We start from the raw sequence: 115343 nt of genomic DNA on the forward strand, positions 1-115343 counted from the left end.
GGCTCCGGCAAGCAGGAGTTCGCCACTTCCCTGGTACCCGGGCATATTCAGCGTCACGATCACCACGATCAATGCACCGAGCGGAGCACCCCACGCCGAACCGCGACCGCCGATGATCGGCATGAAGATTGCGAGGAAAACAATACTGAGAGTGAAGGTTTCAGGAGTGACAGCCTGCACCGACACGGTGAACAGCGATCCGCCGGTCGACGCGATCGCAGCACCGATCGCCAGCGCCACGACGGTCAGGTGCGCAGGATTGACGCCGGAAGACCGTGCGACATTACGATTGTCGCGGGCAGCTTGCAACATCAGCCCCCACACCGATTTCCGGAGTCGATCCACAGCGACCGCGATCAGACACACGAACAAGATCGCGAACACGACCAACACATAGCGCGGTGGCTCCCAGCCGAACATCGTCACAGTCTCGACACCCGAGATCCCGGCCGACCCGCCGGTGAAACTCGGCCCGTCGATCAACCAGTGCTCGAAAGCGATACCGAACAACAAGGTCACCGCGGCAAGGTAGAAGCCGGAGAGTTTCTGTGTTGCCAAGCTGAGGAGTACTGCAACCGCTGCAGCGGCGAGGGCGCCGAGAATCCATCCCCACCACATCGACAACCCGGTCCGAACCGAGATCAGCGCAACGGCATACGCGCCGATCGCCGCATACGCGCTGTACGCCATCGACAGTGATCCCGCGAGCACGAATGGCACGTACATGCCGAGTGCGATCAGCGAATACGTCGCAGCGAGGAACACCAGATCCTGCCGGTACAGACTCGGCCCCATCCACAGCAGCACGGCAGCAACCACGACCACGGTGATCAGCGCTTCTCGTGACAGGGCGAGCATCCTCGTCCGGGAACGGCCGGATGTAGTGGGCGGATTTGACGTCAGCGAACGGGTAGAAAGCGAGGCCATCAGACGCGAACCTTCCTCGAGAGCAAGCCTTCCGGACGGAAAGCGAAGAACACCAGGGCAATCAACAGAATCGCGGTTTGCGCAGCACTCGCACCGAAGTAGTACGGGGCGAATACCTGGACGACGCCCAACACCATTCCGCCGATCAGCGGAGCCCAACTTCGGCCGGTACCACCGATGACGAGTGCGATGAATGCCGTCAGCGTCCATGACAGACCGCTCGTGAACTGAACACCGGCCTTGGGAGCGAACAGAAGTCCGGCGACGGCGGCGATCACACCCGCGAGGGTGAACGCGATGAGGCGTACCCGATCCACCGGCAAGCCCAGGACGCGGGCGGCATCCGGACTGTCGCCGACGGCGCGTAGCAGACGGCCCGAGGTGGACCGGTTCAGCCACAGTCCGATACCGACGAAGATCACGGCAGTTCCGACGACGAGTACAACGGTCGAACTGTCGACGGTGGCACCGAGCACCGATATCGGATCGAAGTCGAAGATCTTCTGTCCGGGAAGTGGTGTTCGGCCGAAGACCGTGCCGGCGAGCTGCTGGATCCCGAACAGTACTGCGGTCACCGCCACCAACGCCGGTAGTTCCCCACGACCCGAACGCTTCTGAACCTGTTTGACCACAAGCTTTTCCGTCAGGATCGACAGCGCCACCGCTACCGCGATCCCCAGCGGCATGGCAATCCAGAGAGCGAGCCCGTAATTGATCGCGACCCAACTCGACGCCATGGCCGCAGCCATCGCGTACGGGCCCATCGCAAAGTTGAAGAAATCGGCGCCGACCACCACGAGATACATTCCGAGGGCTATCAGCGAGAAGAAGGCACCGATCTCGATGGCTGCGAGCCACAGTTGTGCGTCTGTCATGTCAATGCTCCTCGGTTATCCGCACGGGGGCTGGTAGGAATCCCACGGACGGGCAGGCTTGTTGTCCTCACCGAATTCGACGAGTACCAGGCCGCAGAGGCTGTCCGGAGCCAGGTGATCCTGCGAGGAGAACGACAGTGTCAATCCGTCCTGGCCGAAGCTGGCGGGAAGTGCCGAAACCTGTTGAAGAGCATCACGAACGGCCGTCCGATCTCGGTGGTCGCCGGCAATTTCGATTGCCTCGGCCAACATCATGACGGCGTCGTACGCCTGTGCGTCGTAGGCGGTCAGTTGATAATCAGGCCCCTTCACCGCCTGCACCTTGCGACGCAGTTCGGCGGTTCTCGGGTTGTTCTCACTGAGCGAGCCCATGTACACCATGCCGCTCAACGCCTTCGGGTCCGCCAAAGCCCAAGATGCGGGCTGGTTTCCGATGGAAGCGAGTGAGAAGCGTTGCGTCTGCGGGGTGACCTTCGACAAGGTGTTGTGCGCGAGGATTTCGAAGTGCCCGCCGATACTGGCGACCAGAATCGCGTCCGGTTCGGTTTCCGCGAGACGTGAGACCTGTGCGGTGATGTCCGCGGCATCGACCGGCGCCTTTTCGACGCCCGTCACTCTCGCGCACTTCTCGAGCGCCGGCCGCAGGGTCTTGATGATTCCGTCGATGGACGCACTCGCGTCACCGAGAATTCCCAGGGACTTGTACCCCATCTTCTCGAAAGCCCCGCAGTACACCTGGGCGTACTGCTTCAACGAGTTCGGAATCATGAACGAGAAGTCGTTGTCGGGCGCCGAGGCAAAGGCGTCGCTGAGAACGACCGGAGCTATCGCAGGAATCTTCGACTGCTGGAGAATCGACTTGGCCTGCAGCACCGACCCGCTGCCCGTGGCGAGGATGACCGCACTGGACCCGTGATCGACCAACTTCCGAATGATCGACGGGGTTTTGGTGGGACTGCTCTCGTCGTTCTCGACAACCAATTCGACTTGCTTACCGTTGATTCCGCCCGCCTGGTTGATCAGGTCGACGGTCATCCGCACCGTCTTGCCGGCGATCGTGCTGTACGACGCACCGGGCCCGGTGGAGTCCTCGTCCAAACCGATGACGATGGTGTCTTCGGGAATGACACCGGCAGATGCGCACGCGCTCGCCCCGAGGACCACTGCCGCGCAGACGGCGATCGCCTTTCCGAGTCTCACATCGAACTCCCGTCCAAACTGTGCTTGGTAAATCAAACAAGCGCTTGATTTACGAGTGTGGACAGAAGTATGCACTGGGTCACACTGATAGTCAAAATCCGAACTACACGCGCAGGAACTGCGGTGTTACGGCTTCTGCAGCTGCCGGATCGACGAGCTGAGTTCGCGAATGACGGACTTCAATTCGTCGACATCAGAGCGGAGTTCGGCAAGGTCCGAGTCGGGAGATTCGGTCTGCGCTTCCTTCTTCGCCGTGCGCCGCGCAATGCGTGCCACCGGCTCGCCGTCGACGGAACGTGCGGCAAAGCCGTCCAGGAAAACCGAAATCAGATTGCGCTGCAGATCTTCGGCCAATTCGGAAAGCTGCGGGCGATACTGCGCGACGGTGGACCAGACGGATTCACGCAGGAGACGGTGAAACTGTTCGGGATCGATGTCTTCCCGAAACTCCGCGTCGGTAATTCCGCGAGCGATAGCCGATCGCCAGTAGCTGTGTGCCTTCTGAACCAGGATGGTGATGGGCGCGTCCGCCGGTTGCGACGAAAGTATGGCTTCTCCCTGATAGACCTCCGTGGCATACGGGTGATCCACCGCCGAGGCAAAAGACACCGACACCATCGTGGCCAGGCGATTTCGAGCCGAACCTTCCGGTTCGATCGAGTCTTCGTACCGGACGTTGAGATCTTCGAGGAACCGGACGACGATCTCGTTGGCTATCGCATCCTTGGAGTCGAAGTAGTGATAGAGGCTGCCGGAGAGGATCCCGACTTCGTCGGCGATGTCTCGCACCGTCGTCGCGGCGATTCCCCGCTCACTGAACAGCTTGGCCGCATGAGCGAGTATTTCGTCCCGTCGGGTCGAGCGCACGAGAAGATCCTTCCGACGTTCCGATCGTCAAGCGAGTGCTTGATCAATTTCTCGTCGATGCTAACACCGCACTCTCGCTGACCTGCGGTGTGAGGTCCTGGATACCCAATCGAAACACCGGACACACACTTGTCACCGACAGTCATTCCACCGCAACAACTTCCACCTACTCTGTGCACTCGACGAATACAGCGTTGTATACGCACTCCGGATACAGATCTGTCAGAGCCATTGTCTGCCAGAGCCATCGACACGAAAGGCCCGTACATGCGAACCTTCTCGAAGCGCACCCTTGCCGCGCCGGCCGCTCTCGCCGCGCTGGGCTTGGTTCTCACCGGCTGCGGAAGCAAGGCAACAGACACCGCATCGGGAGATTCGACGGCTACGTCGTGCGTCGACACCTCGGGGGACACGATCAAGGTCGGTTCCCTGAATTCACTCTCGGGCACCATGGCCATCAGTGAAGTGACGGTCCGCGACTCCATCTCGTTGGCGGTGCAGGAGATCAACGATTCCGGCGGTGTACTGGGTAAGAAGATCCAGATCGTGGCAGAGGACGGTGCGTCGGAGCCGACAGTGTTCGCCGAGAAGGCCGAGAAACTGATCAGCAGCGATTGCGTCGCAGCAGTTTTCGGTGGCTGGACCTCCTCGAGCCGCAAGGCCATGCTGCCCGTGTTCGAGGACAACAACTCTTTGCTCTACTACCCGGTCCAGTACGAGGGACTGGAAGATTCGAAGAACATCTTCTACACGGGCGCAACGACCAACCAGCAGATCATCCCGGCGCTGGATTACCTGAAGGAGAAGGGCGTCAAGTCGCTGTATCTGGTCGGCAGCGACTACGTGTTCCCGCAGACCGCCAACCGCATCATCAAGGCGTACGCGGCAGCGAACGGCATCGAGATCAAGGGCGAGGATTACACGCCTCTGGGTTCGACCGACTTCTCCACCATCGTGAACAAGGTCCGCACAGCCGACGCCGATGCCGTGTTCAACACACTCAACGGCGATTCCAACGTTGCGTTCTTCCGTGAATACTCGAATGTCGGCCTGAAACCCGCCGACATGCCCGTCGTCTCCGTCTCCATTGCGGAGGAAGAGGTCGGTGGTATCGGAGTCCAGAACGTCGAAGGCCAGCTGACGGCGTGGAACTACTACCAGACCATCGACTCCCCCGAGAACAAGAAGTTCGTCGCGGCGTACAAGGCGAAGTTCGGGCAGGACAAGCCCACGTCCGATCCGATGGAAGCGGCATATACCTCCGTCTACCTCTGGAAGAACACCGTCGAGAAGGCCAACTCGTTTGCGGTCAAGGATATTCAGGACAACGCCGACGGTGTGACCTTCCAGGCGCCCGAAGGACTCGTCACCATCGACGGCGACAACCACCACATCACCAAGACTGCCCGGATCGGCGAAATCCGTTCCGACGGACTGATCTACACGGTCTGGGATTCGGGACAGCCGATCGAGCCGGATCCGTACCTGAAGAACTACCCCTGGGCTGAGGGCCTCGGTAGCTGATCGACAAAAGGCGGAATTGACGGAATCGACGAGTAGAGAGGTGGAGCGTCTGTCATGGATGTTGTGATCGGGCAGTTGTTCACGGGTTTGAGTATCGGATCGATTCTCCTGTTGGCAGCGTTGGGGTTGTCTCTCACGTTCGGGCAGATGGGTGTCATCAACATGGCACACGGCGAGTTCATCATGGCCGGCTCGTACACCGCATACGTAGTGCAGCAGGTGATCTCGAATGCAACGGGATCGTTGATCATTTCTCTGCTCGTCGGTTTCGTCGTCGGCGGACTGATGGGTGTTGTGCTCGAAGTGGTCCTGGTATCGCGGATGTACCACCGACCCCTCGACACCCTGTTGGTGACATTCGGCGTCGGATTGATCCTTCAGCAGTTGGCGCGCGACATCTTCGGCGCGCCGGCAGTCAATGTTTCGGCGCCGAGCTGGCTTTCGGGCGGGGTCGATATTTTCGGCGCCGTGGTGCCGAAAACCCGCATCTTCATTCTGGTGTTGGCGATCGCAGCAGTGATCGCACTTTCGGTCGCACTGAAGCAGTCGTCGATGGGTAGACGCATCCGGGCCGTCGTCCAAAATCGCGATCTGGCCGAGACGAGCGGAATCTCCTCTCGTCGTACGGACATCACGACCTTCTTCCTCGGTTCCGGGCTCGCCGGCGTCGCGGGTGTCGCGTTGACGCTCATCGGTTCCACCAGCCCGACCATCGGCCAGTCCTATCTGATCGACGCCTTCCTGGTTGTTGTCGTCGGCGGTCTCGGTCAGATGAAGGGAGCCGTGATCGCAGCCTTCGCCCTCGGCATCTTGAACTCGTTCATCGAGTACTCGACGACAGCGTCGATCGCGAAGGTGATCGTGTTCGTCATCATCGTCGTCTTCCTTCAAGTTCGGCCGCAGGGCCTGTTCGCAGTCAAGACGAGGAGCCTCGTATGAGCATCCTGAACAATTCCCGAATTCGGGTGTGGGGCGGTTTTGCACTTGCCGCGATCGTGCTGTTCGCCGTCGCTCCGGCTGTGCTCTCGGACTTCAGGCTGTCACTGTTGGCAAAATTCCTGTGCTTCGCCATAGTCGCTGTCGGTATCGGTTTGGCTTGGGGCAGAGGCGGAATGCTCACGCTCGGCCAGGGCGTCTTCTTCGGAATCGGCGCATACGTGATGGCGATGCACCTCAAGATCGCCGATGCCGAACTCAAGGGCGACGCGGTCCCGGACTTCATGTCCATCGCCGGCAAGACCGAACTGCCGGGATACTGGCAACCGTTCGCCTCGCCATTCGTGGCGATCTTCGCCATCCTTTTCCTGCCGGCCGCTGTTGCCTTTCTCCTCGGACTCGGTGTGTTCAAGCGGAGAGTCAAGGGCGCGTACTTCGCGATCCTCTCGCAGGCACTCGCCGCGGCTTTCGCGATCCTCTTGATCGGCCAGCAGTCGATCGGTGGCAGCAACGGCCTCAACCGCTTTCGCACGTTCTTCGGTTTCAATCTCAACGATCCGGCGAACAAGCAGATGTTGTTCTTCATCGCCGCCGGAGTTCTTCTCGCATCGGTCGCTCTGATTCGCCAGCTGATGAACTCCCGATACGGCGAACTCCTCGTCGCCGTCCGTGATCAAGAGGAGCGAGTACGTTTCCTCGGATACGATCCGGCGAACATCAAACTGGTCGCCTACGTGACCGCGGCGTTCCTCGCCGGTATCGCCGGCGCGCTGTTCGTTCCGATCGTGGGCATCATCTCCCCCGCCGACGTCGGGATCGTCCCGTCCATCGCTTTCCTCATCGGGGTCGCGATCGGCGGCCGCGCAACGCTTCTCGGTCCGGTACTCGGTGCGATCGGCGTCGCGTGGGCGCAGTCGACATTCTCGGAGAAACTCCCTTCGGGATGGATCTACGCACAAGGGTTGATGTTCATCGTCGTGGTCGGGTTCTTCCCGGCAGGTGTGGCCGGATTGTTCGCCCTGATGCGCCACCGCAAGAAGCGTGAGACCCCGGCCGACCCGCCGGTCAAGGTCTCCCAACCCGAACCAGTGGAGGTGTCGTCATGACCAACACAACCGCCACCAGCGAACCCACACCGGCACTGGGTGGCAACGCCGGAATGTCGTCCGAGTACCTCGAAGTACGAAATCTTTCGGTCAGCTTCGACGGTTTCAAGGCCGTCGACGGCGTCGACTTGACCCTCATGCAGGGCGACCTGAGGTTTCTCATCGGCCCGAACGGGGCTGGAAAGACAACGTTGGTCGACGCCATCACCGGACTCGTTCCCGCGACGGGTTCCATCACGAAGTCCGGCGAGCAACTGCTCGGCAAGAAGGTTCACAAGATCGCCCGCCTCGGCGTCGGGCGAACCTTCCAGACGGCAAGCGTCTTCGAAGAGCTCTCGGTGCTGCAGAATCTCGACATCGCGGCCGGAGCCGGCCGATCACCGTGGAACCTGCTCAGAAAACGCAAAGGTGTGCTTCCCGAGATCGAAGAGGCGCTGGAGACAACCGGGTTGGAGCACCTCAGGGACACCGCCGCAGGCATTCTGGCGCACGGACAGAAGCAGTGGCTCGAAATCGGAATGTTGTTGGTACAGAACTGTTCCGTGCTCCTGCTCGACGAGCCCGTCGCAGGCATGAGCCTCGAGGAGCGCGAGGAGACCGGGAACCTTCTGCGGCGCATCGGCGGTGCGCGAACCGTCGTCGTAGTCGAGCACGACATGGACTTCATGCGATCCTTCGCCACGTCCGTCACAGTGCTCGCCGCTGGGAAAGTGCTTGCCGAAGGAACTGTGGCGGAGGTCCAAGCCGACCCCAAGGTGCAAGAGGTCTACCTCGGCACAGCCGCTGCCGGAACCGATCTCGGCGCCGACACCGAACCGACCCCGGAGGACTGAATCATGCTCGAGCTCGTCGACATCCGCGCCGGCTACGGACGCACCGAAGTGATCCACGGCGTATCCCTGCTGGTTCCCAGCGACGGAGTTGCGGCAGTCATGGGTCACAACGGTGCGGGTAAAACCACCTTGCTGCGCGCCGCCGTCGGTCTGATCAAACCTACACGGGGAAAGGTACTTCTGAACGGTGAGGACATCACCGGTCTACGGCCGAGCGCCCGCGTCGCTCGCGGACTTGCCTACGTACCCCAGGGTCAGCAGTCGTTCGGACAACTGACAACTGCCGAGAATCTTCGGGTGGTCGCCGACGGGCGCAAACGCGGAAAGGCACTCATCGCAGAGGCATTGGATCTGTTTCCCGCACTCACCACGCTCCTCGACCGTCGCGCGGGACTTCTCTCCGGTGGGCAGCGACAACAGCTTGCCATCGCTCGCGCCCTGATCACCGAGCCCAAGATCCTCATTCTGGACGAACCAACCGAGGGCATTCAGCCCAACGTGGTCGCCGAAATCGAAAGAACCGTCATGGAACTCACCGAGCGCGGCGATCTCGGTGTCCTCCTCGTAGAGCAGCACATCGGTTTCGCGCTCCAATCTGCGCAGCATTACAGCATTCTCGCGGCGGGACACGTGACCTCGACCGGTGAGGGCGGCACCACGTCCACCGAGGCGGTTCGTCGAGCGATGGCAATCTGACATGAGTGTGCGCCCGCCGCTGCGCGAGCAGGTCTATCGGTCGATCCGGAACGATCTGATGTCGGGTCAGATCGCGCCATCCGAACGACTCGGCGAAGAACGGTTGGCTCATCTCTACGGTGTCTCGCGAACACCGGTGCGCGAAGCGCTCGCGAAGTTGGAATCCGACGGGCTGGTCGAGCGCGACGAACATGGACTCTTTCCGTACCGACCGCACCTCGACGAGTTGGGTGGCCTCTACGAGCTGCGCATACTCCTCGAAGTGCACGGGCTTCGGCGGGTACTAGACGGTGAGGCCCCCGCTCATGATCGAGACGCGCTCGGTTCCGAACTCGACAAGTGGTACACATTTCTCAAACAGATGCCGGTACCGGACGCCGGCTTCGTGACGCTCGACGAGGAGTTCCACATCGCGCTCCTCGCCTCATCCGGAAACCACGCGTTGGTCGACGCCTTGCAGGCCGTCAACTCGAAGCTGCGCCCCGTGCGGATGTTCGACTACCTGACTCCCGACCGTATGAAGGCCACCGTGGAGGAACATATCTCCGTCGTCGAACTGGTGCTGGACGGCAAGATTCCGCAAGCACACGAGGCACTGGTGTCGCACATCGACATCTCTCGTGCGGTTGTCCTCGACCGCGCTCGGCAGGCCCTCTCGTTGGCCGCCATGGCCAACGCTGTGCGGAACTGATCGAGCGGGAGTCACCGCCCCTCCGAAAATCGCACTTGCTCAGCGTGGGAAGGCTCTCGGAAATAGGAATGGACTCACAGCGGTTGCACCTCACAACGACGCTTGCGTTCTATTCGCTGAGAAAGGCTCCACCTCCATGGCCGTACCACTTTCCATCCTCGATCTCGCCCACATCGGCGACAACGAAACCGCCAAAGACAGCTTCGACGCCAGCGTGACCTTGGCGCAGCGTGCCGAGGAGTGGGGTTACAAGCGAATCTGGTATGCCGAGCACCACAACATGGGTTCCATCGCGTCTTCGGCCACCAGCGTTCTGATCAGCCACGTCGCCGCGCACACCAGCAAAATCCGCCTCGGCGCCGGTGGAATCATGCTGCCCAACCACGCACCGCTGACGATCGCCGAGCAGTTCGGCACCCTCGAGACTCTGCACCCGGGTCGCATCGATCTCGGTCTCGGTCGCGCGCCCGGTAGTGATCAGAAGACCATGCAGGCTTTGCGACGCGACCCGAGTTCTTCGGACAGCTTCCCGCAGGACGTACTCGAGCTTCAGGGCTACCTCGGCGACACTTCGCGCGTCCCCGGAATCAATGCCGTTCCCGGTAAGGGCACTCACGTTCCGCTCTACATTCTCGGATCGTCACTGTTCGGAGCCAAGCTCGCCGCGATGCTCGGCCTGCCGTATGCATTTGCCTCGCACTTCGCCCCCAACGCCCTGCGCGACGCCGTCGCGATCTATCGACGCGAGTTCAAGCCGTCGGAGCAGTTGGCGGAGCCGTACGTCATCGCGGGCGTCAACGTCATCGCCGCCGACACCCATGAGCAGGCTCAGCAGGACTTCCTCGCGGCCAAGCGTTCGCGCGTCAGCCTTCTTCTCGGACGCGGACGCAAGTTCACGGACGACGAAGCGGACATGCTGCTCGACTCCCCCGCGGGTCAGCAGGTTCTGCAGATGACCAAGTACAGCGCCATCGGCACGCCCACGGAGGTCCGCGCCTACCTCGACGAGTTCACCGAGCATGCACAGGCCGACGAGCTGATCACGGTGTCGACCGGCACCACACGCGAGGCTTGGTTGCGCACGTTCGAACTCCTCGCCGACGTGAGCGATCTGGTACCCGCCTAAGCTGCCGGTATGGGCGATCCATCCCGTCGCGGGTTCATCTCGGTACTGGCAGTTCTACTTTCGACGGGTTGGGCCGCCAACCACTTTGCTTCGCTCATCCCGGTTCTCCGGGTGGACGAGGGTCTTTCGCATACCGTGCTCGACGGTGTTTTCGGTATCTACGCGCTCGGACTCCTACCCGGCCTGTTGACCGGTGGAGCACTGTCGGATCGCGTCGGCCGAGCTGTAGTCGTCCTGCCCGGAGCGCTCATAGCCTCGCTCGGAACCTTGATTCTTCTTCTCTGGCACGACGCGCCCGGGCTCATGGTCGGGCGCCTCGTTGTCGGTATCGGTGCCGGTCTGGCAATCGGCGCCGGCACCGCGTGGGCGGCTGACCTTCGCGGCAAGTCCGGAACCGTGATGGCGGGCGTAGTACTCACCTCGGGTTTTGCACTGGGACCACTATTTTCGGGTCTGTTGGCACAATTTGCCGCCTTCCCACTCGCTACGCCCTTTGTCGTCTCGGCCGTCTTCTCGGTGGGTTCGGTTACCGCGGCAGCTGTGTGGAGTCGTACACCTGCTCCCACCAAAGCTGCAATGTTCACACAGATTCCCGACCGCGCAGAGCGGTCGGGAACCGGTGTGAAGGTCGCACTGCTCTGGGCACTTCCGTTGGCGCCGTGGGTGTTCGCCAGCGCAACAGTCTCTTTCGTGACCATGACGGCCAGGCTCGGGGACCGCTACTCAGGTCCTCTCCTTCCGGGTTTCGCGGCGGCGCTGACTCTGGGTGCTGGAATCCTGGTTCAAACCGCTGCGCGCCATCGCAATTGGGGTCCTCAGGCCGGCACGGTCGGCGCCGCACTGGCGGCGCTCGGATACTGCCTGGTCGCCGTCGGCGGCGCGCACCCCGCGCTCGGGTTGTTCATCGTCTGCGCGCTCGTCCTCGGTACGGCCTACGGACTGTGTCTACGCGAGGGACTGCTCGACCTCGAGTCGCTGGCTCCCCCCGCCTCGCGGGGCGCCCTGACCGGGATCTTCTACGTCGGCACCTATCTCGGATTCGGACTGCCGGTGCTACTGGTTGTCATCGAACCCACGATGGGTCCGTCGCTGCCGTTGGTGATCCTCGCCGCTGTTGCCGCCGTCGTTGCCGTGGTCCGATTCCGTCGATTGCGGTCGACCCAGGCTTCCTCGTCACATCCGCGTCTCGAAGCCGCATCGGTCTGAACACCCGTTCGGACGGAGTTGGCGGTACTTGCAGTCGCAGCTACCCGGCGGTGTTAGCGTCGGAGGACCAGAAGGTCACTGCGTAGGGACACAGCAATGGGCAAGAGCGAGGCGGGCAAGGCCGAATCGGCCAAGAGTAGTGCGGACGACCTGACGGGTCGGCGCATCCTGATCACCGGCGCTGCCCGCAATATCGGTTCTTCGCTGGCCAGACGCCTGTACGACCGTGGTGCGTCCGTGGGACTGCTCGGCCTCGAGCCGGAACTTCTCGAGCAAGTCGCCACTTCCTGCGGCCGCGCGCCGTGGCAGTTGTGCGACGTCGCCGACCTCGAGCAGGTATCTCGCGGCGTCGACTACATCGCTGAGAAGCTGGGAGGCATCGACGTCGTCGTCGCCAATGCCGGTGTCGAGGCGAACTCGTCGATCCTCGGCGGCGACCCTGCGGACATGCGCCGCGCCGTCGAAGTCAATCTCATGGGCACGTACTACACCCTGCGCGCAGCCGGTCCGCACATCAGTCACGAAAACGGTTACGCCCTGGTGGTCGCCTCGGCTCACGGCGCCGCCAAGCATCCGTTTCGCGGACCGTTCGGTGCTTCGCGCGCCGGCGTCGAAGCCTTGGGTGACGCGTTGCGCTTGGAAATGAAACACCTCGGCACCAAGGTGGGCGTCGCGTACATCGGCGACATCGACACCGATACCACCGCACTGTCGTTCGACGGAGCACGCGGAACCCTCGCCAGCGCCGGCACCACGACCGTCGCTGACGCCGTCGACGCGTTCGAGCGCGGTATCGTCGGCCGGAAGTCGCGCGTACACGCGCCCCGCCGCAGCGCCGCGGTTCGCCACATCGCGCAACGAGCTATCGACCTCCGTCCCTCTCACATCCGTGGAGTCGCATGAACCCCCGCATCCCGCCCGGCCGATTCAAGGACCTCGGTCCGATCAACTGGGGAATCTGGCGTGTCCTGTCGAAGGCTGCCGGAGCACCCGATGCGCATCTGTTCAGCACCTTGGGGCGCACGGGTGGACTCTTCCGCGGTTGGCTGCACTACTCCGGCTCACTCATGCCCGGCGGCAAGATCTCTCGCCACGACACCGAACTGATCATCCTGCGGGTCGCGCACCTGCGGGACTGCGGTTACGAGATGGATCACCACATCAGGCTCGGCCGCAAAGCCGGAATCGACGCAGAAGAACTGGCCCGAATCATCGAGGGCCCTGGCGCTTCCGAGTTGAGTCCGCGTCACCGTGCGATCTTGACTGCGGTCGACGAGTTGGTCACCACCAAGGACGTCACCGACGACACGTGGGGAACGCTCTCGCAGCATCTCGACGATCGTCGGTTGATCGAATTCACCTTGTTGGTCACTCAGTACGACGGCCTGGCCACCACGATCGGAACCTTGCGGGTTCAGCGCGACTTCTCCTGAAGTTCCGCGGAGGCCGTAACTCAGCTCTAACGCGAAGACATCTGGACGAAACACCTGATCAATAGCGTATACAGGTATGTCGACAGGGATGAATACGGCGCCGGAGCCACTGCGTGAGGTGGTCTACCGGGAACTACGCACCGAACTGGTCAACGGGACTATCGGGTTCGATCAGCGCCTGACGGAACCGAAACTCTCCACGCGTTTCGGCATTTCTCGCACACCAGTACGGGAAGCGTTGACGATGCTGTGCGCCGATGGACTCCTGCGCCGGGAAGAGTACGGGTTCTCCGCCGTGCGCCCGAGTATCCCGCGGATCCGAGATCTGTATGAACTCCGAATCACTCTGGAACTACAAGGAATTACCCGGGCGATCGCAGATCCGACGATCCGGCACGACCGAACAATCCTCGACGACGAATTGGTGCGGTGGCGTGCCCTGGCTCTCGATCCGCCCGCTCAGGAACCGGGGTTCGTCGAACTGGACGAGGAATTCCACGTCGCCGTACTGAGGGCGTCGGGAAACAATGAACTGGTCGCGTCGCTGCTGTCGGTGAATTCCCGTATCCGGCACGTTCGGATGTACGACTTCATGGTCAACGGCCGCATCGACACCTCGATCGCGGAGCACATTCAAATCCTCGAAGAACTACGTGCCGGCAATCTGCCCGAGGCCCGCACGCTTTTGCACCAGCACATCGGCGAGTCTCTCGACGTCGTCCTCGACCGGGTGACCCGCGCGATCACCGCGCTCTCACTCGCCAACATCACGGACTGATCGGAGCAGTACACACCATGACCATCGCAGCAGAAGTTTTCACCCCGACAGCCCGGGTCGAGCAGGCATTCCAGCGGATCGAGGAAGTAGATCGCCCCGAAGTCTGGATCACGTTGCGCCGCAAGGAAGATGTGCTTGCCGATGCCGCTTCGGTCGAAGCCAGAATCGCCACGGGCGAGCATCTTCCTCTGGCTGGGCGTCTGGTCGCCGTCAAGGACAACGTCGACGTCGCCGGTCTGCCGACCACAGCGGCGTGCCCCGAATTCGCGTATTCGCCGGACGAAACCGCCAGTGCCGTTGCGCGGTTGATCGAGCACGGGGCTGTTGTTCTGGGGAAGACCAATCTGGACCAGTTCGCCACCGGACTGGTCGGAACGCGCAGTCCGTACGGAGCCGTTCGCTGCGCCTGGGACGAAGAGTTGATCTCGGGCGGTAGTAGCTCCGGATCCGCCGTCGCTGTCGCGCTGGGAATTGCAGACATCGGAATCGGCACCGACACTGCCGGTTCGGGCCGGGTGCCGGCAGCGTTCCACGGGATCTACGGACTCAAGCTCTCGCTCGGCGTCATCCCCGCCCACGGAGTAGTGCCCGCCTGCGTGGACTACGACGCTCTGACGGTATTTGCCGACGACCTCGAATCGGCAACCGCGGCAGCGGCAATCATGATCGGCCACGAACCTCGGGATCCCCGCAGCCGCGTCTGGCCTTCCGACGTTCGTCTCGCGGCGGCGCCGAATCCCCGCGTCGCCGTCCCCCGAATCGAGGATCTCGCTCAACTGAGCCCGTCGTATACAGCAGCATTTCAGGACACTGTGACAGCTCTGGTAGCCGGCGGCGCCGAGACCGAGACCGTCGACATATCCGGACTGCTCGACGCGGCCCGATTGCTCTACGACGGCGCCGTGGTGGCGCAGCGATACGCCGCTGCCGGCGAGTTCCTCGAAACTCGTCCTGCCGGAGCAGATCCCGCGGTGTCCGACATCGTGCTCGGTGCGAAGCACCCCACCGGATACCAGCTAGTCGACGATCTCGATGCTCTCACCCGCGCCAAGGCTGCCGCCCGGGAACTCCTCGCCGGGTTCGACGCCCTACTGCTTCCCACCACCACCGAACACCCGACGATTGCCGCCGTGACCGAGGATCCGTTCGGAATCAACCGCCGGATGGGAACTTTCACCAACTTCTGCAACCTGCTCGACATGGCGGCCGTCGCGGCGCCCGGACACCGCACTGCCGAAGATCACCCGTTCGGCGTCATGTTCGTCGTACCCGCTTTCGACGACCAGATCGCCATCGACCTCGCTGCGCGACTCGGTGGTGTGCCTTCACCCACCCTCGTCGATACCGGAATCGACCTCGCAGTATTCGGCGCTCACCTGCGCGGGCAACCCCTCAACACACAGTTGGTCGACCTCGGCGCGCGGTACGTCGAAACCGTCATGACCTCGGATGCCTACCGGCTCTTCGCTCTCGACACGACGCCACCGAAGCCCGGCCTGGTACGCCGTGGCCCTGGACTCGGCGCACCGGTCGTCGGCGAGATCTTCCGAATCTCACCGGCCGGGCTGGGAACATTCCTCGCCGCCTTGCCTGCACCGATGGCGCTCACGAGCGTCGAGTTATCCGACGGCAGAACGACAGTCGGTTTCAGCTGCACTCATGACGCCGTAAACGGCGCAGCTGACATCACCGACTACGGCGGTTGGGCCGCGTACCTCTCTCGCTGACAGTCACGGCTTGCAGATTCGAGTGACGGCCTCGCGCACCACTTCACGGCGGCGCGCGATCTCGTCGGCGTCGACGTTCTGGTTGTCGGCCACACCGGGGGCCACCACCCAGCCGAACACGAGGCCGAACAGCATCGTGATCAGGTCCTGGGGGTCCCAGTGCTTCGAGATGAGGCCGTCTTCTTGAGCCTTGCGGATCGTGGCCATTCGCGGAACCCAGCTGGAATGTTCCTCGGCCAACTTCTTCATCCGTGGTGCCTCACCCTGCAATTGACCCCAGATCATCATCCGTTGAATCTGTGGTTTGCCGAGCATTGCGTCGAACAGTTCGACAGCATGCGCGGGCATGTCTTCACCGGTGAACTCGACGGATTCCATCGCCTGCTCGAAGTCGACGTCGAGCACCGCGTGGAACAACGCGACCTTGTCACCGAAATATGCGTAGAGGCGCTCCTTACTGGCGTTTCCGTTCTTCGCAATCCGATCGATGCGCGCACCGGCAAGCCCATAGGTGCCGAATTCTTCTTGCGCAGCGTCGAGGATTCGCTGTTTCGTCGCGGTCACGTCAGTGGGAGCCATAGTGATGATGGTAACCGAACGAACTATTTCGTTTGACTCACCCGAGAAGGCTGGAATACCTTTTTCCAATGACCACCACGTCCCACGTCGACGGCGGCACTCTGCCACCGATCCCGGCTGTCTCCGAGAATCCGAATCATCAACGTCGCTGGCTGGTGCTCTGCATCGTCGCGTTCGCTCAACTCATGGTGGTGCTCGACGGCACCATCGTCTCCATCGCCCTACCGGCAGCCCAGGAGGAACTGGGCATAAGCGACCTTGACCGCGCGTGGGTGGTCACGTCGTACGCCTTGGCGTTCGGTGCGCTGCTGCTCCTCGGCGGACGTATCGCCGACTACTGGGGCCGAAAGCGATCCTTCATCGTCGGCATGGCGGGCTTCGCGGTTGCCTCCGGCATCGGCGGCATCGCGCAGAGCGGTATCGAACTGTTCATCGCTCGCGCCGGCCAGGGCGTCTTCGCAGCATTGCTCGCGCCCGCTGCGCTGTCGATGCTCACCACCACCTTCATCGGAGAGAAGGAGCGCGCCAAGGCTTTTGCCGTCTACGGCGCGATCTCCGGCGGTGGCGCTGCTATCGGCCTTCTCCTCGGTGGAGTGCTGACGCAGTACGTCGACTGGCGCTGGTGCCTGCTCGTCAACATCCCGATCGCGCTGATCGCCATCGCTGCGGCCGTCCCGATCGTCAAGGAAACCAAAGCGCACGGCGACACGAGCTACGACCTTCCCGGCGCTGTCCTCATCGCCCTGGGGCTCGGCTCACTGGTCTACGGATTCACACGCGCCGAGCACGGCTGGGGTCAGGCGGACACTTTGCTGTTCATCGCACTGGGTCTGGTCTTCCTCGCGATCTTCGTGGTCGTCGAGAGCCGCAGCAAGAATCCGCTCCTACCGCTGAGCGTTCCGTGGCATCGCGATCGCGGCGCTGCTCTGATCGGCTCCATGCTGGTGGGCGCCGCCCTGCTCGGCGGCACGTTGTACCTGACGTTCTACCTGCAGATCGTGCTCGGATTCAGCCCGGTCATGGCCGGCGTCGGATCGCTGCCGATGGCGTTCTTCATCGTCTTGGCGTCGACCATCGCAGCGCAGTTGTCCACCAAGATCGGCCCCAAGCCGCTCATGGTCGCCGGCCCGCTGGTGGCAGCAGTAGGACTGCTCATGCTGACCCAGATCGAGGTACACAGCTCCTACTGGACGCACGTGTTCCCCGGCCTCGCGATCTTCGGCTTCGGACTGGGTCTGCTGATGGTGCCGATGCAGAACCTCGCACTGATCGGTGTCCCCGACCACGACGCCGGCGCTGCCAGTGCCCTGGTCAACGCCACCCTGCAGATCGGCGGCGCACTCGGAACCGCACTGTTCACCACGATCTACGCTTCGGCCAAGTCGGCCTTCACCGCCGACAACGCGGCGCCGATCCCGCCGGAAGGCATTCCTGTCGACATGTCGAATGCGACCATCCCGACCGGCGATCAATTGGCACTACTCCCCCAGCCGGTACAGGACTTCGTCGCCTCGATGACGGACTACTTCTTCGGCGCCGAGGTATCCGGATACTCAGCCGCATTCGGTTGGGCGGCAATCTTGTTGGCGATCATCGCACCGGTAGTGCTGGTTCTGGTCCGCGCCAAGAAGGGTGATCTGCCCGCCGAGGGTGCAGTCCACATGGGGTAACCCCTGTGCGCCTTTATTAACCGCCCGCGGTTAATAAAGGCGCACAGCAGGTCAGGCCTTCCTCAACACCTCAGCCACCGGAGTGCTGCTGCGGCCGATCAACTTCTGCAGGTCGCCAGACTCGGTGTCCAACGCCCCCTTGGCAATTGCAGCATCGGAATCGGCGAGGATCTGCGCAACCGGTGCAGGCAGTCCGACGCTCTCGAGAATGCCTTCGTATGCCTCCGCGTCCACGAACTGGTACGCGACGGGCTTGCCGGCGAATTCGCTGATCTTTGCGGCCAATTCGGCGTAGGTGAGCCTCTCGTCACCGCCCAACTCGTACACTGCGCCTTCGTGGCCATCGGTGGTCGCGACTACTGCTGCGGCGTCGGCGTAATCCGCACGCGCCGCAGCCGCGATCTTGCCTTCCGCTCCCGCACCGACCAGTGCGCCGCGTTCGATCACACCGGCCAGGTCGTTGGTGAAGTTCTCCCAGTACCAACCGTTGCGCAACAGCGCGAACGGAATACCGCTCCGAGTGAGCACGTCCTCGGTCGCCTTGTGCTCGGCAGCAAGCTTCATCGGCGTGTCCTGAGCATTCAATATGCTCGTGTAGGCGATGAATCCGACGCCGGCAGCCTTCGCCGCGTCGATGATGTTGGTGTGTTGCGCGAGCCGTGACCCCACTTCACTTCCCGAGATCAGCACCAGCTTGTCGACGCCCGCCAATGCGGTTTCCAACGCCGAGGCATCGGCGTAGTCCGCTTGGCGTACAACTACTCCGCGGGCGGCGAGGCTTTCCGCCTTCTGTGGATTGCGGACCACTGCGACGATGTCGGACGCGGCGGCTCCCCGCTCGATCAACGACTCGACTACCAGTTGTCCGAGGTTTCCGGTTGCGCCGGTGACTGCAATGCTCATGCGAACTCCCGATCCAGGTTGAAGCGTAAATGCGTTCTGCAACCATCATGCACTTATTTTTCGTAAGTGCAACACGGCGAGTTAGCGCTATCGGATCGTGCAGTAGTAGCCTGGGTTCATGACCAGCACCGACTCACCTTCACGTGCTGCCCAGACTCCTGATCCGAATGCCGACGTCGTGGACCCAACCCTCGAGGCTGACGTCTTCGCTCGCGGGTGCAACTCTCGGGCGGCATTGCAGAATGCAACCGGACGCTGGGGCGCACTCGCACTGGCAGCACTGAACGAGGGTCCGTACCGGTTCAGTGCCCTGCGCCGACGCGTCGACGGAGTCAGCGAGCGCATGCTCTCGCAGACCCTGCAAACACTCGAGCGGGATGGCCTCGTGCACCGTGAGGTACTCGAAACCATCCCGCCCAAAGTGGAATACAGCCTGACCGAACTCGGCGCCGACGTCGCCGCAAAGATCACGGCCCTGATCGAACTACTCGAATCGCAGGTGCCGAAAATCGTTGCGTCACAAGCGTCGTACGACGCCCGGAATCAGCTCAACTTGTCCGAGAGCTGAGCGATGAACTCGTCGAATGCGTAGGGAACGCTCAGCACCGTCGGAGCGGACGTAGCCATCGCGTAGTCCATTCCGACCAGACGAACCAGACGGCCGTTCGACACCGAGGTCATGTTCGCGAACGGACCGAAGGACATCAGCTTGTCCAGGTTGGTGCCGTCGGCGTCGACGAGAATGAAGACGTCGGCGTCGAGTGTGTCGATGGATTCCATGCCCACGGACACCGAACTGTCGCCGGAAGTGCACACTGCGTCGACACCGGGCGAGGTCTTCACCCCGAGCTGGCCGAGAAGACGGATCCGCGGGTCGGTGCCGCAGAAGACGATCAGGCCCTCGTCGGTGCGCATTGCATACGTTGCGGTTTTGCCCTGGAACTGTGGGTGATCAGCGGCCTGCTTCTCGAAGTACGCCCCGGTCTCGTCGATCAGCGTCTGAGCCTGCTCCGGCTGTCCGAGCGCTGCACCGATCATGCTCATCTGCTTGTCCCACGCCGTATCCCACGGCTGGTCGGGGAACGCGACGGTCGGCGCGATGTCACTGAGACGCTTGTACTCGCCCTCGTCGATGCCGGAGTACACGGCGAGGATCACGTCGGGATCGAGCCCGAGGATCTGCTCGAACGGGATATCGGGATTGGTCGTCATGAGAACAGGCTTGGCACCGTTCAGACGCGAAGCGTCCCAGGGCAGGATGTTGTTCTCGATGCCGGCGCCGGAGAAGCTCTCCATGGCGACCGGAACCTTGTTCAGTGCGATCACCGCATCCTGGCCACTCCATCCGATGGTCACGATGCGCATAGGCTCCGCGTCGATCGTCGTCGAACCGTAGGCGTGGTCGACGGTCACGGGGAACGCCCCCACCTCGGCGGCACCCGAAGCTTCGGCGTCCGATCCGGAGTCACCTGAGGTTCCACAGGCGGAGAGCGTCAGCGCGACGCAAGCCGCGAGCAGTACGGAACGAGTTTTCATGAGTGGTCCTTCGAAAGCCGAATGGTCGACTCGGGACGCTAATGCGTTGCGCGCCTACACCCCGACTCGAAGGCCTCAGATGGCGGTTTCGCAACACAACTCGACACAAAAGACGAAAAACCCCGTGAGCCTTTCCGGTAGTGCGAACTACCGAAAAGGCGCACGGGGCCGAAGGCCCTGCCGTCAGAAGTTGATCATGTGGCCGGCGAGGCCGTGGATCGCTTCCTGCAGTGCCTCACTGAGCGTGGGGTGGGTGTGGACGTTGCGTGCCAACTCGTTGACCGTGAGGTCCCACTTCTGGGCCAAGGTCAGCTCGGGCAGCAGTTCCGAAACGTCCGGTCCGATGAGGTGCCCGCCGAGCAGTTCGCCGTACTTCTTGTCGGCGATCAGCTTGACGAAACCGGTCGGGTCACCGAGACCGTGTGCCTTGCCGTTGGCAGCGAACGGGAAATTCGCGACCTTGACGTCGTAGCCCTCGGCCTTGGCCTGCTCCTCGGTCAAACCGAACGAGGCGACCTGCGGCTGGCAGAACGTCGCACGCGGCATCATCCGGTAGTCACCGAGTGTCTGCGTCTCCGCGCCGCCGATGGTCTCGGCAGCGACGACAGCCTGAGCTTCTGCGACGTGCGCGAGCTGCAGCTTGGCGGTGACGTCACCGATGGCGAAGATGTGCGGGACGTTGGTGCGCATGTAGTCGTCGATCGCGATGGCGCCGCGATCGGTCAACGCGACACCGGTGTTCTCGAGACCGAAGCCCTCCACGCGCGGTGCGAAGCCGACGGACTGCAGAACCTTGTCGACGACCACGGTCTCGATCTCGCCGGACTTGTTGTCCTTGATCGAGACGGTGACCTTGCTGCCGTCGTCGCTGATGGACTGCACAGCGGCACCGGTCTTGATGGTGACGCCGAGCTTCTTGTACTGCTTGGCGATTTCCTTCGAGACGTCGGCGTCCTCGTTGGGCAGTGCCCGATCGAGGAACTCGACGATCGTGACGTCGACGCCGTAGTTCTTGAGGACGTAACCGAACTCCATGCCGATCGCGCCGGCACCGACGATGAGGATCGAACCCGGAAGGTCACGGGTGAGGATCTGCTCTTCGTAGGTCACGACGTTCTCGCTCAGCGAGGTGCCGGGCAGCAGCTTGGTGTACGAACCGGTCGCGATGATGGCGTTGTCGAACGTGATCGTCTCGGTGCCACCCTTGCTCAGCTCCACGCTGATGGTGTTGGCGTCGACGAACGTGCCCTTGCCGTCGTACTCCGGGATCTTGTTCTTCTTCATCAAGAAGTGAATGCCCTTGACTCGCCCGTCCGCGACCTTGCGGCTGCGATCGAAAGCGGAGCCGAAATCGAAGGACACGTCTCCGGACATGCCGAACGTCTTCGCTTCTTTCGTGAAGATGTGCGCGAGTTCGGCGTTACGGAGAAGCGCCTTGGACGGAATGCAGCCGACATTCAGGCATACACCGCCCCAGTACTTCTGCTCGATGATGGCGGTGCTCAGGCCCAGTTGTGCCGCGCGGATAGCAGCGACGTACCCACCGGGGCCGGCTCCGAGGACAACGACGTCATAGTGTGAGGTCACGATTCACCAGGTTAGTCCTGCATCGTTTCGCTGTCCCCAGATGGTCGTATTACCCGTCGGTAGCCCACACTTCTCGGGCAACTCGGGCGAAATTTCCGCCGTACACGGCCTCGATCGACGGCTCGTCGAAGCCCCGCTCACGCAATACCTGATCAAGTGTCAGCACCTCCTCCGGAGGAGTCCACTGCAGTGGCCCCCACGCGGTGTACGCCTCGGAGAACGACGACGGGTTCTGCTCGATCTCTTCGCGGAAGTCGTCGGCGTCGAATGAGAAGTCGGAGCCGATCCCGACATGATCGATGCCGACGAGTCCCACAGCCTCTTCGATGTGGTCGGCCATCGCGGACAGCCGAGCCTGGTCGTCATCCGGTCCGTTGACGCCGAGGAATATGCCCACGCCGTTGATCCCGACGACGCCGCCGGTCTCCGCACACGCTCTGGCCTGATCGTCGGTGATGTTGCGCGGATGCTCCCACAACCTTCGGAGGTTCGAGTGGCTGTAGATCATTGCTCGCTGGGTGATAGCTGAGATGTCCAACCCCGTCTGTACAGAACAATGTGAGCCGTCGACCGTCATTCCGACGCGATTCATCTCGGCAACCAGGTCACGGCCGTATCCACTCAACCCCGTGTCCGCCAGGTCCAAGCAGCCGCAGCCGGCAGCGTTCATGTAGTTATACGTCGGCAACATCGAGCGGACTCCGAGGTCGTAGAAGTACGAGACGTTGGCCAGGTCTCCCTCCAGCGGATTCGAGTCCTCCAGGTCGAAGGCCAGGGCGATTCCGCCGGACTCCTGAATCTCGACGACGCCGTCGACGGTGAAGACAGGGGTGATCTCCGGGAACTCGACCCGCGCCTGCCACGCGAAACTCTTGGCGATTGCCGTCGAGTCCGCGCGAGTCTGCGGCGAGTAACCGACGTTCACCGAAACGTAACTCCCCGCTGGGCGCTGATATCGGAGAAGATCTTCGACAGACGCGTTCGACTGCAGAGGTAGGCAACAATGTTGTTCCCATAGTGGATATGTCCGGTTCACTCACTAATCCCGTCGATGATCAGGGAAATTCACCTGAAACTGGTCGTACGTTCAGCAAATCTCTGGTTCACTGGCGGATAACGCACCGATGCGGTAGAACTTACAAGACTCACACGCCCTGTACCTATCGACAGAGCATGTACCCAGCATGAATTCCCGTACGGGAACAGCAACAAAGGACCGTTCACTCCTGGGCGGATTCGAAGGAATTTTAGGTGGAGGTTTCTGAACGTATGCGTGCTCGCACTTTCAAGCGTGGCCGTCTGGTCGCCGCTGTAGCCGCAGTATCCGTGCTGCCGATGCTGATCAGCCCTGCAGTGTCGTCCGCAGGCGGAGATCCGTCGACCACCACGGCAACTGTTGCCAAGGCAAACACAACGGGTTCCAAGCTCTCGAGCCGCACGGACAACGGGCGCATCGCCACCATCAAGGTGTACTCACCTTCCATGGGACGCGACATTCCGCTCGAGGTCATCCTCCCGGCAGACGGCAGCGAACCCCGCCCGACCCTCTACCTGCTCAACGGTGCAGGCGGCGGCGAAGACCGGGCGACGTGGCAGCGTCAGACCGACGTCAACGAGTTCTTCGCTGACAAGAACGTCAACGTCGTCACCCCGCTCGAAGGTGCATTCAGCTACTACACCGACTGGGTGAACGACGACCCGTCCCTCGGCCGTCAGAAGTGGCAGACGTTCCTGACCCAGGAACTCCCGCCCGTCATCGACGCCGAGTTCAACACCAACGGCGTCCAGTCGATCTCCGCGATCTCGATGACCGCGACCTCGGTCCTCAACCTCGCCATCGCAGCTCCGGGCCTCTACAAGGGCGTCGGTGCATACAGCGGATGCGCCGAGACCAGCACACCGGTCGGCCAGTCCTCCATCGAACTGGTTGTGGGCATGCGCGGCGACGCTGACGTGACCAACATGTGGGGCCCCCTCGACGGCCAGGGCTGGATCGACAACGACCCCGTCGTCAACGCCGAGAAGCTCCGCGGCACCGAGCTCTTCATCTCCACCGGCTCCGGACTCCCCGGCCCGCACGACACCCTGAACAACGAGGCGATCAACGGACAGGTCGGCACACTCGCCAACCAGGTGATCGTCGGCGGCGTCATCGAGGCAGCAGTCAACTACTGCACCCACAACCTCGCCTACCGCCTCAACGATCTCAAGATCCCGGCCACCTTCGACTTCAAGCCGACCGGCACCCACTCGTGGGGCTACTGGGAAGACGATCTCCACAACTCCTGGCCGATGCTCGCTCGTTCGATGGGCATCTGACCGAAATCGTTCCGACTCGACCCCGCTCCCTGCACTTCCGGGAGCGGGGTCGAGTGCTTGTCTGGGCCGATTCGGGGGTTGATTCGGGGGTTAATTCCGGGGCCAATTCAATTGTCAGGCAATCGAATCGCGTCACTTTCTGCGCCCGCTCTGCTTTACTGACACATAACAAAAAGTGAACCTGTTCCAGTAAGGGCTCACAGGCACTTCGATCCGTTCCGGATCCGAAGACATTCAGGTGGAGGATCCGAACGTATGCGTGCTCGAATTTTCAAGCGTGGCAGTGTGATCGCAGCTCTCGCAGTGGCCACGGTGCTGCCGATGCTGATCAGTCCGGCGACAGCTTCTGCGGGCGGTGACACGTCCGGATCGCACGTCGTGAGCAACACCAAGACCGGCGACCGCAAGGTCACCATCTCGGTCTTCTCCCCGGCGATGGATCGCAACATCCCGCTCGAGGTCATCCTCCCCGCAGATGGCAGCGAACCCCGCCCGACGCTCTACCTGCTCAACGGTGCAGGCGGCGGCGAAGACTCGGCGACCTGGCAACGCAAGACCGACGTCATGAACTTCTTCCAGGACAAGAACGTCAACGTCGTCACTCCACTCGAAGGCGCGTTCAGCTATTACACCGACTGGGTGAACGACGATCCGGTTCTCGGTCGCCAGAAGTGGCAGACGTTCCTCACCAAGGAACTCCCGCCCGTCATCGACGCCGAGTTCAACACCAACAAGGTCCAGTCGATCTCCGCGATCTCCATGACCGCGACCTCGGTCCTCAACCTCGCCATCGCGGCTCCCGGCCTCTACAAGGGCGTCGGGGCGTACAGCGGATGCGCTGAGACCAGCACCCCCGTCGGTCAGAGTGCGATCGAACTTGTCACAGGTACCCGCGGCGGAGCTGACATCACCAACATGTGGGGCCCGCTCGACGGTCAGGGCTGGAAGGACAACGATCCGGTCCTCAACGCCGAGAAGCTCCGCGGCACCGAACTCTACGTCTCCACCGGCTCCGGACTCCCCGGCCCACACGACACTCTCGCCAATCCCGCGATCAACGGTCAGGTCGGTGCGCTCGCCAACCAGGCGATCGTCGGCGGCGTCATCGAGGCAGCGGTCAACTACTGCACCCACAACCTCGCCTACCGCCTGAGCGATCTGAAGATCCCGGCCACCTTCGACTTCAAGCCGACCGGCACCCACTCGTGGGGCTACTGGCAGGACGATCTCCACAACTCCTGGCCGATGCTCGCTCACTCCCTGGGCGTCTGACCCGATTCGTTCTCACTCGACCCCGCTCCAGTGTTTCGGGAGCGGGGTCGAGTGCTGTCGGGAGCGAGCAGTAAGAATGGACGTATGACTTCCGATCAGCAGCCCACCACCGGCGACGACCCCTACCTCTGGCTCGAAGACGTGACCGGTGAGTCTGCACTCGATTGGGTCCGTCAGCACAATGCCGTGACCGAGGAGCAGCTCACCGACAACGAGCGCTTCGATCGACTACAGAGCGACGTGCGCGAGATCCTCGATACCGACGCGCGAATCCCCTACGTCCGCCGTCGAGGTGAGTTCCTCTACAACTTCTGGCGCGACAGCACCCACGTTCGCGGATTGTGGCGACGCACGACGTTCGATCAGTACGTCACCGACGACCCGGAATGGGACGTCCTGGTCGACCTCGACGCCCTGGCCGAGGCCGAGGGCGAGAACTGGGTCTGGAAGGGCACGCAACTTCTACGGCCACACCGCAACCGTGCATTGATCAACCTCTCCCGCGGCGGGGCAGACGCGGCGGTCGTTCGCGAGTTCGACATCGACAAGCGCGAGTTCCTCGCTCCCGAGGGCGAGAATCCCGGCTTCTACCTTCCCGAGGCCAAGACCGACATCGACTGGATCGACATCGATACCGTCTACGTCGGAACGGATATCGGACCGGGGTCGCTCACCGATTCCGGATATCCCCGTCTGGCCCAGCGGTGGAAGCGCGGCACTCCCCTCTCCAGCGCCGAGACCGTCTACGCGGGCCAGGCCACGGACGTGGCCATCTCGGCTTCGCACGATCCGACGCCCGGGTTCGAACGGGACTTCGTCACTCGCTCGGTCGATTTCTACAACTCTCAGCATTTCGAAGTTCGCCCCGACGGTGAACTGGTGCTCGTGGACGTCCCCGAGGACGCCGGGATCTCGATTCACCACGAGTGGTTGTTGATCCGCACCAAGTCCGTGTGGGCCGTCGAGGACACCGAATATCCGACCGGCGCACTGCTTGCCATCCGTTACGACGATTTCCTTGCCGGCTCACGAGCACTGACATCGATCTTCGAACCCGACGCACATTCCTCGCTCGAGCACTACACCTGGACACGCGATCATCTGATTCTGGTGGTCCTGACCGACGTGCGCACGACGCTGCGAATCCTGACGCCGGGCGAAAACGGCTGGGAGGATCGACCTTTCGAAGGGCTTCCAGAACTGACCAGTATCGAAATTCTCGACACCGACCCTGATGTCAGCAACGAGTACTTCGTCAATTCGAGTGGATACACCTCCCCTGCAACTCTTTTGCACGGCGTGATCGGCGAAACCGAACCCACTGCCCTCAAGCAGGCTCCCGCGTTCTTCGACGCCGAGGGCATCACCACGGAGCAGTTCTTCGCCACCTCTGCCGACGGCACCCAAGTTCCGTACTTCGTGGTGCGCAGTCCGCGTAGCGAGCCCGGCCCTACCCTGCTCTACGGGTACGGCGGATTCGAGATCTCGCTGACACCGTCGTACAGCGGTTCTCTGGGCCGTGCCTGGCTGACGCAGGGCGGAACCTATGTGGTTGCGAACATTCGTGGTGGCGGCGAGTACGGACCCGGTTGGCACACACAGGTTCTCAAGGCCGGGCGCCACAAGGTGCACGAAGACTTCGCTGCCGTCGCGAGAGACCTCGTCGATCGCGGAATCACGACCCCGGATCTTCTGGCAGCTCAGGGCGGTAGCAACGGCGGCCTGCTGATGGGCATCATGCTGACCAAGTACCCCGAGCTCTTCGGCGCCATCGTCTGTCAGGTCCCGCTGCTGGACATGCGCCGATTCCATCTCCTGCTGGCCGGCGCTTCGTGGATGGCCGAATACGGTGACCCCGATGTCCCGGAGGAGTGGGCATTCATCTCGGAGTACTCGCCGTATCAGAACATCGACGCCGCCGCGTCGTACCCACCGATCCTGATCGCGACGTCCACCCGCGACGACCGCGTCCACCCCGCGCATGCCCGCAAGATGGCCGCACGGCTGGAAGAGCTGGGCAAGCCGGTGCTGTATTTCGAGAACATCGAGGGTGGCCACGGCGGCGCCGCGGACAATGCTCAGCTGGCCTTCAAGACTGCGCTGACCTACGAGTTCCTCTGGCAGAAACTCGCCTGATCTTTCAGCGGTCGCGCAACCACGCGACGACGCGCTCGCTCACAGCGGTGGGATTGCGTATCCAACCGTTGTGACCGAGTGGTTCGTCGATGTGCGTCATCGTCACTTGGGCCCCGGAGAGCTTGTCCACCAGGTTCTTTGCCGACCGGCGTGGAGCGAGATCGTCCCCTTCGATCGTGATCGACAGAACCGGCAAGGTCAGGCGAGCGATCCGCTCCTCGTAGTCGATATCCGCACCGACGGGTTCCATGCGACCGGTCCTGGCGAACCGGGCCCAATCGGTGATCAGTACTTTCGACTGTCGACCGAAGCCGCCGACGTTGACCCGGTCTCCAGGCCAGAAGCCGGCGATGTTGGCTGTCACCGACATCGCGGACGAACCCAGATAGAGTCCGGGCGCACGGATTCCGGGGAATCCGCGGTGATACGGCGATCCGGAGGCAACCAGGATCAGTCCGCCGAGCCGGCCCCGAATCCTCGACGCGTACATGACCCCGATCTGGCCGCCCATGCTGTGCCCCATCAGAAATGGTGTGCTGGCCGGAAACCGCTCACGCACCACCTCGAACGTCGCCGGACAATCGATCGAGACCAGTTCCTGATATCCGAAAACACTCGACGCGCTCGGGCGCGGTTTGCTGTCACCTTGGCCACGCAGTTCACCGATGGCCGCATTGAAGCCGGCTTCGACCAGGGCCTGCGCCACCGGATCGTAGAACCCGGCGGGAACTCCGAGCCCGGGCAACATCACCACCACGGGTGCGTCGTCGTTCGGTCCGGGAAACAGACGGATCGGGGTCACGGTGCCGTCGGGGAGTTGGATCGGTACGGTCTCCATTCAACTCACACTAACCACCCACGCCGCGGATGGGCAGAGCCCACGCGCCGACTATTCGAGGCTTCCCACGATCAGCGGATCCGGAGTACCCACGATCTCGTAATCCTTGTTGTCGTAATCGAACTGACTGAGCACGTGACGCATCGCGTTTATCCGTGCGCGTTTCTTGTCGTTGCTCTTGATGACGGTCCACGGAGCGGTGTCGGTATCGGTGAACCGGATCATCTCTTCCTTCGCCGCCGTGTACGCATCCCACTTGTCCAGAGAAGCGATGTCCATCGGCGAAAGCTTCCACTGCCGCACGGGATCGACCTGTCTGATCGCGAACCGCGTGCGCTGCTCCAGCGGGGAAACCGAGAACCAGAACTTGATCAAGCTGATGCCGTCGTCGACGAGCATCTGCTCGAACAACGGCACCTGGCGCAGAAATCGCTCATGCTCCTCGTCGGTGCAGAAACCCATGACCCGCTCGACCCCGGCCCGGTTGTACCAAGACCGATCGAACATCACCAGTTCCCCGGCAGCCGGAAGGTGCTGCACGTAGCGCTGGAAGTACCACTGCGTCGACTCGCGGGCCGACGGCTTCTCCAATGCGACGACCCGTGCGCCGCGAGGATTGAGGTGCTCCATGAATCGTTTGATCGTTCCGCCCTTGCCGGCAGCGTCGCGTCCTTCGAACACGATGGCGTGCCGTGCGCCGGTTTCCTTCGACCAGTTCTGCAGCTTGAGGAGTTCGATCTGCAGCAGACGCTTGGACATTTCGTACTCGTCCCGAGGCATCCGTGCGTCGTACGGGTAGCCCTCCCGCCAGGTGTCGACCTCGAAACCGTCCGGCGACGTCAGCAGCACCGGATCGTCGTCGTCATTGTCGTCGACGGTGAAGGCGGCGGTGTCGGCCAGATCGACGGCGGTCGAGAGATCCGCGAAGGCGCTGAGGAACGGTCGGCGTTCTGCTAAATCGGTCACCGCCGACAAGGTAGTCTCCCGCAGCAACCGTTCGGTGAAGCTGGGATGAACTACCGGGGTATGACACGACGGGCTCAAAAGATCAGGGTGCAGATGGGGGTCGTCCCCGATGGTGCCTGATGCGATCTCGCTTCAGAATTGAAGCATGACATTCGAAAGCAACACACCTCGCCCCTTCACCCGTTCCAACGACAAGAAAATGTTCGCCGGAGTGTGCGGCGGAATTGCAGATTACTTCGGCGCCGACGTCAATCTTGTCCGTCTACTCGCCGTTATCGCCGCTATTTGCACGGGCGGAACCGCGGCTTTGGTATATCTCGCCGCCTGGATGCTCATGCCGTTAGGTTGAGGATTCCGGCACCTGACATGGCGAGAATTACGCGCCGACAAAAGGTATTTCGGGGCCTACGCGCCAACACGAGCAGGCCCCGAAATCAACAATCTACTTGGCGGCCTTCAACTCTCCACCGCTGAGCGCAGCGAGGGCCTCGAGACCCTTGACGGCCAGGCCACTGACGCTGCCCAACCCCTGACCGATGATCGCACCGACTGAGCCGGCAGCGTCCATGACAGATCCTTCAAGCATGACGTTCTCCTTTAGATGTTCAGTGGTTCACTTGGGACGAGCAAATGACGCCGATCAGAAAACTCAGGGAACGACAGGCGGCGTAAAGCTGAGGGTGTCGAGAGATCCGAAGATTCCACCGGCGGTGTCAGCCAGTGAACCGAAGAGGTTTGCACCGACATTGTCCAATCCCAGCAGCATTGTCAGCAAAGCCTGCATCGGTGCACCGTCCCCATTCGGACCACCGAGAATATCCATCAACGAACCCATGTTCAGCTCCTCGCGTAGGTGATTCTTTTTACCGTCGGTGACGATTATCGAACCAGTCCGGCGGTAGACACTCGACGTGTCGACAGTCACATTAATCCGCGAGATAACGACTCGACACCACTACGGACAATTACCTTAATTAGGATGAATTCGACAGAAATTTCCCGAACACAAATCGTCGATTCACCACAAGTTCCGACGCAAGTTGCACTTTATCGTTCGACTACCTCACGATTTTGGTCAGAAACTGCCTGCAAAAGCGTCGTGAACCCCACCCGCAACAATTCGACGTAGTGCTCGATATCCGGCATCGTCTCTTGCGAGACGATGACATTGAGCGTCAGAGAACCTCCACGCGCGGCAATGAGGAAGTGGCGCAGAATATCTCCGTCGACCGGCGCCTGCCCGCCGAGAACTGCCACCGCCGGCGCACCTTCGAAAACATTGCCGTCGACCGATACCGGGACATTGCTGATCGTCGTGTTCTGAATGACCTTGTGCGAAGGGTCCAGCTTGTTGAGCCGACGCGAGAGACCGGTGAGTCTGAGCAGAGCCGCAGGCGAGGTTTCGATGCGTGTGCCGTAACGACGGACGGCTGGGTGCGAACTCCGCCCCTTTGCCATCAGCGCCGAATCCCTGATCAGTGTCAGCCGCTCGACCGGATCTTCGACGTCCGTGTGCAGATCGACCGTCAACAGCGCCAGTTGGTTGGCCGATTCCCATTCGGCTATCTGCCGCATCGATCGGGGAACCATCGCCGCCAACCCACTGGCCGACTTCTCGCCCTTTTCCGACAGGTATGCGTCGAGAGCACCGGCGACCACGGTCAGGAAGATGTCGTTGACCGTCACGTCCGGAACGGCCGCTCGGATCGCTTTGATGTCTGCGCCGTCCAGCGTCAGGAAATCGATCGTGATGTCTCCGCCCAGCACGCCGTTGAATCGGGTCGGTAGGCGGTCGGCCGAGTACGTAGGCAGCTCTCCGGCCTCTTCCGCCTCCCGAACCGTCTCGGCCGCAACCTTTGTCACGGACAGACCCCGGCCGAAACGGATCGCCTGGCCGGGCAAACCGACGACCGTGCGCCCGATCAAATCCAGCGACGAAAGCCCCGAACCGGCACGCTTCGTCTCCGGCTTCGGCGGACCGGAGAACAGAAGGTTGGTCAGATCGCGGATCGCCAGACCGTCACCAGCCCCGTGGTGGGTCTTGAGCATGATCAGCGTCAGATTGCCCGGCAGCTCGTCGATCCCGTGCACGCCGGTCATGACGTGCAACTCCCAGGGCGGCCGGGACAGGTCCATCGGCTCCCCGAGCGAGCGCCCGAGAAATTCACGAACCGGGGCCCACCCGGCAACAGGGGCACGATGGACGTGCACGTGATCATCGACGTCGAAATCGGCCGGGACCCAATAGGGATAGTCCAGATCCAGCGGAACTCGCTGGAGTCGACTCGTGAACAGTGGCCAGTACCCGAATCTTTCGGTGATCCACCGAACCGCGTCGTCGTGCGTCATCTCTGCGAGCGGATGGCCCGTCGTGTCGAAGAAGTAGGCGCAGACCATGTGGCTCAGATGTCCGCCGGACTCGTTGTAGACGAACTCCGCGTCTCGCGGTCCCATCTGAGATACCGCGGCTGGCAACGAGTTCCGAAAGATCATGCATGCCCCTCAATTCCGACGCTGAACGAATGTCCGAATTGTAGCGAGCTGACATGCAGATCCTCTGGGTTCTGCTCGGAATCGTTGGGTGTCACCAAATCCAGCAATCGGAGAAGGTGCCTGCGATTCCGATCGATCAGGAGGCAACCTCTTGGTTAGGTGAATCCGCAGTCTGCATCGCGGCTGCCGCTGCCAAGTCATCGAAACTTGCTCGCAGTAGTTCGATGTAATGGTGGAGATCGGGCATGGTCGCGGTATCCGCGATGACGTTGAGGGTCAGTCCCCCACCTGCTGCGGCGACCATGAAATGCCGTAGCCCATCCCCGTCGATGGGCGCTTGCACTGCAAGCACAGCCGCGCCCGGGGCGCCGGCAAGCGTCAACCCTTCGACCGAGAGTGGAATGTTACTCACCATCGTGTGCTGGTAACGCGGTCGATCGAGGCTGTGATCGTTCTGCTTGCGCGCATACGCCATCAATCTCATCAAAGGCGCGGGCGTGGTCTCGACTGCGGCCCCGGCACGCCTGACCGCGGGATGGGACGTGCGCGCCTTCTCCGACCGTGCCGAACTCGAAATGAGCGCCAACCTCTCCAATGGGGACTCGACCTGGGTGTGCATATCCACCAGCAGAGCCACCAACTGATTCGCCGACTCCCACGCTTCGACCTTACGCACCGAGCGAGGAACCATCGCGATCAAGGAATCGCTTGGCCTTTCATCCTTTTCCGTGAGGTAGCGCGTCAGAGCGCCTCCGACAACGGCGAGTAGAACGTCGTTGACAGTGGCACCGGGCACCGAATCCTTGATCTCACGGACCTGCTCCCCGGACATTGTCATCGGTTCGAGTGAGGCAGCTCCACTCACCTTGCCGTTGAATCGAATTGCAGGCCTCTCGTTGAGGCTCTCCACCCATTCTCCTGCCTTCTTCGCAGCGTCAGCATCTCTCTGAGCGCGTCGGTTGCCTGGTACCTGCCTTGCGAAGCGATATATTCGGCCGGGAAACCCCAGTAGCGACTTGGTGAATATCCTCGCTCGCACAAACGGCACAGACGGTTCGGACCCAGCCTGCTGCACCTTGCCCGAAAAGATAGCCTCGCCCAACGTCCTGATGGCGATACCGTCAGCTGCACTGTGGTGAGACTTGAGCACCACCGCCGTCAGTCGGCCCGGCAATTCTTCAAGTCCCTCCAAACCTACGAAGAAGTGCAGTTCCCACGGCGGACGGCGCAGGTCCATCTTCGTGGTCAACAACGCGCTCAACGGCTTTTGCAGCGCTGCCCATCCTGTGTCGTTGATCTTGTTGACGTACACGTGCTTTCGGACGTCGAAGTCAGGGTCTGTCACCCAGTAGGGATGGTCCAGTCCCAACGGAGTCCGTTGGACTCGTTGAGTGAACATGCGATCACATCCGAGGCGTGCGGTAACCCAGTCCACTGCCTGTTCTGCCGTGAATTCCGCGCTTGGGTGCAACGATGTCTCGAAGAAGTACACAGCGATCAGATGGTTCAGGTGACCAGCGCCCTCGTGATAGATGAATTCGGCATCGCGTGGGTTCAGCTGCGCCATCCTTGCGCCTGACGTGTTGGACGCGCCCATTGAACTCCTTGTATCGCGGCTGGTTGCCCGCACATTCGCCTGAGTGCAAAGCTTGTGACTATGAGGCCAGTGATTGCAAAACCGATGGTCCCCGAAGCCAGAGGGCTACGGGGACCAAAGTTTCAAGCAAGTGCAGGTTGTGCAGGTTCGCCTGACTGCTCCGCTACGATGCTGTCCTCGACAACCGAACAATATGATGCAGTCGCTGGAGTGATCACGGCTTTTGTGGAGGATCCTTGATGATCTTGCTTCCAGTGGAAGTGAGACCAAGCATGTTCGATACCCACGTGATCATTCCGGTTAAATAAGTTTGCAGCATGACCGATTCCGTTCTTTCTATGGCGTGGGGGAAGACGACAGCGCGTTCAAATACTTCACAAACGTGCCCACGAGATCGACCGATCCGAAATCGACGATCTTGGACAGGTAGTCCAGGAAGAGATCGAACATCTTTTCTCCTTCTCCTTTTACAGGCCGGCTACGGAGCCGAGGACCGATTGGACGCTGCCCGCCGCAGCCTCACCGAGCGCACCGCCCATGTTGAGGCTTCCGGTGATCGACACGAAGATTCCGTCAACGACCTTGACCAAGTAGAACAGTGGATCCACGAGGGATCCGACGTCAACGCTTGCGAGCGCACCTATCAAACTAGCTGTGTCCACCGTATTTCACACTCCTTGAGATTGATTTCGTTCACTGGCTAAAGCAATTCACTTCTCAGTCGACGTTCGGGAACCAGCCGAAGTCAACCGAGGCGATAAACGGGGTAAACAAAGCCATCCCGAGAATGTTTTTGATCAACCCCCCGGCCTCGCCCTCGAGAACGTCCGCAATCGATCCCAGATCCATCATTCGCTCCTGTCATCAAAAACATTGGAAGAAGAACTTGCAGGTGCCGTCAACTGAGGTCGATTGCCGAAACCAACGATCCGGTGACCCCGTCGATTCCCGGCATGAGCGAACCGGACCAGACGTTACCCAGCAGGTCGGTGAACAATGCCGCCGTTGTCTGCAGGAACATGACGATCATATTGAATCCCACGCTTTCGATTGGCCGCGAATACTCACGGAACATTTACATTGGAATGCTTGATGCAGCCCACAAAGAACCGGTCCGAGCAGCAATTAAAGAATCCCAGTCGAACGATGAAGCCGAGATCCTCCGGGGCTGGTGCCCACTTTCCGCGGCTGTGACTGACATCAAGGTAGTGCAATAGGATCCGGTTTGGGTGCTTTTTGCCCAAGAATTTCAGATGGATCTGAAACCTGTTCCATATTCGCAGGTCTAGCGTCCAAGACGCCTGAAAATCGAGCAAAATGGAATAGCAACCGGAATTTACGTCGTCCGAAAGGCTTAGTACTTGAGGGTATTCAGGACAGAATTATCCACCAAAAGAACTAGACGTATCCGCACTTCACAGGTTAGCGGAGGCGAACAATCGGGACGGAAAATATCAAACATCCTTCAACATTCGGATAGATGAAGCTTCTCGTTCCCCACCTTCTCGATACACCTGTTACGCCATGAGGTTGTCCACACACACGCGGCCATCCACAAAGTGGCTTCTGAATCCGCGTCGTCAGGCTCTTGCCGCCACAGTGCATACGTGGAAGTTGTCACAAGAAACCAGTTGCTCGAGCAGGGCACTTCGCGCAGTTCGATCTCCCGATCCACGCGGTCAGGGCGACTCCATCGAATCCTGCCGTCGGTGTACTCCACCGAAGAACCTGGATACTTCGAGCGTTGCGTCGCGGTCACACTGTGGAAGCCTGAGGCCGTCCTCAGCCATACCAGCGCAGCCTGGCTGTGGGATCTCCTGCCGGAGGAACCACTCTTCGTCGAGGCCACCGTGGCTCCCAGCGTCCGAGCAGCCAGTCCGCAGTGGGTACGGCTTCACCGACGAACAGGAGTCTCGTCGGATGAGTGGATGGGTTTACCGATCGTGCCGATCGAGCAGTGCTTCATCGACGTCGCGACCACGTTGCCACGGCCCGCACTCGAGGCCTTCTTCGACGCGGCGGTATCGACCCGAGTGCCGTGGAAGTCGATAGCCCAACTGTGTGATGCGAGCCGCGGCAGGCACGGGATCCCCGCCGTACGCGAACAACTCCGCACCTGTTGCCCGCTCACTCGTTCGGAACCGGAGCGAGCAGTCGCCCGTGCACTGACTGCGCGCAACGTTCACCTGGAGATCAACGCTCGGGTCGGACCCTACTTCGGCGATCTGGTCGACACGCGAGCCCGGGTGATCGTGGAGATCGACGGGCGCGAATTCCATACCGACCCCGCAACTTTCAACAACGATCGACGGCGTCAGAACGCACTCGTTCTCGACGGATGGATGGTGTTGCGTTACTCCGCCGCCACCGCGATGGCCCATCTCGACGCTGTGGCGGACGAAATCATCACAGTGGTCCGAAGACGCCGACACAACCGGGCGTAAGCGCGGGCGTAAACGCACACAGCATCGAGCGCGCAACGGGAAACCGCGATCGCGTCGCAGTAGTGGACAAAAATGCCCGCATTATCTCCAGACAAGCAAAAGCCCGGCCCACCAAACGGTGGGCCGGGCTCTAGGAGCTAGGTGGAGATGGACTCAGAAGTCCATGCCGCCCATGCCGCCGGTCGGATCGCCTGCAGGCGCTCCGGCCTTCTCGGGCTTGTCAGCGACAACGGCTTCGGTCGTCAGGAACAGAGCCGCGATGGACGCTGCGTTCTGCAGTGCCGAGCGGGTGACCTTGACCGGGTCGTTGATGCCTGCAGCGAGCAGGTCGCCGTACTCGTTGGTCGCAGCGTTGAGGCCGTGACCTGCGGGCAGGTTGGAGACCTTGTCCGCAACAACGCCGGGCTCGAGGCCTGCGTTGAATGCGATCTGCTTGAGCGGAGCGGACAGTGCAACGCGAACGATGTTCGCGCCGGTTGCCTCGTCACCTTCGAGCTTGAGGTCGTCCAGTGCGGGAGCTGCCTGGAGAAGTGCAACGCCACCACCGGCGACGATGCCCTCTTCGACGGCTGCCTTTGCGTTACGCACTGCATCTTCGATGCGGTGCTTGCGCTCCTTGAGCTCGACCTCGGTAGCAGCGCCGGCCTTGATGACTGCAACGCCGCCGGCCAGCTTGGCCAGACGTTCCTGCAGCTTCTCACGGTCGTAATCCGAGTCGCTGTTCTCGATCTCGGCGCGGATCTGGCTGACACGACCGGCGATTGCGTCGGCGTCGCCGGCACCCTCGACGATGGTGGTCTCGTCCTTGGTGATGACGACCTTGCGTGCCTGGCCGAGGAGCTCGAGGCCTGCGGTCTCCAAGGAGAGTCCGACCTCTTCGCTGATGACCTCGCCACCGGTGAGGATGGCGATGTCGGCGAGCTGAGCCTTACGACGGTCACCGAAGCCGGGAGCCTTGACGGCAACAGACTTGAAGGTGCCACGGATCTTGTTGACCACGAGGGTGGAGAGAGCTTCGCCCTCGACGTCCTCGGCGATGATCAGGAGCGGCTTGCCGGACTGGATGACCTTCTCCAGCAGGGGCAGCAGGTCCTTGACCGTGGAGATCTTGGAGCTGACGAGCAGGATGTACGCGTCTTCGAGGACGGCTTCCTGACGCTCTGCATCGGTGGCGAAGTACGCCGAGATGTAGCCCTTGTCGAAGCGCATGCCCTCGGTGAGCTCGAGCTGCAGGCCGAAGGTGTTGGACTCCTCGACCGTGATGACGCCTTCCTTGCCGACCTTGTCCATAGCCTCGGCGATGAGCTCACCGATGGACGGGTCGCCGGCGGAAATACCGGCGGTAGCAGCGATCTGCTCCTTGGTGTCGATCTCCTTGGCGGTCTCGAGCAGGCGAGCTGTGACAGCCTCGACAGCCTTCTCGATGCCGCGCTTGAGGCCGAGCGGGTTCGCGCCGGCTGCGACGTTGCGCAGGCCTTCACGGACCAGAGCCTGTGCGAGAACGGTAGCGGTGGTGGTGCCGTCGCCAGCGACGTCGTCAGTCTTCTTGGCGACCTCCTTGACGAGCTCGGCGCCGATCTTCTCGTACGGGTCGTCGAGTTCGATCTCCTTGGCGATGGAAACACCATCGTTGGTGATCGTGGGGGCGCCCCACTTCTTTTCGAGAACGACGTTGCGACCCTTGGGGCCCAACGTCACCTTGACAGCGTCGGCGAGGGCGTTGAGGCCTCGCTCGAGGCCACGACGTGCCTCTTCGTCGAACGCGATGATCTTTGCCATTGCGAAGTGATCCTCCGGATAGGGGGTGACACACAAGGTGACCGCTCGTCGGGTCACCTCATCGGCACAAGGCGACCGTTTGACCAGTCACCTCATTACACGGGCGACCGATTTGCCTGGTCACCCATCTACGCCTGTGGTCTAGTCAGTGCCCGCGACGGACGACCGGGGGTGTCTATGGTTCCCGGTCTCACTGCCTCGACCTGGCACTCACGGTTCGCGAGTGCCAACTGCATTTTTAGCACTCGAGCGTGCCGAGTGCAAGGTTGAGCCTCAGCCCGCGATGCAGAACTGTCCGTTACTCAAATTGACCGCAAACGAGAGCACTCCGACGCAGTCGACGCCGTTGGCATCGGCCGTAGCGCCCGCTCCGTAACCAGCGATGGCGAAGGTGACGTTGCCGTCAGCCGCCCCGGCCCGCGCGATACCGCCGCCGAGCGCAAATGCCTGCGCCTGACCGTTACCGCGAGAAGCCCCCAGCGCGGTTCCGAAGCCGTTTGCATATGAATTGGAGTAGCCGTTGTCGGCGGCGACGCTCACAGCGGTACCGCTCTCGGCAGCACCGGCCTGCGAACGGCCGGCTCCGACGGACTGCGCGCCGCAGCTCGCGGTCTCGGAGACCTGGATGTCATTGGCCGACGGCGGCGAGACACACGTGACGGGGGCTGCCGAAGCAGCTCCCGCACCGGTCAGCGCCAGCCCGGCGGCGAGCCCCATACCTACAGTCATCACAGCCCCTGTTCTCGCCAGGCGGCCCCCCAACCGACTACTGGAAATTCCGCTGACTCGAGAGGATGAGCGACGGAACCAGACTGACGAGATCAAGGGCATAGAAAACTCCTTCGTGGAACAAGTTCATTGGATTCGGGCGCGAGAGTACCCGCTCGAGTGAAGTCCGTCACCCCCGCCTGGTCAAGCCTCGAGGACGACCCCGAGAAGGGCCGGAAGATCCGCGACCGAATCGATGACATGATCAGGCTTCTGAACCGACAGATCGAGCACTGTTTGCCGAAACTTGCCTGTGCGCACCAGAACTCCGGTCAAGCCGACTCGTTGTGAGGAGAGGACGTCCCCGATCAGATCGTCGCCGACCATCACCGTCGCCTCAGGTTCGACATGCATCAGCTCCGTGGCTGTCAGGAACCCCGTGAGAGACGGTTTACCCACTGCGGCGATATTTACACCTGCCACTTCCTCGAAGCCCGGCAAGTACGTTCCGGTGTCGATCCGAAGGCCGTCTACGGTCTCCCACATCATCCCGCGGTGCATCGCGACGACGGGCACACCGGCGAGCAGAAGTTCGAGCACTCGGCTCAGCGCCTCGTGAGTGAACTCCGGGCCGGCACCGCCGAGAATCACGACCTCAGGATCGGCGTCGTCGAATTCGATTCCCTCGAGATCGGCAGACACGTCACCGTGATTGAGGACCCACGCCCGCGCGTCCGGATACGTCGCCCGCACGTACTCCCCCGTGAGCCTGGCGGCAGTAACTATCTGGCTCGCCTCGACCTCGATACCGGCGTCGCACAACCCCTGCGCGATGAGCGACGAACTGCGCGAGGTTGTGTTGGTCAGAAACCCACAGGCCAATCCCCGCCGCCGAACTTCGCGTACGGCTTCCCCTGCTCCCTCGATCGGCTGCCAGGACGTGAGCAGGACTCCGTCGATATCGAACAGAACACCTTCGATGTCGGCCATTGCACCAGCCTATATTCGCCATCGAGGTCCTGCCGAGGCGTCGGAACCCGAAATCCGTCGATCGCTCAGTAGGCTCCCACCCATGGACCTGCGCGACGACGACCTATTCTCCGTTGCCGGTTCTCTGGCCGAATTGCTCGGCGCTCCCGTCACGATCGAGGACGAGAACTCGACTGTCCTCGCGTACTCCGGCGGCGAGCAGGCCGTGGACGAAGCCCGCATCGGCACGATCCTCGGCCGGCAGGTACCCAGCCGATTCCGCCAATTACTCTCCGATGCAGGAGTATTCGATCGTCTCCACCGAGAGAGCGACCCAATCTACGTTGATCTCGAAGACCCTGCGATCACGCCGCGCCTGGTCATCGCAGTTCGCGAGAACGATCACCCCGTCGGCTCGATCTGGGTCGCACTCGCCGGAACACCGACGCCCACACAGGAATCGATACTTCGATCCGCGGTATCTGTCGTGGCCGAGAGAATCGCCTCGGAGCGTGACCGGGTCGACAGCACACGCCGTCGCCAATCCCAGCGCGTCCAAGCTCTGATCGGCGGTGGCGAACCCGCATTCCGCGCCGCAGACGACTTGCGGTTGGCAGGCCCGCTCACCGTCGTCGCCGTCGGAACCGTTGCGGGACCACTGCCGGCGGGGTTGGTCGCGTCCTTGAGCTTGTACCTCGACACTCTGGCCGTCGACGCCGTTGCCGCTCAACTGTCCGAGACCATCTACCTTGTCATCGCGACCGACGAGACCAACGCTCGCCGATTGTCCGCCGACTTCCTCACCCGCGCCCGTGGCCGCGAATTCCTGGCAGTGGCCGTCGGTCGGACAGTGAAGTCTGCAAGCGAATCACATCTTTCGCGCTCGGACACCGACCATGTTCTCGGAGCGCTTCGTCATGGCCGGTCCGGCGGAACCGTCGCGGGAATGAGGGACACGTTGGCCTCCGTTCTCGCCCTGCACGTCGCCGACATCATCGACGGACTCGGCGACTCCACACCACTCGGAAGCCTCGAACGTCACGACTCTCAGCACGGCAGCGATCTGGTCGCGACGGCAAAGGCCTTTCTCGAGCACGGCGGTGACGTGGCGAATTCTTCTGCCGCACTGCATGTTCACCCCAACACGCTCCGCAACCGCCTGCGTCGAGGCAAGGAGATGTGCGGCGTCGACCTGACCGACGCCGACACCCGCTTGATTCTGATGCTGCAGTTCAAACTCGCTCGCTGAGCAGGCGCGGCGGTGCGTTGTGCGAATCCACAACGAGGTAGCTCCGACGATGGCCGAACGGCCAGTCCTTTTGCCGCCCCCGCGATTCATGCTTGAGAGAAGAGCCGGATGTGACCGGCGTCTCGGTTCGAGCAGAGTCTGTAGAAGGAGTGCGTCATGGGAACTCGTCAGAGCCCCGATCGTGTGGTCGTGGTCGGTGCGGGCGTTGTCGGATTGTCGACGGCCTGGTTCTTGCAGGAACGTGGAGTCGAGGTCACCGTCGTCGATCGCGACGGCGTCGCAGCCGACGCGAGCTGGGGCAACGCCGGTTGGCTTGCCCCCGCATTGACGCTTCCGCTGCCCGAACCCGCAGTGCTCCAATACGGCTTGCGCGCGATGCTCAGCCCGTCGTCCCCGGTGTACGTGCCACTGACCACCGATCTGAAGCTGATTCGGTTCCTGGTCGGGTTCGCGCGCCACTGCACGCCGTCGAAGTGGCAGGAAGCGATGTCGGTCTACACCGAGGTCAACCGAACAGCCTTGGGCGCGTATGACGAACTCGCCGACGGTGGCGTCAAAGAGCTGACCCGCCTGGCCGATCCTTTCCTCGCCGCGTTTGCATCCGAGAAGGACCGACAGACTTTGGTGGACGAGTTCCATCACGTCGAGGCCGCGGGCGGCGAGGTCGACTTCGACCTCCTCGACTACGACGCGATTCATTCGCTCGAGCCTTCACTCGGCCAGGGTGTGAAAGCCGGTTTGCGCCTGCGCAATCAGCGTTTCATCGATCCCCCGTTGTTCGTGAACTCGTTGGCGGACGCGGTTCGTGAACGCGGTGGAGAAATCGTCAGCGGTTTCGACGTCACGCAGATCGACGATCGGGTCGGCGGAGTCACTGTTCGCAGTGCACACGGTGATTCACGCGACGGTGACTCCGTAGTCATCTCGAGCGGTGCCCGCTTGAACAAGCTCGCAGCACCGTTCGGTGTGCGCAAACTGGTGCAGGCCGGACGCGGATACAGCTTCAGCGTCAAGCCCGAGCACCTCCCCAAGAACCCTGTGTATTTCCCCACCCAGCGCGTCGCATGCACTCCGTTGCACGATCGCTTCCGAGTGGCCGGAATGATGGAATTCCGCAGCCCTGACGCGCCGCTGGATCCGCGCCGCGTGCAGGCGATCATCGATGCGGCCAAGCCGATGCTCAGCGGCATCGACTGGACTGCGCGGGAAGAGGAATGGGTGGGATCACGACCGTGCACTACCGACGGCTTGCCGTTGATCGGAGCCACGCGCTCGCCGCGCGTGCACGTCGCCGGTGGCCACGGGATGTGGGGAATCGCTCTGGGTCCGTTGACGGGAAAGATGGTGGCCGACTCGATGACCGGTGCTCAGACGCCGACCGTCATGAGTCACTTCGATCCGCTGCGCTGACAGCCGGTTTCACCCACTTGTAGTACGCGCCCGTCAGCAGAACCAGCCATCCGGCGCCGACGAGCAGCGCAACTCGGGTATCGGCGATGACGCCGAGCAACACGATGACAAAAGCCAGGAACACGATCGCGAAGATCTGACCGTACGGCCACAGCGGCACTGGAAACTTCAGTGCCGCTGTTTCGTCTGCACTCATCTGAGCGCGGGAACGGAACTGCGAGAGCAGGATCATGATCCAGACGAAAATGGTGGCGAAGGTCGCCAGCGAGGCGATGACGAGGAACACCTGGTCCGGGATCAGGTAGTTGAGCACTACTCCCACCAACAGGGCAACGGTCATGATGACAACGGTCATCCACGGAACACCGTTGGCGGAGACTCTCTTCATCACCTGCGGGGCCTGGCCGGCATGCGACATTCCGAACATCATGCGACCCGCACCGAAAACGTCGCTGTTGATGGCTGACAGGGCTGCGGTGATGACGACGATGTTGAGGATCGATGCGGCCGTTCCCAATCCGAGGTTCTCGAAGATCTGGACGAACGGGCTGTTGTCGGAGTTGATGGTCTGCCACGGAATGATCGCCATGATGACGGCGAGGGTGCAGATGTAGAAGAGAATGATGCGCACCGGGACCGTGTTGACGGCTTTCCTGATGGTCTGCGCCGGATCCTCGGCTTCGCCCGCGGTGATACCGATGATCTCGGTGCCACCGAACGCGAACATGACGATCGCGAAACACGCGACGAATCCGCCGAAGCCCGTCGCGAAGAACCCGCCGTCCGACCAGAGGTGGCTGATTCCGGCATCGGTGTCGTGAACGCCGAATCCGAACACGATGATCGCGATGCCGCCGGCGATCATCGCGATGATGGCGGTGATCTTCACGAGCGTGAACCAGAATTCCAGTTCGCCGAACACCTTGACGCTCAACAGGTTTATCGCGCCGATGAAGAAAACGACAGCCAGAACCCAGATCCATCTCGGTACGTCCGGGAACCAGAACTGCATGTACAGGCCGAAGGCGGTGACGTCGGCGAGGCACACGATCACCATCTCGAACGTGTACGTCCACCCGGTCATGAAACCGGCGAGTGGTCCGAGGTGCTTGTTCGCGTACTCGCTGAACGAACCGGAAACCGGGTTACGGACCGCCATCTCGCCGAGCGCTCGCAACACCAGGTAGACCGCGATACCGCCGATCAGGTAGGCCAGGAGCACCGACGGGCCGGCTCGTTTGATGGCCTCGGCGCTGCCGTAGAACAGTCCGGTTCCGATGGCTGATCCGAGGGCGATGAAGCGGATATGGCGCGCTGTCAGCCCTCGCTTGAGGCCATCCTGCGTCGCGGCGTCGCTGTTCACTTCTCGGTACTCCAGTCGGATGGATCGTCATACGTGCGCGAACCATTGTCCGCTACCACCGCGCGTGTTCCCGCACGACCCTGTTGGACGGCCGTACAGTGACCTGACACACATGGTCCATTGACGGATCGCTTACGATCGACAAAAGTGTTTGTAACTTTACGTAGCATCAACTCGACTGGAGAGACTGTGTCCAACACCCTCGAAGCAAGCATCGACATCGACGCATCACCGCAGGACGTGTGGGCAATCGTCGCCGACCTGCAGCGCATGGGCGAATGGAGCCCCCAGTGCAAGGTGATGAAGGTAATCGGCGGGACCGTCCGTGAGGGTGCCAAGACGATCAACGTCAACCGCAAGGGCCTGCTGGTCTGGCCGACGTCGTCGAAGGTCGTTCGCTTCGAGCCCAACAAGTCGGTGGCGTTCCGCATCGCGGAGAACCGCACGATCTGGTCCTACGAACTCGAGCCGACCGCTACCGGCACCAAGGTGACCGAGCGTCGCGAGGCTCCCACCGGAACGTCGAAGGTCTCGCAGTTCCTCGTCAAGACCGTCCTGGGCGGAAACGCCGACTTCGAGGTCGAGCTCGTCGAAGGCATGAATGCCACATTGAAGCGTGTGAAGAGCGAGGCCGAGGCGGCTGCACGCACCTCTGCTTGACCCTCGACCTGGTCGAGGCATCAGGATCCGTTCCATGGATCCCGTGATGACACAGATAGCGCAGGCACAAGAATTGGCGAGCTCCGGCGATCGAGCCGGCGCTCGCTCTGCGTTCGAGAAGGTGTGGGAAGAGATCAGCGCCGCCCCCGATGCGCTCCACATCGTCTCCCTCGCGCACTACATGGCCGACGTTCAAGACGATCCGGCTCAGGAGCTCTGCTGGGACCTGCGCGCCCTCGACGCTGCCGATTCGTTGACCGACGCGCGAGCCCAGGAACACCACGCATCGCTGCAGGTCGCCGGTTTCTATCCATCGCTGCACCTCAACCTGGCTGCCGACTACCGCAAACTCGGACGCGACGCCGAGGCCGTCGAGCATCTGACGAAGGCCGAGGCGTCGGTCGGCACACTCGCCGACGACGGTTACGGCCGGATGATCAGGGGCGCTATCGAGCGACTGCGGGCAGAATTGATCCGTGACCACTAGTTCCGCCCTCTTGACGATCGGCGAGATGTCCCGGGCGTCGGCGCTCCCGATCAGCGCGCTGCGGTTCTACGACAAGGAAGGCGTGCTCGTCCCGCATTCCGTCGATCCGCACACCGGTTACCGCTGGTACACCGACGATCAGCTCCGCGACGCCCGCATGATCGCCGGTATGCGGCGCGTCGGTGTTCCGATCCGCGACATGATGGCCGTCCTGACCGGACCGGAACCCCATTCGTGCCTCGACGCCCATCTGCGCAACCTCGAGGACGGTCTCGCCGACGCCCGGGCCGAACTGGGACGAATCCACCGCCTGATCGACGCGCTACCTATCTCCGGCGGCGTGGACATCGACTCGTGGGATCTACGACGCGCACTCGACGCCGTGCTGTTCGCCGTGAACGAGGAATCGGAGTTCCCGATACTTCGCGGCGTCCACCTCGACATTCACGACGGCGTCGCTGCGTTTGTCACCACTGATCAGTTCCGGCTCGCGGTCGCCGAGGTGAAAGTTCACTCCGCTCTGACGGTGTCCGCTGTCGTTCCCGTCACCTTCGCGCGATTGTTGCGCGACGTCGCCGGCGTCGTGACGCTGACTTTCTCCGCGCGCACGGTGACTGCGTCGTATCCGGGAGGTGAGGTGTCCAGCCCCCTGATCGAGGACGGAGAGTTCCCCGATCACCGAATCCTGCGCGAGCACCACAACGCCGTCGAACTGAGCGGCGACCACCTTGCCGCCCTGCTCAACGGCACCGAGGACAGTGCCGTCGTCAGCGTCGGCGAAGACGGTGGTGCCCGGGTGGATCCGGGCGGAACGGATCCCCGTGAGAAGTTCCGAGTACTGGTCGACCGGCAGCGACTGCGCGACGCCGCCGCAGCCCAACCGGGGCGGCAACTGGTGATCCGAGTAAGCGGTGCGACGCTCCCGCTGGCGATACGCACCGGCGACTGTGTCGGGTACTACTCGTACTTGATGCCACTACAGCCTGTAGGAGAGAAGGCGTTCACGTAATCTATGGATGCTCTACCACCCCGTACTGTCAGTGCGACCAGCAGAAGACCTACCGAGTAGTTAGAGGAGCCTGTGGCACGCCGACCCACACCCCCCGGAACCCCGCAACCCACCGGGATCGGACATATCGTCGATCTGGTTCGCCATGCGATTCCGCCACTTCATCCCGCCGGCCTGCCGTTCGTGCTGGCCCCGCTGGGAGTTGCGGCTCTGGGCCGCAACCGTAAGTGGGTGCGCCGAGCCGGTCTGACCACCGCCGCCGCATGCGCCACGTTCTTCCGTCACCCGCACCGGGTGCCGCCCAACCGCATCGGCGTCGTCGTCGCACCCGCCGACGGCGAGGTGGCGTTGGTCGACAACGCCGTTCCGCCCGCCGAGCTCAATCTCGGAAGCGAGCCGCGCCCGCGCGTCAGCATCTTCCTGTCGGTTCTCGACGTGCATGTCCAGCGCAGCCCTGTCGGTGGAACGGTCAAAGAGGTCGTTCACCAGGCAGGCAAGTTCCTCTCCGCAGATCTCGCCGACGCCAGCGAGGTCAACGAGCGCAACAGCATGCTGATCGAAACCGCCGATGGTCACGAGGTTGCGGTTGTCCAGATCGCGGGACTGCTCGCACGCCGCATCGTCTGCTACGCCGGTGTCGGTGACGTCCTGCCGATCGGCGACACGTACGGACTGATCCGTTTCGGCTCACGCGTCGACACCTATTTCCCCGCCGGAACCACACTCCTGGTCGAGCCGGGACAACGCACGATCGGTGCTGAAACAGTTATCGCGCAACTGCCGTGAAGACGCCGAAGATGAAGTCAGCCGTGAAGAAGCCGGGAGCAGCCCAACCCGGCGCGAAGATGCCCAAACGCACCCAGGCGGTGCGGTTGCTGCCGTCCGTCATCACCATCCTGGCGCTGTGCGCCGGGCTGTCCGCCGTCAAATTCGCTCTCGACGGACAACCCGGTACCTCGCTCGCGATGATCGGCGCAGCTGCCGTCCTCGATTCACTCGACGGCCGCATCGCGCGACTGCTCGACGCCACCAGCAAGATCGGCGCCGAACTCGACTCACTGGCCGACTCCATCTCCTTCGGCGTCGCCCCGGCCCTGGTCCTGTACGTGACCTTGCTGGACGGCACCAGCATCGGCTGGATCATCGCGTTGATCTACGCGGTCAGCATCGTGTTGCGACTCGCACGTTTCAACACCCTGCTCGACGACGACGACGTCCCCGCGTATGCACGTGAGTACTTCGTCGGCGTTCCGGCTCCGGCCGGCGCACTCATCGCCCTCACTCCCCTGGCCGCGACGGCTCAGTGGGGTGACGGCTGGTGGTCTTCGCACTTCGTCGTCATCGTGTGGACGCTCTTCTCGGCTGCACTGATCGTCAGCCGCATCCCGACGCTGGCGATGAAGTCGGTATCCGTGCCGCCGCACATGGCGGCCGGCCTGCTCGTCCTGGTGACGTTGGCTGCGGCCGCACTCATCACCTACCCGTACATCCTGCTGATCGTTCTCATCGCGATCTACCTGGTGCACATCCCGTTTGCCGTGCACTCGAAGCGGTGGGTGGCAGCACGTCCCGAAACCTGGGACATCAAGCCTTCCGAACGCCGCGCGATCCGACGCCAACCCAACGTCGGTGGCCGCCGCTCGGCCGCTCGTCTCGGATTGCGGCGACCCCGCTAGTCCACGACGTACTCTCGAGAGGTGACTTCGCCGGAACTCGCCCTCACCGTTCGACTCAACACCTCTGCCGCCGACCTACGCCGCGGGGTCGTGCGCTTGCACCCCGAAGCGTTGGCGGCGTTGGGCATCCGCGAATGGGATGCCATCGCACTCATGGGAGCCCGCGGCACCGCGACCGTCGCGGGCCGTGCGCCCACCGGAACCCCGGCAGGCACGATCCTTCTCGACGACGTCACCATGTCGAACGTCGGCCTGACCGAGAACTCATCCGTCGTGGTCGGTCCGGTGACGGTGTACGGAGCGCGATCCGTCTCCGTCACCGGCTCGTCCATGGCGACAAATTCGATCAGCTCGACGGTTCTGCGACAAGCCCTTCTGGGCAAGGTCGTCAGCGTCGGCGACACGGTCTCGCTCCTCCCCCGCGATCTCGGTCCGGGTACGAGCACTTCCGAAGCCACCCAAGCGCTTTCCCGTACCTTCGGCGTCGCGTGGACATCCGAACTGCTCACCGTCACGGCCGTCGAACCTGCCGGTGGTCCGGTCAGCGTCCAGCCGAATTCGGCAGTCAACTGGGGTTCCGGCTCGGCGGGCACACTGACACCGAGTGCGCTTGTTTCCAGTCCGGCCGCCGTCGCGATCGAGCCTGCACCGTCGGTTCCGCTGGATCACCTCGTCGGCGCGCAAGCGCAGGCAGCCAAGCTGACCGAGTGGCTCGGCCTGGCACTCGACGAACCAGAACTGCTCCGTACGCTCGGCGCCTCCCCGCACCTCGGCGTCCTCATCACGGGCCCCGCCGGCGTGGGCAAAGCCACGTTGGCCCGCTCGGTCCTGTCCTCGCGCAAACTGGTCGAACTCGACGGTCCGGGAGTCGGTGCCACCGAGGCGAATACCCGCCTGCAGCGAATCGTCGACGCCGTTGCTGCCGTGCGCGGCGGTGGTGTACTGCTGATCAGTGACATCGACGCTCTGCTTCCGGCCACCGCCGAACCGGTGTCCGCACTGATCCTCGAACAACTGCGCAGCGCCGTCGCAACCCCGGGCGTGGCATTCGTCGCGACCTCCGCCCATCCGGAGACCGTCGACGCGCGCCTTCGCGGCCAGGATCTCTGCGATCGAGAACTCGCACTTACCCTGCCGGACGGCGCAACCCGCAAGGCGTTGCTCGAACTCCTGCTCCGCCGCGTGCCCACCGGAACCCTCGAACTCGACGCCATCGCCTCGCGCGCACCGGGATTCGTGGTCGCCGACCTCGCGGCGCTCTGCCGTGAAGCTGCCTTGCGAGCGGCGACGCGGGCCTCCAAATCCGGTGATTCTCCGGAGATCACGCAGGAAGATCTTGTCGGTGCCCTCGAAGTGATTCGGCCACTGTCTCGTTCGAGTACCGAAGAACTGTCGATCGGCAGCGTCACCCTCGACGACGTCGGCGACATGGTCGAAACCAAACAGGCGCTCACCGAGGCGGTGTTGTGGCCGCTGCAGCACCCCGACTCCTTCGCGCGCCTCGGTGTCGACCCACCCCGCGGCGTGCTCCTCTACGGCCCTCCTGGCTGCGGCAAGACGTATCTCGTTCGTGCCCTTGCCAGCTCGGGGCACCTCAGCGTTCATGCCGTGAAAGGCGCAGAGCTGATGGACAAGTGGGTCGGCGCCTCCGAAAAGGCCGTAAGAGAGTTGTTCCAGCGCGCACGCGATTCGGCGCCGTCGTTGATCTTCCTCGACGAAATCGACGCCCTTGCCCCGCGTCGTGGTCAAAGTTCCGACTCCGGGGTGTCGGATCGCGTCGTAGCCGCGTTGCTGACCGAACTCGACGGCGTCGAACCGCTACGCGACGTCGTGGTGTTGGGCGCCACCAATCGACCGGATCTGATCGACCCGGCTCTCCTGCGCCCCGGCAGACTCGAACGTCTCGTATTCGTACCGCCGCCGGATGCGGAGGCTCGCAAAGCGATTCTGCGTGCTTCCGGCAAGTCGGTACCGCTCGCCGAAGATGTCGATTTGGACATTCTGGCCGTCGATCTCGAGGGATACTCGGCAGCAGACTGCTCGGCTCTCCTGCGTGAGGCTGCACTCGCCGCCATGCGTCGGAGCATGGACGCGGCCGACGTGACGGCCGCGGACGTGGCAACCGCCCGTGAGAAGGTACGTCCCTCACTCGATCCCGAGCAGGTGGCACACCTACAGGCGTACGCGGACAACCGATAAGGACTGACCATGGCTGCTGATCTGGTTCTGTACGGCGACATCGTGACCATGCACGAGGAAGCACCACGCGCCCAGGCGCTCGCCGTGACGGGCGGCCGGATCACAGCCGTCGGCGCGCGCACGGACGTCGAGGAACTGGTGGGGCCGGATACCCGCGTCGTCGACGTCGGAGGTGCCACTGTTCTGCCGGGGTTCATCGAGCCACACGGTCACCCTTTGGAAGAAGCCATCGTGCTCGGGCCTGACGTCGTCGACATCCGGCCTGTCACGATCGCCGAGGCGGACGCCGTAGTTGCTGCCGTCGTCGACACTGTTCGTTCGCGAGGTGCTGCCGGCGCTTCTCTGAACGGTTGGGACCCGTTGCTGCAGAAGGGCCTACCCGATCCGACCATCGACTGGCTGGACTCCGTAGCGCCGGAGTACCCCCTCGTGATCATGCACAACTCGGGACACGTCGCGTATTTCAACACGGCGGCAGCAGTGCAGGCCGGCATCACCCGCGATACCCCCGATCCGATCGGCGGATCGTACGGCCACGACGCGACGGGCGCACTCGACGGAGCCGCGTACGAAATGCCTGCGGTGTTCGCAGTCGCGGGCCACGCAGTCACCATCGGTGACGACTTCCCCGCACTGGTGGCGGCCGAATGCGCCCGGCTGAACGCCGCGGGAATCACCACCATCGCCGAATTGTCGTTCGACCCCAAGATGCGGCCCGCCCTGGCAGCGATAGCCGACGCCGGACTCCTCACCACCCGCCTGCGGCTCTACGAGATGTCCAACGACGCGCGCACTACCGAGGCGTCACCGGGCGACGGAAACGACCTGGTGCGCCAGATCGGCATCAAGGTCTGGTCCGACGGTTCACCGTGGGTCGGTAACATCGCCACCAGCTTCCCGTATCTCGATACCGAAGCCACCCGCGCGCTCGGGATCGCCTGCACGCACGGGCACGCCAACTACACCGGCGAACAGATCCACGACATCAGTTCCGCCTACTTCGCCAAAGGGTGGCAGATGGCGTGCCACGCCCACGGTGACGACGCGATCACCATGGTTCTCGATGCGTGGGAGCAACTTCTGAAGGAGCACCCCCGGCCCGATCACCGGTTGCGTCTCGAACACGTCGGCGCGATGCGTCCGGATCAGTTCGTCCGCGCGGCGGAACTGGGCGTCACGGTCAGCATCTTCATCGACCACCTGCACTACTGGGGTGACGTTCTGGTGGATGACCTGTTCGGCCCCGAATACGGATCCGTCTGGGCCGCAGCAGGATCTGCACTCGCGGCCGGGCAACGGTTCACCTTCCACAACGACGGTCCCGTCACCCCCGCCAATCCGCTACGGAATATGCAGGACGCCGTCACCAGACTTTCGCCCAGCGGCCGCGTCGTGGCACCCCAGGAACGGATCCCCGTGGACGCCGCCGTGCGCGCCCATACGGTCAACGCCGCTTGGCAGCTGTTCAGCGAAGATCACATCGGGTCCATCTTTCCCGGCGCCTACGCGGATTTGGTTGTGCTGTCGGCAAATCCCCTCGACGTCGAGCCGGCCGAGCTGGCCGACATCACGGTGCTCGCCACCGTCCTGGAGGGCCGGACGGTGTACGGGGACCTGAGCGCGATCGACTGATCGGTCGCCGCGGACAAGACTGTTGCCCTCCCTGCTCGAGTTCCGAGGATCGTTGCGAGAACGGAAACGACGCTGGGTGGTCTCAGAGTTCGGTGTGGACGTCGTCAACGACCTGGGCAATCGCATGTTTCGCCCAGGCCGTGATCTGCTCGTTCGTGTCGCGGTAGTACGGCAAGGCAACCAATGCAATCGACAGAGCCCATGCGCGGCCACGCGTCCAAGTGCCCTCGTCCACGTCAACATGAAGCCGGAATGTATGCCGAGTGCTCGGCGTCAGCAGAGTCCATGCAATGAGGCAGTCGATTGCCGGGTCTCCGAGAGCGAGTCCACCCCAATCGATCACGGCCGAAAGGCTGCGGTCGCTCACCAGGATGTTTCCCGGGTGCAGATCCGAGTGCATCCACACCGCTGGGCCTGCGTAGTCGATGACGTGGCGCGCCTTTTCCCACGCCGCCTCCGTCAGCGCTCCGTTCAGCAGGTCGCCACACGCTGCAATACTCGCTCGAGTCGGTGAATCTCGTCGCTCAATCGGATCGGCCCGGTAGGAATGCAGCGATCCCTGTGGGCGCAATCCGAGTGTGTCGATCCGACGTAGACTGTTCACGAAGTCTGCGAGTTGGATGGCCAGGTGGTCATCGACCATGCCGGGCACAGGGTTTCGCCCTGGCACCCACGGGTGCACCGACCATTGCCACGGGTATCCGAAGGCCGCCTCACCCACACCTACCGGAACGGGCACGGGGACCGGCAGGTGTGGAGCCAGATGCGGCACCAACTGTTGCTCCTTTGTGATTCCCTCTGCCGCACCTGGGGTGCGGGGCATACGGATTACGAGTGAATCGCCTACTCGGATCATGACGTTGTCGGTGCCGATCGACTCGACCAAGCGCAACGGCAGATTGGCCCACTGTGGCATCTGACTCGAGAGCAATCGCCGCACCAACGCAACATCGATGTCTGGTTCATCCATGTGCAACTTCCGAATCTGCATGACATGAGCAGCATCACCGACCGCGACACATCCAGACCTCCTTCGCCGTGACTGCCGCAGATCGAATGAACATCCGAAAAGTCCCAAAAATCGGAATTGTCGAAAATTATTGCATAGGAACAGTTTTCGAGATACAAGTCTTGTGTTCGAAACTTTGTTCGATTAGACTTTTAGCATGGACAGTCGGGAAGCGTGGCAGCTGGATGGCGAGGGCCTCAAGGGTGAGGTTCTATGTCTGGTGCGCGCCCGACACGAGTTGCAGTCGCGGATGGTGTTGCTGATCGTGGAGATGTTTTCCCGGGACGTTCTCGGCGGGAAGGGTTTTCGGGCGATCGCGCAGTGGTTGCATGGTTCGACGAATCTGGAGATCGGTGAGTGCAGTCTGCTGGTCGGGTTGGCGCGGTTGTTGATGCTCGAACCTGTTGTCGCGGATGCGTTTCATCGCGGTGACGTGGATGCGTTGAAAGCCCGTCAGGTGGCGTCGTTTTGTCAGCATCCGCCGAAGAACATGACCCTGGCGGATGTGGACAAGGCTCGCGGGATTTTGTTGTCGTTGGCGTCGAAGAACATTGCGGATTGCGATGCGGTGCGGGCGGCGATTCGGCGGATCGAGAAGCAGTACGGCAAGCGTGAGGACGGCGTTCCGGTCGGTGAGGATTCGGAGCGTAACGAGTTCTACGCCTCGAAAGGCTTGTACGGGCGGGTCACTGTGAAGGGTGATTTGGATGCGATCAACGGGGCGCGTCTGATCACGTTGTTGTCGAGCCTGTCTGCGCCGATACCGGAGAAGGACGGTGTCAAGGACACCCGTACGCCGGCATTACGACGGGCGGACGGGTTTTGCGAGTTGTTGCGGCGGTATGAGCGGGCGGGGTTGGGTCCGATCGAGGGCGGAGTGAAACCGCACATCACGGTGACCGCGTCGGCAAAAGATATGACGGACCTTAAAGTTCTGAAAGACCTCCTGCCGTCCACTGAGGAGTTGGGGTTCGCGTGGACGGATTGGGTGGGCCCGATCAGCATCGATACTGCCCGGATGTTGGCCTGCGATTGCACGGTCACGCGGATTTTGTTGGATGAGAATGGTGTTCCGCTCGACTGCGGCAAAGAAGCAAGGACCGCGACGGTGCCGCAGCGGCGGGCGTTGGCGGTTCGTGATGGTGGGTGTGCGTTTCCGGGGTGCGGAACGCCGTCGGGGTGGTGCGATGCTCATCATATTGTTCACTGGAACGATGGTGGCCCAACAGATCTCGACAATCTGATCTTGTTGTGCGGTCATCATCATCGGACGATGCACCACACCGAATGGCGGGTGGAGATCGGGCCGGATCGGAAAACAGTGTTCTATCCACCGATGTCGATCGATCCGTATCAGCAGCCGATCGGCGGGAACAGCCCACCGACAGCAGCCTGAAGTGAAACAACTCGAGACGCGAGCACCGGGGCACGATCATGCCCCGGTGCTCATGCTGCGTTCCGTCATCTTCGCGGAGACGTACGGCCTACCAGCGGTTCCGAACCTCCTCGGCAAATCCGAGGAGATCTCGAACCACCACGGAGGTACCGTCGTCGAGGATTACTGTGCCGGAGAACTTTCCGAACACCTGATGCTGAATCGAACGCAGCACCCCGACGTCGAAAGTCGCGGCACGGTCGATGATCGGCTCGAAAGTCATCTCGAAGCGACCATCGTTGCTCGAGAAGTTCCACGGAGCGCCGTCGTACGTTCCCTGCGGGATGCCGAAGTCGATCCTGTCCAGTTTGTGTGCCCGGCCGCCGACAAACACGATGTTCTCGCTGGCCGCCGTAGTGTCGCCGAAGCCGTAACCGATGTTGAATCCGAACCGCTCGCCGTTCACCAGTCCGGATGCAGAACCCCAGTACCAGGTGTTGTCGTAAGTCCAGACTCCCCTGCCCCAATCGAGAACGCCGAACGAGTCTTCCGAGCGAAATGTGAAGTCGTCGCTCCCGATTCGCACGGTCCCGGCAGCGGGCAGGCAGTTGATCTTCTGGTTGTAGTAAAACGAACGGGACGCCTTCGGAAACGGTGTGGCGATCACCATCCGGTCATCGGCAGGACTCGCCAGGAACAAGTCGGCATGAAGACCTCGTCCACCGTCGAAAGCCGGGTAGTCGACAATCAGGTGGCGCCCACCGTCCACATGGCGAAACTCGAAGCGAGCTTTACCTTTCGACACCACCACATCACCGTCGTCGGCGCTTTCGGGCAGACCGAGCCTTCCCATCGGGAACGGCAGCATCACGTTTTCGGTGATCTCGTGTGGTGTTCGGAAATCGAGCCAGGAGACCCCGAGCAAGCCCATGTACCCGTTGTCGGCGACGGTCAGCGCGATGCCGTAATCCGCAGTGAGAACGCAGTAGTAGTCCCACTCCTTGATCCGGAACTTGGGAGCGGTGATCGCAGAGCGTCGATACTTGCGAATCTCCGATGGGGCCCAACCCGTCTCGACCAAATGTCCGCCATCGTCGAGAAGCGGGCCGGGCGACATCAGTGTCTGCATTCTTACTTCCAGCGTCCCAAGATCTCGTTCGCACGGTTGGCCAATGCCATCTGGAAGAACGGACCGAAGCTCACACGTGCCACTCCGAGCGGACCGAAACTTGCCGGATCGTCCTGGTCCGGGATTCCGATCGCATTGATCGGAAGTGGAAGTTCGGACGTCAGGCGGCGCTGGGTCGCGTCGTCATGGCGCCCGACGGGGTAGAGAACGTCGGCGCCGGCGTCGGCCGCCAGCTTGAGGCGTGCGATGGCGCGATCGACGCGATCGGCCTCGTCACCGACCTGCTTCACGAACAGGTCGGTGCGCGCGTTGACGACAACGTGAACTCCGGCTGCGTCGGCGGCCTGACGAAGCCCACCCACGAAGTCGGCGTGCTCCTGCGCCTCACGCAAGCGTCCGCCTTCACTGTGAACGGTGTCCTCGATGTTGAGTCCGACAGCGCCGGCATCGATCAACCCGTCGATGAGAACTGCCGGCTCGAGCCCGTAACCACCCTCGATGTCCACCGAGATCGGGGCGTCGACCGCACCGGTGATCTGCTTGATCCGGTGCAGAAGTTCGTCGAAGGTGATGCCCTCGTTGTCCGGCTTGCCGATGGAATCGGAAACCGGATGACTGCCTACCGTCAGGGCTGCAAAACCGGCAGCCACCGCAAGATTCGCCGACCACGCGTCCCATACCGTCGGGAGAATGACCGGATTACCTGGCTGGTGCAACGCCAATAGAGCAGTTGCCTTGTCGTTGATCGAAGTCATGCGGTGGCTCCTCGAGATCGTGGGGTGTACCTCTCACCTACCGACTCTAGTGAGCGACCGGGCAGCCTGTGCTCTTGTAATCGACCTGGAACTCCTTGATGCCGTTGATCCAACCCGAGCGCAGACGGCGCGGATCACCGATCTTGGTGATGTCCGGGACGTTGTCGGCGATCGCGTTGAACATCAAGTCGATCTCCATACGAGCGAGGTTGGCACCGATGCAGAAGTGCGCGCCCGTTCCGCCGAAGCCCAAGTGCGGATTGGGGTTACGAGTGATGTCGAACGTCATCGGGTTCTCGAAGACGTCCTCGTCGAAGTTCGCGGAGCTGTACAGCATCACCACGCGCTGCCCCTTCTTGATCGACACTCCTGCCAATTCCGTGTCCGCGAGCGCGGTGCGCTGGAAGGCGGTGACGGGTGTCGCCCAACGGACGATCTCGTCGGCCGTCGTCTTGGGACGTTCCTTCTTGTACAGCTCCCACTGCTCGGGGTTGTCCAGGAACGCGATCATTCCGTGCGTGATGGCGTTGCGAGTGGTCTCGTTCCCTGCGACCGCCAGGATGAGCACGAAGAACCCGAACTCCTCCGGGCTCAAGGAGTCGCCGTCGATGTCGGCCTGGACCAGAGTGGTGACGATGTCGTCTGCCGGGCAGGTACGACGTGCGTCTGCCATTTGGTACGCGTATCCGAGGACCTCGGTGGACGCGACTGCCGGATCACCCTGGTATTCCGGGTCGTCGTAGCCCATCATCTCGTTGGACCACTTGAACAGCTTGTCCCGATCGTCCTGCGGTACACCGATCAGATCCGCGATCGCTTGGAGCGGCAGCTCGCTGGCAACCTGCTTCACGAAGTCGCCCGGGCCTTCGCTCACAGCGGTGTCGACGATGCTCCGTGCACGACGATCCAATTCGTCGCGCATGCCGTTGATCGCGCGAGGCGTGAACAGCTTCGAAATCAGCTTGCGGAGCTTGGTGTGCTCCGGTGCATCCTTGTTGAGCAGAAGATGACGGAGCATCTCGACGGCCTCACGTGGCATGTCGTCGGCGAAACGCGCGATCGCGGTGTTCTCCCAGCTCGAGAACACATCGCTGCGCTGGCTGACCTCTTTGACGTCAGCGTGACGCGAGACCACCCAGTAGCCCTCGTCCTGGAATCCACCGACCGTCGGCGGCTGCTCACACCACCACACGGGTGCGTTGCGACGCAGTTCGGCGAATTCCTCGAAAGGGATCCGCTCCCCGAGGACAGCAGGATCGGTGACGTCGAATCCGGCCGGCAGGTCAGGCGTGCGTGTTGTGTCCGAGATGGTCATGGCGTCCTCTGATCGGTCGAATGTGCGCTACACCACAGAGTAGCTTTCACTAACGGACTGTCAAGTGAAAGACGGAGAGTCTCGTACAACTGACCCGTGAGAGCCCCCGCGGCATTAGGATCCTGGTAATGACAGATACCTCCGGCAGACTGACGCTGCGAGAGAAGCAGAAGCAGCGAACCCGCGCAGACCTCGTGGATGCCGCCGGCGCGCTCTTCACCGAACGCGGATACGCGGCTGTCACCGTCGAGGACATCGCCGGCCGGGTCGGTTGCAGCCGAGCCACCTTCTACCTGCACTTTCCCGGAAAGATCGACATCCTCAAGGCGCTCGGCTCGAACACCGTCGTATCCAGCACCCTCGCCATATTCCAGGATCTCGACCACGTACTCGATTCCGGTTCGCGCGAAGAATTCGCCGGCTGGATCAACCGCGCTCTCGACTGGTGCCGCGATCACCACCACATGATGCGGGCGTGGGACGAGGCCATGGTCCTCGAACCCGAGTTCCGCACACTGGCCCGCGAAGGCATCTCTGCACTGCCCAACGCGATGCCGTCGTACCTCGCCCGTTGGCCGCAGAATCGACACGACGAGGCGAAACTCCGGGTCGAACTCCTGCTGACACAGGTCGAGCGCTTCTTCATTCGCTGGGCGGAACAGGGCGCGATCACCGCGGGTGCGGACGTCGCAGCAGACGTTCTCACCGACATCTGGTTTCCGGCACTCACGCCGCCCACGACCGATGTCGCGGCGCCGCGATAGGTTGGCCCGATGCCACTCGATCTTCGAGCGATCCTCACCACCGTCGCTGCGCTCCTGTCCGGGATACTCGCTGCGCTGGCCCTGACCAATCCGGTTCTCCGTGACTGGGCCATCGTGGCCTCTCCGTCGGAAGTAGATCGCTGGATCAGCAGTGGACCCACCGCTGTCGGGCTCGGCGCCGTGGTTGCCGTGCTTGCCTGCGCACTCTCACAGCGTCGCGGCTCCCGTCGGGCAGCCTGGATCGCGATCACCGTCGGGGTCGCCGTCATCGCGATCATTCGGGCAGTCGTGCCCGAGGTTGCGTCACTGGACCTGCTGATCGCCGTGATCATCGTCAAAAGTGTTGCAGCCGGTGCGATTCTGGGTTGTGTGGTTGCCGTCAGTTGGGATCGCACCGCCACGAAGAACGCCACCCTCCTCGGCGTGCTTGCCGCCTTCCTCACGGTTCGCACGTTCGCCGGCGGGACGGGCCGGATGAGTACGTCTTCGGTAGGTGAGCCGTCGTGGTGGCTGATCGGCGCCACGGCCGCAGCAGCAATCGCCTGTGCAGTGACCGCGCAATCCGGCTTCCGAATCCGCAAGCCCGACGCGGGCGAAATCCGCATCGCGCTCGTGGTGATCGCCGCGCTGGCGATCGGGCATCGAGTGCTCGGCGCCGTGATCGATCGCCAGCAGTACGCGTCCGAGGCAACTGCCTGGATCGTCATGGTCTTGGCAGCGGGCGCTGCGCTCGCGTTGACATGGATCGCCGCCTACCGTCTCGGCGACACCTCCGGTGCTGGTGGCAAGTTCCTCTGGGCCGCAACCGCTCTGGCCGCTGCGTCGGCTCCGCTGTTCGTCGACATCGCGAAGGGTTCCGGCCACTGGGGAGACCTGAAGTCCCCCTGGGTACTGGTGCTTTTCGCAGCCCTGCCGGTCGCCGTCGGATTGCGACTGCACAAGCAGGTGCCAAACCTCGTTCCCATCGCCGTTCTCGTTGCGGTACCGCTGTCAGAACTACTGCCCTTCGACTCCGCGCACGGTGTCTGGTCAATCGCACTGAAGATCGCCTCGCTGGGTCTCGCCGCCGGATTGCTGTTCGGTGCCCTGGCTCCCGGCAGCCTGGTCGACGCCACACTCGGACTCGCCATTCCCTTTGCCGCGATGACCTTCTCGTCGATCGCCATCCTCACCGATCAGCTCACCGCGCCGCCAGAGTTGACAGCGGCAGACATTCAGCGATTGATGGAACATCCCATCCCGGCGCACGTCAGCGCCGACGGAGGATTATTCGGACGCGGCATAGGCATCACCATCGACTACGTCACCCCTCAGACCGTCGGCGCTGCAATCCTCTTCGCCTTGATCATCGGCTTCTGCGGTGCAGCGATCCTCCGACGGTCCCATCCACCCGTCGACACCACGGAATCTCGGATCGAACCGGAGCCAGTCGACTGACACACCGTCACCGGACTGAGACCTGCTATTGCGGTGCAACTGGTACCGGATTGACTATTTTGGAGCAGTGCCCATCGCCCGCAGGACGCTGCTCGTCGCGCTGAGTGGCGTGACGGCATTCGTCGTCACCGTCGTCGCCTTGGCACCGTTCGTGAACAGCCAGTCGACGTCGATTTCGACGGGCGACAGGTTCTGGTCGATCTCGACGATCGGCGCCGGCGTCTTGGCTGTGATCGCGGTCGGGACAGCCGCGATGATGGCCCGCTGCCGGTTGCGGACCGCGGCCATGACGGTCTTCGGTGGACTCCTACTCGAACTGCCCGGGCTCTACGATCACAACTTCGAGGCACTCTCACCCGTGGGTGCGGGAGTCGCTGTCGGCGCGGTCACGGTTGCTGCCGCTCCCCGGGTCCGAGCCGCTTCCGTCGCGGGAACGATTGTTGCCGTGCATGTCTCGGATTCACTCCTCGACGAAGACGCTATTCCTCGGCGGTACGCGGACTACATCGCCGACAACACCAACCAGTTTCAACCACCAGTGTTGGGGGCAACACTGCTCGCGCTCGCTTTGGCCGCCGCCTGCGTCGCCGCGTTCTGGTTCCACGACTTCGACAAGGACCACCCCAAGGAACGGATGGCCGTTCGACCGGTGACTATCGCGGCGGTGCTCACCCTCTTCGGGGTCGCTGCGAATTGGTGGTTCGAGATCACCACCGTCACGGCGGCGGTGCCTCTACTACTCGTCGCGCTGGTGATCACGGTGATCTGCGCGCGGGTGCTGGGCGACGGCAGTCGAATCCTGCTGATGTGTACCGCTGCCGTCGCAACTCTGGCGGCCGTCTCGGCGAACCGTCCCGCAACCGAAGCTATGGAATGGTCGAAAACCCCCGCCTCGACCGCCGTCGTGATCGGACTCGTCATCGTCGCCGCGGCAGCGATCGGAGCGATCGCTCCCTCGCGGGTCGTCGGCTACGGATTGCTCCTGACGGTCACGGTCGCCGGGATCGTCAGCTACGCCACGTCGCCGTCGCCGAAGATCGGTGACGTTCTCACGATCAGCGATCTTCTTGTCGCCTTCACCGCTGCGGTCGTCACGTACGCGATCGCCAGCGCGATGTACCGAGAGCCACCGCGGACCGGAGCGTCACGAGCCCTCGTCGGACTCGGTGTCATCTTCGGCCCGACGGCGCTGGCCCTGCTCGTCTATCCGCAGTTCGACTACGGATGGACGGCGTACACGCCGCTCGACGAGAACAAGCCCTTCAACGGCATCACGACGGTCGGCCCGTTCGAAATCTCGACCGACATTCTGATACTCGACGCCGTGGCGTTGATCATCGTGGCCGTCTGCGCCTACGTGAGTCTCCGATTGGGGCGGATCAATCGATCCGTTCCTCCGCCGATCAGTCGATCAGATCCATCGACGCCAGGCGATGGAACACTTTGAGTGATCCGGGCGCCACCTCGTCCATCGCTGCGTACTCGGCGAGCGTGAAGTAGCGGAACTCGGCGATCTCGCTGGTCGGGTGCGGGTCTCCGGCCATCTCCGCCAGATAGCAACTCATGTGCAGGCCCGTGTCCGCGGAATGTCCGAAAGCGTGAGCCTCGAAGACGTCGAGGAACGTGACCGTCCCGTCGACCAGATCGACGTCGAGTTCCTCCCGAATTTCGCGGTGCAACGCCTGCTCGGGCGTCTCACCCGGGTCGATCTTTCCGCCGGCCATGTAGAACGCGGTCTTGCCCACGGAGCGGGTCTGGATCAGCTTGCGGTCACGAATGTGTGCAAGGGCAGCGGTACGGATGATCGTGGTGGGTGTCGACGAATTCACGTCGTCCAACCTACGTGTATCAGCGAGTGCCGATGATGTCCGAATCGACTCGCTGCACATCGAAACTGCCACGCCCGGTAATATGTACGCAAAGACAACCTCTCCGACAAGGTGAATTGTCTCGTTAATCCGATAGGTTCGATTTTGTTCGGACACCCCGCCGCCCGCTGACAACACGACGGAGTGCCTTTTGCTCGCTATCTTGCTTGCCCATGCCGTTGCCGCCCTCTTGGCTCCGCTTGTGGTGCGCAGGTTAGGGCGAAACGGCTTCTTCCCCCTCGCGATAGTCCCCCTCGCCGGCCTCGGCTGGGTCATCGACAAATGGGGCACCGTCGAGACGCTGCACATCACCTGGGTTCCAGGGCTGTCGATGGACATCGACTTCAGGTTCGACGCGCTTTCGGCCATCATGGCCGTGCTCGTCCTGGGTGTCGGCACGCTCATCCTGGTCTACTGCGCCCGCTATTTCACCGACGACGAACCTCGACTCGGTATCTTCGCCGCCGAGATGGTCGCCTTCGCGGGTGCCATGTTCGGGCTAGTGACCAGCGACAACATGCTGCTTCTCTACGTGTTCTGGGAACTGACGACGGTCCTGTCGTTCCTGCTCGTGGGTCACTACGCCGAACGCGCCACCAGCCGCCGCGCCGCGACCCAGGCACTGCTGGTCACCACCGCGGGTGGTCTGGCGATGTTGGTCGGCATGATCATCCTCGGCCAGGTCGGCGGCAGCTACAACCTGTCCGAACTGGTCGCGAACCCGCCGACGGGGTGGCTCCCGTCCGTCGCGATCGTCCTGATCCTGGTCGGTGCGCTCTCCAAATCGGCAATCGTGCCCCTGCACTTCTGGCTTCCCGGTGCAATGGCCGCGCCAACCCCTGTCAGCGGTTATCTTCACGCTGCTGCAATGGTCAAGGCCGGTATCTACCTCGTCGCGCGCCTGGCTCCCGGGTACGCCGATTCGCCGCCGTGGCGCATCACCATCATCAGTTTGGGTCTGCTGTCGATGATCCTCGCCGGTTGGCGAGCCATGCGCGCGTACGACCTCAAACTCGTCCTCGCCTTCGGAACGGTCAGCCAACTCGGCTTCATGATGGTCCTGGTCGGCATCGGCACGCGTGACGCCGCCCTGGCCGGCATGACGATGGTCGTGGCGCACGCGATGTTCAAGGCCGCACTCTTCATGGTCGTTGGCATCATCGATCACACGACCGGTACCCGTGACCTGCGCAAACTTGCTCACCTGGGTAAAGCGGCACCCGCTCTCGCGATCATCGCGAGCCTCGCTGCCGCCAGCATGGCCGGTCTGCCACCGCTACTCGGATTCGTCGGCAAGGAAGCCGCACTCGAATCGGTGCTCGAAACGAACGCGCTCGGCCACTGGTCGTCCATCGCCGTCGTCACGGTGATCGTGTTGGGCTCGATCCTCACCGTCGGCTACAGCGTCCGCTTCATCTGGGGCGCCTTCGGACGTAAGACCCTGAGCAAGCCCAGCCCAGCCGTGAGCAAGATGCACAAGCCGGGTTGGCTGTTCCTGTTCGCGCCCGGCCTGCTCGCTGTTCTCGGTCTGGCCGCCGGCATTCTCTCGCCCCAGCTCGAGAAGCTGCTGACGCCGTACTCCACCACACTGGCCCCCGGACCTCACGCCGACTACCACCTCGCGCTGTGGCACGGATTCAACACTCCGCTGCTGCTCACCTGCATCGTCATCGCCGGCGGCATCGCGCTCTACATCGCGCAGCGTCAGATCAGCCGACTGCACTTCGAGCACCCGCCGCTCGGCAACGCCGACCGTATCTACGACGCGACCCTGCGCGGCATGGACACCATCTCGATGCGCCTGACCGGTGCCACTCAGCGTGGTTCGCTCCCCCGCACACAGTCGACGATTCTCGCGACGCTGGTCGTTGTGCCGCTGTTCCTGCTGATCATCGACACCGATGGCGGCGGAGTCGACCTTCGGATGTGGGATTCACCCATCCAGTTCACTATCGCGCTGATGATGATCTCGGCCGCCATCGCCGCGACGCTGATGCGCAACCGACTCGCCAGCGTCATCCTCGTCGGACTCACCGGCTACGGCTGCGGCGTGTTGTTCGCGCTGCACGGCGCACCCGACCTCGCGCTGACCCAGTTCCTCGTCGAGACACTGACACTGGTGATCTTCGTGCTCGTGCTCCGGAAGTTCCCCGCCGAAGTCGACGAGAGCAAGGCGATCGGCTTCAAGTGGCCGCGTGCCGCACTCGCCATCGCCGTCGGTATCACCGTCACCACCATCGCGGCCTTCGCGACCAATGCCCGAAACACTCGTCCGATCTACGAGCTGCTTCCCGACGCTGCCTACGACCTGGGCAACGGCAAGAACGTCGTCAACGTCCTACTCGTCGACATCCGCGCATGGGACACCCTCGGTGAGATCTCGGTGCTGCTGGTAGCTGCGACAGGCGTCGCCAGCCTCGTCTTCCGCAACCGCCGGTTCGGTATCGCGCCGCGCGTCGCGGACGCCCCCTCCGTCATCGTCGACAAGGCAGCTGCCAACTCGGACACGACGTGGTTGCGCGGCGGAGACCTCATCGATCCTCGACACCGTTCGCTGGTTCTCGAGGTCACCACGAGGTTGATCTTCCCGACCATCATGGTGTTGTCGATCTACTTCTTCTTCTCCGGTCACAATGCCCCCGGTGGCGGTTTCGCCGGAGGCCTGACGGCGGGCCTGGCGCTGGTACTTCGGTACCTCGCCGGCGGACGCTACGAACTCGGTGAAGCCGTACCCATCGACGCGGGCAAGATTCTCGGCCTCGGTTTGGCGCTGGCCGCGGGCACCGCCCTGGTGTCGCTGTTCCTCGGCGCCCCGGCGCTCTCGTCCGCCGTCTTCGAGTTCACACTCCCGCTCATCGGCCACGTCAAACTGGTCACCGCACTGTTCTTCGACCTGGGCGTCTACCTCATCGTGGTCGGCCTGGTCCTGGACGTACTCCGAAGTCTCGGCGCCCGCCTCGACGCAGAAATCGAGGTGAAAGCACCATGAGCGCAAACATCGGAATGCTGATCCTGATCGGCGTCCTCACGTCGGCCGGTGTCTACCTGCTGATCGAACGAAGCATCACTCGGATGCTGCTCGGTCTACTTCTATTCGGCAACGCCATCAACCTCTTGATCCTGACCGTCGGTGGATCGGACGGGAATCCGCCCATCGTCGGCCGAGATTCGGTCCACGAGGAAATAGCGGATCCGCTCGCCCAGGGCATGATCCTGACGGCGATCGTGATCACGATGGGTATCGCCGGCTTCGTTCTGGCACTGGCGTACCGGTCTTACAAGATCAACACCGCCGACGCCGTCGAGGACGATCCCGAGGACACCAAGGTTCTCAAGCGTCGCCTGCCTGCCGACGCTCCCGACCACGACCGCTCCGACGACCCGGTCACCGGTGCCCCGAGCATCGGCGGCGACGCATTCGACAAGGACGGCAACCCTATTCCCCTCGAACAACTGGTCAACCTCGAGGACATCGAATGCTACGACGACCTCCACGACGGCGACTTCGAGGACGAACCGGTACCCGACTGGGCCACCGACCTTGCTCGTAAGAAGGAATCCGAGAAGCGGCGCAAAGACGCTCGCCAGACCAAGATCGAGGGAGGTGGAGGCGCATGACCATCTCGGACAACCTGATGGGAGCCCTTGCGCCCCTGCCCGTTCTGATCCCGATGCTGGCCGCAGCTGCGACGCTGGTCGTCGGCCGACGTCCTCGTTTCCAGCGCGTGATCACACTGATCGCGCTCGTCGGAGTCGTCGCGGTGTCGGGCTTGCTGCTCTACCTCGCCGACCGCGACGGTACGACGGCCGTTCAGGTCGGCGGCTGGGACTCCCCCATCGGCATCACACTCGTGGTCGACCGTCTCTCGGCGATGATGCTCGTGGTCTCGTCGGTGGTGTTGCTCGCCGTCATGATCTACGCGATCGGTCAGGGTATTCGCGACGGCAGCGAGGCCCAGCCGGTCTCGATCTTCCTGCCGACCTATCTCGCATTGACCGCCGGTATCTCCAACGCGTTCCTCGCCGGTGACCTCTTCAACCTCTACGTCGGATTCGAGGTTCTGCTCGCTGCGAGTTTCGTGCTCCTGACGCTCGGTGCCAGCGCCGACCGCGTCCGGGCCGGTGTCTCGTACGTGATGGTCTCGATGGTGTCCTCGCTGATCTTCCTGGCGGGCATCGCCTTCGCCTACGCGGCGACCGGCACCCTCAACATGGCCGACATGGCCCTGCGCTTCGACAACATTCCGCCGGGCACACGAACCGCCATCTTCGCTGTCCTTCTCGTGGCGTTCGGCATCAAGGCCGCGGTCTTCCCGCTGTCCGCGTGGCTACCGGACTCGTATCCGACCGCGCCCGCACCGATCACCGCCGTCTTCGCCGGGTTGCTCACCAAGGTCGGTGTGTACGCGATCATCCGCGCACACTCACTGCTGTTCCCGCAAGGGGAACTCGACAACGTACTGATGGTGTGCGGTCTGCTCACGATGGTGGTCGGCATCATGGGTGCCATCGCGCAGAGCGACATCAAACGTCTGCTCTCGTTCACACTGGTCAGCCATATCGGTTACATGATCTTCGGTATCGCACTGTCCACGACGTCCGGGCTGTCCGGCGCGATCTACTACGTCGCCCACCACATCATCGTGCAGACGACGCTCTTCCTCGTCGTGGGTCTGATCGAACGACAAGCCGGGTCGTCGTCGCTGCGCCGTCTCGGCGGTCTGGCGGCGGCCAGCCCGATCCTCGCGATCGTCTTCCTGATCCCGGCGCTGAATCTCGGTGGTATCCCGCCGTTCTCGGGCTTCATCGGCAAGGTCGCGCTCCTTCAGGCCGGTGCGGCCGACGCCAGCGCGTTGGCTTGGATCCTCGTTGCCGGCGGCACGATCACCAGCTTGCTGACGCTCTACGCCGTCGCCCGCGTGTGGACCAAGGCTTTCTGGCGAGCCCGGGCCGACGCGCCCGAAGGTGACCTCGCCGACGTCAGCCCGTCAGCGTTGATCGACGAGTCCGAAGAGGACATCGCGTTCGTCGACCGCGAGGATGTCGGCAAGATTCCGCTCTTCATGCTGATTCCGACGGTCGGGCTCGTCATCGTCGGTCTGGCACTGACGGTGTTCGCGGGCCGGATCATCGACATCAGCGACAGAGCGGCGAAGGACCTGCAGGACCGGTCCATCTACATCGACGCGGTTCTCGGCAACCACCGGCCTGTGCCGGTCGACGAAGCTCCCGTCGCTGCAGACGACCCTGCTGTAGCTCCCAGTACCGATGTCCCGAATACCGAGGCCCCGAACACCGACGTCCCGAATACCGAGGAGGCTCCGCGATGAAACGCGAACAGGTACTCCGCGTCGGGATCCTGCTGTGGCTGATGGTCGTATGGATCCTGTTGTGGGGCAACATCAGTTTCGGCAACATCTTCGGCGGACTCGCCGTCGGCCTGATCATCATGGTCCTGCTTCCCCTCCCCCGCGTACCGGTCGAGGGTCGGGTACATCTGCTGTCGATTCTGCGTCTGTTGTGGATGATCGTGTACTACGCGATCCAGTCGAGTATCCAGGTCGCGTGGCTGGCGATCCGTCCGTCGCCGCCGCCGGTCACCGGAGTTCTGCGGTACCAACTCGGGATCAAGTCCGACCTGGTTCTCACGCTGTGCATCGACGTTCTCAACCTGATCCCCGGCACGATGGTTCTCGAGATCGACCAGAACCGACGCATCGTCTACGTCCACGTGCTCGACGTCGGCTCGCAGAAAGCCGTCAGCGCGTTCTACCGCTCGGTGGAGGACCTCGAGCGGTTGTTCATCGCGTCGTTCGAACGTGATTCGGACTGGCAACCCAGCCCATGGCACCAGCGCGACTACGAATTCGATGCACCCCGGCAGGAGGACCAACCATGAACGGGTTCATCACCACGATCTTGATCATTTCCGGAGTGATTCTGCTGATCGCCGCCGTACTGACCACGTTCCGATTGCTCGACGGTCCGAGCTCACTCGACCGCCTCGTCGCCCTGGACACGATCATCGCGGTCTCGATGTGTGGACTCGCGGTCTGGGCCGCGTACAGCAAAGACACGACCATCGTTCCCGCGATCGTCGCGCTGGCGCTGGTCGGCTTCATCGGTTCCGTGTCCGTCGCGCGCTTCCGGGTGAGTGACCAGTGATCGGCAACATCCTCGACACGATCGGGGCCATCTCCATCTTCCTCGGCGCGCTGCTCGCGCTGACCGCCGCGGTGGGAATCGTTCGCTTCCCCGACACTCTGCGTCGTATGCACGCGGCCACGAAACCTCAGGTGGTCGGACTGATCTTGGTCCTGATGGGCGCCGTGTTCCTGCTTCGTGGGAGCGTCGACATCTGGATGTTGGTCCTGGTGGGCATCTTCACGCTGCTGACGGCGCCCGTGATCGCGCACAGCGTCGGCCGAGTCGCCTACCGCGAACAGCGCGAAGAGGACGACCTCATGAAGATCAACGAGCTGGAAGACCCGGACTCTCTCCTGTAGCGGCATCCCACTCGCCGTCGCGCTCGCCCCACACCGCAAGAGCAGTGCCGGGGCGGGCGAAGAAGGTGGCGAAGTACGCCACCGACATGAGAACCAGGACAGCCATCAGCAGCGGCCCGAAGATCGCCGGGTACTCGGCCATCTGCACCGCAGCGAACCGGTACGAGAGCAACAATCCCGCCAGGAGTGCCGAGCCACCGATCAACAGACGCACTCGGAACCACCCCCAGCCGCGCTCCGGATCCCGTAGCGCCGCATCGAGAGTCAAGCACAGGACGGCACCGGCAATGAGGTCGACGCCGTAGTGGAATCCGAAGCCGAGCGTCGCGGTCAGCGTCGCAACTAGCCAGAACGATCCCAGGCTGCGAATCCACCACGGTCCGCTGCGCGAGTGGATGAACAGCGCGACTGCCCACGCGGTGTGCAGGCTCGGCATGCAGTTTCGCGGTGCGGCGTCGTCGAACGGCAGCGACGACGGTGATGCGAAGTCGAAGTTGGGCACGATGTTCGGCCAGTAGTCACCGATCTGGAATCCGAACCCACGTGGACCGAAGGCGAACACCGGGCCGACCACCGGGAACAGGACGTAGAAGATCGGGCCGATCAGCCCGATGAGCAGGAACGTGCGCAGCAGGTGATGCGACGGCCATCCCTTACGTACTTGATAGAGAGCAACCACGATCACCGCGACCGGCAGTTCGACGTAGATCCAGTCGAGGGCTGCTGCACCGACGGGGCCCATGGCGTCGACGATCTGGCCCATCACCCACGACGGATTCCCGAGAGCCTGGTCGGCGAGGAACACGTACTCGTCCCACACGTCGGTGCCGACGAGAATGGTGATCTCCAGCCACGTCTCGGCAACCTTGGCCGCGATGATGAGCAACGCGCCGAGAGCGACGCCGTGCAGAACGCTGAGTCGACGCTCGCCGGACAACTTCCACACCGCGTACACCGCGATGGCCGTCAGCACCCAGGTGCCGCCGGTGCCCATCGTCAGCGGTCCACCCGAGAACCAGCGGATCGCGCCGACGACCACGTCGATCACGACGGCCGCGGATACCGCGTAGATGCGTTCTTTGTTGTTCAGTCCAACCAGCGCGAGAGCGAGGCCCACCCAAGGCATGGTCGCGGAGCGGGGAACGAGGAAGTAGTCACCGAACAGGCTTTCCACCGGACCGAGATAGCCCTTGTACGACGCGAACGCCTGCACACCCAGGACCAGCACGGTCAATGCTGCTGTGCCGATCAGAAGGAGTCGGTGAGAACTCGACCACGAACGGTCCGACTGTCCGGGTGCGCCCCCTCGTTGGGACCAACTGTCTATCAACACCGGACAATAGTAAACGGCGTGTGAACTGAATATGGACACCCACTGGACAAACGGTTGGTATGCCCGGATTTCCAGTCCGCGAAACAGCCCTTCGCACTGTGAACCTGCTAGGTGCCCAACTCTGCGACCAAGGCGTCGACGACCGCAACCAGATCGCCGCCCGTCGCTTCCGCGACACGACGTTGCCGCTGGTAGGACGCGCCGCGACGGGGAATGTCCGCCACCGACGCCAACTCGTCCGCGCAGCCGAGCGAGACCGCGATCGGCGCCAAGTCGTCGAGTAGGCGATCCAGATCGTCGGTGACGAGGCACTCGTTTGCGTCGGAGTCGAGGATGATCTCGGCGTCCAGTCCGTACCTCGCTGCGCGCCACTTGTTTTCCTTGACGTGCCACGGCTGCATGTTCGGCAGAGTCTCACCGGCGCTCAGTCTGCGGTCCAGATCGACGATGAGGCAGTGGACCAGAGCAACGAGGGCACCCAGTTCGGCGCGCGTCGAGACGCCGTCGAACACCCGGACCTCGATGGTTCCCCACTTCGGCGCAGGACGGATGTCCCAGTGCATGCCACCGATCTTGGTGATCACACCGGTCTTCATCTGGTCGTCGATGAACGACTCGTATTCGGCCCAGTTCTCGAACTGGTACGGAAGGCCCGCGGTGGGGAGCTGCTGGAACATCAACGCTCGATTGGACGCATACCCCGTGTCGACACCCGCCCACATCGGCGAGGATGCCGACAGCGCCAGCAAATGCGGATAGCGCTGCAGCAGTGCGTTGATGATGGGGAAAACGCGATCCGCGGACGAGACACCGACGTGGACGTGCACGCCCCAGATCAGCATCTGCCGACCCCACCACTGCGTGCGTTCGATGAGCTCGTCGTAGTCGGGCGTCCGGGTGACCAACTGCGTCGACCATTGCGCGAACGGGTGCGTGCCCGCGCTGATGAGGTCGACGCCGAGCGGATTCGCGGCGCGACGCAGCAGATCCAGTGACCTGTCGAGATCACTCATCGCCTCGCCGACCGTCGAATGAATACCCGTGACGAGTTCGACGGTATTTCGCAGTAGTTCCTTGGTGATGTGCGGGGTTTCGGAGCCGGCAAGCTCTTCGACCGCCGAAAACACCTCGGCTGCTGTGTTGGAGAGATCTCTGGTCTTGCGATCGACCAGCGCGATCTCCCACTCCACGCCCAGCGTCGGGCGCGGCGAACCTGGAAATGGAACTACCACGCAGAGAATCCAATCACAGTGTCGGTAAAAACACCGTGCTGGCTACTGCGTGGTAGTCGCCGGAAGTGATGCAAAACTCAGGTGAGTTTGTCAGCTCTTGGTGATGACACCGCAAGCAACGCGTCCGCCTGCGTCACCGGTGTCGAGGGTCTGCTGATCCGGTGCCGGCGCGTAACGCGTCGGGATGTTGCCGAAGTTGTCCGCACCGGCGTGGATCATGACGGATGTTCCACCGTTTGCGACCAGTTCGTCGACGGTGAACGCGTCGGTTGTGGTGACCAGCGTGGCGGTGCCGTCTTCGAGGACCTGAACCGAAGTGAGGTCACCACTCGCCGGGTGGCCCGTGTGACCCTCGGCCTGGAAGTGTCCGCCTGCCGAGAGGAAGTTACCCGGCTCTCCGCCGCTGGGAGCTACGGAATTGGTCTCGCACTTGGCGACCTGGTGAACGTGGAATCCGTGGAAGCCGGGGGTCAGGCCCTTGGCGTCGAGGGTGACCTTGACGTCGCTACCTTCCTGCGCGAACGTGACCGTTCCGACCTTGGCGCCGTCGGTGCCGTTCAGCGTTGCGGTGACAGTCTCGGCAGAAGCGCCGGCGTGAGCCGTCTCGGAACCGTGGCCGCCCGCGCTTTCGTGCGCGCTGGGATCGGCTGCACCGGTCCACACCGGAGGAGTCGTGCCGGGGACGCTGCTGGGCTCTTCGCTGTTACTGCAAGCGGTCAAGCCGAAAGCGGCAATCGCGACTACAGGGGCAACGACGCGCCAGGACATACGCCGGGTGCTGCTGGGGGCCATCGAACCGCTCCTTTGAGGTGGCGAGAAAGTGCTTCTGATCATAACGGCGCGTGTAGTAGCTGGAACCGACGGGTCAGTTCCACCTTCACGACCGGTCAGTTGGAGGTCACGATCACGATCACGCCAGGTGACGCGTTCGCGATGCCGGCGAATCGAGGTTCTGCGGTGACTCCGAGTTCAGCTGCGATCTTCTGCGCCGCTGCCTTCTCCGCCGCGGACGATCCGTAGTACACCGTCGTCGTACTGACGGTGCCCTCGCTGTAGTTACCCGTCTCCTCGACGTTCCAACCTGCAGCCGTCAATTCCTCGGCAGTGCCTGCTGCCAGACCCGAGACGGTGCTGTTGTTGAGAACTCGAACGCTGATATTCGACGTGTCGACGCCGCTCGCGGAGCTGGAAGTCGTGGTCGTCGCAGTTCCCGAGGGACGCGACGTAGTGGTGGTATCGCCCGAAGCGGGTTGCGTCGTCGCTGCCGGCTTGGAAGTGGCAGATGCCGGTGCGGTGGCGCTCGTCGTGGCAGACGCCGAGGATTCGGTCTGCTCTGCTGCGGTGTTCTCGTCGCCCGATCCACCGTCGCTCGATCCACCCAGTGAGGCTGCTCCGAGACCGATGAACACGATCGCCAACGCGATCAACACCATGGCGATTGCGCGAAGCGGAGGTCCGGACGGCTGCTCTTTCGGGGTACTCACGATGTCGACCTTATCGCCAGTGTGTGGACAGCCCGATCATATGTACGCGTGATTCAGGTGACCTCGAAGCCGAGGCGGCGGGCGGCCCTGGCCTTCTGACGGCTGGCACGCAGACGACGCAGGCGCTTGACCAGCATGGGATCAGCCGCCAAGGATTCGGGGCGATCGACCAAGGCGTTGAGAACCTGGTAGTAGCGGGTTGCCGACATGTCGAACAACTCCTTGATGGCTTCTTCCTTCGCACCGGCGTACTTCCACCACTGGCGCTCGAAGGAGAGGATGTCGTGCTCCCGGCGGGTGAGGCCGTCTTCGCCCACCTCGTGCATGCCTGCTGTATCTACTACCGAATCGTCGGCGCCAGTGCCTTCGGACTGGTTCCGACTACGCGCGGTTGCGCCGTCCATGTCACTCCTCGACTGCTGTGCTCGGCGTCAGCGAGACTCGTATGCCCGGTGTTCTTTTTCCGACCGAATTCTCGCGGCCGTGAGTTTCCCGGTCCCCTGGCCCGAAGGTAACTCACAATTTCCCCGCGGCCCACGTTCCGACCGAGCAACGAATTACATCGCTGTTCTTCAGCAACCATTGAACCATGATCGAGTGTGCGGGCCGTGATAACTACGCGGGCGCGCCGCACTATCCTTGTCCGCATGGCTATCCTCCCCATCCGAATCGTCGGCGACCCGGTACTGCACAAGGCGACAGAGCCGGTCACTCAGTCCCCGGCCGAGATCGCCGAACTGATCGCAGACATGTACGAGACGATGGACGCTGCCAACGGCGTCGGTCTGGCGGCCAATCAGGTCGGTGTTCCACTGCGAGTCTTCGTCTACGACTGCCCCGGCGACGACCGCAGCAGCGAGCGTCGACGCGGCGTCGTCGTGAACCCGGTACTCGAGACGTCCGAAATCCCCCAGACGATGCCCGACCCGGACGAAGACTTCGAGGGTTGCCTGTCCGTTCCGGGCGAGCAGTTCCCGACGGGTCGCGCCGATTGGGCGAAGGTCACCGGCACCGACGCCGACGGCAACCCGATCGAGGTCGAGGGCACCGGATTCTTCGCACGGATGCTCCAGCACGAGACCGGGCATCTCGACGGTTTCCTCTACACGGACGTACTCATCGGCCGCAACGCGCGTGCTGCCAAGAAGATCATCAAGCGTTCCGGTTGGGGCAAGCCCGGTCTGACCTGGACGCCGGGGACCGTCGACGATCCGTTCGGTCACGACGACGACGATTACGAAGACTGAGAATTCTGCTCTGAACGGCAACATTTCGATCGGTAGCCGGGTGGTTTTGCGATACAAGCTCCCACCCGGCTATTCGCATCCCATGACCGACGTCATCGGCATCCTCGAGGGCGCCGATCCCATCGCCGTCCGCGCCGGCGACGGTCGGCTGGTCCAGGTCTCCGCCGATCAGGTGATCGCGCTCAAGAGTCTCTCGGCCCGCCCGATTCGCATCGGCGAGATTCGAAACCTCGAAACGGCTGCTGCGGCGGCGTGGCCGGGTGTCGAGCAGGCGTGGATCGACGGTTGGTTGCTGCGCGCCGGTCACGGTGTCACCGGCCGCGCCAATTCGGCTTTGCCGCTCGGTGGTGCGGGGGCGGTTGCCGGCTTCGACGCGAGCACCATCGAGCGGATACGCCAGTGGTTCGGTGACCGCGGACTGCCGACCCTGCTGCTCCTCCCCGATCGACTCGGCACCGCTCCGGACGGGTGGAGCAGCGAGAAGGAAACCATCGTGATGGCCGCCGATCTGGGCAATGTCACGCTGCCGCTCGGTCCTCCGGTCACCTCGTTCGCCGACCGCCCCGACCACAACTGGCTGTCGATGTACGACGCCCACGGCGATCCGGCGTACGTCGAGGCGGTCCTCACGGCTGTCGTGGGCACTGCAACTTTCGGCGCGATCGGAAACACCGACACGACGCTTGCCATCGGGCGCGCTGCGCTCACCGAGGCACCCGACCACAAACGCTGGGTAGGACTGACCGGCATTCACGTCGCCCCTGAACACCGTCGTCACGGAATCGGGTCGCTGATCTGCGGAGATCTACTCTCCTGGGGTCGTGAGAACGGTGCGACGCACGCGTACCTCCAGGTTTCGGCGGACAACTTCGCGGCGATCGCGCTCTACGAGCAGCTCGGATTCGTCGAACACCACCGCTACCGATACGCCACCGATCCTGTCGGCGGCTGACGCTAGGCTTGCCCTCGTGCGCATCGCTACCTGGAACGTCAACTCCGTCCGTGCCCGTACCGACAGGATCATCGACTGGCTCGGTCGATCCGACGTCGACGTCCTGGCAATGCAGGAAACCAAGTGCAAGGACGAGCAGTTTCCGTACGAACGCTTCAAGGAAATCGGCTACGAGGTCGCCCACGTCGGGTTGAGCCAGTGGAACGGTGTCGCCATCGCTTCCCGCGTCGGCTTGGACGACGTGCAGATCGGATTCGAGGATCAGCCCGGATTCGACAAGGATCCCGAGGCAGACCCGGTCCGCGAGGCACGTGCGATCGGTGCCACCTGCGGCGGTGTGCGGGTGTGGAGCCTGTACGTCCCCAACGGCCGTGAGCTGGAAGACCCGCATTACGCCTACAAGCTGGATTGGCTGGCCAAGCTGCGCGACGACGCGGAGGGCTGGCTCAAGCAGGATCCCGACGCGCAGATCGCCCTGGTCGGCGATTGGAACGTCGCTCCCACGGACGACGACGTGTGGGATCCCGCTTTCTTCGAGGGCAAGACCCACACGTCGGAGCCGGAACGAGCTGCGTTCACCGCCTTCACCGAGTCCGGGTTCGCGGACGTAGTTCGCCCGTACACACCCGGTCCCGGCGTGTACACGTACTGGGATTACACGCAGCTTCGCTTCCCGAAGAAGCAGGGTATGCGAATCGACTTCATCCTCGGCTCACCGGCATTCGCAGCTCGTGTCGAGGCGGCCGAGATCGATCGAAACGAGCGAAAAGGCAAGGGCGCCAGCGATCACGCTCCGGTGATCGTGAATCTCGGGTGATCGTGAATCTCGGAGCCTGATCGTCTGTTTGCACCCTCGGGCTTCTAGTCCTCGACGAGCAGTTCCAGATACTCGGGATGCTCGCCGAGGTACCGCTGAACATAGGTACACACGGGCCGTACCGACCAATCACGTTCACGGGCGCAGTCCATTGCGAACTGCACGAGTAAGGCTGCCAGTCCCTGCCCGCCGTACTCCTCTTTGACGACGGTATGCATGTACGCAACCACGTCGCCCGCTTCGGCTCCGCTCCCCGAAATCTCGTCTTCGTCGCGGTATCCGAGGATGCCGACCAACTCGTCGTCGGAGAGCAGTTCGAATCGTTCGTGCGACGGATTGTCCACGAGCGTGACTTCCGGTGAGGTTCCGGTTTTCGAATTTTCGATGTCGTTCATTGCGGCGACCTCCACGGCACGATGTGCACCTGCGCGATCGGCGACAGCTGCGTTCGCACGCTCTCCATAACTGTGATCCATGCCACTCATAGAATCAGCTACCGACGACGCTGTCCCGGGTTCGACCAATTTTTGCACCGGGAACGACCGGATCGCAATCGCAGTTCGCGCCGTCGTTCCCGCGAGAGGTGGGACCGAGCTGCCGTTTCCCCAGGTCCGATCGGTAGGCTCGTCGTCGTGAAGCTGCTGCCCCTGACCCCCGCCGGACAGACCCCGATTCGGGCATTGACCATCGCCGGAACCGACTCCGGTGGCGGAGCCGGCATTCAAGCCGATTCCCGCACGATGGCGATGTGCGGAGTGCACGCCTGCGTGGCCGTCGCCGCAGTAACGGTCCAGAATTCGGTGGGAGTCAGCGGATTCCACGAGATTCCGCCGGAGATCGTCGCCGACCAGGTGCGCGTCGTGGTCTCGGACATCGGCGTCGGTGCGGCGAAGACGGGAATGCTCGCGTCGACGACGATCATCGAAGCGGTGGCCGCGGTTGCCGCCGAGGTTGGGATCGGCCGCGACCGTCCGATTCCGCTCGTGGTCGACCCGGTGTGCGCGTCGATGCACGGCGATCCGCTGTTGCACGAAGAAGCTCTCGACGCGGTCCGCAACACCTTGATTCCGGCAGCCACGGTGGTCACTCCGAACCTCGACGAGGTTCGGTTGATCACCGGTATCGAGGTCGTCGACGACAAGAGCGCCCGCCAAGCGGCAGAAGCGCTGCATGCGCTCGGCGCTCAATGGTCCATCGTCAAGGGTGGCCACCTTCGTACTTCGGAGTTGTCCACCGACCTGTTGTTCGACGGCGACCGTTTCCTCGAATTCAGCAGTGCCCGGATCGACACCGGCAACGATCACGGCGGCGGAGACACGCTGGCTGCTGCGATCACTTGCGCTCTCGCACACGGCTATTCCGTTCCGGAAGCGGTGGCGTTCGGCAAAGAGTGGGTGACCAAGTGTCTCGAGGCGTCGTACGACCTCGGCGCGGGACATGGTCCGGTGTCCCCGCTCTGGCGGCTCCAGGTTTAGTGCGCTAGTTCCGGCGCACGCGCCAGATTCCCAGGTCGACGGGAACTCCGTTGGGCGTGGTCGCGAAAAACCCTCGCCGCCATGGCCGGATCGTGAGATCGAGATCCTCCAGGGTGCCGGCTTCGAGTTCCTCGAGAGTTGTCGCCGACATCATGACGTTGCCGTCGCCGCCCAAGCCCATCATCCGGGCGGCGATGGTCACGTCGACGCCGAGCCAGTCGTCACCGATCTGACGCGGGGTACCCGTGTGTAGGCCGACGCGCATGCGTGGGGTGTATCCGTCGAGATCGACTTCCGCGAGCGCGTCCTGCGCGGTGAACACCGCCTTCAAAGCCGCATCCGGGCGAATGAACACTGCCATCAGACCGTCGCCCATCCGTTTGACGACGTGTCCGCCGTTGTCGGTGATCGGAGTTTCCACGGCCTGCGCCACCGCACGCAGAAGGGTCAGCGTCGCGCCGTCACCGGCTGCGAGCGACCAGGTGGAGAAGCCCACCAGATCGGTGAAGACGATGGTCAGTTCTTGATCGCCACGTCCGCGGCCCATCTTTTCCAGCGCTGCCTGCCACACCTGCAGTGCTCCGAGGCTCACTTCGCGAGTGGCTGCCGGCTTCTGATCGAGCAATCTGTCAGCGACGCGCGCCACGGCGCGGGCACCGCCGGGGCCGGCGAGCGAGAGCGGATCCCCAAACCCTGGATCACCGGGTAGTGCCCGCCTGAGGCGTCGTAGCGCGTCGATGAGCTGCTGCCGACGGTTAAGTTCTGCCGCAGAATTCAAGACGACGTCGACGACGCCTCGAACCGAGGAGGAAGAAGCACCTGCCGTGTCGGTGTTCTCCGGGGACAGATCAGCCATAACTCAAGCGTAACTCAGAGTTACAGACAGTGTGCTGCCGCCGTTCTCGCACAGTGGCCTCCTGGTCGCTCGCACAGTCGATCATTCGGTCAGTCGATCATTCGGTTCTGGCCTGTGTCCGGGCATCGCCGACGGGAACTCCGTTCGGTCCGCTCAAATCCTGGGCATACGTCGCAACTCCGAAGGCTACTGCAGAAGCGTTGGCAGCGAGCGCTTCGCGATCGATGTTTGCGAGGTTGTCCTGGGCACTGTGGTAGTTCGGGTCGAAAGTCTCCTCCGCCTCTCCGCCCCACTTCTCGGCCTGTGCCGGCGTCTTGCGCTCGTCCGCGCCGCTGAACACGCCACCCGCCGGGATCCCGATCTCGATGAACGGGCCGTAGTCGGAGCGCCCGTCGAAGTCCGTTCCGTCCGCCGCAATCCCTCGCCCGGCGAGAAAATCGACGAAGGTGCGCTCGATGCCCGCCGACCCCTCGGGCCCGGGCCCCTCCCCGACGGCATCCGAGTTGTCGCCGTCGTAAGCCAGGTATCCGGCGTTGGGCGAACCGAGCATGTCGAAATTCAGGTACAGGGCGATGTCGGCCCGTTCCTGATCGCTCAGACCCTCGACGTAGCGGGTGGAGCCGACCAATCCCACTTCTTCCGCTCCCCAGAAAGCGAAACGCACGGCATTTTCGATGCTCGGTGAGCTTCCCATCTGCAGCGCGGTTTCCAGCACGGCTGCGGTGCCGCTTCCGTTGTCGTTGATTCCGGGACCTTCCGGCACACTGTCCAGGTGGGCGCCCACGACAACCACGTTGTCGGTCGCGCCGGTCTTGGTCTGTGCAATCACGTTGCGCGACTTCGTCGTTTCCGTCGACGTGTCGAGAATCAGCGTGAGGTCTCCGGGCGCTGCGGCAAGAGCCTCGCCCGACGCCTTGCTCACCCCGCCGGTCGGAATGCGGGCGTCTTCGGGTTCACCCAAGGTAGCCCCGCCCAGCATTGCGTCCTCGTTGTTGGCAACCAGCAACGCGGCCGCGCCGCGATCAGCGGCGATCTTCTGCTTGTCGCCGAACGGGCACACTCCACGGGTGACCAGCACGATGGCACCGTTCACGTCGCGGCCGTCGTAGTCGGTGGCCTCGCAACCGGGGGTCTCGTCGGCGGGAATCGCCACCAGACGCGCCGTGATTCCGGTCGGTCCCGTGGAGGTGGAATATGTCAGCGCCCGCACCGGAACATCGGAGCCGTCAGCGGCTTTCAGGGATTCGGTGCCGGGATCGAAGGAGCTGAAGTCGAATTCCGGGGTGCTGACCTCGAAACCCTTGTCTTCGAGCAGGTTTGCCACGTAGTCGACACTGGCATCATAGCCGGGGGTACCGGCCGATCGATTGCCCTCGTTGTTGGCGGCGATCTTCTCGAGTTGCTCCAGATGCCCGGTCACGGCGTCGACGGTGACGGTCTCGGAGAATGCAACCGGGTCTGTCGGGACGGCCGCTTCACTTCCCGACGAGCATCCACTCACCACGAGTGCTCCAGCCATTGCGACCACAACCACACCGAAGAGTCTCATCTTCGGAGGATATCGGCCGAAGCACAGGAAAGGGACCCAGTACGAATGGTTTTTCGTACTGGGTCCCTACTCTGCTGTCACTCCTGGTTCTCGGTAGGTCTCCCGACAACACCTACCGAGGGAGCGACAAGATCAGGCGTCGCGACGATTCACGATGACGATACTTGCTCCGAAAATCACCAGAACGAAGGCCGCGAAGTAGATCAGGCTGCCCCAGGGTCCCCAGTGGAAGTCGACGCCACCGCTGCTCGCACTGAGGAAGTGGTTTGCATTCGCGAACGGCAGGAACGGGGTGATCTTCTCGCCGAAGCTGCCGAACAGTCCGAACAGGCTCTCGATGAGCAGCGGCCAGAGCAGGAGCAACGCAATTGCGCCGGCCGACTGGCGAATGATCGATCCGACGCCGACAGCGAGAATCACGCACAGGAAGGCGTAGATCGGGATGCCGTAGATCGCGCGCCAGTCACTGCCGCTCGACAGGGTCAATCCGGCACTCGCCTCGGTACCGGCGATGGCCTTGGCCATGGCGTACGCGCCGAAGGCGAGAACAAATGTCAGTACAGCACCGAAAGCACCGATGAGGCCGGCTTTGGCGATCAGAACCGAGGCACGGTTCGGAACGGCCTGGAAGGTGGTGCGGATGGTCCCGAAGCGGTACTCACTGGTGACCGCGAGGGCCGCCATGATCATGAGAACCATGATTCCGAAACCCGAGATGCCGGCCGTGGCAACGGCGGTGTCGAGGTCCGGTGCTCCCTGGACGTCGGAGGACGTCAGAGCCGACTTGGCAACCGCGCCCATGATGGCCGCGAAGCCGAGCGCGAGCACGACGATGATGACCGAGCACCACAGCGGCGACTTGGTCGTGGTGATCTTGATACGTTCAGCACTGAGAACAGCCATTACAGTGCACCTCCCATAGCCTGCTGCGTGTTTGCCTGCTGTGTATTTGCGTGGTGTGCACCGACACCCGGATCGATACCGGATGCGTGGTACTGGACATCGTCCCCGGTCAACTTCATGAACGCATCCTCGAGCGACCCCTGCTGAGAAGCCAACTCGTACAACACGATCCCCTGCGAACCAGCCAAACCACCGATCACATCGGTGGTCGAATCCACGACCACCAATGCCGGGGCAACACCGGAACCGTCTTCACGCACCGTCAGCCCCTGCGAGAGCAACACACTGCGCAACGCATCGAGCTGAGGGCTACGCACCCGCACCGTCGACTCCGACGAACGATCCACGAACTCCGCCACCGTCGAATCCGAAATCAACCGACCCCGACCGATCACCACCAACTGCTCCGCCGTGAGCGCCATCTCCGACAGAAGGTGACTCGACACCAACACCGTGCGGCCCTCAGCCGCCAACCGCTGCATGAACTTACGAATCCAGACGATGCCCTCCGGATCGAGACCGTTGACCGGCTCGTCGAACAACAACACCTTCGGATCCCCCAACAACGCACCCGCCAACCCCAGACGCTGCGACATACCGAGCGAGAACCCGCCGGCCTTCTTACCCGCCACCTCGGACAACCCGACCAACCCGAGCACCTCGTCGACGCGGGACTTCGGGATCCCGTTCGAAGCAGCCATCCACTGCAGATGCGCCCGCGCACTGCGATTGGGGTGCACCCACTTCGCATCCAGCAACGCACCCACCGTCCGCAACGGCGTCTTGAGCTCGCGGTACGGCTTGCCCTCGATCAACGCCGCACCCGACGTCGGCTGATCCAGACCCAGGATCATCCGCATCGTCGTCGACTTACCGGCACCGTTCGGGCCCAGGAAGCCCGTCACGATGCCCGGCTTGACCGTGAACGACAAATCGTCCACCGCTTTCGTCGGTCCGTAAACCTTGGTCAATCCCCTCAGTTCAATCATGAGGAGAACTTTGCCCTACCGGCAATGACCAGCACATCGGCCACAGGTCTAGTTCCGAGTGGTACTCAGGTAGGACACGAAGCCGGACAATCCGGGCATAACCCTGAGAAAACACCCGGAAATGGTCCGTCAGGACGATGCTTGGGCCCAGAACCGCTTGGGAATCCGGCCGGCGTGACGCGCTTCGAAACCTGCTACCACTGCGTGCCGCATCGCCGACGCCATCAACGCGGGATTCTTGGCCCGCGTCACCGCTGTCGCAAGCAGGACGGCGTCGCAGCCCAACTCCATGGCAAGGGTGGCGTCGCTGGCCGTTCCGATTCCGGCGTCGAGGATGACGGGCACACCGGCGCGCTCGACGATCATCTCGATGTTGTGCGGATTCGCGATACCCAGCCCTGTCCCGATGGGTGAACCGAGCGGCATGACTGCCGCGCAGCCGACCTCTTCGAGGCGAAGAGCCAGCACCGGATCGTCCGTCGTGTACGGCAGGACGGTGAATCCGCCGTCCACCAATTGTTCTGCGGCGGAGACGAGTTCGATTGCGTCGGGCAGCAGAGTCCGCTCGTCGGCGATGACTTCGAGTTTGACCCAGTTCGTCTCGAGCGCTTCGCGTGCCAACTGCGCCGTCAGGACCGCTTCGGCGGCGCCCCGACACCCGGCGGTGTTCGGCAACGGTTCGATTCCGAGGCGACGAAGCAGGTCCAGAACGCCGGTGCCGCCGGCCGCGTCGACTCGCCGCATCGCGACGGTGGTCAGTTCGGTACCGGAGGCGACAAGCGCTTCCTCGAGGACCGCAAGGTTGGCGGCGCCGCCTGTCCCCGTGATGAGCCGGGAACCGAAACTGCGGCCCGCGATAGTGAGAAGGTCCTGCTCAGCCACCCTGCACCGCCGTGAGGATCTCGATTTCCCAACCACGTCCGACGGATTCGTCCCAACGCCCGCGAGGAAAGAGCGCACCGTCGACGGCCACGGCGATGCCTTTGCTCGGCAACTCGAGGTGCGTCAGAAGTTCGGTCACCGTGACTGCTCGATCGAACTCGAGATCTTCGCCGTTGACGGTGATCCCGATCGGGACCTGCTCACTCATGAATTTTCCTTAGCTACTGCGAACCGCTCGGGTTCGGTTCCTTTTACCTCGACCAAAGATGTGCCGTTCAGCAACGCGACCGTCGCATCGGCGGTGACGGGCGTCAGCAGGACCCCGTTGCGGCCGTGCCCGGTGGAGACGACAACACGATCGGACACGCGCCCGATCAACGGCAGGTTGTCCGGCGTCATGGGACGCAGACCTGCCGCGCACTCGTACAGTTCGTATTCGCCGATCGCCGGCATCAGTGCCTCGGCGTCGTTGATCAGGTCCCGTACTCCGGCCATCGTGACCTGTGTGTCCTCACCAGACTCGTATTGTGTTGCGCCGACGACGATTCCGTCACCGCGCGGGACGAGGTAGGCGGGCCGCCCGTGGACGCTTCCGCGGATGGTGCGGCTGGGCGCCGGGGTGACTCCAGGCCTACTGCGCAAGCGAAGGATTTCGCCCTTGACCGGGCGTACCGGTAGCCCGGGCCACAGCTTGGGTGACGCGATACCGGCGGTGAGCACTATCTGATCGGTATCGAGTTCGGCGAGGTCGTCGACGGCCCGCGCGATCAATTCGACGCCGGATTCCGCACAGGCCTTCTGCAACGCCGCCAGCAGAAGTCTGTTGTCGACGGCGGACTCACCAACAGCCATCAACCCCGACCGGATGCCCCGGCCCAGCATCGGTTCGAGTTCACGGATGCGCGCGCGACCGAGAACTTCGAGTTCGTGCCCCTGCGAGCTCACCCACTCGGCGATGGTCTGCAGGTCCTGCGCGTCGGCAGCGTCGAGTGCAACCGTCAGCGAGCTGTCCGCGGTGAAGACCGATTGCCCGAATTTTCCGAGCTCCTCACCGAACGTCGGCCACCGTTCCAGGGACGCTGCACCGATTGTCAACGCGGTTTCTTCACCCGGCCAGCCTTCGGAAAGCGGGGCAAGCATTCCGCCCGCCACCCACGAAGCACCTGATCCAATGGACGGGTCGTACAACCGAACGGCCCACCCGTCGCGGGCTGCTCGCCACGCGATAGCGAGACCGATGACACCGCCGCCGACAACCGACACCGTACGAGCGTGTGTACTCACGAAACTCCACCTCCACTTCCTGCGCCGGCATGATCCGGGTCAGGTCTGACGGTCGGGATCTGGTCGCGATCCCCTCTCAGCCCTACGAACCTCGCAGTCACGACAAAAAGTGACGACGACGTTTCAGGACTCCCGTGTCGAACCTTGCTCCCTAGAGGCTACCGTTTGCTCCGTGCACCCCACACATCCCAGTAACGACATCGACCGGCGCGAGCGCCTGGCAGCAGCACGGCTGTACCTGTGCACCGACGCGCGCCGCGAGAAAGGCGACCTCGCGCAGTTCGCCGAGGCAGCATTGTCCGGCGGAGTCGACATCATCCAATTGCGTGACAAAGGCTCTGCCGGTGAGCGCGAGTTCGGCCCGCTCGAGGCCAAGGACGAACTGGTGGCGCTGGGCATTCTCGCGACCGCAGCGCGACGCCACGGCGCATTGTTGGCCGTCAACGATCGCGCGGATCTCGCGATGGCTTCCGGCGCCGACATCCTCCACCTCGGCCAGAACGACATTCCCGTCCCCTACGCGCGAACCGTTGTCGGTGAAGACGTAGTCATCGGCCGTTCGACGAGCAGTCGCGCGCAGGCGAGTCTGGCCGCCATCGAAGAGGGCGTCGACTACTTCTGTACCGGGCCGGTCTGGGCGACACCGACCAAACCGAATCGAAGTGCGTCCGGTTTGGAACTGGTTCGATCGACCGCCGACGCCGCACCGCCGCGGCCCTGGTTCGCGATCGGCGGCATCGACGAAGAACGTCTGCCAGAGCTGCTCGATGCCGGCGCCACGCGCATCGTCGTCGTGCGTGCAATCACGCAAGCATCGGATCCCCAGGCGGCCGCGCAACGCCTCGCCGCAGCCGTCGCTGGGCGCTGAAAGCCGGTAACTGGCGTTCGTCAAATGTTTGCCGGGCGATTTCCGCACAGTTACGGGTCAGCACGCCTGACTCGAATTGTGAACGGAAGTTGTCCGATCAGACAACAAACTCCCAGTTCCTAGGTGCGATTGAATGTCCGAAAAGTCGGATTAAGTGATCTTGCTCACAGTTGCTTCGATTGCGTGTCACATCCCATTCGGTTTGTTGTAGTTTACCTCCAGTTACTAACTGAACCTAGGAGCACTAAATGGGATCCCTCGACACCGGCTCGCTCAGCACCGAATCGCTCGAAGACCTGAACCTCGGCAAGATCAGCGAGCTGCTCAAGCTCGGTATCACCGCGGTCAGCTTCATCACGGCGCTGAACTCGCTCAGCTGAGCCTCGTTTCGGTCGACGACCGAAACACCGAAGGGCCGGACTCCCGCGGAGTCCGGCCCTTCTGCTGTATATGCCCTGTTAAGACTGCGTACTCGACGCCTCGGACAGGTTCTGGTCACTGCCTGACTGCTCACTGCCTTGGTGGGAACTGCCTTGGTGGGAACTACCCGACAACCATCCGAATCCGCCGTCCTCGAGCACGACGGTGTGCGGATCGCCGTCCACGGCCACAACAGGCTCGGTCCGGAGGTCGGGCCATGAGGAACCGAAGCCCGGATGCAGCGGCAGTGAGTCGACGTCGGCTTCGCGTACCCACCGCAACTCGGTGCTCTCACCATTGGCAACCGTCGACAGTGGATGCGCCGCGTCAGCCACGACGGTGGTGTAAGTCCACCCGCTCTCGGCGCGCATCGTCACTACTTCCCCGCGGACACGGACGGCGTCCTCGGCGATACCTGCTTCTTCGTGTGCTTCCCGGACGGCAGCGTGCGTCGTGCTCTCGTGTGAGTCCCGCGCACCGCCGGGCAGTGCCCACGTTCCGCCCTGATGGCTCCACGCCGCACGATGCTGCAGCAAGACCATGGGTGATCCGTCCGAATCGGGGGCACGCAGAAGCAGTCCTGCGGCTCCGTGTTTACCCCAATGCCGAGTACCGTCCGATCCGATGGACCAACCGTCACCGTCACCACGCATCGACTACCTCGCTCCGCCTGCTCTCGCCGTTGTCCCACACTAACCGTTTCAAACTGCTCCAGGTGTAGGTGATGCTTATATGCTCGCGAAGATGCCCTGAATCATTTCTCGGCGGCATCATTTCTCGGTAGCCCGCCTACAGCGAAGTGAGGTGCTCGATGGTCGACCGTGTCGTCCCGTCCATCGAACCCCGGTCGCTGCCGCCCTCCGAGGCCACATCAGTGTCGGCGGAGGACGAGCAGGCACTTCTGCGGCGCGAACTGCAGGCCTTCATGTCCTCGACGCCTGGCCGGTTGACCGTCGTCGGACTGATCCTGATCGCGATCACTTTGATCGCCGGACTCCTCGCCACCGCAGCGATCGAGAACCGCCAGGCGAACCTCGACCTCCTCCTCGTCGAAACCGAGCCTCTCGCCAACTCGGCCCAGAATCTCTACAGTGCGTTGTCCTTGGCAGACGCCGCCGCGGCCACCGCCTTCATCTCCGGCGGCCTCGAACCCGCCGAAGTCCGCGACCGATACACGCAGTCGATCGGTGAGGCCTCTGCGGAGATCGTCCAGGCGTCGGCCGGTCTCGACTCGACCGATCTTGCCGGTCACAGCGCGTTGACCACCATCTCGACCGACCTCTCCGTCTACACCGGGCTGGTCGAAACTGCACGGGCGAACAATCGCGTCGGAAACCCGGTCGGGGCAGCATATTTGAGCGAGGCCTCGCAGTTGATGCAGACCTCGCTGCTGCCGATGGCCCAGCAACTGCACGCCTCGCAGGAGACGCTGGTCTCCCAAGTACAGCGCGATTTCGAGACTCCACCGTGGTGGCCGATCGTGGCGTTCGTCTTCGTGCTGTGCGCGCTGGTGGCGACACAGATGTACTTCTCCCGCAAGAGTCGCCGACGCTTCAATCTCGGGTTGATCCTTGCCTCGCTCGCGGTCGCTGCAGCTCTGCTGTGGCTGCTCACGGTCGGACTGGTCTCCGCACTGGCCACCGGGCGCGCGCTCGACGCCGGGGCCGAGCCACTGCACGAACTGACCGAGGCACGAATCATGGCGCAGCAAGCACGCACCGTGGAAACCCTCACGCTGGCGAGGCGGGATTCGACCGCCGAGGACAACGTGACGTTCACCCGCAAGGTCGATGCTCTGCGGGACATCCTCGAGGGCCTGCAAAGCGACGAACGCGCCCGAGTGAACAGCGAAGTGCTGACCGCCGCACTCGACTCGCGCCAGCAGTGGGTGGCTGCGCACACGCGCATGTACGACCGTCTCGGAAACGGCGACTTCACGTCCGCCGCAGCCATCACCATCGGCGCCGGAGAACAGGATTCGGCCGCGGAGTACGGAAAGCTCGATCACGAACTCTGGCAGGGAATCGTGGATTCGCGCACGAATCTTCGGTCCGACGTCTCGTACGCCTCCCGGGTGTTGGCTGCCTCTGCACCGGGCATGTCTGTATTGGCAGTTCTCGGAGTTGCCGGAATCTTCATCGGATTCTGGCCTCGACTGCGGGAGTATCAGTGACGGGAGTACCGGTGATGCGGAGGAAGAGCCCGGCCGTATGTGTCGCGGTTCTGGCAGCGGCCATGCTGGTGCTCGCCGGTTGCGGTGCGGATCGAGCCGAAGACTTGGACAACGCAGGCGCCACGTCGTACACGGAACCGCCGCTGCCGGCCGAGGCCACCATCGCTCCCAGCCCGACACCGACGACTACCGCGTCGTGCACCAACCTCACCGCGAGCCTGCGGCCCACCCCCGCAGACGCATCTCCGCAGCCACCCACGCCGAGCCTCGACGCCATCCGCGCCCGCGGGCGGCTGATCGTGGGCCTGGACACCGGTTCCAACCTCATGAGCTTTCGCGATCCGGCCACCGGGCGCCTCGAGGGTTTCGACGTGGACATCGCCCGCGAAATCGCCCGAGATCTGCTCGGTGACCCGGAGAAGATCGAGTACCGAATCCTGACGTCGGACGATCGGATCGCCGCACTCCAGGAATCGATGGTCGACGTGGTCGTCAAGACCATGACCATCACGTGCGAGCGGCGCGAGAAGGTCGACTTCTCGACGCAGTACTTCTCCGCTGAACAACGAATTCAGGTCTTGCAGGGGTCATCCGTCCGCGGCATCGACGACCTCGCAGGCAAGCGGGTCTGCGCTGCCCGGGGAACGACCTCGGCCACTCGAATCCAGCAACTCCAACCCGAAGCCACCGTCGTCACCGTCCCGATGTGGTCCGACTGCCTCGTCGTCCTCCAGCAGGGGCAGGTGGACGCGATCAGCACCGACGACACGATCCTCGCGGGCCTCGCCTCGCAAGACCCGTATCTGATGATGGTCGGTGGCTCACTGGGCGTCGAACCGTACGGAATCGGAGTGAACAAGGACAACCCCGACTTGGTCCGATTCGTCAACGGAACACTGGATCGGATCCGGAGCGACGGGACCTGGAACCGTATCTACGACCGCTGGCTCAGCGTCCTCGGTCCTTCGCCCGGTCCCCCGCCGGCCGTCTACCGGGATTGAGGCTGACATGACCGAAGAAACCGGCCCCGAGCCCGACGCCACGCAGGCTTCCATGCGTCCCGAACCCGAAGCCACCGGCGCCTACGAGCGGCCCGAGCCCGAAGCCACGGGCGCCTACGAGCGTCTCGAACCGACCTCGGCCCAGATACGAGGAACCACGCCGTCCGCGTCCTCCTCCCCGACCGGCCGCTCCACTCGATCCCGCCGCAGCCGGTCGGGGCGAAAGCTGCGCCTCGGCGGCGGCCTGGTCGAGGTTCCCCCCGTCCCTCAGATCGACCCCGCATCTGCGGTGATGAGTGACCCGACCGTCCCCGAGCGGAAACGGTTCTGTTGGAAATGCAACGAACCAGTCGGTCGTAAGAGCGCAAGCACCAAGGCAACTCAGCACGGCACCTGCCCCAAGTGCGGTTCCACTTTCGACTTCCGCCCACTCCTCGAAGAGGGCGAATTGGTGTCCGGTCAATACGAGGTTCAAGGGCCCATCGCGCACGGCGGCCTGGGATGGATCTACCTCGCGATCGATCGCAATGTCAGCGACAGGTGGGTAGTTCTCAAGGGGCTCTTGCATTTCGGTGATTCCGAAGCGCAAGCCGTTGCGGTGGCCGAGCGTCAGTTCCTCGCCGAGGTCGCCAACCCCAGCATCGTCAAGATCTTCAACTTCGTCGAGCATCCACGCCCGGACGGCACACCCATGGGGTACATCGTCATGGAGTACGTGGGTGGGCGATCATTGCGAGAGGTGCTGGCCGAATTCCCGGACGGCAAGCACATGCCGATCGAGCAGGCAATCGGCTACGTACTGGAAATCCTTCCGGCGCTGAGCTATCTGCATTCCACCGGCCTGGCGTACAACGACCTCAAGCCCGAGAACGTGATGGTCACCGAGGATCAGTTGAAGCTGATCGACCTCGGCGCCGTGTCCGGAATCGAAGACTACGGATACCTGTACGGTACCGCCGGCTATCAAGCACCCGAGATCATCGAGACCGGTCCGACCATCGCCTCCGACATCTTCACCGTCGGAAGAACACTCGCGGTTCTCACCCTCGACATGCCCTCGAAGCACGGACGGTACCTCGACGGCCTTCCCGAACCCGAGGACGAGCCACTACTGCGCGACCACGAGTTCTTCCACCGTCTACTGCTACGCGCCACCGACCCGGATCCGAAGAAGCGATTTCAGTCCGCCGAGGAAATCGCGGGACAACTCACCGGCGTTCTGCGAGAAATCCTCGCCGAGCAGACCGGGCAGGAAAATCCCGGACTCTCGCTCGTGTTCAGCAGGCAGCGAACGTCTTTCGGCACCGATGAATTGGTCGGGCAAACGGATGTGTACGTGGACGGTGTCAGCCACGACGCCGCTCTCGATCCGCGCGAAGTTGCGCACGCACTTCCCATTCCGTTGGTCGACCCCACCGATCCCAGCGCGCCGTTGCTGGCGGCAGCGGTGCACAGCGAACCGTCGCAGACCCTCGATGCGTTGAAACACGCCCGCGAGAACGGAATCGACCGAACATCGGGCACACCGGCGGCCGCCGTCTCGGGCGAAGTTCGACTGGCCGAGGCCAAAGCTCATCTCGATCTCGGTGATCCGGAAACCGCACTGACAGTTCTGGGCGAACTCCAGCAGAACATCGGGGACCACTGGAAGATCGAGTGGTATCGAGGACTTGCGGCGTTACAACTGGACCGATTCGAGCCCGCTTTCAGTCACTTCGAGACAGTTCTCACCGCACTGCCCGGCGAGGCTGCCCCCAAGCTGGCGTTGGCAGCGACGGCAGAACTGATTCTCCAGCACTGGGAGAGCGACGACCCGGACCAATGGTGCCGCTTCTCCGAGAAGTACTACCGCACCGTCTGGCGGACCGAACGAAACTACGTGAGCGCAGCATTCGGGCTCGCCCGACAACTCGCCGATCAAGGCAACAAGAAGGCAGCCATCGCCGCCCTCGACGAAGTACCCACGTCTTCCCGGCACTACAACGTCGCACGGATGTCCAGCGCTCTGACGATGCTGTCCGGCGTTCCGATCGCCGAACTCGACGAATCGACTCTGCGGGAAGCCGCCCGTCGTGTTCGGGCGCTACCTGCTGAAGAGAGCCGAAGCCTGCAGATGCGAACCCTGGTGTTGGGCACGGCACTCGATTGGATTCGCTACGGCAATCGCTCGCACACCGAACTCGAACCCATCCTCGACCTGCCCTTCACCGAGCAAGGTCTGCGCACCGGAGCCGAAGCCTGCCTTCGCGCCCTCGCTCGCGCCACGACCTCCCGCACGCACCGCTACGCCCTCGTGGACCGGGCGAATGCGGTGCGTCCGCGCAGCAATTTCTGACGGACGCCCCGAGGTTTACAGTGCTGCAGAAACCTACAGTGCGGCCACCAAAGCCTTCGCCGCGCGGGCGATCGCCAACTCCTCGTTGGTGGGGACCACCAGCACCTCGACGGCCGACGAGGATGCGGAGATACGACGCTCGTCGCGACTCTTCGCCTCGTTGAGAGCCGGATCGACCTCGATACCGAGACGGGAAAGCCCGGCCAGGCTGTCGCGTCGCACGTCGATGTTGTTCTCCCCGACGCCACCGGTGAAGGTGATGACGTCGACGCCACCGAGTTGAACGATGAAGGCGCCGATGTACTTACGGAGCATGTGCACGTAAACGTCGTACGCAAGTTGTGCGTCTTGGTCGCCGCCCTCGATCAGTGCGAGCAGGGCACGGAAATCGTTGACTCCCGACAGTCCCTTCAAACCGGAGCGCCGGTTGAGGAGGTCGTCGATCTCGTCGACCTTCATTCCCGAGTTGCGGTTGAGGTGCAAGATGATGCCTGGATCGATGTCGCCGCTGCGGGTGCCCATGACAAGACCCTCGAGCGGGGTGAGGCCCATCGTGGTGTCGATGGCCTTGCCGCCCTTGATTGCCGAGGCCGAAGCGCCGTTTCCGAGGTGCAGGACTATCTGATTCAGCTCGGCCGGATCCTTGCCGAGGAACTCCGCGACCCGTCCAGACACGTATTCGTGTGAGGTCCCGTGGAAGCCGTACCGGCGAATCTGGTTGGCCTTGGCCACATCCCGATCGATCGCATAGGTGGACGCCGCCGCGGGCAGTGTGTGAAAGAAGGCGGTGTCGAACACTGCGACGTGCGGAACGTCTGGCAGTTCTTCGCGCGCCACCTCGATACCGATCACGTTGGCCGGATTGTGCAGCGGCGCAAGGTTCGACAAATCCGCGATGGCTTTCACGACGCCGTCGTCGATGAGAGTCGGCGAATAGAAGATGTCACCACCGTGCACGACTCGGTGACCGACTGCGATGATTCCGGCCTCACTCAGCGGCCGCCCGACCTCGGCGACGATGTCGAGCACCATCTTCAGACCTGCGCGGTGATCGGCGATCGGAAGGCTCCGGTCTTCGACTCCGGTGCGGTGGTTGTAGACGATGTGGCCGTCGGGCTCACCGATGCGCTCGATGAGTCCGTGTGCCACCGATTCCGCCGTATCCGGATGCACGAGTTGAAATTTGATGGATGACGAGCCGGAATTGATGACCAGTACGGTGCCGTCGCTCACGCTTGCGCTCCCTGTGCCTGTATTGCCGTGATAGCCACGGTGTTGACGATGTCCTGGACCAACGCTCCACGCGAGAGGTCGTTGACCGGCTTGTTCAGTCCCTGCAGAACCGGCCCGACGGCGATAGCACCGGCGCTACGCTGCACTGCCTTGTACGTGTTGTTGCCGGTGTTCAGGTCCGGGAACACGAACACCGTTGCTTTGCCCGCCACCAGAGAATCCGGCATCTTCTTGTCGGCGACACTCTGCTCGACGGCGGCGTCGTACTGAATGGGTCCTTCCACCAACAGATCCGGTCGACGCTCGCGCACCAAAGCGGTCGCGGTGCGAACCTTGTCGACGTCGGCTCCGCTGCCCGAATCCCCGGTGGAGTACGAGAGCATCGCGATGCGCGGATCGATCCCGAACTGCGACGCCGTCTGTGCGGACGAGATCGCGATGTCCGCCAACTGCTCCGACGTCGGGTCCGGAACCACGGCGCAGTCACCGTAGGAGAGAACGCGGTCGGCCAGGCACATCAGGAAGATGCTCGAGACCGTCGAGACACCGGGGGCGGTCTTGATGATCTCGAACGAGGGTCGAATCGTGTGAGCGGTGGTGTGGGCGGCACCGGAGACCATGCCGTCGGCAATTCCCAAGTGCACCATCATCGTTCCGAAGTACGAGATGTCGGCGATCACCTCGCGGGCCCGCTCGATGGTCATGCCCTTGTGAGCACGCAGCGCGGTGTATTCCTGTGCGAAGCGCTCGGTGTACTCGGACTGCGCGGGTGCGAGTACCTGCGCGCCGCTGATGTCGACGCCGAGTTCCGCTGCGCGTCGACGCACACTGGGTTCGTCACCGAGGATCGTCAGGTCGGCAACCTGGCGCTGCAGCAGCCGGCCGGCCGCGCGCAGGATCCGGTCGTCGTCACCCTCAGGCAGGACGATGTGCTTGCGATCGCGTCGAGCACGATCGATCAGCTTGTACTCGAACATCTGTGGGGTCACGACGGACGGGATCGGCAGTGCCAGTCGGTCCATCAGGACGTCGGCGTCGACGCGCTGTTCCATCAAGCTCAACGCGGTGTCGACCTTGCGCTGCGAACCGACTGCCACGCGTCCGCGGGTTTGGGCTGCGGCGCTTGCGGTGTCGAAGGTACCGAGGGTTGTCGTCAGGATCGGAAGACGCTGTTTGAGGCCGGCCATCAACGCCGCGATGGCCGGGTGCGGCGTGATCCCGCCATTCATGATGATGCCCGCGAGCGACGGAAATCCCTCCGCCTCATGCGCATTGAGCAACGCGAGCAGTACGTCCGAGCGATCGCCCGGTGCGATGACGACCATGCCCTCGACCAGACGCTCGAGGATGTGCTCGGCGGTCATGCCGCCCACCATCACCTTGAGCGCTTCGCGGTGCAGCAGTTCCGGGTCACCCGAATACAACTCGCCGCCGGTGGCCTCCATCAACTCGGCCATCGTGGGTGAGACGAGCAACGGAATCTCCGGCAGGCTCCACGTCGGAACACCGATGTCGGACAGCGCTGCGGTGACCTCGTCGAGCTTGTCGGGATCGCAACGATTGGCGACGACCGCGAGCAGATGAGCGTGGTTGGCGGCCAACTCGGCGGCGCATAGATGCGCGAGCTGGGCGACCTCCTCGACACTGCGCCGAGCGCCGCGTACCGCCAGCAGAACCGGCGCGCCGAGGTTCACGGCGATGCGGGCGTTGAAGCTCAGCTCGCTCGGGCTTGCTACGTCGGTGTAGTCACTTCCGATGATGACGACGGCGTCGCACTGCTCGGCCACGGTGTGGTACTTCGCGACGATGTCGGCCAGCGCGGCTTCAGGATCGGCGTGAACCTGCTCGTAGGTGACGCCGAGTGCGTCGGCGTAGGAGAGATCGGCGGTGGTGTGCTCGAGCAGCAGTTCGAGGATGTAGTCGGTTTCCTCGGTAGAGCGGGCGATCGGGCGGAAGACACCGACCCGGGCGACGGTCGCGCACAGCATCTGTAGCACGCCAAGCGCGATGGTGGATTTTCCGGTATCACCTTCAGGAGAGGCGACGTAGACACTCGACACGGCAGCGGGCGCTTCTGGCATGCCCAACAGCCTAGTGTGGGCCGCCGCCCACCTTGCCACTGATCGTGGTCACGCTCACGCTCGTGCCGACAACCGGCGGCTACGAGAAAGACGAACGGTGCCTGCCACACGTCGAGTGGCAGACACCGTTCAGTTGATCTCGAGGATCAGCCCAGAGCACGCAAGCGAGGCGCGAGGTCACGCTCGAACAGTTCGAGGAACCGGCGCTGATCATGGCCCGGTGCGTGGAACACCAGGTGATTGAGACCGGCATCGACGTAGGCCTTGACCTGCTCGACGGCGTCGTCCGGATCGGAAGCGACGATCCAGCGCTTGGCCACCTGCTCGATGGGCAGAGCGTCGGCAGCGGCTTCCATTTCGATCGGATCCTCGATGCTGTGCTTCTGCTCCGGCGTCAGGGACAGCGGAGCCCAGAAGCGGGTGTTCTCGAGTGCAGCCTCCGGATCGGTGTCGTAGCTGATCTTGATCTCGATCATCTTGTCGATGTCGGCGACGTCGCGCTCGGCCTTGGCTGCGCCCTCGGTAACGGCTGGAAGCAGCTTCTCGGTGTAGAGCTCCATGCCCTTTCCGGAGGTGCAGATGAAGCCGTCACCGGCACGTCCCGCGTACCGGGCGACAACGGGTCCGCCGGCCGCGATGTACACGGGAATGCCACCCTCGGGAACGTCGTAGATCGACGCGCCACGAGTGGTGAAGTACTCGCCTTCGAAGTCGACACGATCGCCCAGCCACAGCTCACGCATCAACCGCACGGACTCACGCAGCCGCGCGAAGCGTTCCTTGAACTCGGGCCACTCGCCCTGGAAGCCGGTGGCGATCTCGTTGAGAGCCTCACCGCTGCCGACGCCGAGCATGATGCGTCCCGGGTAGAGACATCCCATCGTCGCGAACGCCTGAGCGATGACTGCCGGGTTGTAGCGGAACGTCGGCGTCATCACGGACGTGCCGATCTGCACGCGTTCGGTGCGCTCACCGACGGCGGTCATCCAGGCGAGCGAGAACGGTGCGTGGCCACCGTTGTGGCGCCACGGCTGGAAATGATCGCTCACCGCAACGGAATCCATGCCGTGCTGCTCTGCCAGAACTGCCAGCTCTACCAGTTCGCGAGGGCCGAATTGCTCAGCCGATGCCTTGTATCCGAGCTTGAGTTCCTGCGCCACCGTGCACTCCCTTGTCGTCTGTTTCGTTTACTTCTCTGACATGCTTCACGTTCTTTGCAGACTATCCAGACACCGCTGGGACTTCTCTGCGTATCTCAGCGAGCGAGGCTGGTGACCACCGTTGCCACGCCGGCTGCGACGGCAACCCCGGCCAGTGCCAGTGCAAACAGCCACAATGCGTGCGGTTCCGGCATCGCCGCTCCGTCCTCGAGCGCCTTCTTCACCTGTAGCCAGCGTCGCATACCTACCAGTGCGGCTGCCGCCGCGAGTGCGATCAGGGTCAGACCGAGAGTCGTGCGAACCCACCCGGTACTCCATTCCGGTACCAATTGGACGACGGCGATGCCTCCGGCCAGCAGGGCGAGTGAGCTACGCATCCAGGCGAGGAAGGTGCGCTCGCTGGCAAGGGTGAAGCGCTCGTCCGGGCGGTTCGGTTCACTCATGCGTGCTCACCTCCGTGCGGTGCCACCAGATCCGGGTCCTGACGCCAGTCGTAGACGACCTCGGTGCGCAGAACGATGTCCTGCAACGAACGTCGTCGTCGATCGACCGCCGACCACAGCAAGCCGAAGGCGAAGAGCACGCAGAGCACCGCACGGATGAAGGCCAACGGCCAGCGCACGAGGCGATGCCCGGACGTGATCACCCGCAGCCCCATCACGAGGGACCCGACGGTCCGACCGGTGGTCGCCCAGCAGGCAGTCAGATACGCCACCGAGACACCGAGAAATGCCGTCGTGGACAGGAAGATTCCCGGTTCCGAGAAAGTGAAACTCTGTGGCGAGAAGAGCAGTCGGACGAAGGCGAAGCCCACGTACACGGAACCCATCAGGAGCAGGACGACGCCCAGGTCGATCAGTCCGGCGAGTCCACGGGTGACGATGCCGGCTGGGCCGGAACTCTCCTGGGCCACTAGCGTTCGCCTGCGTTCGTCTTCGGATCGGTCTCTGTCGACGGTTTTTCTGGTGACGGTTTATCTGATGACGGTGCGTTGTCGCGGCCGAAGAGTCGCCCGACGAAGCCGGCGACAGCGTCGTCCGCCTGCATGCCCTGCACTCGAGCTCCGTGCACGGCTTCCGTGGAGAGTGAACCGGTCGATTCACGAATCATCTGGGGCAGGTCGACGCCCTCGATGACCTGGTCGGCGATCTTGACGAGGTCGATGCGGTTGACCTGGCGTTCGAGGTCGACCGTGTCGACTATCCCGTCGAGATCGAGGCGATCGATCACCGCTTTGACGTCGAGGCGGCTTGCGATCTCGTCCACGTCGACCCGGTCGATGATCGGTTCGAGCGAGACCCGTTCGGCAATCTTGTCCACGTCGATGTTCTCGGCGATCTTGTCGATGTCCACGTGGTCGACGACGATCTTGGTGATGTCGACTTCGGACAGAGCAGCGTCGACGACAGCTTTGATCACCGTCCGCAAGGTCGAGTCGGCGAACTCCACGGTCGAGTGCATCGCTTCCGTGCCGCGAGTGGTGACCTGGGTGATCGCGCCGTCGAGTGCGTCACCGACGACAGGGATCCGCTGCACGGAATCAAGTGCGAGACCAGCGGTTCTGCGCGCCGCACCAGCCGTGATCGCGGCCAGCCCGAAGGCCAGCCGAATCACGTCGGATTCGGGGTGGTGCGACTGCGATCCCACGCAATTGTCTCCATCTTCTTATACGACTGTTACCCGGACATTCGTCACTCCTCTTCGCATTGTGCCACTGTTGGAAGGCACAAATACGCTGTCCGGCTTGCGCCTGGGGGGAAATATGAAGACACGTCGTTTCACGGTTCGGCTGACGATGGCGGTGGCCATGGCCGCCGGCTTTCTCGGCCTCAGCGCGCCGACCGCGAGTGCGGATTCCGTGGTCAGTCGCATCGACGTCTACTCCCCCTCGATGGACCGCTGGATCGCCAACGACGTGATTTCGCCGGCCGGAGGAGGCCCGGCCCCGACCTTCTATCTGTTGACCGGTGTCGGCGGCGGCGAGGACGGGATCTCGTGGTTCAACAACACCGGAGTTCGTGACTTCTTCGACGACAAACACGTCAACGTGGTCATGCCGGTCGGCGGCAAGTTCAGCATGTACACCGACTGGAACGCCGACGATCCGGTGCTGGGCCGTAACAAGTGGCAGACGTACCTCACCAAGGAACTACCGGCGGCGGTCAACGCTCGGTACAACACGACCGGTGTCAACGCACTCGGCGGTGTGTCGATGGCAGGCGGACCGGTTCTGGACCTCGCGATCCAGTCGCCGGGCACCTACCGCGCAGTCGGCTCGTACAGCGGCTGTCCGCGCGCCGGCGACCCGCTCGGCCAGGCAGCGGTGCGCTCGATGGTCGAGATACTCGGCGGCGGCAACGCGGCCAACATGTGGGGGCCGTGGGGTAGCCCGCAGTGGGCGGCGCACGACCCGTTGATCAACGCCGAGAAACTGCGTGGCACAGCGCTGTTCATCTCGACCGGCAACGGCCTCCCCGGCCCGGTGGACGGAATCAACTCGCTGGCTATGGCCGCCGGCGTCGTTCCCGGCGCGGTCCTCGAAGGCATCACCAACATGTGCACCGCTGCCCTGCAGGGGCGATTCGGTCAGCTCGGCATTCCCGCGACGTTCAGCTTCCGACCCGAAGGCACCCACACCTGGGGGCTCTTCGAAGCCGACATGCGCGCGTCGTGGCCGATGATCGCGGGCGCTATCGGGGCGTGAGCCTCACGGCCCTCCTTACAAGCCATGGCGTCAGGTGAGACTGCGCGCCCAGTCCCGCATCCCGGCGGGGCCAGTGCCGGTGGCGTATTCAGCGAACAGATTTCGCGCTTCGTCACGGCGGATGCCGCCGAGGACTTCACGCGGCTTACGGAAAAACGGAAGTTCCACAGGCGGCGCCCACAGCTGCACGAGTTCCGCCGCACCGTCGTTCGGGGATTCGAGAGCGAACCACACCCGGGTCACACCGAGCGTGATCGCGGCACCCATACACATGAGACATGGTTCGAGATTGACCGCCAATGTCAATTCACCGGACGCTCGAGTGAATCCGAGAGCCTCGTCGGCCTGCAAGAGCGCTTGAAGGTCCGCATGGACTACCCGTCGACCGAGTGCCCGTTCTTGCGTATACGCCCGCCCGAGCACACGGTCGTCGTCGAACACGACTGCGCCGATCGGCATCTCCCCGAGCTCCATGCCCTCACGCGCTACGTCAAGAGCAACCGCAAGGGCATCTCGAGGTGAAAACATCACTCGACACTAATGGACCAAGGCAAACTCACGCTGCCAGTAGTGCGGGCAGTCCCCATTCCTTGGCAAGCAGCTCGTACGAGCGCAGACGATCCTCGTGCCGATGGGTCACCCCGGTGATCACCAATTCGTCCGCTCCGGTGAGCTTCTGCAAACTGTCGAGCCTGTCGGCGACGGTAGACGGTGAACCGACGAACTGCGTGATCAGCCGATCCTCCACCACTGCTTCGTCGGCGTCGGAAAGTGGGAGCGCTGTCGCGGGATCGGGGTACGGGATGGCGCCGTGCCCGCTGCGAATGCTGTGCGTCCAGTGCGCGAAGGTCGACGCCAACTCCCTCGCCGTCGCATCGTCTTCCGCAGCAACAACATCCGCGGAGACGACGACATACGGCTCCGACAGAACTGCCGACGGTCGGAATGCTGCACGGTATGCCTCGACGGCATCGAGCGTACTCGAGGGCGCCACATGGTAATTCGCACCGAACGGCAATCCGAGTCGTCCGGCGAGCTCGGCACTGGGGCCCGCACTGCTTCCGAACACCCACAGTTCGACGTCGGCATTCTCGCCGGGACTGGCGTGCAATTCGATGCCGTCGCGGGTTCTGTAGGTACCGTTCAGGAGCGAGCGTATGTCGTCGACCTGCTGCTCGAAATCGGGCGCCTGCGCGCCCGGAAACGCCAATGCCTCGAACGACGCCTGCAACCGCGGTGACGTGAGAAGACCGGTTGGATCGAAGGGTGCCGGGATCACGACGCCGTCGCGTACGACGTTCTCTCGCTTCGATTCTGCCGGCGCAGGCGTTCCGGCAGCGACGGCGCGAAGTGCCTCCACCCGACGCTGTCCGCTGCGCCCGATGCCGAGATCGATACGACCCGGATACAACGCTTCGACGGTACCGAAGGCCTCGACCACCTGAGCCGCCGTGTTGTTGCCCAGCAGCACGGCGGCCGAGCCGACGCGAATGGTGTTGGTGGCGGCCGCGATCAGCCCGACAAGCACTGCTGGCGACGAAGAGGCAACACCGACGAAGTGGTGTTCGGCGACCCAGTAACGCTTGTATCCCCACGCTTCGGCAGAACGAGCGAGGTCCAGCGAGTTCCGCAAAGCCTGGCGGGCCGTTCCGCCCTCACTGATCGGCGAGAGGTCGAGTACGGACAGCGGCGCGCTCACCTCGGTCCGCTTTCGGAGCGGGTGTCCGGTGTCTTCTCGCCGGCTTCCACCGCGAACGCCAGGCGGTTCTCGGCGGGGGCCACCGGGCACGTCGCGTAATCGGTGAACGCGCAGGGCAGGTTCGACGCCCGATTGAAATCGAGGACTACCGCGCCACCGGGTTCAGGTGCGCTCACGTGCAGCGAGCGTGCGGCCGGGTAGGTGGACACACCACTGGTCGCGTCGGTGAACAGGATGTGAAAGCCGTTGTCCTTGCCCGCGAACGCAATCAGCGTATGCGTTGCACCGTCGTGTTCGAAGCTGATGGTTCCTCGGGCGTCGTGATGATGCTCGAGGCGCTCGACGACCGCGCCCGTCGTCACCGTGCGAGCCTCCTCGAAAGCTGTGAAGACACCCTCGATGCGCCACTGCGGGTCAGGCTCGAAGGTCGGGATACCACTGAACTGCGCCAATGCCGGGGCCGACGAATCGTGGATCCGCAGAGCCACCTCGCCGGTGCGGCGGATGACCTCGACCAACCGCGCGCCCTGCTTGACGATCAGTCCCGGCGCCCCCTCGATCGGATTCAGAGTGGCCGAACCGTCCACTGCGACGCCGTCGATCGACAAGTCGTCTGCGGGCGTCGCGGTGACGACAACGGCATTCGCGTCGGCGCGCCATGCACCGGGCAGGTCCGCGAAGGTGGAATCGGTGTCCACCAGCCAATGCAACGCAGTCAGGCTCAGCCAGCCGAGGGGTTCGCCGAAGGTGGCGTCGCGCGAGGCGTGCCAGGCATTCCAATCGCCGGTGAAGGTACTGGTGGAAGTGTCGGTAACGGTCATGATGCGCGGACTCCTTCAGCCTGCTCGTGCGGGTGGCGCAGCCCGAGATGGCTGCGCAGGGTGGTTCCTGAGTACTCGGTCCGGAAACTGCCGCGGTCCTGAAGTTCCGGTACGACGGTGTCGATGAACTCGTCGAGGCCCGCGGGGGTGATGTGGGGAACGAGGATGAATCCGTCGCTCGCGTCGCCCTGGACGTAGGTGTCGATCTCGGCAGCCACCTCCGCTGCACTACCCACGAACTGTTGGCGGGCAGTCACTTCGATGATGAGTTCACGGATGCTGAGGTTTTCGGCCTCGGCCTTGGCACGCCACTGATCTGCGACCGCTCGCGGATCCTTGACGTGGCGGACGCGTCCGCGGGTGATGTTGACGTCGTCCGACGGATCTTCCTTCGGCAACGGGCCGTCGGCGTCGTACTGGGAAAGATCTCTGCCCCACACCTGTTCGAGAAAAGCGATGGCAGTCTGGGGCCCGACCTGCTGCCGCCGGATGTGATACGCCTTCTCCTGTGCGTCCGCGGCGTTGTCACCGAGGACGAAGGTGGCGGCGGGGAGAATCTTGAGGTCTGCGTGCGTGCGTCCGTACTTGGCCAAGCGTCCCTTCACGTCGGCGTAGAACGCCTTGCCTGCTTCGAGCGTTCCGTGCCCGGTGAAGATGGCATCGGCCTTGGCCGCGCCGAACTCGCGTCCTTCGTCGGAGTCACCGGCCTGCAACAGAACTGGGTGCCCCTGCGGACTCCGTGGAACTTCGAAGCGTCCGGCGATGTCGAACTGCTTACCGGAGTGCTGGAACTGGCCGACCTGCTGGTCGGTGGCGAAAACACCGCGCTCACGGTCGACGATCGGACGGTCGACGCTCCAGCTGTCCCACAGCGTCCGTACTGCGTCGACCAACTCGTTGGCGCGTGCATACCGCTCGGAATGCTCCAGATAGCCACCGCGGCGGAAGTTCTCGCCGGTGAAGGCGTCCGAGGAGGTGACCAGGTTCCAGGCGGCGCGGCCGTCGGAGAGATGATCGAGCGTCGAGAACTGCTTGGCCAACTCGTACGGCTCGTTGAATGTGGTGTTGATCGTCCCGGCCAGGCCGAGATGCGTTGTCACACCGGCAACCGCGTTGAGAATACTGAACGTATCCGGGCGACCGACCACGTCGAGGTCGTGAATCTTGCCCTGATGCTCGCGCAGGCGCAAACCCTCTGCGAGGAAGAAGAAGTCGAACAATCCGCGTTCGGCACTGCGTGCGAGATGCTCGAACGAGCTGAACTCGATCTGACTCTTGGACGCCGGATCGGTCCACACCGTGGTGTTGTTCACGCCGGGGAAGTGAGCGCCCAGGTGAACTTGCTTGCGAATCCTGTTCTGTGTCATCGGTGTTCCTGTTCTCTACTCGCGCTACGCGAACTGATTGACGGGCAACTGGAAGCCCAACCGCTCGCGCAGCGTCGGGGCGGTACTCGGTCGCGGATTGAGAGTTGGCACCACGTCCGCCGCGATCTTCTCCACTGCGGCAGCCAAAGCCAAGGGACGCAGGACAACACCGTTGACCCCGGCCAGCCCACCGATCTCGCGAAGGAGGACAGTCAGGCCGGCGCTGTCACCGCGATAGAACAGCGAGTGCGGGGCGTACGGCGCTCCCGCCCATTCCTCGAGTTCCGCCAGAGCGTCGTCGGCGGCTCCGCGATCAGCGCCGAGAAGCACGTCGACGTCGAGGAGAACCCTGACGCTGCGCCCGAGGGCAGCGGCACTCGCGTGGACCAACTTGGCCGTGGCGTTGGCCTCGCCGAGGTCGGTTGCCGAGATCCGAATCAGATCTCCGCGCGCAACAGCGAGTTCGCGTGCCTCCGGCCTGCTCGCGTCGACGGCGATCAGCGGCTGCCCCTGCGGGGAGCGCGGCGTGATGGACGGCCCCTTGACGGAAAAGTTCTTTCCCTCGAAGTCGATGTAGTGCAGCTTGTCTCGATCGATGAATCGTCCGCTCGCAGCGTCCCGTATCTCGGCGTCGTCCTCCCAGCTGTCCCACAGCCGACTGACCACCTCGACAGCCTCGGACGCTTCCTCCCACGCGGACTCGGGGCCCTGCACTGCCTTTCGGCCGAACAACGACGCCTGCTCAGCGGTGTCGGACACCGCGACCTGCCAGCCGGCCCGCCCCGCTGACGAGTAGTCGATACTCGCGACGGCCTTGGAGATGTGGAACGGCTCGGTGTGCGTGACTGTCGCAGTGGGGATCAGGCCGATACGCGAGGTCACAGCACTCAGCCGCGCCGCAGTTGCAACCGCCTCCAATCTGCCCCGCACTGCGTGCTGGCCCTCGGATTGCAGTCCGAACGAGTCAGGGAGGAACGCCAGATCCACCCCACCCCGATCCGCGGTGGCCACCAGGTCCACCCAGTACGACGGTGTGAACAGATCTTCGGCGCGTGAGTCCTCGCGTCGCCAGGAGTACGGATGAGCTCCGGTGCCCTCGAATTCGAGACCGACCAGGAATGCTCCGGAACTACGCTCGGACATGTTCGGCCTTTCGTGTCGAATGATCCCGCCCGGGGATCGCGTCGAGAAGTGTGCGTGTGTACTCGTTTCGGGGATTGTCGAAAATCTCGGTGGTAGTACCGATTTCGAGCAATCGCCCGGCCTGCATGACGCCGACGACGTCGCTGATCTGGCGAACAACCGCAAGATCGTGGGAGATGAAGAGATAGGTCAGGCCCAGTTCGCGCTGCAACTCGTCGAGTAGCGCCAGAATCTGCGCTTGCACCGAGACGTCGAGAGCGGACACAGGTTCGTCGAGAACGAGCAGGTCCGGCTTCAAAGCGAGCGCACGAGCGATCGCCACCCGTTGACGCTGGCCGCCCGAGAGTTCGGCCGGTTTGCGGCTCAGGAACTGCTCGGGAAGTGCAACCTGATCGAGCAACTCTGCTGCACGACTCTGCTGCTGGCTGCGTCCACCAACCTTGAAGGCCCGCAGCGGCTCCGCAACGATGTCCTGGACGGACAATTTCGGGTCGAGTGATGCATAGGGGTTCTGATACACGAGCTGGATCCTTCGGCGCAGCTCACGCAGGTCGCTGCCCTTGACCTTCGTGATGTCCTGGCCGTCGAAGGTGATGGTGCCGGCATCCGCCTGCTCCAATCGCACGACAATGCGTGCGGTGGTCGACTTGCCGGAGCCCGACTCCCCCACCAGCGACACCGTCTGACCCCTCGGAACAGTCAGCGACACTTCGTTCACCGCGGTGATCGAACTCCCGCGTCCGACGTTGAAGTGCTTGGTGATTCCCGTCAGGGTCAGCAGCGGGCTGGTGTCCTGGCGGACCGGGCGAACGACTGGTCCCGAGGACAGGCTCGGCGCAGAGCTCAGAAGTTTCTTCGTGTACTCGTCTCGCGGGTTGTCCAGAATATCCGCGGTGCGGCCGGATTCGACGATCCTGCCGCCCTGCATCACCAGGATCCGGTCCGCGCGGTCTGCGGCCACACCCAGGTCGTGCGTGATCAGGAGCACGGCGGCACCGGATTCGGCAATCCGCTCGTCGAGATGGTCGAGAATGCGCCGTTGAACCGTGACGTCCAGAGCACTGGTCGGCTCGTCGGCGATTACGAGGGCCGGGTTCGCGACAAGCGCGATACCGATCAGAACGCGTTGCCGCATACCGCCGGAGAGCTCGTGCGGGTACTGGCGTGCTCGGATTTCCGGCCGGTCGATACCCGCGCGCTCGAGCACCTCGACGGCGTCCAACCGGGCTTTGCGACGGTCTGCGAGGCCGTGGATCCGGAGGACTTCTGCAACCTGGTCGCCGATCCTCGTCACCGGGTTGAGCGAGGTCGTCGGATCCTGCGGCACCAAACCGATACGCGCGCCGCGGATTCGCTGCCACGCACGGTCGGAATACGAGTCGATCTGTTCACCCTCGAACTCGACGGTCCCGCCGGTGACGTGGCCACTGCCGGCGAGCAGACCCAATATCGCGTGGGCCGTGGTCGACTTACCGGAACCCGATTCCCCTACCACCGCAACTACTTCGCCCCGACCGACGGTGAAGCTCACGCCGGATACCGCGGGCTCGGCGCCGTAGGCGATCTGTAAGTCGGTGACGGAAAGCAACTGTTCCTCGGTCGTGCTCATCGCCGGTTGTTCCTTTCGATCTCGTGGCCGATACGGTGTGCCGAGATGACCACGGCGACAATCGCGAGACCGGGAAGTGTGGTCATCCACCAGGCATTGGCGAGGAAATTACGTCCCTCGGATACCAGCGATCCCCATTCCGGGGTAGGCGGAACGGCGCCGAATCCCAAGAAGCTCAGAGCCGACACCGCCAGTACTGCCTGCCCGAACTCGACAGCGGACAGCGCGACCACCGGCGCGTAGGAGTTGGGAAGCACGTGCCGACGCAGGACACCGAGCCACTGCACACCCGAACTGAACGCGGCCTCGACGTACTGAGCTCCGCGCACCCGCATCACTTCGGCACGCATCACTCGCGCGAAATTGGCGACCATACTGACGCCGACAGCAATGGCGACGTTGATGGTGCCGAAGCCGAGTGCGGTCACCAGTGCCAACGAGAGCAGCAGCGCCGGAATGGACAGCAGCACGTCGACGATGCGCATCAGCACGGCGTCGACGACGCCACCGACAAAGCCCGCGAGCAAACCGATTATCGATCCCGCCACCAATGCGATTCCGACCGCCACCAAGGTTGCGGTCAGGGACAGCGCGGCGCCGTGCACGAACCGTGTGTACAGGTCACGACCGAGATTGTCGGTTCCGAACCAGTGAGCCAGGCTCGGGCCCTGCAGTTTGTCCGCCGGGACACCGGACAACGGATCGCCGCTGGCAAAGAATCCGGGTGCGACGGCAAAGCCGATGGCAAGCAACACGATCAACACCGGAATCACCAAGCCGGGCTTTCGGATCCAGCCGATGGCCGTGGACTTTCGGCGCGAAACAACAGGTGCCTTCGCCTCGACGGTCGGATCGAGGAGTAGGGGTTCGATCAATGTGTCAGACATGAGCCGGCTCCAGATCGGTCGAGCTTTCGGTATTCGACTTTTCGGTGTGACTCTTCTTCGTCTGGATGATCCGTGGATCTATCAAGGGGTAGAAGAGGTCGACCGCGAGGTTGACGAGCACGAACACGAGAGAGGCGAACACAACGACTCCCTGCACCACCGGGATGTCCTGCGCCATCACCGACGTCTGTGTCAGACGGCCGACGCCCGCGCGGGAGAACACCGTTTCCACAACCACCGAGCCCGCCAGCAGCGTGCCGACCAGCACACCGGCAATGGTGAATGCCGGAATGCTCGCCAGTCGCAACGCGTGACGGGTCTGCACGCGCCAACGGCTTGCGCCCTTGGCGTACGCAGTCTCCACGTGCGGCGAACGTAGCGTCGACTGCAGGCTGGTCGTGAGCACCTGCGCGATCACCGCGCCGGTCGGGATCGCCAAGGTGATCGCCGGAAGAATCACCGTTGCGAATCCCTTGTCTCCGAAAGCGGGGAAGATGTGCAGACGGAACGAGAACAGCTGCAGAAGAATCAGGCCAACCCAGAAGGTAGGCACCGCCACACCCAGCGGCGGCAGCGAGAACAACAGATTCGCGAGCCACCGCTTGCGGGTGTAGGTAGCGAAGAACGCGATCGCCACTCCGAACAACACGGCCAGAACCAAAGCGGTGGTTGCCAAGACCAGAGTGCTCGGCAGCGCCGAGAAGATGGCATCCGTCACCGACTGACCGGTGGAGATGGACGTACCGAAATCGCCGCGAAGAGCATTCGTCAGCGACGTCCAGTACTGCACCCACACCGACTGGTCCAAGCCGTACCGTGCCCGAAGCTGATCGAGCGCAGCCTGATCCACTGCAACACCCTGACCGGACGAGTCGGCAGCCATGCTGACGGGATCACTCGGCAGGAGGAACAGAATCACGAACGAGATGGTGAAGGCGGCCCACAGAACCACTGCGGCCTGGCCCAGTCGGGTGAGTACGTATCGAGTCATGATTACTTACCCGACAACCATGCGTCGTAGAACTGCAGGCGCGAGGAGGCTTCGAAGTTCAGGTCCTGCACACTCGATCCGGCGCCGATGGCCTGCGAGAGCTCGATGGTGGGGATGGAGAGTCCACGGTCGAGGATCAATTCCTGTGCGGTGGATACCAGTTCGCCGCGTTGGCCGTTGTCCGTGGCTGCAAGCTGGTCTGTGAGTACCTTGTCGAGCTCCGGATCTGCGCCGCGACGGTTCAGGTTGCGGCCTTCGGTGCTGAACGATGCCCGCAAGATGTCGGCGTCCGCGCGAGTGCTGTTGTAATACAGCGAATCGTAATCACCCGATACTCCCTTCTCGGTCCATTCACCGTTCGAGACCAAGTTGAGCTGCAGGTCGACGCCGACCTTCTTGAGCTGCTGCTGCACGAGCTCGAGGATGGCCTGGTTACCCGAGAACACCGGACTGAAGGTGACGCTGAAAGTGAGCTTTTGCCCGTCCTTCTCGCGGATACCGTCGCTGCCGGTCTTCCAACCAGCCGCGTCGAGGAGTTTCGCCGACTTGTCGGCGTCGTACGTCACGACACTGGATTCGTCGCTGTAGAGCGGAGTGGTGTGAGCCAGCGGGCTCGTGGCCGGGAAGAACGACGGATCCAGAACGGTGTCGACGAGTTCTTGGCGGTTGATCGCGGGAATGATGGCCTGACGAACAGCCTGATCAGCGAGAACGCCGCGACTGACGTTGGGCTGGAAGAAGAAGCTCACACCCGGGTTCGGCCTTGTGAGGATTCGTCCACCCGCGCCCTCGATTTGCGGCGCATCCTGCGGAAGCGCATCGCTGACCGCATCGAGCTGGCCGGAGGCCACGCTGCCCGCCCGCACACCGGATTCGGGAACCACCGTGAAGTCGACGCCATCGAGGTACGCCTCGCCCTGATGCGCGACCGCATCCGAGGCCCAGTTGTATCCCGCACGCTTGGCGATCTTGACGCTCTTGTCCTGCTGCCAGTCGGTGTACACGAACGGTCCGGAGGCGATCACCGCTGCACCGGGGCAGCGCTGCTCGGATGCCAGCGCGGTGGTGGAATCGGCGAGGATTCCGAGCTGTGGCGTCGAAGTTGCTTGCAGGAACTGAACATTGGGTCCGGAGAAATTGATCTTCGCCGTGTGAGCATCTACGACGTCGGTACCGGTGTACGAGGACAGGTAACTCTTCGCCAACGACGCGTTCGGTCCCAGGTTCTTGACCGAGTCGAAGGTCTTCTTCACCGAATCCGCCGTCACCGGTGTGCCGTCACTGAAGGTGGCGTCGTCGCGAAGGACGAACGTGAAGCTAGCGGCGTCGGGGCTGATCTCCCAACTCTTGGCGAGCCACGGGGTGATCTCTCCGGTGTCGGGATTTTGATCGGTAAGCGAATCCACCACTGTCCGAGTGACATACACGGTCTGGTTACTGCCGGCCTGGGCCGGATCGGCGCACGTCGGCGCCTGCGACAGACCGTAGCGAAGGGTTCCGCCGGACTGGGCGGGGCCTGCGTCAGCAGCACTGTCACTCCCGCTGCTGCAGCCGGCGAGGACGGTGCCGAGAACCGAGACAGCACCGATACCGGCGATTACGGTCGCGCGTTTGCGGGCACCGAATGAGGGCGAAGACACCAAGAACTCCTAAAGAGGCATGCCGAAGAGCGCACCCGTCGCCTGAGACGAAAAAGGCGATCGAACACGAATCACTTGTGAGAGAAGAGAAAACAGACTTGTCGACGACTCGCCTGAGTGTGAATGACTGACCGAGAGGTCAGTTGGTACAGAAAGATCCCGCGGTGCGGCACAGGTCTACGTGACGACGCGACCAGGCGGTATCGAAACCGCCTTCGACTGCCTTCATTTCGTGTTCCTCCATCGGTCCTGGCGGTAGCACCCGCACCCGATCACTCGGGGGGTTGCTGCGACTTCAATGAGCCAGGTCTCTCGGTCGCTCTGGATGGTCGTTCGCAAGTGTACGAGGTCAAACCCGGGTGTTGTCAACCCGGTCGGTAGGAATTGCTGCTCGAGTCACATTTTCGAGGACCCGAAGTTGTTTCTCGAACGGGTGGATGCCCACCTCTTCGGGCGAGAGTGAAGCGTCGTAAAGCGGTGTGTATCCACTGGACAGATACAGCGCGACGGCCTCGGGTTGCCGAGGGCCCGTCGTGAGAAACACCCGGTTGTATCCACGAAGTTCGATCTCTCGTTCCAACTCGCGAACGACGGCCTTGCCGAGGCCGCGCTTCCGATGGTCGACCGATGTCCAGATTCTCTTCAGTTCGGCAGTGGTGGAATCGAATTGACGAAACGCACCGCCGGCGATCGGCAGACCGTCGTGGGTGAGCACCAGAAGCGCACCCTGCGGGTAGGCAAATTCTTCTGCCGGATACGTCGTGAGATCCTCGAGCATCGCTTCGCGAGTCCCGCCGTAACGCGAACTGTATTCGAGTGCCAACTCCGCGATCAGTGGAGCTGCCAAGGGATCGTCCTGCGATACCGAATAGACCTCTACCGCTCCGACACCCTCGAGCTGTCGAGTTCCGAGCTCCAGTGCCACAACACTTTCCTCCATGAATCTGGTCAACGCTCCCCCAGCCTGAAAACTTCCGGAGCGAGGGTGGTTCCGTCGACGAGGTCCGCCACAAGTTCTCCCAAGGCCGGACCGAACTTGAACCCATGCCCCGAGAACCCCGCCGCCACTGTGACGGCGCCGACTCGGTCGATGACGAAGTTACTGTCCGGCGTGCTCGTATACAGGCACGTGATCGACTCGACACGGGTGGAATCGACGCCGGGCAACCACGACTCGGCGTACTGGGCCAATCGCCGCTCTCCGTCGACATCAGGGGTGTAGTCACGGGTCTGCGGAGTCACCACCGGCCCGGTCGCGTGTTCGCCGATCTTGATCCCGTCCTCGGAACCGAGCCCGTAGATCCCCGCGGTCTCCAATTCTGCGCCGGTGTGGTGGACGAAACTCGGCCACTCGACTCCGGGATCGAGCGGTGCAAAGTGGGCCGGTTGTTCCTGTGTCGTGCGCAGCGTCGGCAATACGATCTCGGAGCCGAGACCGCTGTCTGCGATCAGATCTGCAGTCCACGCACCGGCCGCGATCACGACCTGACGAGCTGCGAGCGTTCCACTGTCCGTCACCACGTCCACGCCGTAGGACGCTCGCGCGAGTGCCAACACCCGAACATCGTGACGGACCTCGGCACCGGCGAACACCGCTCCCGCCTTCAGAGCGGTCACGGCGCGGTCCGCGTGCAACCGGCCTGCGTCGGGATGATGGAGCACCGTGGTGTCGAATCGCAGCCCCGGCCAACGGGCGGACGCCTCGGCAGGAGTGAGGATCTCACCCTTGATGCCCGCCTCGCGAAGTATCTTCGCCTTGGACTGCACTGCCTGCGGCAGGCCGTGATCGACGGCGCCGGTGAGTTCCAGGAACCCGATGTCCGTCGTGGTCTCCAACTCCCGCCACAGCGGCAGCGCGCCGGCCGCCAAACCGGTGTACAGGTGATTGTCGTAGGCCTGCCGGTAGATACGCGAAGTACCGTGCGACGCACCGTGCTTGTGACTCGGCCCGAACTGTTCCAACTGAATGACGCTACGTCCGCGTGCCGCGAGCCGCCATGCGGCGGAGGACCCGACGAGTCCTCCGCCGATGACGATCACATCGAAAATCTCACTCATGGACGAGAGCTCACTTGGTCTTCGGAAGGCCGGGCGGGTTGATCAGGGACGTGTCGACGGCTTCGCTGGTGATGTTCCAGCGCTCGAGGATCTGCTGGTACGTGCCGTTCTCGATCGTGTGGTTGATCGCGTCGTTGATCGCCTTGATCAGGCCGTTGTCCTTCTTCACCAGCACCGCGATCTGCCCCTGCAGGGTGTCGCCGGCCCCGGAGAACTCACCGACAACCTCGGTCTCCCCCGACTGCTTGGCGTGGAACTGCGACGACGGGTTCGGGCCGAAGTAGGCGTCGATCCGGCCGGACTGCAGCGGGAGGTAGTAGTCGGTGGTGTTCTGGTAGTAGGAGATGTCGGTAGGCGCCAGGCCGGCCGCGACGTTCTGCTCACTCCACTTGACCAGCAGCGCTTCCTGATTGGTGCCCGAGGAGACGGCGATCTTCTTGCCCGCGACGTCCTTGGGTTCCTTGATGGAGATTCCGGCACCCTTCTTGGCTTCGAAGGCGAGGGTGTCGAGACGGTAGGTCGCGAAGTCGTACTTCTCCTTACGCTCCTCTGTGACAGTCACATTGGAGAGGAAGGCGTCGGCCTCACCGGAGTCGATCCGGACGAAGTTCTGTGCCCAATCTGCTGTCTGCAGGTCGACCTTCAAGCCGAGAACGTCACCGATCAGATAGGCGAAGTCGGTCTCGGAACCGATGAGGGTGGTGTCGTCGTCGGCGTAGAAACGGAGCGGCGGAGCGGAACCGGCACTACCGGTGACGCGCAGCGTGCCACGATCGCGGATGTCCTGAGGTAGCTCGGCGGCGATGGAATCCACCTTGTCGGTGCTGATGCGGTTCTGATCGGCCGTGAGGTTGTAACCCGCAGCAGCGGTGACCTGGGCGCCGTCGGACTCGGCGTCCGCGCTGCTGCATGCAGCGCTGAGCAATCCGACGGTGGCAAGCGCCGAGATCAGAAAAGTCGCGCGACGGGATGTGGAGAACATCAATTTTTCCTTCCGGGAAAGAGTCTGGGTCGCGTCAGAGGACGCGGGAGAGAAAGGCTTTGGTCCGTTCGTGGACCGGATTGTCGATCACCTGCGAAGGCGGGCCCTGTTCGACGATGACGCCGCCGTCCATGAAGACCGCAGTGTCCGCCACTTCCCGAGCAAATCCGACCTCGTGTGTGACGATCACCAAGGTGGCGCCGTCACGGGCCAGCTGAGCCAGGACTTCGAGAACCTCGCCCACCAGTTCCGGGTCGAGCGCCGACGTCGGCTCGTCGAAGAGAATGACCGCCGGCCGCAGTGCCAGCGCTCGCGCTATCGCGACGCGCTGTTGCTGGCCACCGGAGAGTTGGCGCGGATACTCGTCCGCCTTGTCCCCCACTCCCACTCGCTCGAGCAGCGCGCGGGCCTCGCGGTACACCTCGTCACGATCACGCTTCTGGGCCGAGAGCGGCGCTTCCACCACGTTTTCCAATGCGGTCAGGTGCGGAAACAGGTTGAAGTTCTGGAACACGAATCCGATGTGCGAACGCTGTTTCAGGATCTCGCGGTCACGCAGTTCGTGGAGTCGATTTCCCTTGCGCCGGTATCCGATCAGCTCTCCGTCGATCCGTACGGTTCCGCGGTCGACTTTTTCGAGGTGATTGAGGGTTCGCAGCAAGGTGGACTTACCGGAACCCGACGGACCGAGAATGACGGTCACTTCGCCCTTGCGAACCAGGAGATCAACGCCGGCAAGTACTTCCAGCGTGCCGAAGGACTTGTGAATTCCGCGCGCTTCGACGGCGTACACCGTCTCTTCGGCCAGTTCTGCGGTCATCGGGTAGCACCTCTCGGAATATCGAGACGCGCATCGCGAATCTCTTCGAACTTCTTGCGCGCCTTCTGTACCGGAGTCAACGGAAGAGCACGAGCGGATCCTCGTGCATAGTGGCGCTCCACGTAGTACTGACCGATCGAGAGCAATGTCGTGAGGATGATGTACCAGATCGTGGCGACCATCAGCAGGGGCACGACTCGTCCGTTGCGGCCGAAGATGACCTGCACCTGGTAGAACAGTTCGGCGATTGCCATGGTGGAGACGATCGACGTTCCCTTGAAGAGTCCGATGACCTCGTTGGCGGCGTTGGGGAGGATCGCCCGCATTGCCTGCGGGAGAACGATCTTGAAGAACTGGCGACTGCGCGGAATGCCGAGCGAGTGAGCAGCTTCGATCTGACCGTGATCCACCGAGATGATTCCGGAGCGAATGATCTCGGCCGAGTATGCAGCCTGGTGCAGCGCCAAACCGATGACTGCTGCGGTGAATCCGCCGATCACACCGCTGACCTGGAAGGTGAAGAACTCGGGCCCGAAAGGTATTCCGAGAGAAAGTGTCTGGTACAGGTAAGTGATGTTGAACCAGAAGAGCAGCTGCACGATGAGTGGAATCGAGCGGAAGGCCCAGATGTAGGTCCAGGCGATCACCTGCAGGACCGGATTCTTCGACAACCGACCGAGCGCCAGGAAGACACCGAGACCGAAACCGAGGATCGTCCCCCACAAGGTCAGTTTGATCGTCATCCACAACGCGGCGAGCACTGATTTCGCGGTGAAGTACTGCGCGAACGTCGGCCAGTCCCAGCCGGGGTTGACGACGAGCCCGTGGATGAACTGAGCAAGCAGGACCAGCACGACCGCACTGATCACCCAGCGCAGCGGGTGCCAGGTGCGAGCGACGACAAGCTCCGAGTCGGGAAGTTGCGACTCGGACACCGACTTTTCGGGGCGGACATCGGTGGGCGCGCTCACGGCGCGCTACCTGACGGAGTGGACATCACGAATAGACCTTTCGGGGAAATGGGAACGCAGCTGTGTCCTCGAGTTGGTGAGCTCGAGATGCGAAGACGACGAGAGTTCGGTCAGCGACAGTGACACGAAGCGGTGCGGCACAGATCGATGTGACGTCGCTTGTGCGCAGCGTGCGAAGTGGTACCCATGTGATGCCTTCCATCGGTCCTGGCGGTAGCACCCGCTCCCGATCACTCGGGGGGTTGCTGCGACGTCGACGAGCCAGGTCTCTCGGTCGCTCTGGATGGTGAGCAAAGACTAGACGCGAAATGTCGAGTCGTCAAATGTTGTATTTCCCTGCACTGCAAGGGAAATGAAGGGTCCACGATGTTGAAATCGCATTGATTCCAACGGTGTCCGCAGCCGCGTTCGGCGTGTTGAATGGAGCGTTCGAATGAAGACCGGGACCGCCGTCCGGACTGACTTTTCCTCTGCCGTACCGTCTGCGGAGTGAGTGGACTCGACGCTTTCTTCATCTTGTTGGCCGGTATCGGCGCGGGCGCGATCAACGCCGTGGTCGGCAGTGGAACGCTGATCACGTTCCCGACGCTGGTCGCCTTCGGCATGCCGCCCGTGACCGCAACCATGTCCAACGCGGTCGGGCTCGTCGCCGGCGGAGTTTCGGGTACCTGGGGCTACCGACGTGAGCTGTCCGGACAGTGGGATCGACTGAAGTGGCAGATTCCGGCGTCACTCGCCGGGGCACTACTCGGTTCGTGGTTGCTCATGCATCTACCCGAGAAACTGTTCGAGACCATCGTTCCGGTGCTGCTGGTCCTCGCTCTCGCGCTCGTCCTCCTCCAACCACGCATCCAGGCGTGGGCCAAGAAGCGTTCCACCGAAGAAACGACGCTGTCCACCAAGAGGCTGATGCTCCTGACCGCCGGCACTTTTGCAGTCGGCATCTACGGCGGGTACTTCACTGCCGCGCAGGGCATCCTTCTCATCGGTGTGATGGGTGCCATCCTCCCGGAAACCCTCCAGCGCATGAATGGCGCGAAGAACCTGCTGTCGCTGCTCGTCAACATCGTTGCAGCAGGGATGTACATCACTCTGGCATTCGATCAGATCAATTGGGCAGCAGCCGGTTTGATCGCCGTCGGCTCACTCGGTGGTGGCGTTCTCGGTGCCCGCTACGGACGGCGCCTGTCCCCCACTGCATTGCGATACACGATTGTCGTCGTCGGCCTGATCGGACTGTGGCGCCTTCTCGCTTGACCGCCCACATCGGGCGCCACCCGCACATACTGGAGTAATGACCAGTACAGAAGATCAGACCGGTTGGACCTACCTCATGGACATGGACGGGGTTCTCGTCCACGAGGAGCACTTGATACCTGGAGCGGACACGTTCTTGGCAGAGCTGGCGTCGAACGACATCCCGTACATGGTGCTCACCAACAACTCCATCCGCACCCCGCGTGACCTGCGAGCACGCCTGCTCAATTCGGGACTCGACATCCCGGAGAAGTCGATCTGGACGTCAGCGCTCGCAACCGCGACGTTCCTGGCCAACCAGCGGCCGGGCGGCAGCGCCTACGTGGTCGGCGAATCGGGCCTGACCACTGCCCTGCACGACATCGGTTACGTCCTGACGGACAGCGACCCCGACTACGTCGTCCTCGGCGAGACGCGAACGTACTCCTTCGAGGCAATCACCACCGCCATTCGCCTGGTCGAGCGTGGATCGCGGTTCATCGCCACCAACCCGGACGCCACTGGACCGTCGCGAGACGGCTCGCTGCCGGCCACCGGCTCTGTCGCGGCACTCATCACCAAGGCAACCGGACGCGATCCCTACTACGTCGGCAAGCCCAACGCCTTGATGATGCGCTCAGCCCTGCGGTCCATCGGCGCTCATTCCGCCAATACGTTGATGATCGGCGACCGCATGGACACCGACATCGTCTGTGGCCTCGAAGCCGGACTGCAGACGATTCTGGTGATGACCGGGATCTCGACCCGCGCGTCGGTAGAGCTCTATCCCTACCGCCCGACCATCGTCCTCGAGTCGGTCGCCGATCTTGTGGGAACAACAACCGATCCATTCCGTAGCAACACAAACAATTGATTCAAATTGCAAAACAAAACCGAAACTCGGTAATTAACTGGTAAAAAACAGCAGATTTGCCAAGTTCCGACTCGTCCGCTTTGTCCAACTGAACAAACCAACGGTTTTATTCGCACCAAACTTACAAACGAGTAGTTAGACGCAGGTCAAAGATCATTTCGACACCGAGTGACAGTTGGACTCCAGTCGTAAAATTGATTTTTCGAAAAGTGGTAACGAATCGTTTGCCGTGTCTGATACTCATGTCTGAATGGCCCCATTTCGGGTCCCAGACATGAAATGAGATTTTCATGAAGAAGCAGACCAAGGGTGCGATCGCTGCTGCGGCGGCCGGTGCCCTCCTCCTCGGCGGTGCCGGCTCGCTCGCAGTCTGGAGCGATTCGGCCGACGTCAGTGGCGGCGGGCCCGTCACGTCCGGCGCCCTCGACCTGAGCTCTTGCGCACCGGTCGGCGGGGGTTGGAACTCCCTCAACCCGACGAAGACCGCGATCACCAACATTTCGGCCTACCGCATCGTCACGACCGAAAGCATCGAATACACCTGCGACGTCACTGTGACCGCAGTGGGCGATCGTCTCGCGGCTGTTCTGACCGCTGATACGGCCGGAATCGTTCCGGGTGCGAACAGCGCCGAGCTTGCCGCTGCTGTCGTGCCCGTGACGACAATCAAGGACACTGGTGGCAACCCGATTTCGCAGATCACCAAAGCCCAGAACGGAACGATCGTCCACGTCGGAGTCCGGCTGAACTTCAACGAGGTGGCCAATCAGGTCGCGCAGAACCAGTCGCTGAACTTGTCGGCGATGAAGTTGGTCGTCACTCAGACAGCACTGACACCGGCCCCGTAATTTCATGAGGAAAAAGGTCTGGGGAGCGATCGCAGTCGCGGTGGCTGCTGTAGCGGTGTTTGCATCGTCACAGCAGTCGCTCGCGCTGTGGTCCGATTCGGCGAGCGCGAATGGCGGTACGGCGACAGCCGCCAGCGTCAACCTCACGGTTGGTACAACTGCCGGAACCAGTGCGGCGTACACCCTGGCGAACTTGACGACGGCCGCGACGCCCGTTGTCCCGGGAAACACGGTGCAAGCACCGCTCACCGTCAAGAATTCGGGGACTGATCCTCTGCAATGGCGAATGCAGTCGACGACCGCACTTACGGGATTCACGTTGACCACGTACGGAGTCGCCAACGAAGGCGCCTGCCCGACCGGCGTGAACACGGCAGCTCCTGCCGTTCCATCCCTGATGTCAGCACCGATGACCGCGTCGCTGCAGCACCCGGTTTCACCGGCGTACATGCCGGATCCGCTCGTGCCTGGCGGCACCTACGTCTTGTGTCTGCGGCTCGCGGTGGACTCTGGTGCGGTCTCCGGTCAAACGAACAAGGCCACCTTCACGTTCCAGGCAGGTCCGGTATGACAAAACACTCGACCAAACGCGGTGAACGTACCGGCCCTCTGTGGTGGGTCACCTCGATTGTCAGCTGGACACTGCTGCTGGCAATTTCGGCAGTCATCGTCGCAACGATTGTCGTTCCCTTCTTTGCCGGAGCACAGCGCTTCACGATTCTGACCGGTTCGATGCGCCCGACGTACAACCCTGGATCACTGGTAGTGGTCAAACCTGTCGATCCGTCCGAACTGGGGATCGGTACACCTATTACGTACCAGCTGGAATCGGGTCAGCCGACCGTCGTCACGCAC

The 115343-nt window shown here is 62.9% G+C and carries 116 protein-coding genes and 3 riboswitches (2 of these 119 running past the window's edge); of the genes, 53 read left to right on the plus strand and 63 right to left on the minus strand.

All coding sequences use genetic code 11. The features are described from left to right. From G4D79_RS26480 to G4D79_RS26495, 4 genes are all read right to left on the minus strand, one after another. Positions 1-927, minus strand: the 5' portion of a protein-coding gene (locus tag G4D79_RS26480) for a branched-chain amino acid ABC transporter permease (RefSeq protein WP_214514558.1). It extends 102 nt beyond the left edge of the window; the window shows 927 of its 1029 coding nt (coding positions 1-927); it begins with the start codon at positions 925-927; its stop codon lies beyond the left edge, outside the window. Then, entirely contained in the window at positions 927-1802 is an 876-nt protein-coding gene (locus tag G4D79_RS26485; RefSeq protein ID WP_020906730.1) for a branched-chain amino acid ABC transporter permease, read from the minus strand. Before G4D79_RS26485 ends, G4D79_RS26480 begins: the two co-directional genes overlap by 1 nt. A 15-nt stretch (positions 1803-1817) precedes the next feature. Then, positions 1818-3002, minus strand: a complete 1185-nt coding sequence (locus G4D79_RS26490) for an ABC transporter substrate-binding protein (protein ID WP_064074216.1) — start codon at positions 3000-3002, stop codon at positions 1818-1820. A 126-nt stretch (positions 3003-3128) separates the two neighbouring features. Then, on the minus strand, positions 3129-3869 hold the full coding sequence (locus tag G4D79_RS26495) for a TetR/AcrR family transcriptional regulator (RefSeq protein ID WP_214514559.1): 741 nt from the start codon (positions 3867-3869) through the stop codon (positions 3129-3131). A gap of 267 nt (positions 3870-4136) precedes the next feature. Here G4D79_RS26495 and urtA point away from each other — a divergent pair, with 267 nt between their 5' ends. The 12 genes from urtA (at position 4137) to atzF (ending at position 15925) form a co-directional block, all read left to right on the plus strand. Then, positions 4137-5393: an urea ABC transporter substrate-binding protein gene (gene urtA / locus G4D79_RS26500; RefSeq protein ID WP_007735391.1), complete on the plus strand. Its 1257-nt coding sequence runs from the start codon at positions 4137-4139 to the stop codon at positions 5391-5393. 54 nt (positions 5394-5447) lie between these two features. Further along, the gene (urtB, locus tag G4D79_RS26505; protein ID WP_003941514.1) at positions 5448-6332 is read left to right on the plus strand and encodes an urea ABC transporter permease subunit UrtB; all 885 of its coding nucleotides are present in this window, start codon (positions 5448-5450) and stop codon (positions 6330-6332) included. Further along, on the plus strand, positions 6329-7435 hold the full coding sequence (gene urtC, locus G4D79_RS26510) for an urea ABC transporter permease subunit UrtC (RefSeq protein WP_007735392.1): 1107 nt from the start codon (positions 6329-6331) through the stop codon (positions 7433-7435). Before urtB ends, urtC begins: the two co-directional genes overlap by 4 nt. Next, on the plus strand, positions 7432-8268 hold the full coding sequence (gene urtD, locus G4D79_RS26515; RefSeq protein WP_003941545.1) for an urea ABC transporter ATP-binding protein UrtD: 837 nt from the start codon (positions 7432-7434) through the stop codon (positions 8266-8268). Before urtC ends, urtD begins: the two co-directional genes overlap by 4 nt. Before the next feature lie 3 nt (positions 8269-8271). Continuing rightward, a complete protein-coding gene (gene urtE / locus G4D79_RS26520; RefSeq protein WP_003941544.1) occupies positions 8272-8964 on the plus strand; it encodes an urea ABC transporter ATP-binding subunit UrtE in 693 nt (230 codons plus the stop codon). A 1-nt stretch (position 8965) separates the two neighbouring features. Then, entirely contained in the window at positions 8966-9655 is a 690-nt protein-coding gene (locus G4D79_RS26525; protein ID WP_063314792.1) for a GntR family transcriptional regulator, read from the plus strand. A gap of 136 nt (positions 9656-9791) precedes the next feature. Continuing rightward, a complete protein-coding gene (locus tag G4D79_RS26530; RefSeq protein WP_214514560.1) occupies positions 9792-10781 on the plus strand; it encodes an LLM class flavin-dependent oxidoreductase in 990 nt (329 codons plus the stop codon). Positions 10782-10790: 9 nt separating this feature from the next. Next, positions 10791-11987 (plus strand): MFS transporter, encoded by a 1197-nt coding sequence (locus tag G4D79_RS26535; protein WP_214514561.1) that lies wholly within the window; start codon positions 10791-10793, stop codon positions 11985-11987. 96 nt (positions 11988-12083) lie between these two features. Further along, positions 12084-12890 (plus strand): SDR family NAD(P)-dependent oxidoreductase, encoded by an 807-nt coding sequence (locus G4D79_RS26540; protein ID WP_042923321.1) that lies wholly within the window; start codon positions 12084-12086, stop codon positions 12888-12890. Then, positions 12887-13420 (plus strand): carboxymuconolactone decarboxylase family protein, encoded by a 534-nt coding sequence (locus G4D79_RS26545; RefSeq protein WP_003941526.1) that lies wholly within the window; start codon positions 12887-12889, stop codon positions 13418-13420. The genes G4D79_RS26540 and G4D79_RS26545 overlap by 4 nt, the downstream gene beginning before the upstream one ends. Positions 13421-13496: 76 nt before the next feature. Then, positions 13497-14198: a GntR family transcriptional regulator gene (locus tag G4D79_RS26550; RefSeq protein WP_051649638.1), complete on the plus strand. Its 702-nt coding sequence runs from the start codon at positions 13497-13499 to the stop codon at positions 14196-14198. 17 nt (positions 14199-14215) lie between these two features. Next, the gene (atzF, locus tag G4D79_RS26555) at positions 14216-15925 is read left to right on the plus strand and encodes an allophanate hydrolase (RefSeq protein ID WP_214514562.1); all 1710 of its coding nucleotides are present in this window, start codon (positions 14216-14218) and stop codon (positions 15923-15925) included. Between the two features lie 3 nt (positions 15926-15928). Here atzF and G4D79_RS26560 read toward each other — a convergent pair whose 3' ends face one another. Beyond that, a complete protein-coding gene (locus G4D79_RS26560) occupies positions 15929-16504 on the minus strand; it encodes a TetR family transcriptional regulator (RefSeq protein WP_003941498.1) in 576 nt (191 codons plus the stop codon). A 68-nt stretch (positions 16505-16572) separates the two neighbouring features. Here G4D79_RS26560 and G4D79_RS26565 point away from each other — a divergent pair, with 68 nt between their 5' ends. Continuing rightward, on the plus strand, positions 16573-18174 hold the full coding sequence (locus G4D79_RS26565) for an MFS transporter (RefSeq protein WP_003941517.1): 1602 nt from the start codon (positions 16573-16575) through the stop codon (positions 18172-18174). A gap of 51 nt (positions 18175-18225) precedes the next feature. Here the strand turns inward: G4D79_RS26565 and G4D79_RS26570 are convergent, their stop codons facing one another. After that, positions 18226-19077, minus strand: coding sequence for an SDR family oxidoreductase (locus tag G4D79_RS26570; RefSeq protein ID WP_214514563.1), 852 nt, complete (start codon positions 19075-19077; stop codon positions 18226-18228). Between the two features lie 118 nt (positions 19078-19195). Here G4D79_RS26570 and G4D79_RS26575 point away from each other — a divergent pair, with 118 nt between their 5' ends. Then, complete coding sequence (locus G4D79_RS26575; RefSeq protein ID WP_007735410.1) at positions 19196-19645, plus strand: helix-turn-helix domain-containing protein; 450 nt, start codon at positions 19196-19198, stop codon at positions 19643-19645. Here G4D79_RS26575 and G4D79_RS26580 read toward each other — a convergent pair. The 3 genes from G4D79_RS26580 to G4D79_RS26590 all read right to left on the minus strand — a co-directional run bounded on the left by G4D79_RS26580 (position 19621) and on the right by G4D79_RS26590 (position 23236). Then, positions 19621-20613, minus strand: a complete 993-nt coding sequence (locus G4D79_RS26580) for an iron-siderophore ABC transporter substrate-binding protein (protein ID WP_054781530.1) — start codon at positions 20611-20613, stop codon at positions 19621-19623. The genes G4D79_RS26575 and G4D79_RS26580 overlap by 25 nt on opposite strands. A 183-nt stretch (positions 20614-20796) precedes the next feature. Continuing rightward, positions 20797-22200, minus strand: a complete 1404-nt coding sequence (lpdA, locus tag G4D79_RS26585) for a dihydrolipoyl dehydrogenase (RefSeq protein ID WP_003941477.1) — start codon at positions 22198-22200, stop codon at positions 20797-20799. A gap of 49 nt (positions 22201-22249) precedes the next feature. After that, a complete protein-coding gene (locus tag G4D79_RS26590; protein ID WP_058038501.1) occupies positions 22250-23236 on the minus strand; it encodes a dipeptidase in 987 nt (328 codons plus the stop codon). A gap of 233 nt (positions 23237-23469) precedes the next feature. Between G4D79_RS26590 and G4D79_RS26595 the strand changes: the two genes are divergently transcribed. From G4D79_RS26595 to G4D79_RS26605, 3 genes are all read left to right on the plus strand, one after another. Further along, positions 23470-24519 (plus strand): alpha/beta hydrolase family protein, encoded by a 1050-nt coding sequence (locus tag G4D79_RS26595; protein ID WP_021343370.1) that lies wholly within the window; start codon positions 23470-23472, stop codon positions 24517-24519. Positions 24520-24774: 255 nt separating this feature from the next. Continuing rightward, a complete protein-coding gene (locus G4D79_RS26600) occupies positions 24775-25791 on the plus strand; it encodes an alpha/beta hydrolase family protein (RefSeq protein WP_003941485.1) in 1017 nt (338 codons plus the stop codon). 84 nt (positions 25792-25875) lie between these two features. Next, the gene (locus G4D79_RS26605; RefSeq protein ID WP_214514564.1) at positions 25876-27927 is read left to right on the plus strand and encodes a prolyl oligopeptidase family protein; all 2052 of its coding nucleotides are present in this window, start codon (positions 25876-25878) and stop codon (positions 27925-27927) included. Between the two features lie 4 nt (positions 27928-27931). Here G4D79_RS26605 and G4D79_RS26610 read toward each other — a convergent pair whose 3' ends face one another. Together G4D79_RS26610 and ppk2 are read right to left on the minus strand one after the other, a co-directional pair. Beyond that, entirely contained in the window at positions 27932-28765 is an 834-nt protein-coding gene (locus G4D79_RS26610) for an alpha/beta fold hydrolase (RefSeq protein ID WP_020906717.1), read from the minus strand. 51 nt (positions 28766-28816) lie between these two features. Next, entirely contained in the window at positions 28817-29731 is a 915-nt protein-coding gene (gene ppk2 / locus G4D79_RS26615; protein ID WP_024487730.1) for a polyphosphate kinase 2, read from the minus strand. Positions 29732-29876: 145 nt separating this feature from the next. Between ppk2 and G4D79_RS26620 the strand changes: the two genes are divergently transcribed. Then, a complete protein-coding gene (locus G4D79_RS26620; RefSeq protein ID WP_003941534.1) occupies positions 29877-30080 on the plus strand; it encodes a PspC domain-containing protein in 204 nt (67 codons plus the stop codon). Positions 30081-30173: 93 nt separating this feature from the next. Here the strand turns inward: G4D79_RS26620 and G4D79_RS26625 are convergent, their stop codons facing one another. From G4D79_RS26625 to G4D79_RS26650, 7 genes are all read right to left on the minus strand, one after another. Next, the gene (locus G4D79_RS26625; protein ID WP_003941503.1) at positions 30174-30317 is read right to left on the minus strand and encodes a hypothetical protein; all 144 of its coding nucleotides are present in this window, start codon (positions 30315-30317) and stop codon (positions 30174-30176) included. Between the two features lie 63 nt (positions 30318-30380). Next, on the minus strand, positions 30381-30566 hold the full coding sequence (locus G4D79_RS26630) for a hypothetical protein (RefSeq protein ID WP_223304379.1): 186 nt from the start codon (positions 30564-30566) through the stop codon (positions 30381-30383). A 212-nt stretch (positions 30567-30778) separates the two neighbouring features. Further along, a complete protein-coding gene (locus G4D79_RS26635) occupies positions 30779-32224 on the minus strand; it encodes a wax ester/triacylglycerol synthase domain-containing protein (RefSeq protein ID WP_214514565.1) in 1446 nt (481 codons plus the stop codon). A 136-nt stretch (positions 32225-32360) separates the two neighbouring features. Next, on the minus strand, positions 32361-33821 hold the full coding sequence (locus G4D79_RS26640; RefSeq protein WP_058038503.1) for a wax ester/triacylglycerol synthase domain-containing protein: 1461 nt from the start codon (positions 33819-33821) through the stop codon (positions 32361-32363). 467 nt (positions 33822-34288) lie between these two features. Beyond that, complete coding sequence (locus G4D79_RS26645) at positions 34289-34483, minus strand: hypothetical protein (RefSeq protein ID WP_031331808.1); 195 nt, start codon at positions 34481-34483, stop codon at positions 34289-34291. 55 nt (positions 34484-34538) lie between these two features. After that, positions 34539-34670, minus strand: coding sequence for a hypothetical protein (locus G4D79_RS35055; RefSeq protein ID WP_003941467.1), 132 nt, complete (start codon positions 34668-34670; stop codon positions 34539-34541). A gap of 49 nt (positions 34671-34719) precedes the next feature. After that, complete coding sequence (locus G4D79_RS26650) at positions 34720-34863, minus strand: hypothetical protein (protein ID WP_153212751.1); 144 nt, start codon at positions 34861-34863, stop codon at positions 34720-34722. A gap of 565 nt (positions 34864-35428) precedes the next feature. Between G4D79_RS26650 and G4D79_RS26655 the strand changes: the two genes are divergently transcribed. Continuing rightward, positions 35429-36265: a DUF559 domain-containing protein gene (locus tag G4D79_RS26655; protein ID WP_054781533.1), complete on the plus strand. Its 837-nt coding sequence runs from the start codon at positions 35429-35431 to the stop codon at positions 36263-36265. Between the two features lie 153 nt (positions 36266-36418). Here the strand turns inward: G4D79_RS26655 and groL are convergent, their stop codons facing one another. The 3 genes from groL to G4D79_RS26670 all read right to left on the minus strand — a co-directional run bounded on the left by groL (position 36419) and on the right by G4D79_RS26670 (position 39742). Next, positions 36419-38044, minus strand: a complete 1626-nt coding sequence (gene groL, locus G4D79_RS26660; RefSeq protein ID WP_003941476.1) for a chaperonin GroEL — start codon at positions 38042-38044, stop codon at positions 36419-36421. Positions 38045-38317: 273 nt separating this feature from the next. Further along, on the minus strand, positions 38318-38875 hold the full coding sequence (locus G4D79_RS26665) for a DUF6764 family protein (RefSeq protein ID WP_019744475.1): 558 nt from the start codon (positions 38873-38875) through the stop codon (positions 38318-38320). Positions 38876-38956: 81 nt separating this feature from the next. Next, positions 38957-39742 (minus strand): HAD-IIA family hydrolase, encoded by a 786-nt coding sequence (locus G4D79_RS26670; RefSeq protein WP_020906711.1) that lies wholly within the window; start codon positions 39740-39742, stop codon positions 38957-38959. Positions 39743-39824: 82 nt separating this feature from the next. On the opposite strand from G4D79_RS26670, the gene G4D79_RS26675 reads away from it, so the two are divergent. Both G4D79_RS26675 and G4D79_RS26680 read left to right on the plus strand, forming a co-directional pair. Further along, entirely contained in the window at positions 39825-40970 is a 1146-nt protein-coding gene (locus G4D79_RS26675; protein WP_003941492.1) for a CdaR family transcriptional regulator, read from the plus strand. A gap of 156 nt (positions 40971-41126) precedes the next feature. Continuing rightward, a complete protein-coding gene (locus G4D79_RS26680) occupies positions 41127-42380 on the plus strand; it encodes an FAD-binding oxidoreductase (RefSeq protein ID WP_042926583.1) in 1254 nt (417 codons plus the stop codon). Here the strand turns inward: G4D79_RS26680 and G4D79_RS26685 are convergent. Next, entirely contained in the window at positions 42352-43743 is a 1392-nt protein-coding gene (locus tag G4D79_RS26685; protein ID WP_021333985.1) for an amino acid permease, read from the minus strand. The two genes, G4D79_RS26680 and G4D79_RS26685, sit on opposite strands and share 29 nt — an antisense overlap. Positions 43744-43932: 189 nt before the next feature. Between G4D79_RS26685 and G4D79_RS26690 the strand changes: the two genes are divergently transcribed. The 7 genes from G4D79_RS26690 to G4D79_RS26720 all read left to right on the plus strand — a co-directional run bounded on the left by G4D79_RS26690 (position 43933) and on the right by G4D79_RS26720 (position 51406). After that, a complete protein-coding gene (locus G4D79_RS26690; RefSeq protein ID WP_003941500.1) occupies positions 43933-44403 on the plus strand; it encodes an SRPBCC family protein in 471 nt (156 codons plus the stop codon). A gap of 34 nt (positions 44404-44437) precedes the next feature. Next, a complete protein-coding gene (locus tag G4D79_RS26695; RefSeq protein WP_007733713.1) occupies positions 44438-44890 on the plus strand; it encodes a hypothetical protein in 453 nt (150 codons plus the stop codon). Further along, the gene (locus tag G4D79_RS26700) at positions 44880-45899 is read left to right on the plus strand and encodes a MerR family DNA-binding transcriptional regulator (RefSeq protein ID WP_214514566.1); all 1020 of its coding nucleotides are present in this window, start codon (positions 44880-44882) and stop codon (positions 45897-45899) included. Before G4D79_RS26695 ends, G4D79_RS26700 begins: the two co-directional genes overlap by 11 nt. A 72-nt stretch (positions 45900-45971) precedes the next feature. Then, positions 45972-46685, plus strand: a complete 714-nt coding sequence (locus tag G4D79_RS26705; RefSeq protein WP_007733711.1) for a phosphatidylserine decarboxylase — start codon at positions 45972-45974, stop codon at positions 46683-46685. A gap of 59 nt (positions 46686-46744) precedes the next feature. After that, entirely contained in the window at positions 46745-47575 is an 831-nt protein-coding gene (locus G4D79_RS26710; RefSeq protein WP_029254795.1) for a phosphatidylcholine/phosphatidylserine synthase, read from the plus strand. Between the two features lie 21 nt (positions 47576-47596). Further along, positions 47597-49774: an AAA family ATPase gene (locus tag G4D79_RS26715; protein ID WP_003941536.1), complete on the plus strand. Its 2178-nt coding sequence runs from the start codon at positions 47597-47599 to the stop codon at positions 49772-49774. A gap of 9 nt (positions 49775-49783) precedes the next feature. Next, positions 49784-51406 carry an amidohydrolase gene (locus G4D79_RS26720; RefSeq protein WP_214514567.1) on the plus strand — a complete coding sequence of 541 codons (1623 nt, stop codon included), beginning with the start codon at positions 49784-49786 and terminating at the stop codon, positions 51404-51406. An 82-nt stretch (positions 51407-51488) separates the two neighbouring features. On the opposite strand, the gene G4D79_RS26725 is transcribed toward G4D79_RS26720, so the two are convergent. Further along, positions 51489-52376, minus strand: a complete 888-nt coding sequence (locus G4D79_RS26725; RefSeq protein ID WP_214514568.1) for an aminoglycoside phosphotransferase family protein — start codon at positions 52374-52376, stop codon at positions 51489-51491. Positions 52377-52572: 196 nt separating this feature from the next. Between G4D79_RS26725 and G4D79_RS26730 the strand changes: the two genes are divergently transcribed. After that, positions 52573-53811 (plus strand): HNH endonuclease signature motif containing protein, encoded by a 1239-nt coding sequence (locus tag G4D79_RS26730; protein WP_214514569.1) that lies wholly within the window; start codon positions 52573-52575, stop codon positions 53809-53811. A gap of 88 nt (positions 53812-53899) precedes the next feature. Here the strand turns inward: G4D79_RS26730 and G4D79_RS26735 are convergent, their stop codons facing one another. Genes G4D79_RS26735 through G4D79_RS26745 form a run of 3 tightly spaced genes read right to left on the minus strand, consistent with a single transcriptional unit; the run spans position 53900 to position 56989 of the window. Continuing rightward, a complete protein-coding gene (locus tag G4D79_RS26735) occupies positions 53900-54919 on the minus strand; it encodes a DUF2804 domain-containing protein (RefSeq protein ID WP_003945035.1) in 1020 nt (339 codons plus the stop codon). Between the two features lie 2 nt (positions 54920-54921). After that, positions 54922-55674, minus strand: a complete 753-nt coding sequence (locus G4D79_RS26740) for an isocitrate lyase/phosphoenolpyruvate mutase family protein (protein ID WP_003945055.1) — start codon at positions 55672-55674, stop codon at positions 54922-54924. 46 nt (positions 55675-55720) lie between these two features. Continuing rightward, positions 55721-56989: a cytochrome P450 gene (locus tag G4D79_RS26745; protein WP_214514570.1), complete on the minus strand. Its 1269-nt coding sequence runs from the start codon at positions 56987-56989 to the stop codon at positions 55721-55723. A 128-nt stretch (positions 56990-57117) separates the two neighbouring features. On the opposite strand from G4D79_RS26745, the gene G4D79_RS26750 reads away from it, so the two are divergent. The 3 genes from G4D79_RS26750 (at position 57118) to G4D79_RS26760 (ending at position 60637) form a co-directional block, all read left to right on the plus strand. After that, entirely contained in the window at positions 57118-57753 is a 636-nt protein-coding gene (locus tag G4D79_RS26750) for a TetR/AcrR family transcriptional regulator (RefSeq protein ID WP_003945046.1), read from the plus strand. 9 nt (positions 57754-57762) lie between these two features. After that, positions 57763-59190, plus strand: coding sequence for a hypothetical protein (locus G4D79_RS26755; protein ID WP_214514571.1), 1428 nt, complete (start codon positions 57763-57765; stop codon positions 59188-59190). Between the two features lie 67 nt (positions 59191-59257). Then, positions 59258-60637, plus strand: coding sequence for a hypothetical protein (locus tag G4D79_RS26760; RefSeq protein WP_308252608.1), 1380 nt, complete (start codon positions 59258-59260; stop codon positions 60635-60637). Here G4D79_RS26760 and G4D79_RS26765 read toward each other — a convergent pair. Then, positions 60594-61019 carry an NUDIX domain-containing protein gene (locus tag G4D79_RS26765; RefSeq protein WP_007730102.1) on the minus strand — a complete coding sequence of 142 codons (426 nt, stop codon included), beginning with the start codon at positions 61017-61019 and terminating at the stop codon, positions 60594-60596. The two genes, G4D79_RS26760 and G4D79_RS26765, sit on opposite strands and share 44 nt — an antisense overlap. Positions 61020-61209: 190 nt before the next feature. On the opposite strand from G4D79_RS26765, the gene G4D79_RS26770 reads away from it, so the two are divergent. Genes G4D79_RS26770 through mnhG form a run of 6 tightly spaced genes read left to right on the plus strand, consistent with a single transcriptional unit; the run spans position 61210 to position 67564 of the window. Further along, positions 61210-64047, plus strand: coding sequence for a Na+/H+ antiporter subunit A (locus G4D79_RS26770; protein WP_214514572.1), 2838 nt, complete (start codon positions 61210-61212; stop codon positions 64045-64047). Further along, the gene (locus G4D79_RS26775; RefSeq protein WP_003945054.1) at positions 64044-64676 is read left to right on the plus strand and encodes a Na(+)/H(+) antiporter subunit C; all 633 of its coding nucleotides are present in this window, start codon (positions 64044-64046) and stop codon (positions 64674-64676) included. The genes G4D79_RS26770 and G4D79_RS26775 overlap by 4 nt, the downstream gene beginning before the upstream one ends. Continuing rightward, positions 64673-66388, plus strand: a complete 1716-nt coding sequence (locus G4D79_RS26780) for a Na+/H+ antiporter subunit D (RefSeq protein WP_054827818.1) — start codon at positions 64673-64675, stop codon at positions 66386-66388. The genes G4D79_RS26775 and G4D79_RS26780 overlap by 4 nt, the downstream gene beginning before the upstream one ends. Next, on the plus strand, positions 66385-66957 hold the full coding sequence (locus tag G4D79_RS26785; protein WP_003945063.1) for a Na+/H+ antiporter subunit E: 573 nt from the start codon (positions 66385-66387) through the stop codon (positions 66955-66957). The genes G4D79_RS26780 and G4D79_RS26785 overlap by 4 nt, the downstream gene beginning before the upstream one ends. Beyond that, positions 66954-67223, plus strand: coding sequence for a monovalent cation/H+ antiporter complex subunit F (locus G4D79_RS26790; protein WP_003945061.1), 270 nt, complete (start codon positions 66954-66956; stop codon positions 67221-67223). The genes G4D79_RS26785 and G4D79_RS26790 overlap by 4 nt, the downstream gene beginning before the upstream one ends. Then, a complete protein-coding gene (gene mnhG / locus G4D79_RS26795) occupies positions 67220-67564 on the plus strand; it encodes a monovalent cation/H(+) antiporter subunit G (RefSeq protein WP_003945045.1) in 345 nt (114 codons plus the stop codon). Before G4D79_RS26790 ends, mnhG begins: the two co-directional genes overlap by 4 nt. Here mnhG and G4D79_RS26800 read toward each other — a convergent pair. From G4D79_RS26800 to G4D79_RS26820, 5 genes are all read right to left on the minus strand, one after another. Beyond that, positions 67530-68897 (minus strand): phosphatase PAP2 family protein, encoded by a 1368-nt coding sequence (locus G4D79_RS26800; protein WP_214514573.1) that lies wholly within the window; start codon positions 68895-68897, stop codon positions 67530-67532. The genes mnhG and G4D79_RS26800 overlap by 35 nt on opposite strands. 107 nt (positions 68898-69004) lie before the next feature. Next, complete coding sequence (locus G4D79_RS26805; RefSeq protein WP_003945034.1) at positions 69005-70129, minus strand: glutamate--cysteine ligase; 1125 nt, start codon at positions 70127-70129, stop codon at positions 69005-69007. Between the two features lie 90 nt (positions 70130-70219). Further along, positions 70220-70921 (minus strand): superoxide dismutase family protein, encoded by a 702-nt coding sequence (locus G4D79_RS26810; RefSeq protein ID WP_007730117.1) that lies wholly within the window; start codon positions 70919-70921, stop codon positions 70220-70222. 95 nt (positions 70922-71016) lie between these two features. After that, positions 71017-71613, minus strand: coding sequence for a LytR C-terminal domain-containing protein (locus G4D79_RS26815; RefSeq protein ID WP_021333972.1), 597 nt, complete (start codon positions 71611-71613; stop codon positions 71017-71019). A 53-nt stretch (positions 71614-71666) separates the two neighbouring features. Continuing rightward, the gene (locus G4D79_RS26820) at positions 71667-72017 is read right to left on the minus strand and encodes a DUF3263 domain-containing protein (protein WP_007730120.1); all 351 of its coding nucleotides are present in this window, start codon (positions 72015-72017) and stop codon (positions 71667-71669) included. Positions 72018-72260: 243 nt separating this feature from the next. Between G4D79_RS26820 and G4D79_RS26825 the strand changes: the two genes are divergently transcribed. From G4D79_RS26825 to G4D79_RS26835, 3 genes are read left to right on the plus strand one after another with little or no spacing between them, the layout of a single operon-like run. Continuing rightward, positions 72261-72860 carry a peptide deformylase gene (locus G4D79_RS26825; protein WP_003945053.1) on the plus strand — a complete coding sequence of 200 codons (600 nt, stop codon included), beginning with the start codon at positions 72261-72263 and terminating at the stop codon, positions 72858-72860. A 40-nt stretch (positions 72861-72900) separates the two neighbouring features. After that, complete coding sequence (locus tag G4D79_RS26830; protein WP_082893330.1) at positions 72901-73812, plus strand: N-acetyltransferase; 912 nt, start codon at positions 72901-72903, stop codon at positions 73810-73812. Positions 73813-73828: 16 nt separating this feature from the next. Then, complete coding sequence (locus G4D79_RS26835; RefSeq protein WP_003945060.1) at positions 73829-74629, plus strand: exodeoxyribonuclease III; 801 nt, start codon at positions 73829-73831, stop codon at positions 74627-74629. A 44-nt stretch (positions 74630-74673) separates the two neighbouring features. Here G4D79_RS26835 and G4D79_RS26840 read toward each other — a convergent pair whose 3' ends face one another. Then, the gene (locus G4D79_RS26840; RefSeq protein WP_250887579.1) at positions 74674-75105 is read right to left on the minus strand and encodes a GNAT family N-acetyltransferase; all 432 of its coding nucleotides are present in this window, start codon (positions 75103-75105) and stop codon (positions 74674-74676) included. 156 nt (positions 75106-75261) lie between these two features. Here G4D79_RS26840 and thiD point away from each other — a divergent pair, with 156 nt between their 5' ends. Next, positions 75262-76104: a bifunctional hydroxymethylpyrimidine kinase/phosphomethylpyrimidine kinase gene (gene thiD, locus G4D79_RS26845; RefSeq protein WP_214514574.1), complete on the plus strand. Its 843-nt coding sequence runs from the start codon at positions 75262-75264 to the stop codon at positions 76102-76104. A 4-nt stretch (positions 76105-76108) separates the two neighbouring features. On the opposite strand, the gene G4D79_RS26850 is transcribed toward thiD, so the two are convergent. The 7 genes from G4D79_RS26850 to thiO form a co-directional block, all read right to left on the minus strand. Beyond that, a complete protein-coding gene (locus G4D79_RS26850) occupies positions 76109-76960 on the minus strand; it encodes an adenylate/guanylate cyclase domain-containing protein (protein WP_007730127.1) in 852 nt (283 codons plus the stop codon). Positions 76961-77057: 97 nt separating this feature from the next. Beyond that, entirely contained in the window at positions 77058-78509 is a 1452-nt protein-coding gene (locus G4D79_RS26855; RefSeq protein ID WP_187781773.1) for a M20/M25/M40 family metallo-hydrolase, read from the minus strand. A gap of 132 nt (positions 78510-78641) precedes the next feature. Further along, positions 78642-79412 (minus strand): ABC transporter permease, encoded by a 771-nt coding sequence (locus G4D79_RS26860; RefSeq protein ID WP_047268852.1) that lies wholly within the window; start codon positions 79410-79412, stop codon positions 78642-78644. After that, a complete protein-coding gene (locus G4D79_RS26865) occupies positions 79412-80401 on the minus strand; it encodes an ABC transporter ATP-binding protein (protein WP_058038516.1) in 990 nt (329 codons plus the stop codon). Before G4D79_RS26865 ends, G4D79_RS26860 begins: the two co-directional genes overlap by 1 nt. Before the next feature lie 129 nt (positions 80402-80530). Further along, positions 80531-81283, minus strand: a complete 753-nt coding sequence (locus G4D79_RS26870) for a thiazole synthase (RefSeq protein WP_214514575.1) — start codon at positions 81281-81283, stop codon at positions 80531-80533. Continuing rightward, positions 81276-81491 carry a sulfur carrier protein ThiS gene (gene thiS / locus G4D79_RS26875; RefSeq protein ID WP_003944402.1) on the minus strand — a complete coding sequence of 72 codons (216 nt, stop codon included), beginning with the start codon at positions 81489-81491 and terminating at the stop codon, positions 81276-81278. The genes G4D79_RS26870 and thiS overlap by 8 nt, the downstream gene beginning before the upstream one ends. Then, entirely contained in the window at positions 81488-82567 is a 1080-nt protein-coding gene (gene thiO, locus G4D79_RS26880) for a glycine oxidase ThiO (protein WP_003944311.1), read from the minus strand. The genes thiS and thiO overlap by 4 nt, the downstream gene beginning before the upstream one ends. Next, a riboswitch (TPP riboswitch) is annotated at positions 82567-82713 on the minus strand. It overlaps the preceding gene by 1 nt. A 26-nt stretch (positions 82714-82739) precedes the next feature. Between thiO and thiE the strand changes: the two genes are divergently transcribed. Both thiE and G4D79_RS35060 read left to right on the plus strand, forming a co-directional pair. Beyond that, positions 82740-83435, plus strand: coding sequence for a thiamine phosphate synthase (thiE, locus tag G4D79_RS26885; protein WP_003944422.1), 696 nt, complete (start codon positions 82740-82742; stop codon positions 83433-83435). A gap of 248 nt (positions 83436-83683) precedes the next feature. Further along, complete coding sequence (locus G4D79_RS35060; RefSeq protein ID WP_003944354.1) at positions 83684-83815, plus strand: hypothetical protein; 132 nt, start codon at positions 83684-83686, stop codon at positions 83813-83815. Positions 83816-83893: 78 nt separating this feature from the next. Here G4D79_RS35060 and G4D79_RS26890 read toward each other — a convergent pair whose 3' ends face one another. Continuing rightward, entirely contained in the window at positions 83894-84508 is a 615-nt protein-coding gene (locus G4D79_RS26890; RefSeq protein WP_063314811.1) for an NUDIX hydrolase, read from the minus strand. A gap of 158 nt (positions 84509-84666) precedes the next feature. Here G4D79_RS26890 and G4D79_RS26895 point away from each other — a divergent pair, with 158 nt between their 5' ends. The 3 genes from G4D79_RS26895 to G4D79_RS26905 are packed head-to-tail and all read left to right on the plus strand — an operon-like array spanning position 84667 to position 89364. Continuing rightward, a complete protein-coding gene (locus G4D79_RS26895; protein WP_042452116.1) occupies positions 84667-86028 on the plus strand; it encodes a hypothetical protein in 1362 nt (453 codons plus the stop codon). A 14-nt stretch (positions 86029-86042) separates the two neighbouring features. Further along, a complete protein-coding gene (locus G4D79_RS26900; protein WP_003944406.1) occupies positions 86043-87029 on the plus strand; it encodes a glutamate ABC transporter substrate-binding protein in 987 nt (328 codons plus the stop codon). Between the two features lie 7 nt (positions 87030-87036). Further along, positions 87037-89364: a serine/threonine-protein kinase gene (locus tag G4D79_RS26905; protein WP_214514576.1), complete on the plus strand. Its 2328-nt coding sequence runs from the start codon at positions 87037-87039 to the stop codon at positions 89362-89364. A 33-nt stretch (positions 89365-89397) separates the two neighbouring features. Here G4D79_RS26905 and G4D79_RS26910 read toward each other — a convergent pair whose 3' ends face one another. From G4D79_RS26910 to G4D79_RS26935, 6 genes are all read right to left on the minus strand, one after another. Beyond that, positions 89398-90597: an acetate kinase gene (locus G4D79_RS26910; protein ID WP_007726849.1), complete on the minus strand. Its 1200-nt coding sequence runs from the start codon at positions 90595-90597 to the stop codon at positions 89398-89400. Continuing rightward, positions 90594-92678: a phosphate acetyltransferase gene (gene pta, locus G4D79_RS26915; protein ID WP_042452123.1), complete on the minus strand. Its 2085-nt coding sequence runs from the start codon at positions 92676-92678 to the stop codon at positions 90594-90596. Before pta ends, G4D79_RS26910 begins: the two co-directional genes overlap by 4 nt. A 146-nt stretch (positions 92679-92824) precedes the next feature. Beyond that, on the minus strand, positions 92825-93838 hold the full coding sequence (fgd, locus tag G4D79_RS26920; protein ID WP_054186924.1) for a glucose-6-phosphate dehydrogenase (coenzyme-F420): 1014 nt from the start codon (positions 93836-93838) through the stop codon (positions 92825-92827). A gap of 95 nt (positions 93839-93933) precedes the next feature. Next, positions 93934-94281 (minus strand): YidH family protein, encoded by a 348-nt coding sequence (locus tag G4D79_RS26925; protein WP_003944317.1) that lies wholly within the window; start codon positions 94279-94281, stop codon positions 93934-93936. Next, entirely contained in the window at positions 94278-94751 is a 474-nt protein-coding gene (locus tag G4D79_RS26930) for an RDD family protein (protein WP_003944375.1), read from the minus strand. The genes G4D79_RS26925 and G4D79_RS26930 overlap by 4 nt, the downstream gene beginning before the upstream one ends. Beyond that, positions 94751-95485, minus strand: a complete 735-nt coding sequence (locus G4D79_RS26935; protein WP_003944326.1) for a hypothetical protein — start codon at positions 95483-95485, stop codon at positions 94751-94753. The genes G4D79_RS26930 and G4D79_RS26935 overlap by 1 nt, the downstream gene beginning before the upstream one ends. 115 nt (positions 95486-95600) lie before the next feature. Here G4D79_RS26935 and G4D79_RS26940 point away from each other — a divergent pair, with 115 nt between their 5' ends. Beyond that, on the plus strand, positions 95601-96542 hold the full coding sequence (locus tag G4D79_RS26940) for an alpha/beta hydrolase family protein (RefSeq protein ID WP_003944347.1): 942 nt from the start codon (positions 95601-95603) through the stop codon (positions 96540-96542). A 30-nt stretch (positions 96543-96572) separates the two neighbouring features. Here the strand turns inward: G4D79_RS26940 and G4D79_RS26945 are convergent, their stop codons facing one another. From G4D79_RS26945 to G4D79_RS35425, 16 genes are all read right to left on the minus strand, one after another. Then, a complete protein-coding gene (locus tag G4D79_RS26945) occupies positions 96573-97070 on the minus strand; it encodes a nucleoside deaminase (protein WP_073513513.1) in 498 nt (165 codons plus the stop codon). A gap of 28 nt (positions 97071-97098) precedes the next feature. Beyond that, positions 97099-98241 carry an LLM class flavin-dependent oxidoreductase gene (locus tag G4D79_RS26950; protein WP_007726843.1) on the minus strand — a complete coding sequence of 381 codons (1143 nt, stop codon included), beginning with the start codon at positions 98239-98241 and terminating at the stop codon, positions 97099-97101. Continuing rightward, on the minus strand, positions 98238-99062 hold the full coding sequence (locus tag G4D79_RS26955; protein ID WP_007726842.1) for a DUF1684 domain-containing protein: 825 nt from the start codon (positions 99060-99062) through the stop codon (positions 98238-98240). Before G4D79_RS26955 ends, G4D79_RS26950 begins: the two co-directional genes overlap by 4 nt. Then, positions 99059-100429 (minus strand): NtaA/DmoA family FMN-dependent monooxygenase, encoded by a 1371-nt coding sequence (locus G4D79_RS26960; RefSeq protein WP_003944424.1) that lies wholly within the window; start codon positions 100427-100429, stop codon positions 99059-99061. Before G4D79_RS26960 ends, G4D79_RS26955 begins: the two co-directional genes overlap by 4 nt. 24 nt (positions 100430-100453) lie before the next feature. Next, positions 100454-101572 carry an LLM class flavin-dependent oxidoreductase gene (locus G4D79_RS26965; protein ID WP_214514577.1) on the minus strand — a complete coding sequence of 373 codons (1119 nt, stop codon included), beginning with the start codon at positions 101570-101572 and terminating at the stop codon, positions 100454-100456. Next, positions 101559-103181, minus strand: coding sequence for an ABC transporter ATP-binding protein (locus G4D79_RS26970; RefSeq protein WP_058228024.1), 1623 nt, complete (start codon positions 103179-103181; stop codon positions 101559-101561). The genes G4D79_RS26965 and G4D79_RS26970 overlap by 14 nt, the downstream gene beginning before the upstream one ends. Next, the gene (locus tag G4D79_RS26975) at positions 103178-104068 is read right to left on the minus strand and encodes an ABC transporter permease (RefSeq protein ID WP_042925872.1); all 891 of its coding nucleotides are present in this window, start codon (positions 104066-104068) and stop codon (positions 103178-103180) included. The genes G4D79_RS26970 and G4D79_RS26975 overlap by 4 nt, the downstream gene beginning before the upstream one ends. After that, positions 104061-105059, minus strand: a complete 999-nt coding sequence (locus tag G4D79_RS26980; protein WP_003944382.1) for an ABC transporter permease — start codon at positions 105057-105059, stop codon at positions 104061-104063. The genes G4D79_RS26975 and G4D79_RS26980 overlap by 8 nt, the downstream gene beginning before the upstream one ends. 2 nt (positions 105060-105061) lie before the next feature. After that, on the minus strand, positions 105062-106699 hold the full coding sequence (locus G4D79_RS26985) for an ABC transporter substrate-binding protein (protein ID WP_003944291.1): 1638 nt from the start codon (positions 106697-106699) through the stop codon (positions 105062-105064). 139 nt (positions 106700-106838) lie between these two features. After that, positions 106839-106943, minus strand: a complete 105-nt coding sequence (locus G4D79_RS35420; protein WP_019749498.1) for a putative leader peptide — start codon at positions 106941-106943, stop codon at positions 106839-106841. Then, positions 106937-107031: riboswitch (SAM riboswitch) on the minus strand. It overlaps the preceding gene by 7 nt. A gap of 17 nt (positions 107032-107048) precedes the next feature. Then, positions 107049-107639 (minus strand): GNAT family N-acetyltransferase, encoded by a 591-nt coding sequence (locus tag G4D79_RS26990; protein ID WP_214514578.1) that lies wholly within the window; start codon positions 107637-107639, stop codon positions 107049-107051. A gap of 8 nt (positions 107640-107647) precedes the next feature. Next, positions 107648-108757, minus strand: a complete 1110-nt coding sequence (locus G4D79_RS26995) for an FAD-dependent oxidoreductase (RefSeq protein WP_214514579.1) — start codon at positions 108755-108757, stop codon at positions 107648-107650. A gap of 10 nt (positions 108758-108767) precedes the next feature. After that, entirely contained in the window at positions 108768-109739 is a 972-nt protein-coding gene (locus tag G4D79_RS27000) for an ABC transporter substrate-binding protein (RefSeq protein ID WP_063314821.1), read from the minus strand. A 34-nt stretch (positions 109740-109773) separates the two neighbouring features. Further along, positions 109774-110559, minus strand: a complete 786-nt coding sequence (locus G4D79_RS27005; protein ID WP_020968833.1) for an amino acid ABC transporter ATP-binding protein — start codon at positions 110557-110559, stop codon at positions 109774-109776. Next, positions 110556-111530, minus strand: coding sequence for an amino acid ABC transporter permease (locus tag G4D79_RS27010; RefSeq protein WP_003944440.1), 975 nt, complete (start codon positions 111528-111530; stop codon positions 110556-110558). Before G4D79_RS27010 ends, G4D79_RS27005 begins: the two co-directional genes overlap by 4 nt. A 110-nt stretch (positions 111531-111640) precedes the next feature. Continuing rightward, the gene (locus G4D79_RS35425; RefSeq protein ID WP_350318888.1) at positions 111641-111718 is read right to left on the minus strand and encodes a putative leader peptide; all 78 of its coding nucleotides are present in this window, start codon (positions 111716-111718) and stop codon (positions 111641-111643) included. A gap of 7 nt (positions 111719-111725) precedes the next feature. Beyond that, positions 111726-111820, minus strand: a riboswitch (SAM riboswitch). A 199-nt stretch (positions 111821-112019) separates the two neighbouring features. Between G4D79_RS35425 and G4D79_RS27015 the strand changes: the two genes are divergently transcribed. The 5 genes from G4D79_RS27015 to G4D79_RS27035 form a co-directional block, all read left to right on the plus strand. Next, positions 112020-112787 (plus strand): sulfite exporter TauE/SafE family protein, encoded by a 768-nt coding sequence (locus G4D79_RS27015; protein ID WP_003944404.1) that lies wholly within the window; start codon positions 112020-112022, stop codon positions 112785-112787. 37 nt (positions 112788-112824) lie between these two features. Next, positions 112825-113640, plus strand: a complete 816-nt coding sequence (locus G4D79_RS27020; protein WP_003944345.1) for an HAD-IIA family hydrolase — start codon at positions 112825-112827, stop codon at positions 113638-113640. A 290-nt stretch (positions 113641-113930) separates the two neighbouring features. Further along, complete coding sequence (locus G4D79_RS27025; RefSeq protein ID WP_047269467.1) at positions 113931-114488, plus strand: alternate-type signal peptide domain-containing protein; 558 nt, start codon at positions 113931-113933, stop codon at positions 114486-114488. Between the two features lie 4 nt (positions 114489-114492). Further along, positions 114493-115059 carry a hypothetical protein gene (locus G4D79_RS27030; protein WP_064443278.1) on the plus strand — a complete coding sequence of 189 codons (567 nt, stop codon included), beginning with the start codon at positions 114493-114495 and terminating at the stop codon, positions 115057-115059. Continuing rightward, positions 115056-115343: the start of a signal peptidase I gene (locus G4D79_RS27035; RefSeq protein WP_214514580.1), read on the plus strand. 357 nt of this gene lie beyond the right edge of the window; only the first 288 of its 645 coding nucleotides appear in the window; it begins with the start codon at positions 115056-115058; the stop codon falls past the right edge of the window. The genes G4D79_RS27030 and G4D79_RS27035 overlap by 4 nt, the downstream gene beginning before the upstream one ends.

The sequence above is a fragment of the Rhodococcus sp. WY5 genome (assembly GCF_018588185.1).
Lineage (GTDB): Bacteria > Actinomycetota > Actinomycetes > Mycobacteriales > Mycobacteriaceae > Rhodococcus_F > Rhodococcus_F qingshengii.

Excerpts from the sequence above, each read along its gene's own strand:
- G4D79_RS35055 (WP_003941467.1), bottom strand. The coding sequence starts at position 34,670 with ATGGATCTGGGATCGATTGCGGACGTTCTCGAGGGCGAGGCCGGGGGG.
- atzF (WP_214514562.1), top strand. The coding sequence starts at position 14,216 with ATGACCATCGCAGCAGAAGTTTTCACCCCGACAGCCCGGGTCGAGCAG.
- urtC (WP_007735392.1), top strand. The coding sequence starts at position 6,329 with ATGAGCATCCTGAACAATTCCCGAATTCGGGTGTGGGGCGGTTTTGCA.
- G4D79_RS26545 (WP_003941526.1), top strand. The coding sequence starts at position 12,887 with ATGAACCCCCGCATCCCGCCCGGCCGATTCAAGGACCTCGGTCCGATC.
- urtB (WP_003941514.1), top strand. The coding sequence starts at position 5,448 with ATGGATGTTGTGATCGGGCAGTTGTTCACGGGTTTGAGTATCGGATCG.
- G4D79_RS26975 (WP_042925872.1), bottom strand. The coding sequence starts at position 104,068 with ATGTCTGACACATTGATCGAACCCCTACTCCTCGATCCGACCGTCGAG.
- G4D79_RS26785 (WP_003945063.1), top strand. The coding sequence starts at position 66,385 with ATGAAACGCGAACAGGTACTCCGCGTCGGGATCCTGCTGTGGCTGATG.
- G4D79_RS26960 (WP_003944424.1), bottom strand. The coding sequence starts at position 100,429 with ATGACACAGAACAGGATTCGCAAGCAAGTTCACCTGGGCGCTCACTTC.
- G4D79_RS26725 (WP_214514568.1), bottom strand. The coding sequence starts at position 52,376 with ATGGATGAACCAGACATCGATGTTGCGTTGGTGCGGCGATTGCTCTCG.
- G4D79_RS27025 (WP_047269467.1), top strand. The coding sequence starts at position 113,931 with ATGAAGAAGCAGACCAAGGGTGCGATCGCTGCTGCGGCGGCCGGTGCC.
- G4D79_RS26965 (WP_214514577.1), bottom strand. The coding sequence starts at position 101,572 with ATGTCCGAGCGTAGTTCCGGAGCATTCCTGGTCGGTCTCGAATTCGAG.
- G4D79_RS26605 (WP_214514564.1), top strand. The coding sequence starts at position 25,876 with ATGACTTCCGATCAGCAGCCCACCACCGGCGACGACCCCTACCTCTGG.
- G4D79_RS26780 (WP_054827818.1), top strand. The coding sequence starts at position 64,673 with ATGACCATCTCGGACAACCTGATGGGAGCCCTTGCGCCCCTGCCCGTT.
- G4D79_RS26850 (WP_007730127.1), bottom strand. The coding sequence starts at position 76,960 with ATGGCTGATCTGTCCCCGGAGAACACCGACACGGCAGGTGCTTCTTCC.
- G4D79_RS26745 (WP_214514570.1), bottom strand. The coding sequence starts at position 56,989 with ATGACCATCTCGGACACAACACGCACGCCTGACCTGCCGGCCGGATTC.
- G4D79_RS26665 (WP_019744475.1), bottom strand. The coding sequence starts at position 38,875 with ATGCCCTTGATCTCGTCAGTCTGGTTCCGTCGCTCATCCTCTCGAGTC.
- G4D79_RS26905 (WP_214514576.1), top strand. The coding sequence starts at position 87,037 with ATGACCGAAGAAACCGGCCCCGAGCCCGACGCCACGCAGGCTTCCATG.
- G4D79_RS26890 (WP_063314811.1), bottom strand. The coding sequence starts at position 84,508 with ATGCGTGGTGACGGTGACGGTTGGTCCATCGGATCGGACGGTACTCGG.
- G4D79_RS26595 (WP_021343370.1), top strand. The coding sequence starts at position 23,470 with ATGCGTGCTCGCACTTTCAAGCGTGGCCGTCTGGTCGCCGCTGTAGCC.
- G4D79_RS26740 (WP_003945055.1), bottom strand. The coding sequence starts at position 55,674 with ATGACTTCGATCAACGACAAGGCAACTGCTCTATTGGCGTTGCACCAG.
- G4D79_RS26730 (WP_214514569.1), top strand. The coding sequence starts at position 52,573 with ATGGACAGTCGGGAAGCGTGGCAGCTGGATGGCGAGGGCCTCAAGGGT.
- G4D79_RS35060 (WP_003944354.1), top strand. The coding sequence starts at position 83,684 with ATGGGATCCCTCGACACCGGCTCGCTCAGCACCGAATCGCTCGAAGAC.
- urtE (WP_003941544.1), top strand. The coding sequence starts at position 8,272 with ATGCTCGAGCTCGTCGACATCCGCGCCGGCTACGGACGCACCGAAGTG.
- G4D79_RS26720 (WP_214514567.1), top strand. The coding sequence starts at position 49,784 with ATGGCTGCTGATCTGGTTCTGTACGGCGACATCGTGACCATGCACGAG.
- G4D79_RS26600 (WP_003941485.1), top strand. The coding sequence starts at position 24,775 with ATGCGTGCTCGAATTTTCAAGCGTGGCAGTGTGATCGCAGCTCTCGCA.
- G4D79_RS26855 (WP_187781773.1), bottom strand. The coding sequence starts at position 78,509 with ATGAGACTCTTCGGTGTGGTTGTGGTCGCAATGGCTGGAGCACTCGTG.
- G4D79_RS26560 (WP_003941498.1), bottom strand. The coding sequence starts at position 16,504 with ATGGCTCCCACTGACGTGACCGCGACGAAACAGCGAATCCTCGACGCT.
- G4D79_RS26565 (WP_003941517.1), top strand. The coding sequence starts at position 16,573 with ATGACCACCACGTCCCACGTCGACGGCGGCACTCTGCCACCGATCCCG.
- G4D79_RS26580 (WP_054781530.1), bottom strand. The coding sequence starts at position 20,613 with ATGAAAACTCGTTCCGTACTGCTCGCGGCTTGCGTCGCGCTGACGCTC.
- G4D79_RS26900 (WP_003944406.1), top strand. The coding sequence starts at position 86,043 with ATGCGGAGGAAGAGCCCGGCCGTATGTGTCGCGGTTCTGGCAGCGGCC.
- G4D79_RS26695 (WP_007733713.1), top strand. The coding sequence starts at position 44,438 with ATGGATCCCGTGATGACACAGATAGCGCAGGCACAAGAATTGGCGAGC.
- groL (WP_003941476.1), bottom strand. The coding sequence starts at position 38,044 with ATGGCAAAGATCATCGCGTTCGACGAAGAGGCACGTCGTGGCCTCGAG.
- G4D79_RS26995 (WP_214514579.1), bottom strand. The coding sequence starts at position 108,757 with ATGAGTGAGATTTTCGATGTGATCGTCATCGGCGGAGGACTCGTCGGG.
- G4D79_RS26550 (WP_051649638.1), top strand. The coding sequence starts at position 13,497 with ATGTCGACAGGGATGAATACGGCGCCGGAGCCACTGCGTGAGGTGGTC.
- G4D79_RS26940 (WP_003944347.1), top strand. The coding sequence starts at position 95,601 with ATGAAGACACGTCGTTTCACGGTTCGGCTGACGATGGCGGTGGCCATG.
- pta (WP_042452123.1), bottom strand. The coding sequence starts at position 92,678 with ATGCCAGAAGCGCCCGCTGCCGTGTCGAGTGTCTACGTCGCCTCTCCT.
- G4D79_RS26710 (WP_029254795.1), top strand. The coding sequence starts at position 46,745 with ATGCCCAAACGCACCCAGGCGGTGCGGTTGCTGCCGTCCGTCATCACC.
- G4D79_RS26525 (WP_063314792.1), top strand. The coding sequence starts at position 8,966 with ATGAGTGTGCGCCCGCCGCTGCGCGAGCAGGTCTATCGGTCGATCCGG.
- G4D79_RS26955 (WP_007726842.1), bottom strand. The coding sequence starts at position 99,062 with ATGACCGTTACCGACACTTCCACCAGTACCTTCACCGGCGATTGGAAT.
- G4D79_RS26825 (WP_003945053.1), top strand. The coding sequence starts at position 72,261 with ATGGCTATCCTCCCCATCCGAATCGTCGGCGACCCGGTACTGCACAAG.
- urtA (WP_007735391.1), top strand. The coding sequence starts at position 4,137 with ATGCGAACCTTCTCGAAGCGCACCCTTGCCGCGCCGGCCGCTCTCGCC.
- G4D79_RS26970 (WP_058228024.1), bottom strand. The coding sequence starts at position 103,181 with ATGAGCACGACCGAGGAACAGTTGCTTTCCGTCACCGACTTACAGATC.
- G4D79_RS26570 (WP_214514563.1), bottom strand. The coding sequence starts at position 19,077 with ATGAGCATTGCAGTCACCGGCGCAACCGGAAACCTCGGACAACTGGTA.
- G4D79_RS26540 (WP_042923321.1), top strand. The coding sequence starts at position 12,084 with ATGGGCAAGAGCGAGGCGGGCAAGGCCGAATCGGCCAAGAGTAGTGCG.
- G4D79_RS26610 (WP_020906717.1), bottom strand. The coding sequence starts at position 28,765 with ATGGAGACCGTACCGATCCAACTCCCCGACGGCACCGTGACCCCGATC.
- G4D79_RS26575 (WP_007735410.1), top strand. The coding sequence starts at position 19,196 with ATGACCAGCACCGACTCACCTTCACGTGCTGCCCAGACTCCTGATCCG.
- G4D79_RS26990 (WP_214514578.1), bottom strand. The coding sequence starts at position 107,639 with ATGGAGGAAAGTGTTGTGGCACTGGAGCTCGGAACTCGACAGCTCGAG.
- G4D79_RS26790 (WP_003945061.1), top strand. The coding sequence starts at position 66,954 with ATGAACGGGTTCATCACCACGATCTTGATCATTTCCGGAGTGATTCTG.
- G4D79_RS26980 (WP_003944382.1), bottom strand. The coding sequence starts at position 105,059 with ATGACTCGATACGTACTCACCCGACTGGGCCAGGCCGCAGTGGTTCTG.
- G4D79_RS26640 (WP_058038503.1), bottom strand. The coding sequence starts at position 33,821 with ATGGGCGCGTCCAACACGTCAGGCGCAAGGATGGCGCAGCTGAACCCA.
- G4D79_RS26860 (WP_047268852.1), bottom strand. The coding sequence starts at position 79,412 with ATGGCTGTTCTCAGTGCTGAACGTATCAAGATCACCACGACCAAGTCG.
- urtD (WP_003941545.1), top strand. The coding sequence starts at position 7,432 with ATGACCAACACAACCGCCACCAGCGAACCCACACCGGCACTGGGTGGC.
- G4D79_RS26675 (WP_003941492.1), top strand. The coding sequence starts at position 39,825 with ATGGACCTGCGCGACGACGACCTATTCTCCGTTGCCGGTTCTCTGGCC.
- G4D79_RS26945 (WP_073513513.1), bottom strand. The coding sequence starts at position 97,070 with ATGTTTTCACCTCGAGATGCCCTTGCGGTTGCTCTTGACGTAGCGCGT.
- G4D79_RS26810 (WP_007730117.1), bottom strand. The coding sequence starts at position 70,921 with ATGGCCCCCAGCAGCACCCGGCGTATGTCCTGGCGCGTCGTTGCCCCT.
- G4D79_RS35425 (WP_350318888.1), bottom strand. The coding sequence starts at position 111,718 with ATGGGTACCACTTCGCACGCTGCGCACAAGCGACGTCACATCGATCTG.
- G4D79_RS26925 (WP_003944317.1), bottom strand. The coding sequence starts at position 94,281 with ATGAGTGAACCGAACCGCCCGGACGAGCGCTTCACCCTTGCCAGCGAG.
- G4D79_RS26735 (WP_003945035.1), bottom strand. The coding sequence starts at position 54,919 with ATGCAGACACTGATGTCGCCCGGCCCGCTTCTCGACGATGGCGGACAT.
- G4D79_RS26620 (WP_003941534.1), top strand. The coding sequence starts at position 29,877 with ATGACATTCGAAAGCAACACACCTCGCCCCTTCACCCGTTCCAACGAC.
- G4D79_RS26635 (WP_214514565.1), bottom strand. The coding sequence starts at position 32,224 with ATGATCTTTCGGAACTCGTTGCCAGCCGCGGTATCTCAGATGGGACCG.
- thiS (WP_003944402.1), bottom strand. The coding sequence starts at position 81,491 with ATGAGTGAGCAGGTCCCGATCGGGATCACCGTCAACGGCGAAGATCTC.
- G4D79_RS26535 (WP_214514561.1), top strand. The coding sequence starts at position 10,791 with ATGGGCGATCCATCCCGTCGCGGGTTCATCTCGGTACTGGCAGTTCTA.
- G4D79_RS26485 (WP_020906730.1), bottom strand. The coding sequence starts at position 1,802 with ATGACAGACGCACAACTGTGGCTCGCAGCCATCGAGATCGGTGCCTTC.
- G4D79_RS26895 (WP_042452116.1), top strand. The coding sequence starts at position 84,667 with ATGGTCGACCGTGTCGTCCCGTCCATCGAACCCCGGTCGCTGCCGCCC.
- G4D79_RS26755 (WP_214514571.1), top strand. The coding sequence starts at position 57,763 with ATGCCACTCGATCTTCGAGCGATCCTCACCACCGTCGCTGCGCTCCTG.
- G4D79_RS26840 (WP_250887579.1), bottom strand. The coding sequence starts at position 75,105 with ATGGATCACAGTTATGGAGAGCGTGCGAACGCAGCTGTCGCCGATCGC.
- G4D79_RS35420 (WP_019749498.1), bottom strand. The coding sequence starts at position 106,943 with ATGGAGGAACACGAAATGAAGGCAGTCGAAGGCGGTTTCGATACCGCC.
- G4D79_RS26630 (WP_223304379.1), bottom strand. The coding sequence starts at position 30,566 with ATGGGTTCGTTGATGGATATTCTCGGTGGTCCGAATGGGGACGGTGCA.
- G4D79_RS26680 (WP_042926583.1), top strand. The coding sequence starts at position 41,127 with ATGGGAACTCGTCAGAGCCCCGATCGTGTGGTCGTGGTCGGTGCGGGC.
- G4D79_RS26820 (WP_007730120.1), bottom strand. The coding sequence starts at position 72,017 with ATGGACGGCGCAACCGCGCGTAGTCGGAACCAGTCCGAAGGCACTGGC.
- G4D79_RS27005 (WP_020968833.1), bottom strand. The coding sequence starts at position 110,559 with ATGACCGCAGAACTGGCCGAAGAGACGGTGTACGCCGTCGAAGCGCGC.
- G4D79_RS27020 (WP_003944345.1), top strand. The coding sequence starts at position 112,825 with ATGACCAGTACAGAAGATCAGACCGGTTGGACCTACCTCATGGACATG.
- G4D79_RS26670 (WP_020906711.1), bottom strand. The coding sequence starts at position 39,742 with ATGGCCGACATCGAAGGTGTTCTGTTCGATATCGACGGAGTCCTGCTC.
- G4D79_RS26625 (WP_003941503.1), bottom strand. The coding sequence starts at position 30,317 with ATGCTTGAAGGATCTGTCATGGACGCTGCCGGCTCAGTCGGTGCGATC.
- G4D79_RS26750 (WP_003945046.1), top strand. The coding sequence starts at position 57,118 with ATGACAGATACCTCCGGCAGACTGACGCTGCGAGAGAAGCAGAAGCAG.
- G4D79_RS26865 (WP_058038516.1), bottom strand. The coding sequence starts at position 80,401 with ATGATTGAACTGAGGGGATTGACCAAGGTTTACGGACCGACGAAAGCG.
- G4D79_RS26775 (WP_003945054.1), top strand. The coding sequence starts at position 64,044 with ATGAGCGCAAACATCGGAATGCTGATCCTGATCGGCGTCCTCACGTCG.
- G4D79_RS26530 (WP_214514560.1), top strand. The coding sequence starts at position 9,792 with ATGGCCGTACCACTTTCCATCCTCGATCTCGCCCACATCGGCGACAAC.
- G4D79_RS27030 (WP_064443278.1), top strand. The coding sequence starts at position 114,493 with ATGAGGAAAAAGGTCTGGGGAGCGATCGCAGTCGCGGTGGCTGCTGTA.
- G4D79_RS27000 (WP_063314821.1), bottom strand. The coding sequence starts at position 109,739 with ATGTTCTCCACATCCCGTCGCGCGACTTTTCTGATCTCGGCGCTTGCC.